The sequence below is a fragment of the Billgrantia hypersalina genome (assembly GCF_052584175.1).
Window position 1 is genome coordinate 56,942 of record NZ_JBMIQI010000002.1, and the last position, 115,343, is coordinate 172,284.

Consider the following 115,343-nt stretch of genomic DNA (forward strand, 5'->3'; position numbering starts at 1 on the left):
TGGGTGTCGCTGCTGATCGGCCTGGTCTCAACCAGCGTGGCGCTGCTCATCGGTGTGCCGCTAGGGGCCGTAGCGGGTTACTACGGCGGCCTGGTCGACGATGCCCTGATGCGCTTCACCGAGTTTTTCCAGACCATTCCCAACTTTGCCCTGGCGATCGTCCTGGTGGCAATCATGCAGCCTAGTGTGGTCTCCATCGTGCTGGCCATTGCCATCGTCAGTTGGCCGCCTGTGGCGCGCCTGGTGCGCGCCGAGTTCATGTCGCTGCGCCATCGCGAATACGTCGAGGCCGCGCGACTCGTCGGTCAGACCAATGGCACCATCATCCTAAGGCAGATCCTGCCTAACACCCTGTCGCCGATCATCGTGCTGGCCTCGCTGATGGTGGCCACCGCGATTCTGCTCGAGTCGGCGCTCTCCTTCCTGGGCCTGGGCGACCCCAATGTCATGTCGTGGGGCTACATGATCGGCGCGGCACGCACCGTGATCCGCCAGGCCTGGTGGCTAAGCTTTTTCCCCGGCGTGGCGATCCTGCTCACCGTGCTGGCGCTCAACCTGGTTGGCGAAGGGCTCGATGATGCCCTCAACCCCAAGCTTGCCCGCGAACGCTCTTAGGGAGACGGACGATGAACGACAATACGCCGGTACTGAGCATACGCGGCCTGACTCTGGCGCTGCCCCCCGGGGCGGACCGCGACTACGCAGTCGAAGACGTCGGCTACGACGTGGCGCGCGGTGAAATCATGTGCATCGTCGGGGAATCCGGCTCCGGCAAGTCGATGGCGGCCAATGCCGTGATGGGCTTGCTGCCCAAAGGGGTGCGCCCTACCGCCGGCGAGGTGATCTTCGACGGCCGGGACCTCCTCACGCTTTCCGAGAAGCAGCATCGCCAGCTCCGCGGTCTGCGCATCGGCATGATCTTCCAGGAGCCGATGACGGCCCTCAACCCGCTGATGCGCGTCGGTGCCCAGATCGCCGAAGTGTTCGAGGCGCATGGCAGGTACGGCGGTCGCGAACGCCAGGAGAAGGCGCTGGCACTGCTCGAGGAAGTCGGCATTCCCCAGCCCGACCGGGCCATTCGCGCTTACCCCTTCCAGCTCTCCGGCGGCCAGCGCCAGCGCGTGATGATCGCCATGGCATTGGCCCTGGAGCCGGAGCTGCTGATCGCCGACGAGCCGACGACCGCACTCGACGTCACTACCCAGGCACAAATCCTGACACTTATTCGCGACCTGCAGCAACGCCGTGGCATGGCGGTGATGTTCATCACTCATGACTTCGGGGTCGTGGCGGAGGTTGCCACCCGCGTGTGCGTGATGCGCTACGGCCGGATCGTCGAGCTCGGCCCTGCCGCAGATGTTCTCGACAACCCGCGGCACGAATACACCCGGGCGCTGCTCGAGGCGATTCCCAGCAACGTCATTCCCGAAGCGAAAGGTGGGGAACGGCCGCTGCCGCTGCTGGAAGTACGCCACTTGAACAAGGTCTTCCGCTCACGTGGCGGGCTGTTCAAGCCGGCGCGCGAAGTGCGCGCCCTGGACGATGTCTCCTTCACCCTGGCCCCAGGCGAGACGGTGGGTATCGTCGGCGAATCCGGCTCGGGCAAGTCGACGCTCGGGCGCTGCGTGGTGCGTCTGGAGCAGCCCGACAGCGGCACCCTCGCCCTGGACGGCACCGACTTCTCCGCGCTCCGGGGAGACGAGCTGCGTCGCGAGCGTCACCGCGTGCAGATGATCTTCCAGGACCCTTACGCCTCGCTCAACCCCCGCCACCGTGTCGGCTATGCCATCGCCCAGGGCCCCATGGCCAACGGCGTACCGCGTGCAAAAGCCATGCGCCAGGCGGAAGAACTGCTGGAGCTGGTGGGGCTCGGTGCCGTGGCCGTGGATCGCTTTCCCCACGAGTTCTCAGGCGGCCAGCGGCAGCGCATCGGCATTGCCCGCGCCTTGGCGTTGAACCCGGAGCTGATCGTGGCCGACGAGGCGGTTTCGGCACTCGACGTGTCGATCCAGGCCCAGGTGCTCGAACTCCTCGACGAGCTCAAGCAGAAGCTGTCGCTCTCGCTGTTGTTCATCACCCACGACCTGCGGGTCGCGGCTCAGATCAGCGATACCATCATCGTCATGCAGCACGGGCGCATCGTCGAGCAGGGCACGGCCAAGGAAGTCTTTCTCGCTCCCCGCGAGGCATATACCAAGCAGCTGCTCGACGCCATTCCCGGTCGCGCGCACGAAGCGGCCATGGCCTGAACCCGGCACGCAGAAAAGGATGACCATGCAAGCACTACTCGAGGAAATCACCGCCATCGTTGGCACGGGCAACGTGCTGGTCGGCGACGACGTCAACCAGCGCCGGGTCGATTGGCTGAGCGGTGAAAGCTGCCGCGCCGGCGCCATCGTGCGCCCTGGCAGCACCGATGAGCTGGCCGCAGTGATGCGCCGGTGCCATGCCGCGTCTCAACCTGTCGTGACCCATGGCGGTCTCACTGGACTGGTGCACGGCAGCAAGGCGGAGCCCGACGAGCTGGTCGTCTCGCTGGAACGAATGAATGCCATCGAGTCGATCGATTCTGTTGGCGGCACCATGACGGTTCAAGCCGGCGCAATACTGCAGCAGGTTCAGGAAGCGGCTGAAGAACAAGAACTGCAGTTCGCCCTCGACCTCGGCGCACGAGGCTCATGTACCATCGGCGGGAACATCGCGACCAATGCCGGCGGCGTGCGGGTGATCCGTTACGGCATGATGCGCCAGCAGGTGCTGGGACTCGAAGCAGTGCTGGCCGACGGCAGCGTGGTCAGTTCCATGAACCGCATGCTCAAGAACAATGCCGGCTACGACCTCAAGCAGTTGTTCATCGGCAGCGAAGGGACGCTGGGCATCGTCACCCGGGCCGTGCTCAGGCTGCAGCCCAGGATGGCCAGCGAGCGCACCGCGCTGGTGGCCTGTAGCAACTTCGACGGCGTGACCGGCCTGCTCAGACGTCTGGGCCGCGAACTTGGCGGCAGCCTCGGTACCTTCGAGGTGATGTGGCGCAATCACTATGCGCTGCTGACCGAGGAGAGCGGACGCAACACCCCGCCATTACCGGCCAGTTGGCCCTACTATGCAATCGTCGAATCGCTGGGCAATGACGACGCGGCCAATGCGGCGCTGCTGGACGCCGCCCTGGCGTCGGCCCTGGAAGCCGGCCTGATCGAGGATGCGGTACTGGCCCAGTCCGATGCCCAGCGGCAAGGGATCTGGGCCATTCGCGAGGATATCGAAGGCTTGATCCAGCACCTGGCGCCACTTTTCACCTTCGACGTCAGCCTGCCCATACCCGACATGCCGGGCTACGCCGAGGCGCTGGAACGCGCCATTCGACAGCGCTGGCCCAAGGGACGCATCGTGGTGTTCGGCCACCTGGGCGACGGCAACCTGCACGTCTCGGTCAGCGTGGGCGACAGCGAGCCCGCGACCCGACGCGCCGTTGAGGAGCTCGTCTACGGCCCGCTGGCCGAACTTGGCGGCTCGATTTCCGCCGAGCACGGCATTGGCCTGGAGAAACGCGACTATCTAGCGGTCTCGCGCACGCCGGAGGAGATCGCATTAATGCATACGCTCAAGCGCGCCCTGGACCCGAAGGGTCTGCTCAATCGGCACAAGATCCTGGCGCCGCAGACATGAGGCCGGCTTGAGCCATGGGCACGCTTCTGCAACGATCTTCCCTTTTCTCGCACTGGAGTTTCGCATGCCGCGCTTTCCCGACCACCTGACCGGCTCCGGCCCGAGCAACCCGTTCCCCGGCATCAAGGTGCTGGAGCGACGCATCGGCCGGGAGATTCCGCACCGCCTGGGCTCCAACGAAGGCCTCGACATGCCCCACCGGGCCCTGCGCGAGCGCTTCGGCAATGCCATGGCCGAGCACGTCTACTGCTATGGCGACTCGGAAGCACTGGGGATGCGCCAGCGCCTCGCTTCGCTTTATGGCCTTGCCCTTGAGACCACCCTGGTGGATGCCGGCGCCGACAGTCTGATCGCCCTGGCCCTGCGCACCGTGGCCACCCCCGGGTGCACAGTGGCATGCGCCAGCGGCACCTATCCCACCTTCAGCTATTTCGCCCGCGGCCAGGGCTGTCATGTCGTCGAGCGGCCCTACCGCGAGGCACCCGGGCTGCTCTCGCCCGACCTCGAGGCCCTGCTGGCCAGCGCCCACGAGCACCAGGCCCGACTGGTCTACGTGGCCAATCCCGACAATCCCAGCGGGCACCTGCACAGCGACGAGGAGATCCGTCGGCTGCGTGCCGAACTGCCCGAGGCTTGCTGGCTGCTGCTCGACGAGGCCTACCACGACTTTCGCGACGACGCCGACTCTCCTTTCAGCCGCGAAGTGCTGCCGGGCGTTATCCGGCTGCGAACCCTTTCCAAGGCCCATGGCCTGGCCGGGTTGCGCATCGGCTACGCCATTGCCGAACCCGAGACACTGGCCATGATGATGAAGGTGCGCATCCACTATGCCGTCTCGACCCTGACTCAGGCCGCCGCTGAAACGGTGCTCGACCACCACGGCGAGGTGGAGGCACACGTGCGCGAGGTGAAGCAGCGCCGCGAGCGCCTGGCCGCGCACTTTCGGGACCTGGGCGCCGAGGTGCTGCCGAGTGCCACCAACTTCATCGCCCTGCGCTTGCCCAGTGCGGAGCTGGCCGGTCGACTGAATCAGGAGCTGCTCGAAGCCGGCCGGCTCATCGCTCGCCCCGCCCATCCGGACCTGGGCCACGTGCTGCGCATCACGGCCGTGGAAGATGCCCTGGTGCCCGGCCGCTTCGACATCCTCGAGCGGGCTATCGCCGAACACGGCACCTAACGCTCTATGCAGAGACCGTGTCGTTTCAACTTGCGTACGACGCTGGGCTGGCTGATACCCAGCCGCTCGGCGATGGCATAAGTGCTGGGCAGAGATCGGCACAGCATCCGCAGCACGTCGCGTTCGACCCGGGCCAGGCAGGCGGAAAGCCCTTCGCCCTCGGCCAGCTCCGCCGAAACCGAAGGCGCCATGCATGGCGCCACGGGTGCCGCACCGGCACCAAGCGCCGATGTCGGCGAATGAATGAGGTCCTCTGCGGAAGAGAGCCAGGCACGCTCCAGCCAGTTCTCCAGCTCGCGTACGTTGCCCGGCCAGTCGCCTCCCATAAGCTCCGACCAGACACTGCCGTGCAGCAGCTTGCGCTGACCGTAACGCTTGTTGAGCCGCTCCAGGCATGCCTCGACCAGCGCCGGGATATCCTCGCGACGCTCGCGCAGCGGCGGCAGCGTGACCGGTATGACATTGAGCCGATAATAGAGGTCGAGGCGAAACGCCCCCGTTTCCACACGCCTGGCCAAGTCCTGGTTGGTGGCCACCACCAGGCGAAAGTCGACTTGCCGCTGGCGAGTGTCGCCCAATCGCGTGACGCTGCCGTCCTGGATCACCTTGAGCAGCTTGGTCTGCATCAATAGCGGCAACTCGCCGATCTCGTCGAGAAACAGCGTACCGCCCTGCGCCTGCTCCAGAAGCCCCGCCTTGCCCTGGCGCGCCGCGCCGCTGAAAGCCCCCGGCTGGTAGCCGAACATCTCCGACTCGAACAGGTTCTCGGGAATCGCCCCGCAGTTGACCTCGACGAAGGGCCCCTCGCTGCGGCGGCTCCAGCGATGCAGTTGTCGGGCGAAGGCGGTCTTGCCGACGCCGGACTCACCCAGCATCAGCACGGTGGCATCCGATGGCGCCACGCGCTTGAGCAACAGAGCCAGCTCGCGCATTACCTCGCTGCGCACCTCGAGACTGTCGAGCGCTTCCTCCCACTGGCCTTCCTCCGGGCCGCCTCCTCCCTGGTTGCGCTTGAGATGCTCGCTGAACCGTCGTTGCAGCAGCGCATACTCATCCTGCAGCAGTTGCAGGTCGGTGAGGTCGCGGGAGCGGCTGACGATGCGCTCGAGCCTGCCGTCGACGTAGACCGGGTGCGCTTCGGCAATGACCCGCCTGCCCGTGCCCGTCACCTGCATCAGTTGCGCCGGCCTGCCGGTACGGATCACTTCCAGGCTGATGGAGGGCCTGAGCACGCCCTCCGCCTCGAGCCGCTGCACCTGGCTGCCGATCAGCCGCTCTCGCGCCATACCGTAGACTGCCGCGGCGGCCGGGCTGACATCGAGTACGCGGCCCGAGCCATCGACGATGAAGAAATGGTCGTTTGCCGTCTCGACAATGGTTCGCACCACCGCGCGATCGATCTCGCTCATCATTCACGTACCGTCTGGTCGGATTCATTTTTGCATTGTGATGCATACATGCATCGACCATACGCCAAAATGATTCAACCTTGAATCAAAGAAACCTCACGAAGCCTGCCGCGTCGCTCGCTGCGAAGTGGCATGGAAACTGCAACACGATAGAGCAAAGACACGCAGAGGTGACCCATGACCGATTTCAACCAGCCGCTTGGCGGCAACGAGATGCCCCGCTTCGGTGGCCCCGCCACGATGATGCGCTTGCCTACCCAGCCCACCGCAGCGGGGCTGGACGTGGCGTTTATCGGCGTGCCGCTCGATATCGCCACCTCCAACCGACCCGGTACGCGCCTGGGGCCGCGCCAGATCCGCGACGAGTCGCGCATGCTGCGCCCGTACAACATGGCCACCCGAGCCGCGCCCTTCGACAGCCTGCAAGTGGCCGACATCGGCGACGTACCGATCAACACCTTCCACCTTCCCAAGACGGTAGACCTCATCGCGCGCTACTACGACGAGGTGCTAAGCCACGGCTGTATCCCGCTGACACTGGGTGGCGACCACCTGATCACCTTGCCGATCCTGCGTGCCATCGCCAGAAAGCACGGCCCGGTGGGGCTGATCCATGTCGACGCGCATGCCGACGTCAACGAGCACATGTTCGGTGAGCCCCTCGCCCACGGCACGCCGTTCCGTCGCGCCCAGGAGGAGGGGCTGCTGGCCCACGGCAAGGTCGTGCAGATCGGCCTGCGCGGAACCGGCTACGCCGCCGAGGACTTCGACTGGTGCCGTCAGCAAGGCTTCCGCGTGGTCACCGCCGAAGAGTGCTGGTACCAGTCGCTGGCGCCGCTGATGACCGAGGTGCGTGGGCAAATGGGCGACACGCCGGTTTACATGACCTTCGACATCGATGGGCTCGACCCCTCCGTCGCCCCCGGCACCGGCACTGTCGAAATGGGGGGGCTGACCTCGCCCCAGGGGCTCGAGATCGTGCGCGGCGCCGCCGGGCTCAACCTCGTCGGCGGCGACCTGGTCGAGGTCTCGCCGCCCTACGACCCCAGCGGCAACACCGCTTTGATGGGCGCCACCCTGCTCTACGAGATGCTATGCGCCTTGCCGGGCGTCATGCGCCGCGACTGACACCCGTTCCACTCATAACGACAATGCAGGACATGACAGATGACGCCCACCGACACCACCCATGACGCTGCCCACCAGGTTCCTTTCGCCCGCGGCAGCCTGCTGAAATTCCTCTTGCCGTCCCTGCTCGGCGTCGCCCTGTTCCTGGTCCCGTTCCAGGTTGGCGACACCATCAATATCGGCATGGGCCTGATGGCCGACGGACTCAAGGCACTGCTCGGCGACGCCCTGCCTGCCATCGCCGTGGTCGTCCTGGTACTCTCGGTACTGGCAACCACCTGGGTCAAGCTCGCACGCCCTCGCTGCGCCGAGACGGGCGTGCTACGCGACATGTTCCACGTCGGCCCGGTATGGTTCGGCATGCGCCTCCTGGGGGCCGCCTTTGCCCTGATGACGTTTTTCCAGTTCGGGCCCGAGTTCGTCACCGCCTCCTTTACCGGCGGCGTGATGCTCAACGACCTGGCCCCGGTACTGCTGACGTTTTTCTTCTTTGCCGCCCTGCTGCTGCCGTTCCTGGTCGAGTTCGGCTTCATGGAATTCATCGGCAGCCTGGTACGCAAGCCGTTCCGGGTCATCTTCAACCTGCCCGGCCGCAGTGCCATCGACGCCACCGCCTCGTGGATGGGCTCGGGCACCGTCGGCGTGCTGATCACCACCCAGCAGTACGAGAAGGGCTACTACAACCGTCGCGAGGCTGCGGTGATCGCCACCAACTTCTCCATCGTTTCGATCGCCTTCAGCCTGCTGATCACCAGCTTCGTCGATCTCAACCACCTGTTCGTGCCGTTCTACTTCACCGTGGTGGTGGCCGGGCTGACCGCCGCAGTGATCGTGCCGCGCCTGCCGCCGTTGTCACGCAAGCCTGACACCTACTACGAGCCGGTAGGCTGCCAGCTGGCCGAAAAGCGCACCGAGGAGATGGGCCTGCTGCGCTACAGCCTGACCCAGGCCGTACGCCGCGCCGAGCATGCCCCCGGCCCCAGGGAGCTGGCCCGCAATGCGCTATTCAACGTGGCCGACATCTTCCTCGGCCTGTTGCCGCTGGTGTTCGCCATCGGCACGGTAGCGCTGATCCTGGCCGAATTCACGCCACTGTTCACCTGGCTCTCCTACCCCATGGTGCCGGTGCTCGAGCTGCTGCGCATTCCCGAGGCCGAGGCGGCCGCCCCCGCCACCCTGGTGGGTTTCGCCGACATGTTCCTGCCGGCGGTGCTGGCTACCAGCATCGAGAGCGAGCTGACCCGCTTCGTGATCGCCTGCCTGTCGCTGACACAGCTGATCTACATGTCCGAGATCGGTGCGCTGCTGCTCAAGTCGAAAATCCCGCTCAAGCTGTGGGAGCTGGTCGCGATCTTCCTGCTGCGTACCGCCATCACGCTGCCGATCATCGCCTTCATGGCTCACACCTTCTTCTTCTGAGGCTCGCGATGAACCATCGAACGACGACCTGCGCCAGGCTCCTGCTGACCCTGCTACGCGAACGCTACGGCGTCGACACCGTCTTCGGCATCCCGGGCGTACACACCGTGGCGCTCTACCGCGGCCTGGAGGAGGGCGGCGTGCGCCATGTCACGCCGCGCCACGAGCAGGGCGCCGGATTCATGGCCGACGGTTATGCCCGCGCCAGCGGCAAACCCGGCGTCTGCCTGATCATCACCGGCCCCGGCATGACCAACATCGCCACCGCCATGGGCCAGGCACTGGCCGACTCCGTGCCGATGCTGGTGATCTCCAGCGTCAACCGCCGCGATACCCTGGGCCGCGGCCAGGGCCGGCTGCACGAACTCGAAAGCCAGCAGCAGCTGATGGCGGGCGTGTCGCGCTTCAGCCATACACTGCTCGCCCCCGAAGCGCTGCCGGAAGTGCTGGCCCGCGCCTTTGCGGTGTTCCAGGGCCAGCGTCCCGGGCCGGTGCATATCGAGATTCCCATCGACCTGTTCGATGCGCCGGTTGCCTTGGCCCAACTGCCGCCACCGGCGCGGCTGTTCCGCCCGGCCCCGGACCCGGAGGGCCTGGCGATCGCCGCCGACTGGCTGCGCGGGGCCACGCGCCCGCTGGTGCTGCTGGGCGGCGGCTGCGTCGACGCCCCCGAGGCGGCCCGGGCCCTGGTGTCACGTCTCGACGCCCCCTGTGTGACTACCATCAATGCCAAGGGCCTGCTGGGCCGTGACCACCCACTCGACCTGGGCGCCAACGCGGCCCTTCCCGCCGTGCGCGAGTTGGCCCGCAATGCCGACGTGATCCTGGCGGTCGGCACCGAACTCGGCGAGACCGACTACGACGTGGTGTTCGACGACGGTTTCGAACTGCGCGGCCGGCTGATCCGCATCGACCTCGACGCCCAGCAACTGGTACGCAACCAGCAGGTCGCACTGGGCCTGGTGGGCGATGCCGGGCGCAGCCTGGCGCTACTCGCCGACTGCTTTCCCGAGCCACTCTCACGCGCCGGCAGCGAACGCACCGCGGCCACGCTGGAGGCGCTCGGGCTCGAAGCCGACCCGACCTTCGTTCCCTTCGTGCCCTTGTATGCCGCACTGCGCGAAACACTGCCGGAAGCGATTCTGGTCGGCGACTCCACCGCCCCGGTCTACGCCGGCAACCATCTCGTCTCCCAGTCCGCCCCGCGGCGCTACTTCAATGCCTCCACCGGCTACGGCACCCTCGGCTACGGCCTGCCGGCGGCGCTTGGCGCTCAGCTGGGCCAGCCGTCTCTGCCCGTGGTGGCTCTGGTCGGCGACGGCGGCGTCATGTTCACCCTCTCCGAGCTGGCCACCGCCGTGGCAGAGCGCCTGCCGGTCGTGATCGTGCTGTGGCACAACCAGGGCTATGAAGAAATCCGTCGCTACATGGATGCCCACGGTGTCGCACGCTGCGGCGTCGATATCCAGGCGCCGGACTTTCAGGCCGTCGCCGCCGGCTTCGGCTGCCAGGCAACGCGCGTGAGCGACCGCGAAGGGTTTGCCTGCGCCCTGGCCACACGCCCCCCTGACGCTCCAATGCTGATCGAAGTGGACGCCACCGCCTGGCAGCATTCGCTGACCGAGACCTGACAGGACGAATACCATGCAGCAGCTCGACCATCAGTTCATCGACAACCGCTGGGTGCCTTCCCGTAGCCGGCAGCGCCTTGCCGTGATGAATCCCTATCGGGAAGAAGTCATTGCCGAGGTCACCGCGGGCCATCCGGACGACGTCGAGGATGCCGTGGCCGCGGCCCAGCGCGCCCTTCCCGCCTGGCGGGCACTGACCGGCTCCCAGCGCGCCTGCTACCTGGAGGGGTTCGCCGAGGCCTTGACCCGCCGGCGCGACGAACTGGTTCGGCTCTCCTCGACCAACAACGGCAAGGTGCTGGCCGAGGCCGGCATCGACCTCGACGATGCCATTGCCTGCTATCGCTATTACGCGCATCAGGCTCGCGCCTTGGACGAACGCCAGGGCCGACTCGTCGATCTGGAAATGGGCGGTGTGGAAGCGCGCTGCTATCACGATCCGGTCGGCGTGGTCGGGCTGATCACGCCTTGGAACTTCCCGCTCGTGACCAGCGCCTGGAAGCTGGCCCCGGCGCTTGCCTCCGGCTGCACGGTGGTGTTTAAGCCGTCGGAAGTGACGCCACTGCCCGAGCGGGCCCTGGCCGAGATCGCCCAGGAGGTTGGCTTGCCGAGCGGCGTTTTCAACCTGCTGTTTGGCAATGGCGAGGGCATCGGCGCCCCGCTTACCGCTCATCCACACATCGACAAGGTATCGTTCACCGGCAGCAACCGGGTCGGCGAGGCGGTGATGCGCGCCGCCGCCGAGCGCACCGCCGACGTTTCGCTGGAGCTCGGCGGCAAGTCGCCGATCCTGGTGATGGAGGATGCCGACCCCGAGCAGGCCGCCGACTGGGTCGTGGCCGGCATCTACTTCAACGCCGGCCAGATCTGTTCGGCCACCTCACGGCTGCTCGTCCACCAAGCCGTCGCCGATCAACTGTACGACGCCCTGGCGCAGCGGATCGACGCCCTGGTCCTGGGCGATCCCCTGGAGGAAGGTATCGACATGGGGCCGCTGACCAGCGCCCGCCAGCGCGAGAGCGTCCAGGCCTATCTCGCCGTTGCCGAACGAGAAGGACTCAGGGCGGTGCGTGATGCCGGCCACCGGCAACTGCCTGAACAGGGCTATTTCGTCGCCCCGACCCTCTACCGCGACGTGCCGACCCATAGCCGTTTGTGGTGCGAGGAGATCTTCGGCCCGGTGCTCTGCGCATGCAGCGTGGCGAGCGAAGAGGAGGCCATCGCGCTCGCCAACCACAGCGACTTCGGTCTGGCCGCCACGGTAGTGAGCGCGGATCGTGCTAGAGCGCAACGCATCGGCAGGCAGTTGCAGGCCGGCAGTGTCTGGATCAACAGCGAACAGCTGGTGCTGCCCGAAACCGGCTGGGGCGGCTTCAAGCGCAGCGGTATCGGGCGCGAGCTGGGACCCTGGGGGCTTTCCGCCTACCTGGCGGTGAAGCACCTCATTGGCCGGCCTGATGCTTATTCACGCTGACATGCCGTAAAATCGGGGCCGATGCCAGGTATCAAGGAGGACACCATGATCCGTATCCGTCCCTACCAGTCGAGCGACTGGCCCGCCATGTGGGACTTCATCGCTCCCGTGCTGCATGCCGGCGACAGCTATGCCGTGCCACGCCAGATCAGCGAAGCCGACGCCTACCGCATGTGGGTCGAACTGCCACGTGCCGTGCGCGTGGCCGAGGACGCCGCCGGCAACCCGCTCGGCACCTATTACCTCAAGCCCAACCAGCCGGGCCCCGGCGATCACGTATGCAACTGCGGTTACCTGGTGGCCGAGAAAGCGCGAGGCCAAGGCATCGCCAACAAGCTGTGCGAGGACTCCCTGCGTGTCGCACGCGAGCTAGGTTTTACCGCCATGCAATTCAACATGGTCGTCTCGACCAACGAAGTGGCGATCCGCCAGTGGCAAAAGCACGGATTCGAGATCGTCGGCACCCTGCCCTGCGCCTTTCGTCACCCCACGCAGGGATTGGTCGACGCCTACGTCATGTACCGCCTCCTTTAAAAAGCCGTAACGCGATGTCAGCGTGACGATTGACCCTGTCGGGGCCGCTGGGGCATCCTCTTAACGGTTTGACATGACAAAGGAAAATTAAAATGAAAACGTTTGCACGCAGCACGCTGGCACTTGGCATCTCGCTCGCCCTGGTTTCCACCACCCAGGCCTCCGATTTCGAGGACATGGAACCGGTCACCCTGCGCCTGGCCCATGTGGTCAACGAGCAGGATGGTTTTCACATCGCCGCGGTGAAATTCCAGGAACTGGTTGCCGAGCGTACCGAAGGGGCCGTTTCCATCGACCTTTATCCCAACGCTTCGCTGGGCGACGAGCGCACCCTGCTCGAAGGCATGCAGATCGGCACCGTCGACATGGGCGTCATCACCAACGGGCCGGTGGCCAACTTCGTCGAAGAGATGGCGGTCTTCGAACTGCCGTTCCTGTTCCCCTCACCGGAAGCCGCCTATGAGGTGCTCGATGGCGACATCGGCCAGGAGCTGCTCGACAAGCTAGCCGACGTCAACCTCAAGGGCCTGGCATACGCCGAGCGTGGCTTTCGCAACTTGACCAACAGCGAACGTCCCGTGCGCAGCCCCGAGGATCTCGACGGTCTACGCATCCGCGTGATGGAAAACCCCGTCTACACCGACACCTTCCGTGAACTCGGTGCCAACGCCATTCCCATGGCCTGGACCGAGGCCCTCACCGCCATGCAGCAGGGCACGATCGACGGACAGGAAAACCCCGTCAACGTCATCCACTCGTTCAAGCTCTACGAAACCCAGGATCACATGACGCTGTCGCGCCACACCTATGCGCCGGCGATCTTCGTCATGGGCATGCCGGCCTGGAACCAGCTTCCCGAAGCTGCCCAGGAGGTCCTGGTCGAAGCCGCCCAGGAGGCCGCCGAGCATGAGCGTCGCATGAACGCCGAGATGGAGGCCGACCAGCTTGACGAGCTGCGCGCCGCCGGCATGGAGATCATCGAGGATCCTGACCTCGAGGCCTTCCAGTCCGCCGTCGAGCCGGTCTACGAGGAGTACGGTGACCAGTTCGGCGACTACCTCACCCGCATTCAGGAGGCCCTGCAGTAAGTGAACGCCTCGCTGCACGCCTTCATGGGCCTGCTGCAGCGTAGCGAACGCGCTCTCGACGCCGTCATCCAGCCCATTGTATTTCTGGGCATGGCGGCGTTGATCGGCGTGATCACGCTGCAGATCGTCTCACGTGTCTTCTTTACCGCGGTGGGCTGGACCGAGGAGATTGCCCGCTTCCTGCTCATCTGGATCACTTTTCTCGGCGCTACCCTGGCCTTTCAGCGCGGGCGACATATCGCCGTGACGTTCGTCGTCGATGCCCTGCCCCTGCGCCTGGCACAGCTGGCGCGTATCGCGGCGGTACTGGTGGCATTGGGCTTCCTCGCCGCCCTGATGGTGGTCGGCTATCGCTACATGCAGGTGCAGAGCTTTCAGCGTTCGGCCTCGCTGCGAATCTCGATGACCTATGTCTACGCGGTGATTCCCCTCTCCGCCGCGATCATGGCATGGTATGCGCTGGTCGATGCGATCGAACTCATCGTCAAGGGGCCCAGTGCCACCGAAACCGGCAGCGACTCTGCCGAGGAGCCGCCGGCATGACGGGCCTGCTGTTCGTCCTGTTCTTCCTCTTCATGCTTCTCGGCGTGCCGATCGCACTGGCCATCGGTGCCAGCACCCTGCTCGCGCTCAGCGCCCAGGGCGTACCGCTGATGGTGGTCACCCAGCAGATGTTCCAGGGCATCAACTCCTTCGCCCTGGTGGCGGTCCCCATGTTCATCCTGGCCGGCGACCTGATGGCTCAGGGCAAGGTGAGCGAGAAGCTGGTCGATTTCGCCGATTCCCTGTTCGGCTTCCTCAAGGGCGGTCTTTCCGTCGTCTCGGTCGGTGCCGGCATGTTCTTCGCCGCCATCTCGGGTTCCGGTGCGGCCACGACCGCAGCGGTGGGCTCGAGCCTGGTACCGGAGCTCAAGCGCAAGGGATACGACCCCGCCTCGGCGGCCAGCCTGGTAGCCGCCAGCGGTACCATTGGTGTCGTGATACCTCCCTCCGTGCCGATGATCATCTACGCCGTCATCGCCCAGCAGTCGGTGTCGAAGCTATTCCTCAACGGCATCGTACCCGGCGTCCTGATGGGTATCGGCCTTGCCACCATCGCCATCGTTCAGGCTTACCGGCGCAACTACCCACGCGGCACTGTCCTGTCGGCGGCGACCATCTGGCGAACCTTCAAGGGCGCCAGCTGGGGCCTGATGACACCGGTCATCATACTGGGCGGTATCTTTTCCGGAATCTTTACGCCGAGTGAAGCGGCCGTGGTGGCGGTCAACTACGCGTTGCTCGTATCGCTGTTCGTCTATCGCGACCTGAGCCCGGCCGACGTCTACCGCATTCTGATCCGTTCGGCGATCACTACCGCAGTGATCATGCTGGTCATCGCCACCTCGGCGGTGTTGAGCTGGACGCTCTCCAGTTGGCAAGTACCCAGCGCCATTGCCCAGGCGGTGCTGTCGCTTTCCACCGACCCCTACGTGATCATGCTGCTAGTGGTGGCGGTGATTCTGCTCACCGGCGTGTTCATCGAAACCGCAAGCGCCCTGATCATCCTCACGCCGGTACTGCTGCCCCTGGTACTGCAGCTCGGCATCGATCCGATCCACTTCGGTATCATCATCGTGATGGGGCTGGCGATCGGCATGATCACGCCGCCGGTGGCGATCAATCTCTACGTCGCCTCCTCGGTGACCCAGCTGCCGCTGGAGCGCATCACACGGGCCATCCTGCCCTACCTGCTGGGACTGGTCGCGGTGCTGCTGATGGTCGTCTATGGCCCGATCCTGCTGGGGCTCTCCGGCTGAGGCAGGTTCCTCTTGACGCCCGTGCGGCCTGGCCTCAGGCTGGCCGCATGTTCGCTACCTGTCGAAGAGATTTGCCGTGACTCTCATGCTGCGCATCGCCATTCCCTTGAGCCTCGCCCTGCTCGCCGGCTGCACGACCTATACCTATGAAGACGGCAGTCGCAAGACGTTGTGGGGCGTACCTGCCAAGGAGGAAACCCGGCGCTACGAGGAAGATCGCCAGGCCGAAGGCGTGCGTTACCGGGTACCGGGCGAGATCGAAGAGAACCGCAATCTCGAGACGGAGCAGTAAGCCCGATCAGGGGTGCAGCCGCAGCACCACGCTGAGGTTGTTGGCCGGCATATCGATGACTCGCTCGAGCATGAAACCGTACGGCTGCGCCTCGGTCACGACGTTTTCGAGATCCCGCACTCCCCAACGGGGATCGCGTGTCTTGAGGTCGGCATCGAAGGCCGCATTGCTCGGTGCGGTATGCCGACCGTTGCGGCGATAAGGCCCGTACAGATACAGCACGCCGCCCTCCGTCAGGCGCTCTGCTGATCTCGCCATCAGCGCCTCGGTCACTTCCCATGGCGAGATATGCACCAGGTTGATCGCCACCACGGCGTCGAAGGGCCCGGCAGGCCAGATCCCGGCCACATCCAACGGCAGCGGTTCAAGCAGGTTATCGAGCCCCGCATGCTCGCGCCAGGCGGAGATGGAGCTGCGCGCCTCGGGGTTCGGGTCGCTGGGCTGCCATAGCCAGCCCGGCTTGGCTCCGGCGGCATGGACGCCGTGTTCCCCGCTGCCGCTGGCCACCTCGAGGATTCGGGCCTGCTGCGGCAAGATCGCGCTCAGAACGTCGAGTATCGGTTGGCGATTGCGAGCCGCAGCGGGGCTCTCCATACGGCGACTCATAGACTCGGCCTGCCTCGCTGGGGAAGGATAGGTTTCTGACGTGTCATGCCCCAGCGTATGGCCGGGCATGGGTGTCTCGATTAATAAGGACGAAGCATCAAGGGTTACGACGACCCTCGTGCTGTGACGTCGAACGCGACTGGCGTCCACGGAATCCGTCGAGCATCTGCTTGCCCTTACGCTTCAATTTTGCGCGATTTTCCGGCTTGCGCAACCACCAGGCTGCTGCGGCACCTAACCATTTCTTCATCCTGACCTCCTGATGTCGGTGATGACACTTCTGGTATGGACGCCACCCTGGGCCAGGTCAAGCGTAACGGCATAAGAATTACGTCACCCCCGTTCGCCAAGTGTGACTGACTCTGCCATGGTTAGTATGGGTTCAACAGCATGGAGGATTCCCATGACGCGCACGGCACGTGTCGAGCCGATCAAGGAAGAGAGCCGCGAGGCGGTAGTGGTAAGCGGATGGAAGGTCGTCGACGTCACCGACCCCAATCTGCCGAAGGAGATTTCTCGCCACGACAGCGAGCCCGAAGCCATCAGGGCCGCACGCGACTATGAGCACAAAACCTCGCTCGAGCCAGGCTCCCCACCCGACGACACTCAGGATTACGACGCTTCAGATCCTCAGGGCGGCAAGAACCTTTCATGACTAGAAGCTTTCATGAAAGAGACGGCCCGGCCGATGGCCGGGCTCACTCAGTCAGCGCCTGAAGGGCTGCCATTGCCGGTAAGTCAACGAGCGCCATAGCCATTCGAGCGGTCCGTGGTGGTAGTGTCGCAACCAGCGCGGTGCCAACCACAGCTGCAGCAGCCAGATCGCCAGCACGACCGCAAATTGTTCGCTGCGCTCCAACTTGCCGAACCAACCCAGCCCGTGACCGTAAAAAATCAGACTGCACAGCACGCTCTGCAGGATGTACTGGCTGAAGGCCGTCCTTCCCACTGCCGCCAGCCTGAACCGCAGCCGTGGCAACCTACCCGCCTGAATGACGAGCATCACACCCCCCAACCAGCCCATGCCGACCAACACACTCCCCCAGTAATTGAATTGGATACCGAAGAACAGCGAGCGCGGCCCCCAACCGTTGGAGAAATTCCAATGCACGCCGTAGGCGACCAGGGGGAGCCCAAGCAGCAGGGCCATGCCCAGCATGGCGAGATAGACCCTTCGCTCTGCCTGGCCGGTCAGCACGCCCAACCGAAACAACGCCATACCGATCAGCATCAACCCCGCTGCCCGCCAGAAGCCCCATACCAGCAGGGTCATGGTCTGCGCTTCCAGCGCCAGCACTGCGCGATGAGGCATTTGTGCTACCCATCCGCTGCGGTAGCGCTCGACCTCGGCAGCCAGTTGCTCAGCGGAAGGCGACCAGTCGGCCTCGAAAGCCAGACGCTCCGCCTCGGACCACGTCGACATCATCCCGTCAAACAGCATGAACAGTAGCGAGGCGACTGCCAGCAGCGCCATACCCAGCGACAGTTGCCGAGCCGGGGAAAGATGGCGGCATGGATAGAGGGCGAAGGCACAAATCGCGTAAGTGAAGAGTATGTCCCCATACCAGATCAGGTAGGCGTGGACGAGGCCGAACAGCATTAGCCAGCCGTTGCGCCGGTAGTGCAGTGATAGCGGCGAGAGGCCTCTGGACTCGGCACTGTCGGCAAACAGCACGATGCCGGCTCCGAACAGCATCGCGAAGAGCGCCAACATCTTCTGATCGGCCAATAGGTGCGCAACGACCCAGGCCACCATGTCGGTGCCCTCGAGGCGCCCCCAGGCGGTTGGATTCAGGTACGCGGCGTAAGGCATGGCGAAGGCCTGCACGTTCATCACCAGAATGCCGAGCAGCGCCACACCGCGCAGTACGTCCAACGCCTCGATACGATCATGCATCAGGCGCCTCGACTCCGTGTCGCATGCTCTTCCTTATTTAACGCTACTTAATGCAGGTGATTGACTAACACTAGGTGGCAGAGTTTAATCAGTTGTTTAAAAACTTAACCAAAATTAACCGGACAGAGCCCTCCTGAGTTGACCGCGCCATGAGCCAGTCCGATGACTCAACGCAAGGAAAGTCTTTAGGGATGTAGAAAGATAAAGGAGAATCGATGTGATCCCTGCTTCGCTGAGGCGTTCCCTGGAAGGCTGCGATCAGCTTCCTTCCCTGCCGCAAGTCGTGCTACGTGTCATCGAACTCGCTCGCGATCCCCAAGTGGATCTACGCGACATGGTTGCGGCCATCGGCAGCGATCCCGCCCTCTCGGTGCATCTCCTCTCATTGGCTAATACCGTCTTCTACGTCAATCAACATCCCGTCGAGGATCTGCAGCAAGCCGTCAATCGCCTGGGCATGGAACGCACCCTGTCGCTCGCCCTGGGATGCAGTCTCGTCCATACCGCAAGCAGCCAGACCGCCGCTCAACTGAATCTCGAACGCTACTGGCAGCGCTCCCTGGTCAGCGCCATGAGCGCGCGGCTGCTCGCCGAGCGCGCAGGTCTCGCAGCGGAGAGCAGTGCGATCTTCACGGCTGCCCTCCTGCAGGATATCGGCATGCTCGGCATTCAGTCAGTCGACAGCGAGCGCTACCTGTCGCTGATGGCCCAGGCGCAGGATCACCGGGCCCTTGCCCAACTGGAGCGCGAGGTCTACGGCATCGATCATACTTGCGTGGGAGAATGGCTTGCGCACCGCTGGAAACTCTCGCTGCGCACCGCCGACTGGATACGCAGCAGCCACCAGTCCCTCGTCATGGCCGACACGGACGACCAGAAGGCCAAGAACTGCATCGTCGCCTCGGGCCTGATCGCCGATGCCTGGCTCCAGGGCGAAGCCGCCTTGAGCGAACTCGCCACCCAGCTATCCGGCTTCTTCAGGCTCGAAACCGACGAGATGCTGTCTCAATTGATCGGCCTGCAGGAGCAGCTGCCCGCCGTGGCCACACTCTACAACGTGCGCCCGCCTGAGTGGCTGGATCCCAAGCGTATCATGCACGAGGCCAGGATGATTCTGCTGGAACGCACTGCCCGGTTGCAGCAGGACCTCAAACAGAAGGAGCTGGAGCTCGAGCGGCTGCGCCGCGAGCAGAAGGAGCTCGAACTCAAGGCGAAACTGGACCCGCTGACCCGGCTGTACAACCGCGACCACCTGGAGACGACGCTGCGCGAGGCGCTGGAGGAGAGTCGTCGTGACGAAACACCGCTTTCGGTGATCTTCGTCGACCTGGACCATTTCAAGGAGGTCAATGATCGTTTCGGTCATGAAGCCGGCGACCGCGTGCTGATCGAACTGGCCGGCATTCTGCGCCAGGTCATGGAAGAGAACGGGATACATGTCGGTCGCTACGGTGGCGACGAGTTCGTCCTGATCCTGCCAGGGCACGATACGCAGGAGGCGCGCTCCCTAGCCGAGTGCCTGAGGGCGCGCTTCGCCTCACAGAACCTCGCCAACGACAGCGGGCTGCAGGTAACGGCCTCCTTCGGCCTGGCCACGCTCGAAACCGGTACCACCGGCCAGGACATCGAGTCGCTGCTGCGGGCTGCGGATCGCGGGATGTACCGTTCCAAGCATTCGGGCCGCGACCGCATCTCGGTCATCTAGGTTCCGGTAACGAGCAGCGTCATGGCGCGCTTGGCTGCAGGTTTCCCGATCCTGCCTGGGCAGCCATGGCCTTGGCGATAAACGCCTCGCTGCGCCGATTGGCCGGCCGATCCTTGAGGCCGGCCCAATAGGCCTCGAACTCCGGACGCCGCTCGAGCGTGCCGAACTGCATGCCCCAACCGATGTGCGAGCCGACGTAGACGTCCGCGGCAGTAAAGCTGTCGCCTGCGATGTACTGGCGTCCTGCCACGGCGTCGGCAAGCGTTTCGACCACCGTCTCGTATCTGCCGCAGCCGAACTGCTGCTCCTGCTCCGGCGTGACCGGGAAGCCGGCATGCTTGAGCGACAGCGCCATCTCCATGGGGCCCGCGGCAAAGAACAACCAGCGGTAATACGCTCCCCGAGCCTCGGGTGCCGGCAGGAGGCCGGCTTCTGGGAAGGCCTCGGCAAGATAGGCGCAGATCGCCGCCGACTCGGTCACCACGGTAGCGCCATGACGAATTGCCGGCACCTTGCCCATCGGATTGACGGCCAGGTACTCCGGCGACTTCATGGAGGTACCGAACTCGAGCACTTCCATACGATAGGGCTGGCCGATCTCCTCCAGCATCCAGTGAACGATGCCGGCACGCGACAGCGGGTTGGTATAGAAGACAAGATCCTGTTCCACGGTTCGCTCCTTCGTTCGGTTTGAGGTACGACCAGAATAGCCGACGGTACTGACAGTTTCTGGCAGCAGTGTGCTCAGCCACTCTCGTTCCAACACCGCTCGCGGTCTTGGGTAGCGCTCTCCCAGGAGACGAGCCGATTCGATTCGATCGGCACGAAAGCTGCGAAAGGCCTGCCTGAGTTCACACCAGGCGACGACGAGTCGAGTCGACTCGAAGAAGGCGATCGCTATGGGCCAGACGACTCTCTCCGAACGCACGCCTCGTTGATCCACATAAACGAGACACAACTTGACCTGACCGCGTATGGCCCGGCGCAGCGCCTCAAGGTCGACGCGCTGGCGACGCTCCCAGCCGGGCCCCACCACCAGCGCCGTATCCTGCATGCGATACCGCAGCTCGCCGGGCAGTACCGCAGCCACCTTGGCCAGGGCCTCGCCGGCGGCATGCGACAGCCCATCGTCCGTGCGGCGGCTCACCCACCTGAGCCCCAGCGTCAGCGCCTCGAGCTCCTCTTCCGAGAACATCAACGGCGGCAGCATCAACCCAGGCTCGAGCCGATAACCCATTCCCGGCTCGCCTACGATCTCGGCACCGATGGCACGCAGCGAAGCGATATCGCGATACAGGGTGCGCAGCGAGACGTTCAGTTCCTGTGCCAGCGCCGTCCCGCTGACCGGGTGGCGATGGCGTCGCAGGATCTGCATGAGATCGAGAAGCCGGGTGGTGCGAGACATGCCTGACGTACCTCTCTTGAGTCAGGGGAATAGCGAGCATGAGAGGACGTGCCGCCAGCAATGGCAAGTTTCCCCTTTTCACGGGTGCTCTATCCTCGCCCCCTCACGGCACGCGCCCTGACTCAAGGCAACGGATGCCTCAATAAGAGGAGCCAGGTAGACTATGTATATACAAGCTGGCACAGGAAACCTACCCATGGGCAGCACTCCCCCCCTCTACCTGCAGATTCAGCAGCACCTGCTGGAGAAGATACTAGGCGGCGAGTGGCCCGCACATCATCAGATCCCTCCCGAGGAGAAACTGGCACGCGACTTCGGCGTCAGCCGAATGACGGCCAACAAGGCGATCCGCGACCTCGTTCAGCAGGGCTATCTGACGCGTCAACCGGGGCTCGGCACCTTCGTTACCGACCGCAAGGCGGAATCATCGCTGGTGGAAGTGCACAACATCGCCGAGGAAGTACGCGGCCGCGGCCATGCCTACAGCAACGACGTGCTACTCGCCGAGGCCATCAGCGCCGACGACGAAGTGGCGCTGCGCCTCGGCGTTCGCCTGGGCACGCGCACCTTCCATACGCGCATCGTCCATCGTGAGAACGGGGTGCCGATCCAACTGGAGGACCGCTTCGTCAACCCGCGCTGGGTCCCGAACTACCTGGATAGCGATTTCAGGCGCAAGACGCCCAACGAGGTGTTAGTGGCGGCCTGCCCCATCAGCGATATTGAGCACGTCGTCGAAGCAGTGCTGGTCGATGCCACCACCGCCGAATGTCTGGAAACCGTGGCAACCCAGCCATGCCTGAGCATGACACGGCGCACCTGGTCCGGCGAGCAACTGATCAGCTACGCGCGACTGATCCATCCCGGCGACCGCTACAAGCTGCGCACCGCCGTGCACCGCAACGGCAGCTGAATGCCGACGTGACGAAGCCGGGCAGCCCCCGGCTTCGTCACTGCACGCCTCACTCTTCCTTTACTTAGCTTGCCGTCAACGTCTGCACCAGAAAGCCCGCCGGTACCGCCAGCAACAGGCTGAGCGCCACGCGCAGGAACCAGACCATCACGATGCGCCCCACCGACAGCGGGATGCTGGTGGCGAGAATGCAGGGAATCGAGGCGGAGAAGAACAGCACCGCGGACACCGACACCACTCCGGCGGCAAAGCGGGCCACGAACTCGGCCTCGCCCATCAGCAGCGCCGGCAGGAACATCTCGGCCAGCCCCGCCGCGGATGCCTGTGCCAATGCCATGCCATCGTCGAGCCCCCAGATCGCCACGAAGGGATAGAACAGCCAGCCCAGCCACTCAAATAGCGGAGTGTACTTGGCCGCAAGAAGCCCAAGCAGTCCCACTGACATGATCGACGGCAGGATGCTGATCGCCATGAGCAACCCCTCGCGCACGTTGAGCGCCACGCTGCGATGCAGTGCCGGGGCCTTGTCCGCCACTGCCAAACCCGTACGCCAAGCAGTCGTCATGCGCATGCCCGAGGGTGCTACGGGTTCGCTATCGGTTTTCGCATCGTCCAGCCGTGACAGCGGCGGCAGGCGCACGGTGATGGCGGTCACGACGAAGGTGATCGCCAGCGTCAGCCAGAAGTAGAGATTCCATACATTCATCAACTCGAGCGTGCGCGCCACGATGATCATGAAGGTCGCCGACACCGTGGAGAAACCGGTAGCGATGATGGCCGCTTCACGCGCCGAGTACTGCCCCGCCTGATAGACCCGGTTGGTAATCAGCAGACCGATGGAATAGCTGCCGACAAAAGAGGCCACGGCATCGATGGCCGAGCGCCCAGGCGTACGCCATATCGGCCGCATCACGGGCTGCAGCAGTACCCCGATCAGCTCGAGCAGGCCGTAGCCGATCAAAAGGGCCAGGAACACCGCGCCGATCGGCACGATGAGGCCTACCGGGATCACCAGCTTGTCGAACAGGAACGGCAGCATGTCGGGTTCCTGCAACACCGACGGCCCCCAACCCGTGAGAGCCATGATCGCCACGACCACGCCGGCAAGCTTCAACATGGTGAAGATTCGCTCCGTCAGGCTGCGTCGCCAGTAGCCCTTCACCAGCGGGTAGGCAGCACCCGCCACGATCAGCACAAGCCCATAGAGACCGGCGGCTTCGCCGAGCAGGTCACGTGCCGCGGTCACCATATGATCGAGCAGGATGGTCTGTCTCCCGCCGAGGCTGACGGGTACGAAGAAGATCAGGATTCCCAGCGCACTGGGAACGAGCAGCTTGGCCACCGTGAGCCAGCTACCGTGTCGCGACGACTGGGTCGCCGATTTCGGCAGGTCCATGGGAAGCTCCTTTCATTGTGATTGTGACGCCGCTGTGCGGACGCAGCGACAGGCACGTTATTGTATATACAATATTTTTCCCACAACCGCCAACATCCGCCCTGCCCAGCGCCTAATACCTTGGTCTAGGTGAGCCGATACGGCGCCGTGGCATGAAGCGGAATGGCACGAGGATAAACGTGTCTATTCAGTGGGTTGACAGGTAGGCGACGATGCGTCTCCGCTGCATGCCCCGATCACGATCGTTGTTGCGCTTGACGCCTCGTCATGGTTGCATTAATTGTATATACAAAACAGCCCGACAGGAGAACCGCATGCCAGCCACGGCTACGTCCCCGTCTCGCCGACTCTGGCGAGACGTCACGCTGTTCGACGGCCTCGACACCCTGCCCGAGCCGATGGCAGTAGTGGTGGCGGGCGACACCATCGAGCGCGTCGTCCCCATGAGTGAATTCGACCCCGTCGAAGCGGAGACCTGCGAGACATTGGGCCGTGGTGGCGTACTGACGCCCGGCCTGGTGGATTGCCATACCCACCTGGTATTCGGTGGCTCGCGGGCCGAGGAGTTCGAGCAACGGCTGGAGGGCGTCAGCTATGAAGCAATCGCCCGCCAGGGCGGCGGCATCCTCAGCACCGTTCATGCTACCCGAGCCGCCAGTGAGGAGGCGCTCTTCGCCATGGCGCGACCGCGGCTCGACGCGTTGCTGCGCGAAGGCGTGACCACCGTCGAGATCAAGTCCGGCTACGGCCTGACAGTCGCCGACGAATTGAAGATGCTGCGCGTGGCGCGGCGCCTCGGTGAGGAACTGCCGGTGCGGGTGGTGACCACCCTGCTGGGAGCCCATGCCCTGCCACCGGAATACAAGAACGACAGCGACGGCTACATCGACCTGGTATGCCGCGAGATGATTCCCGCGGCCGCCGAGCAGGGCTTGGCCGATGCGGTGGACGTCTTCTGCGAAAAGATCGCTTTCTCGGTCGCCCAGTGCGAGCGCGTCTTCGAGGCCGCCAAGGCATACGGTTTGCCGATCAAGGCCCACGCCGAGCAACTCTCGAACCTGGGTGGCAGCGCCATGGCGGCCCGCCATGGCGCGCTTTCCGCCGACCATATCGAATATCTCGACGCGGCCGGCGTCGCTGCCCTGCGCAAGGCAGGAAGCACGGCGGTGCTGCTGCCCGGCGCCTTTCACACGCTGCACGAAACCCAACTGCCGCCTGTCGCGGCACTGCGCGAAGCCGGCGTGCCCATGGCGGTGGCCACCGACGCCAACCCCGGCAGCTCGCCGCTGTTCATGCCCACGCTGATGCTCAATCTGGCCTGCACGCTGTTCCGCCTGACGCCGCGCGAAGCGCTGGCCGGCATGACCGCCCGTGGCGCGCGCGCCCTGGGGCTGCACGACTGCTCCCTCGGTCGCATCGTCGAGGGCGCCCCGGCGGACCTCTGCCTGTGGGACGTCGAAACGCCCGCCGAACTGGCCTACGCCGTGCAACCCGGCCGCCTGCGTCAACGCATCTATCGAGGAGAAGTGACCCATGGTCCAAGCCAATAGCGAGCTGCACCTGGCTGATCCGGCCATCGATATGTCGCCCTGGGCCGGGCGCGAAGACCCGGAACCCGACAGCCTGCGCTGGCACCAGGTGATCACCCCCCTCAAGCGCGACGTCAGCCCGGGCGTCGCCCTGCTTGGCTTCGCCAGCGACGCGGGTGTGGCGCGCAACCAGGGGCGCGTCGGGGCCGCCGAAGGGCCCCGGGCATTGCGCCGTGCCCTGGCCCCGCTGGCCTGGCACCGCCAGGCACCCATCTATGACGCCGGCGACGTGACCTGCCACGGCAACGCCGACCTGGAAGTCGCCCAACAGCGTCTGGCCGAGCGGATCTCCGCTCTGCTGGACGGTTCCCATCTGCCGGTCGTTCTGGGTGGCGGCCATGAAGTTGCCTTCGGCAGCTGGTCGGGCCTGGCCCGGCATCTGGAAGCACGCAGCGAAGCAGCGCCCCGGATCGGCATCGTCAATTTCGACGCTCACTTCGACCTGCGCGATCCCGACCATGTGCACTCCTCGGGTACGCCCTTCGCCCAGATCGCCGCCGAGTGCCACCCCCGCGGCTGGCCGTTCCGCTATGCCTGCCTCGGCGTCAGTCGAGCCAGCAATACCCGGGCACTGTTCAGCCGCGCCCATGAACTCGGCGTGCTGATCAAGGAAGACCGTGAATTCCTGCTGCACCGGCTCGAGGCCATTCAGAGGGAGCTCGAACGCTTCATGGCGCGCTGCGACCACCTCTACCTGACCTTCGATCTCGACGTGCTGCCGGCCGCCGAGGCACCCGGTGTCAGCGCCCCCGCCGCCCGCGGCGTATCGCTGGCGCTGCTCGAGCCGCTGATCGAGACGGTTCGCGACAGCGGCAAGCTGCGCCTGGCCGACATCGCCGAACTCAACCCCAGCTTGGATATCGACGCTCGCACCGCACGCGCCGCGGCTCGCCTGGTCCACCTGCTCACGCTGGATACCTGACCGAAACCCAAGACAACCGCCTACGACAACAGAGAGCATGCCGATGAACAGCCATTCCCCCCTCACCGATACACGACACGACCCCAGCCGCCGCATCGCCGCCCCCACCGGCCCCGAGCTCAGTTGCAAGAGCTGGCTCACCGAGGCACCGCTGCGCATGCTGATGAACAACCTCCACCCCGACGTGGCCGAGCGTCCCGAGGATCTGGTGGTCTACGGCGGCATCGGTCGCGCCGCCCGCGACTGGCAGTGCTTCGACACCATCGTCGCGACCCTCAAGCGCCTGGAGGACAACCAGACCCTGCTGATCCAATCGGGCAAGCCGGTCGGGGTGTTCGAGACCCACAAGGACGCCCCGCGCGTCCTGTTGGCCAACTCCAACCTGGTGCCGGCCTGGGCCAACTGGGAACACTTCAACGAGCTGGATCGCAAGGGCCTGATGATGTACGGCCAGATGACCGCCGGCTCATGGATCTACATCGGCTCACAGGGTATCGTCCAGGGCACCTACGAAACCTTTGTCGAGGCCGGCCGCCAGCACTACGACGGCGATCTCACCGGCCGCTGGATCCTGACCGCCGGCCTCGGCGGCATGGGCGGCGCCCAACCGCTGGCGGCAAGCCTGGCCGGTGCCTGTTCGCTCAACATCGAGTGCCAACAGTCACGCATCGACTTCCGCTTGCGCACCCGCTATCTGGACGAGCAGGCCAACGACCTGGACGACGCCCTGACGCGACTCGAGCGCTACACCGCCGAGGGCAAGGCAGTCTCCATCGGCCTGTGCGGTAACGCTGCCGAGGTATTGCCGGCGCTGGTCAAGCGTGGCATCAAGCCGGACATGGTCACCGACCAGACCAGTGCCCACGACCCGCTGCACGGCTACCTGCCAGCCGGCTGGCGCTGGGACGACTACGTCGAGCGGGGCAAAGCCGAGCCCGACGCCGTGGTCAAGGCCGCCAAGCAGTCCATGGCGGTGCACGTGCAGGCCATGCTCGACTTCCAGGCCATGGGCGTACCGACCTTCGACTACGGCAATAACATCCGTCAGATGGCCAAGGAAGAGGGTGTCGCCAACGCCTTCGACTTCCCCGGCTTCGTGCCGGCCTACATTCGTCCGCTGTTCTGCCAGGGCATCGGCCCCTTCCGCTGGGCGGCGCTCTCCGGCGACCCGGAGGACATCTACAAGACCGACGCCAAGGTCAAGGAGCTGATCCCCGACGACCCGCACCTGCACCACTGGCTCGACATGGCGCGGGAACGCATCAGCTTCCAGGGGCTGCCGGCACGGATCTGCTGGGTGGGTCTCAAGGATCGCGCCCGCCTCGGCCAGGCCTTCAACGAGATGGTGAAGAGCGGCGAGCTCAAGGCCCCCGTGGTCATCGGTCGCGACCACCTCGACTCCGGCTCGGTGGCGAGCCCCAACCGCGAGACCGAGGCCATGATGGACGGCTCCGACGCCGTCTCCGACTGGCCATTGCTCAATGCCCTGCTCAATACCGCCGGCGGCGCCACCTGGGTCTCGCTGCACCACGGCGGCGGCGTGGGCATGGGCTACTCCCAGCACGCCGGGGTGGTGATCGTCGCCGACGGCAGCGATGACGCCCATGCCCGCCTGGGCCGGGTGCTGCGCAACGACCCGGGCACCGGGGTGATGCGCCACGCCGATGCCGGCTACGATATCGCCAAGCAGTGCGCCCGGGAAAATGGGTTGGATCTGCCGATGCTCGATAAGTAAGAGCCTCCGTTATCACGGCATAGCCACGCCACCAACCAGTGCAGGGAACGGTCGGGGCAGGCCGAAGAGGAGGTCCGATTCCAGGGATGGAATCGGTAGCGCCCAGGGACGGGTTCACAGCGCCTCCTCGCAGGCCTGCCGCGGCATAGTTCCGCCGAGGTACGCATCAAGGTCAAGAGGCCGACAGGAATCCAATATGAACCATCTCGACATCCAACCCGGCAAGATGACCCTGGCCCAGGCGCGCCAGGTCTTCGAGGCACCGCTGCGGGTGACGCTGCCCGATAGCGCCGACACGGCCATCGACCGTGCCGTCGACTGCGTCAATCGCGTGGTGGCCGAGGACCGCACCGTCTACGGCATCAACACCGGTTTCGGCCTGCTGGCCCAGACCCGCATCGACCATGAGCATCTGGAGGATCTCCAGCGCTCGCTGGTGCTGTCCCACGCCACCGGCGTCGGCGAGCCCATGGAAGACGCCCTGGTACGCCTGATCATGGTGCTCAAGGTCAACAGCCTGGCCCGAGGCTTCTCCGGTATCCGCCGTGAGGTACTCGACGCCCTGCTCGCCCTGGTCAACGCCGAGGTCTACCCGCACATTCCCCTCAAGGGCTCCGTCGGCGCCTCCGGCGACCTGGCACCGCTCGCCCATATGAGCGTGGTGCTGCTCGGTGAAGGCAAGACCCGCCATCGTGGCGAATGGATCCCCGCCCGCCAGGCCCTCGAAATCGCCGGGCTCGAGCCGCTCAGCCTCGCCCCCAAGGAGGGACTGGCGCTGCTCAATGGCACCCAGGTCTCTACCGCCTACGCACTCAAGGGGCTGTTCGAGGCCGAAGACCTGTATGCCGCCGCCACGGTGTGCGGCGCGCTGACGGTAGAGGCCACGCTCAGCTCCCGCGCGCCCTTCGATGCCCGTATCCACGCCGCTCGCGGTCAGCGCGGCCAGATCGACGCCGCCGCGGCCTATCGCCACCTGCTGGGCGAGCGCAGCGAGATCAGCGATTCCCACGCACACTGCGACAAGGTCCAGGACCCCTACTCGCTGCGCTGCCAGCCCCAGGTGATGGGCGCGGTGCTGACCCAGCTCCGCCAGGCCGCCGACGTGCTGGCGGTGGAGGTCAACGCAGTATCGGACAATCCGCTGGTGTTCAGCGCCGAGGGTGACATTCTCTCGGGCGGCAACTTCCACGCCGAGCCGGTGGCCATGGCCGCGGACAACCTGGCACTGGCCCTGGCCGAGATCGGCTCGCTCACCGAGCGCCGCGTCTCGCTGATGATGGATACCCACATGTCGCAGCTGCCCCGTTTCTGGTGGAGAACGGCGGCGTCAATTCCGGCTTCATGATCGCCCAGGTCACCGCCGCGGCGCTGGCCAGCGAGAACAAGGCCCTGGCCCACCCGCACAGCGTCGACAGCCTGCCCACCTCGGCCAACCAGGAGGACCACGTTTCGATGGCACCGGCCGCCGGCAAGCGACTGTTGGAGATGGCCGACAATGTGCGCGGCATCCTCGCCATCGAATGGCTGGCGGCCTGCCAGGGGCTCGACTTCCGCCAAGGGCTCTCGACCACCGAGGGACTGGAGCAGGCGCGCCAGGCCCTGCGGGGTAGGGTTGACTACTACGACCGTGACCGCTTCTTCGCCCCCGATATCGAACAGGCCATCCAACTGCTTGCCTCGCGAACGCTCAACGACCTGATGCCGCTAGAACTGCTGCCAAGCCACTAACTCGGTAGTTTCCTGGTAAGATATGCCACCCCGAAGCCTGGCTTCGGGGTTTTCCGTCTGCCTCGCGCTTCATTTTCCACGTTTTCTGGATCCAAAGAGCCACGCATGAATGCCATCGTTCTGGCCATCCTGGTCATGGTCACCCTGAGCCTTGCCCGCGTTTCCGTCGTCTTCGCCCTGATAGCCGCCAGTCTGGTGGGTGGCCTGGTGGCAGGGTTGCCGATCGGCGACATCATGAGCGCATTCAACGAAGGATTGGGCAACGGCGCTACCGTCGCCCTGGCCTACGCCGTGCTGGGTGCCTTCGCCGTGGCCCTTTCACGCTCCGGCGTAACTGAACTGCTGGCCGAGCGCGCCATACGTGGCCTGCATCTGGACGACCAGCCGGCGAGCCGCCGCTGGGTCGCCTTCACCCTGCTGGGCGCCCTGCTCGCCGCCGCGGTCAGCTCGCAGAACCTGATTCCGGTACATATCGCCTTCATCCCGGTACTGGTGCCGCCTCTGCTCAAGCTGATGAATCACCTGCGCCTGGATCGCCGGCTTGCCGCCTGCGTGATTACCTTCGGCATCACCGCGCCCTATATGCTGTTGCCGGTAGGCTTCGGCTCGATATTCCTCAACGATATCCTGTTGTCCAATCTCAACGAGAGCGGCGCCGAGCTGGGTCTCGAGGTGACCCGCGGCATGGTGCCCATGGCGATGCTGATCCCCATCGGCGGCATGGCGCTGGGGCTCGTCGTGGCGGCACTACTGAGCTATCGCAAACCGCGCCACTACGACGACCGCGACCTGGCTCACGGCGACGAGACGCCGGCCCAGGCCGCTCGGCACCTGGCGCCGTGGCAGATGGCGGTACTCGCCGCGGCGCTGGTGGGCACAGTGGCCACCCAGCTGCTCTCGGGCTCCATGGTATTGGGCGGTCTGTTCGGTTTCGCTCTGCTCTCGGTCAGCGGTGTGTTCCGCTGGCACGAGCAGGACGGCATCTTCACCGAAGGCATGCGCATGATGGCGCAGGTGGGCTTCATCATGATCAGCGCGGCCGGCTTCGCCGGTGTCATGCAGGCGACCGGTGAGGTCTCCGCCCTGGTGGAGGGCTCGGCGGAACTGATTGGCGACAACAAGGGCCTGGCGGCGCTGATCATGCTGCTCGTGGGCCTGTTCATCACCATGGGCATCGGCTCGTCATTCTCCACCGTGCCGATCATCGCGTCGCTATACGTGCCGCTGGCACTCAGCTTCGGTTTCTCGCCCATGGCCACCATCGCCCTGGTGGGTACCGCCGCGGCGCTGGGCGATGCCGGCTCCCCGGCCTCGGATTCGACCCTTGGCCCTACCGCCGGGCTCAACGCCGACGGCCAGCACGATCATATCTGGGACACCGTGGTACCCACCTTCCTGCACTACAACATCCCCCTGATCGCCTTCGGCTGGCTGGCCGCCATGACCCTGTGACAAGGGCTCAAGTCGGGCCGCAGCAGCTCTTGAACTTACGCCCGCTGCCACAAGGGCACGAGGCGTTGCGGCCGGGCTTGAGGCGAGTGATGCTGGGCGTACCGTCCAGGTAAACCCAGCGACCGGCCTCACGAACGAAGCGGGAATTCTCCTCCAGTACACCCCAGCGGCGACCCTCGCGGAAGGTGGCGCGAAAATGCACCCGGCCGCGATCCTCCTCGTGGCCGTGATCGAGCATTTCGAGACGCACCCAGCGGGTCTCTTCGTCGAGGGAGAGCTCCGCCGGGCGCGTGCCGGCGTGCCAGGTATCGTGCAGGTAGTCGTCGAGGTTCAGCACGAAGGCACTGTATCGGGAGCGCATCAGCGCTTCCGGGGTGGGCGCCGGCTCACCGGCATGAAAGCGGCCGCAGCAGGCGGCCAACGTAAGCTGGCTGCCGCAAGGGCAGCGAGTCTCTCGTCGCAAGGTCATTGGCTCTCTCGCACTGAACGAGCCACCATCATAGCGCACGCCGGGCTCTTCCCGCTGCCACTACCACCGCATCGCAAAGCTCCCATCCCGCGGGGACTTGGCCTTTGTTCGTTGCGCCAGATCACTGCATTGCAGCATAGGAGTGTGTTACATCTGGCGTCACCCTTCTTTACGACCGGAGCTAAGGGAATGGCCGAACGTCACGTCGCTCATCGCACCGCCTGGCATGCGCTCAGTGAACAAGAAGCTTTCCAGCGACTCGAATGCGACCGAAATGGTATCGATGACGAACAAGCGGCATCACGCCTGGAGCGCTACGGCCATAACCGGCTGCAGCAGGCCAAGGGGCGCCCCTGGTGGAAACGCCTGCTGGAGCAGTTCAACAACATCCTGATGATCATTCTGCTGCTGGCTGCGGTAGCAAGCCTGGGCCTCGGCCATGCGATGGACGCCCTGGCCATCGTCGGGGTCGTCGTTATCATCGCGCTGATCGGCTTCGTCCAGGAGGGCAAGGCCGAGCAGGCGTTGGAAGGGATTCGCAACTTGCTCTCGCCCCAGGCGGCAGTGCTGCGCAACGGCAGGCGCCAGACCATTGATGCCGAGGCCCTGGTTCCCGGCGATATCGTCATGCTGGAGAGCGGTGATCGTGTGCCCGCCGACCTGCGCCTGCTCGAGGCCAAGCGACTACGCACCGAGGAGGCGGCACTGACCGGCGAGTCAACGCCGGTCGACAAGCAGATCGACCCGGTCGATGAGAGTGCCGACCTCGGTGACCGCAGCAGCATGGTTTACGCCAGTACCATCGTGGTGCAGGGCACCGCCCGGGGGCTAGTGGTGGAGACCGGCACCCGCACCGAGATCGGGCGCATCTCCGAGATGCTGCGCGGCGTAGAGAAGCTCAAGACGCCGCTACTGCAACAGCTCGACCGGGCCGGTCGCGTGCTGGCGGCATTCATCCTGGGCGCCGCGGTCCTTACAGCAGCCATCGGCGTCATCGTCCACGACCAACGCATCAGCGCCATGTTCATGGCGGCGGTGGGGCTGGCGGTGGCCGCCATCCCGGAGGGGCTGCCGGCCATCGTCACCATCACCCTGGCCCTCGGCGTCCAGGTCATGGCCCGGCGCAACGCCATCATCCGGCGCCTGCCGGCCGTGGAGACCTTGGGTTCGATCTCGACCATCTTCTCCGACAAGACCGGCACCCTCACTCGCAACGAGATGACCGCCCAGGCGATCTGGCTACCCGAGGGCGAGTTTCGCCTTACCGGGGTCGGTTTCGCTCCCGATGGCGCTTTTCATTTCGCCCCGGTAGACACCGAAAGCGACAGTAACGGCGAGGAAATCGTGCTGGACGACCACCCGGCGCTAGCTCACTTCCTCCGGGTCGGCACGCTGTGCAACGACGCCGAGCTGGCCGAGGAAGGAGGACGCTGGGCCATACACGGCGACCCCACCGAGGGAGCACTGGTCGTGGCGGCCGCCAAGGGCGGCATCGACAGCCGCGAGCTACGCTGCCGCCATCCCCGCCGGGACGCCATTCCCTTCGAGTCCGAGCGCAAGTACATGGCCACGCTCAACGAGCTGGAAGGCCAGCGTCTGCTGGTCAAGGGGGCGCCGGACCGATTGCTGGAGATGTGCCACAAGGTACGCACGGCGGACGGCGACGGCGAGCTGGATCATGCGTCCTGGGAAGCGCGCATCCATGCGCTCTCCTCCCGCGGGCTGCGCGTGCTGGCCCTGGCGGAGAAGGAGGCCGACCGCATCGGCGACGAACTGAACGAGACCCACGCGGAAGCTGGCCTGGTGCTGCTGGGCCTGGTGGGCCTGCTCGATCCGCCGCGCGAGGCCGCCATCGAGGCGGTGAAGCGCTGTCTCCAGGCCGGAATCCGCCCGGTGATGGTCACCGGCGATCATGCCGTGACCGCCCGCGCCATTGCCGCGCAGCTCGGCTTTGCGAATACCGACCGGGCGCTGACCGGCCGCGACGTGGAAGCCATGTCCGACGAGGAACTCGAGCGCTGCATTGTCGAGGTGGACGTGTTCGCCCGGGCCGCACCGGAACACAAGCTGCGCTTGGTGCAGGCCATGCAGGCCCGTGGCGGCATCTGCGCGATGACCGGTGACGGCGTCAACGACGGGCCGGCACTCAAGCGAGCCGACGTTGGCGTGGCCATGGGGGTACAGGGAACCGAAGCGGCCAAGGAAGCCGCCGAGATGGTGCTGGCCGACGATAACTTCGCCACCATCGTCGGCGCCATCGAAGAGGGCCGCAAGGTCTACGACAACATTCGCAAGACGGTGACGTTCCTGCTGCCGACCAACGGGGGCCAGGGCCTTGCCATCATGTTCGCCGTACTGGCCGGTACCCTGCTGCCGATAACGCCGCTGCAGGCACTGTGGGTCAACATGGTGGTAGCGGTGACCCTGGGCCTGGCTCTGGCGTTCGAGGAAGGCGAGCCCGACCTCATGCAGCGCAGGCCACGCGACCCTTCCTCGGCCCTGCTCGACCTGTTTCTGCTATGGCGAGTGGTGTTCGTCTCGATACTGCTGCTGGCGGGTGTGTTCGGCATGTTCACCTGGCTCCTGCTGGCCCAGGACGGCAGCGAGGAGCTCGCCCGCGCCGGTGCGGTCAACATGCTGGTCATGGGCAGTGCCGCCTACCTCATCAACAGCCGTTTCCTGCTCAACAGCGCGCTGTCTCTGAAGGGCATCTTCGGCAGCCGCCCAGTATGGCTCGCCATTGGAGTGGTGACCCTGCTGCAGCTCGGCTGGACCTACCTCCCCTTCATGCAGACGCTATTCGATAGCGAGGCCCTCGGCGTGCAGCACTGGTTGGCCATCATGGTGAGCAGCATCGCCTTGTTCCTGATCGTGGAGTGCGAGAAATGGGTGCTACGTAGACGGCAGGACATCTCCACCCGTCACCGGGGTACGGCGTCTCGCAGCGACGACAGGAAGCCCAGGTCACCTGCACCCGAACGCTAGCTGTGCTACCCCTATAGGCAGCGATGGGCAGGAGCCCGGCCACTGGAGATCAAGGATGACGGAGCAAAACGAACGGGAACAGACGCCCTGGCACGCCCTGTCGCCCCAGGAAACGCTCGATCGGCTCGACACCAGCCAGGAAGGCCTGGGGGCCGACGAGGCGAGCAAGCGTTTAGAGCACTATGGACCCAACCGGCTACAGCAGGACGAGGCAACGCCATGGTGGCGTCGCCTGTTGGGCCAGTTCAACAACGTGCTGATGCTGATCCTGATCGTGGCGGCGGTCGCCAGCCTGTCTCTCGGCAAGTTTCTCGACGCCTCGGCGATCCTGGGTGTGGTGATCATTATCGCCCTGATCGGCTTCATTCAGGAGGGCAAGGCGGAGAAAGCGCTGGACAGCATCCGCGACATGCTCTCGCCCAAGGCGAAGACGCTTCGCGAGGGTCGGCAGAGCGAGATCGAGGCCGAGGAACTGGTGCCCGGCGATATCGTCAGGGTCGAGGGTGGCGATCGCGTGCCTGCCGATATCCGCCTGATCGAGAGCAATCGCCTCGATGCGGAGGAAGCCGCTCTTACCGGTGAGTCCACGCCAGTCGACAAGGCGGAGGATGCCGTCGACGAGAAAACCGACCTCGCCGAGCGCAGCTCGATGCTGTATGCCGGGACCATCGTGGCCAAGGGCACTGCCACGGGAGTCGTGGTTCAGACCGGCTCGCATACCGAGATCGGGCGCATTTCCGAGATGCTTCGTGGCGTGCAACAGCTCAAGACGCCGCTGGTACAGCAACTCGACCGGGCAGGACGAATACTGGCGCTGTGCATCGTCGGGGCCGCCGTACTGACCGGTGCCTTCGGCGTGCTGTTTCACGATCAACCCTGGACCGAGATGTTCATGGCCAGCGTGGGTCTCGCCGTAGCCGCGATCCCCGAAGGGTTGCCGGCCATCGTCACCATCTCGTTGGCCCTGGGCGTGCAGTCCATGGCCAGCAAGAACGCCATCGTTCGCCGCCTGCCCGCCGTCGAGACGCTGGGTTCGATCTCGACGATCTTTTCCGACAAGACCGGCACGCTGACGCGCAACGAGATGACCGCCCAGGCAATCTGGCTTCCTGAAGGCGAATTCCGGGTTTCCGGCATCGGCTTCGCTCCGGAAGGAAAGTTTCACCTTGCGCCTGGCAACGGTAGCGAGCGGGAGCAAGAGCAGGAGCACGGCGAGGAGATCGACACTGAGGACCACCCTGCCCTGGTCCATTTCCTTCAGGTCGGGGCGCTTTGCAATGACGCCGAACTATGCCAGGAGGAGGAGCGCTGGTCGATAGCAGGCGACCCCACCGAAGGCGCCCTGGTGGTGGCCGCCGCCAAGGCGGGCTTCGACACCCACGAGCTTCATGAAGCGCATCCACGCGACGGCGTGATTCCCTTCGACTCCGAGCGCAAGTACATGGCCACCTTGAACGAGCTAGACGGCAAGCGGGTGCTGGTGAAGGGAGCGCCCGACCGGCTGCTCGAGATGTGCACCAAGGAACGTGGCAGTGACGGTGATACCGAGCTCGACCGGGACGGATGGGAGGAGCGTATTCACGATCTCTCGTCCCGAGGCCTGAGGGTGCTGGCGCTGGCCGAGAGGGACGCCCGGGACCTCTCGGGCGAGCTGAAGGACGACGACGTGGAGACGGGCCTCGTCCTGCTCGGCCTGGTGGGGCTGCTGGACCCACCGCGAGAAGCCGCCATCGAAGCGGTGAAGCATTGCCAGAGGGCCGGCATTCGCCCCGTCATGGTCACCGGTGACCATGCCGTGACAGCCTGCGCCATTGCCGACCAGCTCGGCTTTGCCAGGACGGATCGCGCCCTGAGCGGCCACGAGCTCGAGGCCATGAGCGACGAGGAGCTGGAGCGCGAAATCACCGAAGTGGATGTATATGCTCGGGCCGCGCCCGAACACAAGTTGCGCCTGGTGCAGGCCATGCAGGCCCGTGGCGGGATATGTGCGATGACGGGTGACGGCGTCAATGACGGGCCGGCACTCAAGCGCGCCGACGTCGGCGTGGCCATGGGGCTCCAAGGCACCGAAGCGGCCAAGGAAGCCGCCGAGATGGTGCTCACCGACGACAACTTCGCCACCATCGTGGGCGCCGTGGGCGAGGGTCGCAAGGTCTACGACAATATCCGCAAGACCGTCACCTTTATCCTGCCGACCAACGGCGCCGAGAGTCTTGCCATCCTGATTGCCATTCTCGCCGGTATCACGCTGCCGATCACCGGCCTTCAGGTACTGTGGGTGAACATGATCACCGCCGTCACCCTCGGCATCGCGCTGGTGTTCGAGCGCGCGGAGGACAACGTGATGGAGCGTAGCCCGCGCGACCCCCACGCCCCATTGCTCGACCTCTTCATGCTGTGGCGGGTCATCTTCGTTTCGATACTGCTGGTCGTGGGTGTATTCGCCATCTTCGGCTGGATCCTCTACGGCCAGGAGGGAAGTGCCGAGCAGGCTCGCAGTGGCGCGGTGAACATGCTGGTGGCGGGCGAGATCGTCTATCTCATCAATAGCCGTTATCTGCTCAACAACACGCTGTCGCTGTCGGGACTGTTCGGCAGCCGCCCGGTGCTGTTGGCCATCGCGCTGGTCGTCGTGGTGCAGTTGGGCTGGACCTACCTGCCCTTCATGCAGGTAGTGTTCGGCATCGAGGGCCTCAGTTTGAACCACTGGGGGGCAATCGTCATCGCCAGCGTAGCCATCTACCTCATTGTCGAGGCAGAGAAATGGGTACTGCGCAAGCGCCAGGGAAAAAAGAAAGGCCAGGCCGGCCGCGTCGCTGCCGCGCCCGCCGCCAATTGATCAGCGGCGCCGCTTGGTGCGGGCGGTCGCCTCGGCGGTAGTCGGATCCTCGGGCCAGGGATGCTTCGGATAGCGGCCACGCATCTCACGGCGAACTTCGGCGTAACCGTTGGCCCAGAAGCTGGCAAGATCCGCCGTGACCTGCAACGGACGTCGGGCGGGAGACAGCAGATGCAACAGCACCGCCACGCGACCCCCGGCGATCCGCGGCGACTCCCGCCAGCCGAACGTCTCTTGTAGCTTGACCGCCAGTACCGGTGCCCTGCCCTCCAGGCACGGCGCATAGTCGAGGCGTATCTGCGAGCCGCTGGGCACCTCAAGGCGCTCCGGTGCCAACGCGTCGAGCCGGCTGCGCAGCGCCCACGCCAAGCTCTCGCACAGGATACGGCCCAGAGGTAGCCGTGCCACCGCATCGAGGCTTCTGACCTCGTCGAGATGCGGCCCCAGCCAGGTTTCGAGGTCGTCGATCAGCGCTGGCGACGACCAATCGGGCCACTCGTCTCCCAGCTCGCGCCGCAGCAGCGCCACCCTGCCACGCAGCTGCTCGGCGCTGTCGTCGAAGGGCAGCTCGCCCCGCCGGCGCAGTGCCTCGAGCAGCGCCTGGCGCACCGCCTCCGTAGGCAGCGACTGCAGCGGCTTGCGCTCGAGCACTACCGCACCCAGGCCGCGCACCTGCTCGCCGACCAGGCGCCCCTGCGCCTCCGACCACTCGAGGCTCGCCCGCCACTCACGGATTTCGGGAAACAGCGCCTCGAGCCGTTCGCGCGAGATCGCCACGCCGCGGAAGATTCGCGCGCCGCTAGCCTGCCCGTCGAGATCGGCGGCGACCAGCAGTTCGGCGTGGGCCAGCGGATGCGTTTCAGGCAGGCTCGCCTGCCCGCCGGCGGCCAGACGAAAGCGCCCCGGCTCGAGACGCTGCGCCACGCGCTCGGGATACGCCAGCGCCAGCAGTTCACCCAGCGGTGCCAGGCTCGTCGCTTCCAGGCGAATGCCCGCGATACGCGCGAGGCGCTGGACATCGCGCCACCACTGACGATGCGACGTCGGCTCCGCCAGCCGCACTTGGAGCGCTTGCTCCAGGTCCTGCTCGGCGTCGAGTTCGCGGCTTTCCAATAGTGCCACCAGAGCGCAAGCCAGTGGCCTGGCGTCAAGTTCAGCGGCTCGTTCAAGCATGACGGCGAGCCGCGGATGACTGGGCCAACGCGTGCAGGCGCGCCCCAGCTCGGTTAACAGGAAACCGTCGTCCAGCACACCCAGCCGCTTGAGCAGCGCGCGCCCTGCCGTCAATGTGCCGGCAGGTGGCGGTGTCATCCAGGTCAGCGCGTCTGGATCGACAATGCCCCACCGTGCCAGCTCAAAGGCCAAAGGAGCCAGGTCGGCCTGGACCATCTCGGGCTCGCCATGGGGCGCGAGCGGCTGCTCCTCGCCCCATAACCGTAAGCAGAGCCCCGGCCCCTGGCGTCCGGCACGCCCGCGGCGCTGGTCGGCGCTGGCACGGTTGACGCGCCGCGTTTCCAACCGCGTGAGACCGCTGCGTGGCTGAAACACCGGCACCCGCTCCTGGCCGGCATCGACGACGATGCGCACGCCATCGACGGTGACGCTGGATTCGGCAATCGCAGTGGCCAGCACGACACGGCGGCGGCCATCCGCCTCGGGCCGCAGCGCACGGCGCTGCTCTTCCAACGGCAGGCGGCCGTGCAGTTCACGTACCGCCAACTGCGGGTGCCGGCTGGCCAGCTCACGCGCCAGCCGGCGAATGTCGGCCACGCCGGGCAGGAACACCAGTACATCGCCCGGCTCATTTGTTTCCTCTCCCCAGGCCAGCGCCTCGGCGATGGCCGCTGCCTGCTGGCGTGCAGCGTCCTCGCGGGCATTGAGCGCACGATAGCGCGTCTCCACCGGGAAGCTGCGCCCCTGACTCTCGATCAGCGGCGTGGCTTCGCCCAGCACGCCGAACAGCGCTTCGACATCGAGAGTGGCCGACATTACCAGCAGGCGCAGCTCGTCGCGTACCGACTGGGCATCCAACGCCAGCGCCAGGCCGAGGTCGGCTTCCAGGCTGCGCTCATGGAATTCATCGAATACGATTCCGGCCACACCTTCCAGCAGCGGGTCGTCCTGCAGCATTCGCGTGAGTACGCCTTGCGTGACCACTTCAAGCCGGGTCTGCGGCCCTACCCGGCTCTCGCCGCGCATGCGGTAGCCCACCGTCTCACCCACCCGCTCACCCAGGCTTTCGGCCATGTAGCCGGCTGCCAGGCGGGCGGCCACTCGTCGCGGCTCCAGCAACAGCAAGCGCCCCTGACGGCACCACGCCTCATCGAGCAGCGCCAGCGGCACACGGGTGGTCTTGCCCGCTCCCGGCTGGGCTATCAGCAATGCACGAGTATGCTCCACCAGGGCGCGGCGGACTGACGGTAGCCGTTCCTCGATGGGTAATGGGTGACGGGTTGCCTCAGGCATGCCTCGGTCGGACGCCGCACCCCTTGAGGATTACCTGGGTGAGGAACTGGGTGATCCGCTCCACGTCGGCGTCCGAGATTTCGTCCTTGCCGGTAATGCCCAGCACCTGGGCTTCGAAATCGGCGTAGTGCTGGGTGGCCGACCAGATCAGGAAGATCAGCCAGACGGGGTCGACCGGGTCCATCAGGCCCCGCGCTTCCCACTGTTCGAAGACGGTGGCACGAGTCTGCACCCACTGGCGCAGTTCGCCACGCAGATAGTCCTGCAGGAAGGGTGCGCCACCGAGGATCTCGGCCGCGAACAGCCGCGACCCTTCGGGGTGACGGCGTGAGAGCTGCATCTTGCTGCGGATGAACGCCTCGAGCACTTCGGCGGGGTCATCCTCCACGCCGATATCGTCGAGCAGCGCGTTCCAGCGCGCCATCATGCGCTCCAGCAGGCGAACGTAAAGACCGCGCTTGTTGCCCATGTAGTAGAGCACGTTGGACTTGGGCAGGCCCGCCTCCTCGGCGATGGCCTGCACGCTGGCGCCACGATACCCGTACTGGGCGAAGACCCGCTCGGCGGCTTCGAGGATTTCACGTTCGTTGCGCTCCCGGGTAGCGCCATTGCCCTCGCTGCCTTGCCGCGCAGGCGGCAAGGCGGGTTCGGTCACGTCTGTCATCCAAAGGCCCTGCCTTCGTGAAGGTGGTGAGACAAAGCAAGAGAGTGCCCCAGCCCGACCTTTCCTGCAAATCAGGCCGTTTCACCGCTTGCAAAGTGCGACATTCTGGCCCATGCTGGAATGATCCTGACCATTTGGTCAGAAAAGATGAACGATGGGTCACAAGGTCGACAAGAAACCATCACTAAGCGTTCTAGACAAAGAGACAAGGCGATGATCGACTTCATGCTCAATGGGCAGCCACGCCGGAGCGAGGCCTCACCCGAAACCAGCGTGCTCGAGCTGCTGCGCGAAACGCTGAACGTTACGGGAACCAAGGAGGGTTGCGCCTCGGGCGACTGCGGTGCGTGCACGGTCGCCATTGGCGAGCCCGGCCCCGACGGCGAGTTGCGCTACCACAGCGCCAATGCCTGCATCACCCCCGCCCACCAGCTCCACGGACGCTATCTGGTCACCGTGGACGGTCTCGCCCAGGGCGACAACCTGCATCCCGCCCAGGCGGCCATGGTCGAGGGCCACGGCAGCCAGTGCGGCTTCTGCACCCCGGGCATCGTCATGTCGCTGTTCACCCTTCATGAACAGCAGCGCCAGGCACCGGCGCCGCTGACACCCCAGCGTCTCGAAGCCGTGCTGGGTGGCAACCTGTGCCGCTGCACCGGCTACCGTCCGATTCGCGACGCCGCCCTGAGCATGGGTTCGCATCCCGACCACCGACCCCAGTGGATCGATGCCGCGGCACCCCGCGACAGCCAACAGGATCAAGACCGTCTGGACCTCGACGCCACCTTCCTGCAGCCGCGCTCCCTCGCAGAGTTGACCGACTGCCTCGCGCGGCATCCCCAGGCCCGGCTGGTGGCGGGTGCCACCGATCTGTGGCTCGAATCCACCCAGCGTCTGGCACGTTTCGAGCGCGTCATCGACGTGACCCGTGTGGCCGAACTCAACCTGGTCGAGGAAACCGCGCTGGAGGATGGCCGCCGCGGCTGGTGGATCGGCGCTGCCGTCACCTATTCGCGCCTCGAGCCGCTGTTGGACGAACACTACGATGCCTTCGCCCACCTGCTGCACCGCCTGGGCTCCCAGCAGGTGCGCAATCGCGGCACCCTGGGTGGCAATGTCGCAAACGCCTCACCTATCGGCGATACCCCGCCGGTACTGCTGGCGTTGGGCTCGCGCCTTCGCCTGGTCGGCCCCGAGGGCGAGCGCGAGCTGGCACTGGACGAGTTCTTCCTCGACTACAAGCGCACCGCGCTACGCGAGGGCGAGGCCATCCGTGCCATCTTCCTGCCCCGCCCCGTTGAGGGCCAAACGCTCAAGGTGTGGAAGCTGTCCAAACGGCGTGAGGACGACATTTCGGCGGTGCTGGGCGCCTTCGCCTTCCGGCTGGAAAACGGCGTGATGCGCGACGTACGCCTCGCCTTTGGCGGCATGGCGGCGATTCCCAAGCGGGCGGCCCATGCCGAGGCGGCACTCGAGGGCCAGGCACCCGATTCAGCGGCGTTCCAGGCCGCCCGCGAGGCGCTGGCCGAGGACTTCCAGCCCATGTCAGACGTGCGCGGCAGTGCCGAATACCGCCGGCGCTCCGCCGCCAACCTGCTCGAGCGCCTGCGCCTGGTTATCGCGCAGTCCGAGACCGACAGCCCCCGGGAGGTGATGCTCCATGCGTACGCTCACTAAGCTCACTAAGGCGCCCGGTACCGCGCCAGAACAAAACAACGATGCCACCGCCGATGTGAGCAGCGAATCGGCGAATGCCCGCCACGAACTCGACGGCTGCATCAAGGGCTCAAGCCCCTTGGCACGCGACACGGTGCATGCGACGCCGCATCCGCACTCCCGGGCTCACGAGAGCGCGGTCAAGCATGTCACCGGCCGCGCCGGCTACATTGACGACCTCAGGGCGCCCGCCGACTCGCTTCACGTCGCGCTAGGCCTCTCCCCCGTCGCACATGGTCGCCTCACCCGGCTCGATCTGGACAAGGTCCGTGCCATGCCCGGCGTGATGGATGTCGTCGGCTTCCATGACGTGCCGGGCCATACCGATATCGGCCCCGTCTTCCCTGGCGACCCAATCTTCGTCGATGAGGAGATCAGCTACGCCGGCCAGGTGATGTTCGCCGTGGCCGCCGAGAGCAACCGCGCCGCCCGTGAGGCGGTGCAGGCGGCCGTGGTGGAAATCGACGAGCAGCCGGCCTGCCTCGACCCGGTCGCCGCCGCCGAGCGTGGCGAATTCGTCCGCCCCACCCACGTGCAGCAGAGCGGTAACTGGGAGCAGGCGCTGGCCGGTGCCGCCCACGTGGTCGAGGCGGAGCAGTTCGTCGGTGGCCAGGAGCACTTCTACCTGGAAGGTCAGGCCTGCCTGGTGCAGCCCACCGAGGACGAGGGCGTGATCGTCCATACCTCCAACCAGCACCCCAGCGAGACCCAGAAGCTGGTGGCCGAGGTGCTGGGCATCCCGTTCCATGCCGTGACCGTGGAGGTACGGCGCATGGGCGGCGGCTTCGGCGGCAAGGAGACCCAGGCCTCGCCCTGGGCCTGCATCGCCGCGCTGATCGCCCGACGCACCGGCCGTACCACCCGCGTCCGCCTGCCGCGCGCCGATGACATGCGCGTTACCGGCAAGCGCCACCCGTTCCACAATCGCTATCGCCTCGGCGTCGATGAGCAGGGCGTGATCCAGGGCGGCGAGATCACCGTGATCGGGGACTGCGGCTACTCGCCCGACCTGTCCGACGCCATCGTCGACCGCGCCATGTTCCACAGCGACAACGCCTACTCGCTGGGCGAGGCCCGGGTGACCGGCCATCGCGCCCGCACCCATACCGCGTCGAACACCGCCTTCCGCGGCTTCGGCGGCCCCCAGGGCATGATGGTGATCGAGGCGGCGATGGACGACATTGCCCGGCGCATCGGCGAGGACCCACTGACGGTACGCAAGCGCAACTTCTACCGCCCCGGTCGCCAGACGACCCACTACGGCCAGCAGGTGGATCAGATCGGCCTGCTCAAGGAGCTGGTCGAGCAGCTCGAGACCAGCAGCGAGTACTGGGCGCGGCGCCGCGCCATCACCGAATTCAACGCCGAGAGCCCGATCGTCAAGCGCGGCCTGGCGCTGACGCCGGTGAAGTTCGGCATCTCCTTCACCGCCAAGCACCTCAATCAGGCCGGTGCCCTGCTGCACGTCTATACCGATGGCAGCGTGATGATCAACCACGGCGGCACCGAGATGGGCCAGGGCCTGCACACCAAGATCTGCCAGGTGGTGGCCCGAGAGCTGGGGCTCGACACCGACGAGGTACGCATCACCGCCACGCGCACCGACAAGGTGCCCAATACCTCGCCCACCGCGGCCTCCAGCGGTGCCGACCTCAATGGCCAGGCCGCTCGTGACGCCTGCGTCAGGCTCAAGCAGCGCCTGTTCGACTTCGCCCACGAACACCTCTACCAGGACCAGGGCCTCGACCGCGAGGACATGCGTCTGGAGGCCGGTCATCTCGTCGCCGGCTACGGCGAAAGCGAGCGCCGCATTCCCTGGGGCGAACTGGTGCAGTCCGCCTACCTCAACCGCATCTCGCTGTCGGAAAAGGGTTTCTACGCCACGCCACTGATCCACTACGATCGCAACGTCGGCCAGGGCCGCCCCTTCTACTACTACGCCTTCGGCGCCGCCGTGGCGGAGGTCAGCGTCGACACCCTGACCGGCGAGTACCAGGTCGACCGGGTCGATATCCTGCACGACGTGGGCGACTCGCTGAACCCCGCTATCGACCTCGGCCAGGTGGAGGGCGGCTTCATCCAGGGCATGGGCTGGCTGACCAGCGAGGAGCTGAAGTGGAACGAGGCCGGCCGGCTGATCTCCGACGGCCCGGCCACCTACAAGATCCCCACTTTCGGCGACCTACCGCCGGTGTTCAACGTCAAGCTGATGGAGGGCCACCCCAACTCCATGGCCAGCATCTACCGCTCCAAGGCGGTGGGCGAACCGCCCTTCATGCTCGGCATGGCGGTGTGGTCGGCGCTGCGCGATGCCCTGGCGAGCCTGGCCGACTATGCCGAGGCGCCACGCCTCGACACCCCGGCCACGCCGGAGCGGGTGCTGATGGCCGCCGAGGCCCTGCGCAGCCGCTACGACGCGACCCAGGCGCCGGGAGCCGTGTGATGAACGCGCCGCGCCCGCAGGCCTGGCACGAGGCGCTGCACCGTCTGCAAAGCGAGGGGCTGCCCCATGCCCTCGCTACCGTGGTCACGAGTGCGGGTTCGACACCGAGGGAACCCGGCGCACGCATGGTGATCACCGAGGACGCCGTCCACGACACCCTCGGCGGCGGCACCTTCGAGTTTCAGGTGATCGACGCGGCGCGTGAACGCATCGCGCGCGGCGAAACCGGCATGAGGCTGGAGGCCTTCTCCTTGGGCGGGCGCAGCGGCCAGTGCTGCGGCGGCTTCGTCAACGTGCTGCTGGAGGTATTCCCCGGCAGCGCGGCGACACTAGCCATCTTCGGTGCCGGCCACGTCGGCAACGAGCTGGTCCGCCTGGCCGCTCCGCTGCCCTGGCGGGTGCTGTGGCACGACAGCCGCGACGACGTCTTTCCCGACTGGGCCGGATCGCAACCGCGCCTGGCCTGTCGCCACGCCCCAGACCCGCAGGCCGCCGTGACGGCGCTGCCGGCGGGCAGCCATGCGCTGGTGCTGACCCACGACCACGCCGAGGATCGTCAACTCGTCGACGCCCTGCTCCAGCGCGGCGACATGGCCTCGATCGGCCTGATCGGCTCGAAGAGCAAGTGGGCGAGCTTCCGCTCTAGGCTCACCGATGCCGGCCACGACGACACGGCCCTGGCCACGGTGCGCTGCCCCATCGGCACGGCCAGCGGTGGCACCGGCGGCGACAAGACACCCTACGCCATTGCCCTGGCCACCATGGCCGAACTGTTGCCGCTGGTGGGCAGCACCGAGCGCGCCGACCAGCGCGGTCTGGAACCGGCAGAGCTGCGCGCTCTATTTAACTGATCAATACCAAAGGCAATTCCACCGAACGCATCTGAGGAGCGCCGGGGGCAGGTCGAAGAAGAGGTCCTTCGCCATGGATGGCGAAGGTAGCGTCCAGGGAAGGATTCACAGCGCCTCCTCGATGGTCCGACACTTCGGGGCCTGCCGCCGGATCAGCTCCGACTACCGCAGACACGGATGAGCTCCTGACATCATGACGAACAACGACTCCCGCGTGATACGCGCCGAACTGCTGAGCTTCGATGCCGACCCCGGCGAGGGCGACAAACCCGCCGAAGGCAGCGTGCGTCACTTTGAAGATGGCGCGCTGTGGCTGGAGAACGGCCGCATCAAGGCCATCGACGACTACGCAGTGCTGGCGCCACGCCTGCCCCAAGGCATCGAGACGGTGGATCATCGCGGCAAGCTGGTGATGCCGGGCTTCATCGACAGTCATGTGCACTATGTGCAGCTTGAGATCATGGCTTCCTACGGCCGACAGCTGCTCGACTGGCTGAACGAGTACACCTTTCCCGAGGAGTGCGGTTTCGCCCAGCGCGAGCGTGCCGATGTCATCTCGAATGCCTTTCTCGATGAGATGCTGCGGGTCGGCACCACCACTGCCCAGGTGTTCTGCTCGAGCCACCCCACCTCGGTAGAGGCCTTCTTCTCGGCCTGCCGCGAGCGCGACCTGCGTATGCTGGCGGGCAAGGTGCTGATGGACCGAAACGCCCCCGAGGCGCTGTGCGACGACACCTATGGCGGCATTCGCGACACCGAGCGCCTGATCGGCGACTGGCACGGCACGGCACGCCTCGGCTACAGCCTCACCCCGCGCTTCGCCCCGACCTCTACTCGTGAGCAGCTCGACGCCACCGGCGGCCTGCTGCGCAACGACCCCAGCCTGTGGCTGCAGACCCACCTCTCCGAGAACCCCGGCGAACTCGACTGGGTCGCCGAGTTATTCCCCGAGAGCCGCGACTATCTCGAAGTCTACGAGCAGTCCGGGCTGGTAGGCCCGCGCAGCACCTTCGCCCACGGCATCCACCTCGATCAGGAGATGCGTTCCCGCCTGGCCGAGCGCGGTGCCAACATCGCCTTCTGCCCCAGCTCCAACATGTTCCTCGGCAGCGGCCTGTTCGACCGCCTGGCAGCCCGGGAGGTCGGCCTCAACATCACCTACGCCAGCGACATCGGCGGCGGCACCGACCTCTCCGGCCTGGCCACCCTCAAGGCGGCCTATCAGGTAGGTCAGCTGCGCGGCCAGCCGCTCACCGCCTGGCAAGGCCTCTACGGCCTCACCCTGGGCAACGCCAAGGCGCTTTCGCTGGATGACAACATCGGCCGCCTGGCGCCCGGCATGGAGGCCGACTTCGTGGTGATCGACCCCGACGGCTCGCCGCTGCTTGGGCGCCGTCACGCCCGTTGCAAGACCCTCGGCGAGCGCCTCTTCGCGCTGATGATGCTCGGCGACGACCGCAGCATTCTGGAGACCTGGGCCGGCGGAAGTTGCCAGCACCGGCGCAACTGACGTTCCCAATACGGTTGCCTGCCTTGTTGCTTTGGACCGCCTCATCTCGAGGCGGTCCTTTTTGACCACTGCTCGGGGCGGCACGGTAACCTCTCGCCTTACAGCAGCTCCCACCTAAGACTATGGTCGAAACCCACCTGTCCAATCGGTCAAATAACGTCTAGGCTGTAGCCGTGCACAGCCTGACCAAACGGTCAGACATGTCGCGGCCACACCCACAACCCTTATTCGACGACGCCAATCCAACAACAACGGACACAAGCTATGGAACCGACCTCCTCCACCCTTGCCGACAAGGCAGACGGGCAGTCCCTCGGGCAGGCCACAGGAAAGGCCCACTGGCTGGACACTTACTTCGGCGTGAGCCGTCGCGGCTCGACGCTCAAGACCGAGATCCTGGCGGGTATCGCCACCTTCCTGGCCTCGATGTACATCATCGTGGTCAACCCGGCGATCCTCTCCGATGCCGGCATTCCCTTCTCGGCGGCGCTCTCCGCCACCGTGCTGATCAGTTTCATGAGCAGCCTGGCGATGGGCCTTTATGCCCGTAATCCCATCCTGGTGGCGCCGGGCATGGGCATGAACGCCCTGTTCACCTACACCCTGGTGCAAGGCGCCGGGCTGTCGTGGGAAGTGGCGCTGGGCTGCGTGTTTTGGTCGGGCGTGCTGTTCGCCACCCTGGCGATGTTCAACGTGCGCGAGGCGATCATCGATTCCATTCCGCCCTCGCTACGTTATGCCATCACCTGCGGCATCGGCCTGTTCATCACCTTCATCGGCTTCAAGAATGCCGGCTTCATCGTCGGCAGCGACGCTACCCTGGTCACCCTGGGCAGCATGGATGCCTCGCTGATCACCTTCTTCATCGGCATGATGGCCACCGCCATCTTGGTCATCATGCGCTTCAACGGCGCGCTGATCCTGGGTATCGCCCTGACCACGCTGCTGGCCACGCCCATGGGCCGCCTGTGGGGCGGCGATATCATGGTGGAGTGGAGCGGTCTTGCCGCCTGGCCGGATTTCAGCGCCGTCATGCAGGTCGATATATTGGGCGCGCTCAAGGTCGCCTACCTGCCGTTCATCTTCGTCATGCTGTTCACCAACTTCTTCGATGCACTGTCGTGCTTCATGGCCCTCTCGGAGTCGGCGGACCTCAAGGACAAGAACGGCAACCCGCGCAACCTCAAGCGCTCGATGACCGTGGACGCCTTTGCCTCGATGATCGCCGCGCCGCTCGGCACCAGCGCGGCCCAGACCTTCATCGAATCCGGTGCCGGCGTGGCCCAGGGCGGTCGCACCGGCCTGGTGGCGGTTACCATCGCCTTCCTGTTCCTGCCGTTCCTGTTTCTCTCACCGCTGCTCTCGCTGGTGCCCGGCATCGCCACGGCACCGGCCCTGGTGCTGGTCGGGCTGTTCATGCTGGCACCGATCAGCAAGATCGACTGGTCACGCTTCGAGCAGGCGTTCCCCGCCTTCCTCGCCATCATCCTGATGCCGCTGACCTACTCGATCACACTGGGCATCGCCTTCGGCTTTCTCAGTTTCGTGCTGATCAAGCTCGCCACCGGCAAGCTCTACGACATCAAGCCTGCCATGTGGGTCTCGGCCGCGCTGAGCGTCGTGATGCTGGTCACCACTCACTGAATCGCAGGGGGCCGGTGCAAGCCGGCCCCACTCATTGGCGATGTAGGGCCGCGTCGACGAGGCGGAAGAGCACCAGCGCACCGAGCGCGGCGGCGAATAGCGTCGGCAGCAGATAGTCGGCACGGGTCAGGATCCACAAGTGCATCACCCCCAGAGCAGCGGAGACATAGACCAGGCGATGCAGCCAGTGCCAGGCCCCGTACCCCATCTTTCGCTGCACGACGCGAAACGACGTCAGCGCCAGCGGTACCAGCAATAGCAAGGCGGCGGCACCGTAGCGGACATAAGGCAACTCGACCATCTCGCGGCGTATCCAGGGCCAGTCCCAGTACTGATCCAGCCCCATCCAGGCCAGCATATGGGCCACCAGCCAAAAGAACGCCCACAGGCCGAGCTGGCGCCGTGCGGCCATGAAACCGACCCAGCCGGTGAAGCGAAACGCCGGGCTGAAGGCGATGGTCGCCAGCAGGAGTATCAACCCTGTCCTGCCGGTGAAGTGCACCACGACCTCACTGGGCACGGCACCCAGGTCACCGAAGAACCACTGCCAGGCCAGCCATACGGCCGGCGTACTGCAGGCTGCCAGGACCAGCAAGCGAAAGGCGTGGATCGTACTATGCGGTTTCACCAGGCCGCCCTCCTCTCGCTTGGCTCGCCGCCGGCTCAGTAATGGCGCTGAAGGTCCATGCCGGCATACAGAGGGGCCACTTCCTCGGCGTAGCCGTTGTACATCAGCGTCTCGCGTCGGCCGTTCTCGCCGATCCTGCGCTCGCGTGACTGGGACCAGCGCGGATGGGCCACCGCGGGATTGACGTTGGCATAGAAGCCGTACTCCTCCGGATTGCGCTCCTCCCACGAGGAGAGCGGACGCTCCTCGACCAGGGCAATCCGCACCACCGACTTTATGCTCTTGAAGCCGTACTTCCAGGGCACGACCAGGCGGATCGGCGCGCCGTTCTGGTTGGGCATTGTCTCGCCATACAGCCCCACGGCCAGCAGCGTCAACGGGTGCATCGCTTCATCGATGCGTAGCACTTCCCGGTAGGGCCAGTCGAGAATGCTGCGCCGCTGACCGCGCAGATTGTCGGGGTCGTGAACCGACTCGAACACCACGTAGCGTGCACGGGAAGTGGGCTCATGGCGCCTTAGCAGCTCCGCCAGGGGAAAGCCGACCCAGGGAATCACCATCGACCAGGCCTCGACGCAGCGCAGCCGGTAGATGCGTTCCTCCAGGTCCTGATGCTTGAGGACATCTTCAAGGGCAAAAGTGCCCTGTTTCTCGACCTCCCCTTCAATGGTCAACGACCAGGGGTCGGTCACCAGACGATGCGCGTATATTTCCGGATCGCGCTTGCCAGTGCCGAACTCGTAGAAGTTGTTGTAGGTGGTGATCTCCTTGTATGCCGTGGGAGATTCACCACCGGCCATTTCCGCGCTCGGCAGCTCACCGCTCAGCCGCTGTTGAAGCCGTTCCTGCCAGGCGTGCACCGGCCTGGACAGGAAAAGGCCAGGTGCAGCGACAACGGCACCCAGGCCGGCGCTGACGCGCAGGAATTTCCGGCGCGACTCGAACAGCTCACGAGGCGTGACCTGGGATTCCGGGATCGGCGGGTAGCGGTAGCGTGGCATCTCGCATTCTTCCGAAGGAGGCTGGCGAATCCCACATCTAAGCGGTGAACTCAACGTTTGTCACCCAAGAACCATGCGGATCCATTAAAACTTGACCTACCTCAACGAGTGCTCCATTCCGACTATTCCGCTTGGTTGATATGGCTCAAAGCGCAACCGTAACCTGACGCTGCAATTCAGGATCGAACCGTCTCTAGTTTGCCACCCAAGGGGTATCGTCATGACACATCACGCTCTCGCCCGGCCGAGGCTCATCGCAGCTGCGGTGTCGCTGAGCGCCGCGCTGGCGGCCACCGGGGTCGTCGCCGACGACGGTCTCGGCGACTACCGCGACCGCTTCCAGCCACTGCCTCACCTGCCGCCGATCCCGGCGGAAAATTCCCTGACGCAGGAGAAGATCGAGCTCGGCAACATGCTGTTCTTCGAGCCGCGCATCTCCTCCAGCGGCGTGATCAGCTGTGCCACCTGCCACAATCCCGCACTGGGCTGGAGCGACCGCATACCCCGCGCCACTGGGCACGACGGACAGATCGGCGAACGCAACACGCCGACCGTGCTCAACTCGGGCTTCCTTGGTGCCCAGTTCTGGGATGGCCGCGAGCCCGATCTGGAAGGTCAGGCGCTTGGTCCCATCCAGGCCGACATCGAGATGGCCATGGATCTCGAGGTGGCGCTCGAGCGCCTGGAAGAGTTCGAGCTCTACCAAGAGAAGTTCGCCGAGGCCTACCCCGATGACGATAACCCGATCAACAAGGACAACCTGGCCATGGCGCTGGCCAGTTTCGAGCGCACGCTGAATACGCCGAACTCGCCCTTCGATCGCTACCTGCGCGGCGATATGAACGCGCTGTCCCAGCAGCAGAAGGATGGCATGGTGGCTTTCGTCGACAATGGCTGCATTGCCTGCCACAGCGGCCCGGCGTTCACCGACAGCAACTTCTACGCGATCCAGGTGCCTGGCTCCACCGACGTGGGACGCTTTGACGTCACCGGGGACGAAGCGGACAAGTACAAGTTCCGTACCCCCACGCTGCGTAACGTGGCGGTGACCTACCCGTACATGAACAACGGCGCCACCGAAACCCTCGAGGAAGCCGTGGCCATCATGGGCCAGGAAATGCTCAATCGTGAATTCGACGAGGCCACCATCGCCGACATCTCTGCCTTCCTGCACAGCCTGACCGGCGAGATGCCCGATTTCGAGGTGCCGGCACTGCCCTGATGCAGGCAGGCCATTCGAGGGAGAGAAAGACAGATACCCCCGGCATTCGCCGGGGGTAGTCGTTATCAGGCGTTGTCGGCCAACTGCCGGTGCAGTTCCAGGCGGCGTGCATCGCTCATGAAGGCGGCTTCGATGGCCGTGCCGGCAAGTTGGATGAAGGTCTCCTTCGACCAGCCGAAGGCGTCATGACAGGCCATGAAGTTGTCCAGCATACCGCCACCGAAATAGGCGGGATCATCCGAATTGAGCGTCAGTCGAAGCCCGGCATCGAGCATCCTAGGCAAGGGGTGATCCTCGATGCGCTCCACCACCTTCAGGCGCACGTTGGAAAGCGGGCAGACGGTGAGCACGACGCCCTCGTCGCGCAGGCGAGCGACCAGGGCGGGATCCTCCAGGCAACGCACCCCGTGATCGATACGGCATACGTCCAGCAGATCGAGCGCTTCGTGTATGTATTCGGGCGGACCCTCTTCGCCGGCATGCGCGACGCGGGGAATACCCAGCATCTTGGCGCGCTGGAACACCTCGGTGAACTTTGAAGGCGGATGCCCGCGTTCGGCGCTGTCCAGCCCAACGGCATCGAGCATTTCCCAGTAGGGGGCCGCGCTCTCCAGCACCTTCAGCGCCTCGTCGGCAGGCCGGTCGCGCAGGAAGGCCATGATCAGCGCCGTGGACATGCCAAGCTCGCGCTCGGCTTCACGGCGCGCCAAGCTCAACCCCTCCATGACGACATCGAGCTCGATGCCTCGAGCCAGGTGTGCCTGGGGATCGAAGTGCATCTCCACGTGTACCACGCCTTCGGCATGGGCACGACGAAAATAATCCATGGCCAGGTCGTGGAAGTCTTCGCTGCGCCTGAGTACGCTCATGCCCTGATAGTAGAGCGCGAGAAACGAAGGCAGATCCTGGAAGTCGTAGGCGGCACGCACCGCTTCCACCGAGTCGAAGGGAAGCTCGATGCCGTTTCGCCTGGCCAGAGCGAACATCAGCTCCGGTTCCAGGGAGCCTTCGATATGCAGGTGGAGCTCAGCCTTGGGCAGCCGTTTAAGAAAATCGCGCATGGAGCACCTCGTCGCCTTTATTTTCTTATCCTGATGGATGCGCAGAGTTTGCGCAAACGGTCAGTTCACCCTGCTCGAGCCGGCACTCGCGGGTGATACCCGGTGGATCGAACGCGCCACCGCCGAGCTGGTGAACCAGGTAGACGACGCTACGCCCCTCGAGCCAACGGTCGAGCGACAGCGCCAGCCGGGACACGGTAGCAGCGTCCAGGCCGGCAAAGGGCTCGTCGAGGATGACCAGCCCCGGGTCGCGCAGCATCAGCCGCGCCAGTGCCAGGCGACGCGCCTGGCCGCCCGACAGGGCGCGCCCCCCTTCGCCGACCCGGGTGTCCAGCCCATGCGGCAGGCTAGCGGCCCACGCCGCCAGCTCGACCCCGTCCAGAACCTGCCATAACAGGGCGTCGCCGGCTTGCGGTGCCGCCAGGCGCAGGTTGCTCGCCAGGCTGCCCTGAAACAGGTCGATTCGCTGGCCGAGTATCGCGACGCGCTGGCGCAGCGAAGACTCGTCGACCTGCGCGAGCGGCACACCGGCGAGCTTGATCTCGCCCTGGCTGGGCGGCAGGCGCCGGGTCAGCAGTGCCGCCACGCTGCTCTTGCCTGCGCCGGAGGCGCCGGTCAGCGCTATTCGCTCGCCGGGCCGCAGCTCCAGTTCAATGTTACGAAGTGCCGGGGTGAGCGCACCGGCATAGTGCAAGGTGACGCCTCGCAGGGTGGCCGACAAGGCACCTTCGGGTAGTTTGGTCCCGTCAAACGCGGGCACGTTCGCACCGGCCCGCTCCACGCCGTTGAGCCGCTCCGCCGCACCGCGGGTCGCCCCGAGCTGTGTGAAGGCCATCGGCAGCAAGGCCAAGGCTTCCCCGAGGGCGAGCACGGCCAGTGGCATCATGACCATGACGGCACCGCTAATCGTCGCCTCCTGCCAGGCCGAGGCCGCCAGCCACAGCACGCCCACCATGGTCAGCCCGACCATCAGATTGACCAGCGCGATGCCGGCGCCCGCCACCCTGCCGGTGCGGCGCTGGTCCCGATGCAGCGCTTGTTCACGATTGCGCCAAGCGCGGCGATGCCAGGCCCGGCTGCCGTAGGCCTCGAGCTCAGCCAGCCCGCTCAGGTGCTCGATCGCCTGGCTGCGCAGGCGCTCAAGATGGTCGACCTGACGCCGGCTCGCGGCCATGCCCAGCCACGCCTGGCCGACCGTCAGCCAGGCCCAGGTGGGCAGCAGCAGTACCACGAGCGCAAGTCCCGCCACCGGTACCCACAGGGCCAGGAAGGCGGCGACCAGCAAGACCGCGGACAGTGCCACCACCGGCGGGGCCATCAGGCGAAGATAGAGATTGTCCAGGGTGTCGATGTCGGCCGTCAGGCGGTTTAACCAGTCGCTGGCCCGTTGTTTCGTCAGGGTCCGGTCATCCAGCCTGGCCATGGCGGCGAACAGGCGGCTGCGCAAGTCGGCCAGCAGGCGCAAGACGGTATCGTGGTTGTAGAGCCGTTCGGCATAGCGCGCCACGGTACGGCTGACGGCGAAGAAGCGTATTCCGCCGCCCGGTACGTACACGTCCAGGCCGGCCGATACCCCCATGGCCAATGCCATGCCGGTGAGCGCACTGGCGGCAATGAACCACCCGGACAGCGAGAGCAGGCCAACCGCCGAGCCTACCGTCAACATGAGCAGCAGCATGCCGATGACGAGCCGCCGACGACGTCGTGCAAGCAGCCGCAGCCACGGGGAGAAGGTCGTCGACAAGGTCCTTTCGCTCATACGCTCTCCCTTCCCGGGCTTGCGCCTGCCGGTGCCTCCGGTTGCCCCTTGCGCAGCACCAGCCGTCGGCTTGCCATCGCCATCAAGGCGGGATGATGCGTCGCGATGACCAGCGTCCTGCCCTCCTCGGCCAAGCGGCTGAGCGACGCGATGATACGCGCCTCGGTCGCTTCATCCAGGCTCGCGGTCGGTTCGTCGAGCAGCACCAGCCTGGCATCCGAGAGGAAGACGCGGGCCAGGGCCAGGCGCTGCGCCTGCCCTCCTGACAGGCCCACGCCTCGCTCGCCCAGCGGCGTGGCGATGCCTTCCGGCAAGGCGGCGACCAGCTCACTCAGGTCGGCCCGTTCCAGGGCGTCCAACAATTCGGGCTCGCTCGAATCGGGTGCCGCCAGGCGCAGGTTGTCGGCCAGGGTGCCGTGGATCAACAGCGGGCGCTGGTCCATCCAGGCGATGCTTAGCCCCCGCTGTACGATCCGTTCGCCTTCGTCGGGCGTCACGAAGCCGGCCAGCAGCTGCAGCAGTGCCGTCTTGCCTGCACCGGAAGGCCCCGTGACGACCAACGTCTCGCCGGCCGCCACCGCGACACTGAGCGGCCCCAACACGCGGCCGCGTCCCGGATGGGAAAGCGTCGCATGTTCCAGCGCCACCAACCGATCCCGCGCCAGCGGCTGGGACTCTGCAGCTACCGCGGGTCGTACCGGTTCGGCGAGCAGCGCCAGCATGCCATCGGCGGCACCCAATGCTGCCGCCCGGTCGTGGTAGTGCTGCGCCAGACTACGCAGCGGTTGGAAAAACTCCGGCGCCAGTAGAAGCACCAACAGCCCGCTGAACAGCGACAGCTCCTCAGCCGGACCGAAATCGATGTAGCCCAGCAGGCCGAAGCCAACGTAGATCGCGACCACGGCAATCGCTACCGAGGCGAAGAATTCGAGCACCGCCGAGGAGAGGAACGCCACCCGCAGGGTGCGCATGCTCAGGCGTCGGTAGCGATCCGCCGCCTCGTGCACCTCGCCAGTGGCGTCGCGCGTGCGGTCGAAGAGCTGCAGCGTGGCGATGCCTCTGACCCGGTCGAGGAAGTGGCCCGAAAGGCGGCTGACGGCGGCGAACTGGTCCCGGTTGAGGCGCTCCGCCCCCATCCCCACCAATGCCATGAACAGGGGAATCAACGGGGCGGCCAGCAGCAGGAACAGCGCTGCCAGCCAGTCGAGCCACAGCACGACGAGGAGAATCAGCAGTGGAATGGCAATGCAGAGGCGCAGCTGGGGCAGGAAACGGGCAAAGTAGCCGTCGAGCGCCTCGACCTGCTCGACCAGCTGACTGGCCAGTCCGGCCGAATGGCGAGCCCCGACCCGAACCGGTCCCATGGCGGTGAGATGGTCAAGCAGTTCGGCCCGCACCGACTGGCGAACGCGCAGGCTGGCCTCCTGGCCGGCCGCTTCCTGACCCCACTGGCACAGTGCCCGTGCCAAGAGCACGACGACCAAGGCGAGGAAGGCCCAGGTCAGCGCTGTCAGGGGTTCACCGTCGACCAGCAGCTGGCTGACAATCCAGGCCAGCAGGGACATCTGGGCGATCGTCAAGGCACCGACCGCCGTGCCTGCCACGGCGGCCAGGCCCAGCCAGCCGCTCTGGCTGGCGGCATGGCGCGCCAGCCAGCGACGTGGCGAGGGGGCCGAACGGGGCTCGGACGTCATGGGTTCAGTGATAGCCCTCGCCGACACGCACCTTGCCGCGGAATACCCAGTAGGACCAGAAGGTATAGACCAGCACGAAGGGCAGCACGAAGAGCACGCCGATCAGCAGGAAGAGCTGGGATTCCGGCGCCGAAGCGGCGTCCCAGATGGTGTAGTTGGGCGGCACGATCCATGGCCACTTGCTCACCACGAGCCCCAGGTAGGTGAACAGAAAAATGCCCAACGTCGCGATGAACGGGAGAACCTCGCGCCCACGATGCGACGACCAGTAGACCGTGAACATGCACAACAGTGTCAGTGCCGGCAGGATCCAGATCAGGTGGAGGTTGCCGAACCAGCGCTCCCAGACCACGTCGTTCATCAGTGGCGTCCAGATGCTGATGATGCCGAAGATGACCAGTACCGCCAGCAGCAATGGCGTGGTCAGCCGATAGGCCCACTGCTGGATGTAGCCTTCCGACTTGAGGATCAGCCAGGTGGTCCCGAGCAGCGCGTAACCGATCATGATGCCGATGCCCGTCAGCAGCGTGAACGGGGTCAGCCAGTCGAACGGGCCGCCCACATAGACCCCGTTCTCGGTCTCGAAACCCTGAATGTAGGTGCCCACCACAGCCCCTTGGGCAAAGGCCGCTACCGCCGAGCCGCCGCTGAAGGCGAGATTCCACAGCCGCCGGCCGCGGCGGCCGCGGCGCGACTTGAAACGCAGCTCGAAGGCCACGCCGCGAAAGACCAGCCCCGCCACCATCAGGAACACGCCGATGTAGAGCGCCGGCAGGAATACCGAGTAGACCAGAGGAAACGCCGCCAGCAGCCCGGCACCGCCCAGCACCAGCCAGGTTTCGTTGCCGTCCCACACCGGGGCGACGGAGTTCATCATCACGTCACGGGCATCTTCGTCGGGGGCGAAGGGAAAGAGAATGCCGAGCCCCAGGTCGAAGCCATCCATCAGCACGTACATCATGATGCCGAAGCCGATGATCAGCGCCCAGATCAGCGAAAGGTCGAACATCTCCATGATCAGGCTCCTTCCTGGGACGGGTCGTCATCGAACGGGGTGTGGGTCGCCGACCAGGGACGCTTCGGCGTCTCGAAGTCGTCGATCACCTTGTCTTCGTCCTTTGCCTGCATGCCGTAGCGTATGACGCGGGTGAGGTAGTAGGTCCCCGCGTAAAAGATCACGCCATAGACCGCGATGTAGCCAAGCAGGGTGAAGAGGGCCATGCCACCCGTCAGCGAGGGGGTAACACCCTCCTCGTGCGACATCATGCCGTAGACCAGCCAAGGCGCCCGCCCCGACTCCGTGGTGATCCAACCGGCCAGAACGGCGACGAAGGGGGTAACGGACATCAGGCGCAGCGTCTGCAAGTAGCGGCGGGAATGATAGACGCGCCCGCCGCGCCGCAGGTACAGCCCCAACAGCGAGACCGCGATCATCAACAAGCCGAGCCCCACCATGATGCGGAACGCCCAGAAAACGATGGCTACCGGGGGTTGTTCCTCGGGTGGTGCTTCGACGATACCGGGGATCTCGCCGTCGAGTTCATGGGTCAGGATGAGGCTCGCCACGTAGGGGATGCCAATCTCGAAGCGGTTCTGCTGCGCCTCCTGGTCAGGCCAGGCGAAGAGCAGGAACGGCGCCCCGCGCCGGGTTTCCCAGTTGCCCTCCATGGCGGAGAGCTTGACCGGCTGGTTCTCGTAGGTGTTGAGGCCATGGAAATCCCCTACCAGCGCCTGGGTCGGCGTCAGTACGAGCAGCATCCAAAGGCACATCGACAGCGCCTTGCGATTGGCCTCGACATCGCGTCCGATCAGCAGGTACCAGGCGCTAACCCCGGCCACCACGAAGCCGCCGGTGATGAACGAAGCCACCGCCATGTGCGCCAGGCGGAAGGGAAACGAAGGGTTGAAGATCGCCTGGGTCCAGGATGTGACCCGGAACGTACCCTCCACCAGCTCGACGCCGGCCGGTGTGTGCATCCAGCTATTGGCGGCCAGAATCCAGAACGTCGAGATGAAGGTACCCAGGGCGACCATGATGGCAGCAAACAGGTGCACACCCTGGGGCACACGGCCGCGACCGAACAGCAGCACTCCAAGGAAGGCGGCCTCGAGAAAGAAGGCGGTGACCACTTCATAGCTCAACAGCGGACCGATGAAATTGGCGCTCGCCTGGGAAAAGTTGCTCCAGTTGGTGCCGAACTGGAAGGACATCACGATACCCGACACCACGCCCATGCCGAAGGCCACGGCGAAGACCCGCGTCCACAGCTGCGCCAGGCGATCCCAGGCAGGATTGCGGGTCTTGTAGAAAAGTCCATGGAGCACGGCGAGATAGGACGCCAAACCGATGGTGAAAACCGGAAAGATGGCGTGGAAGGAAACGACGAAGGCGAACTGCAATCGCGAAAGCAATACCGGGTCAAGCTCCATGACGTACCTCTTGGCTGCGAAAGAAGTCGACGTCTCAAGGGATGCGGATGCACGAAGCGTGCTTTGTTGTGCTTCCGACCACGTCCTTCCTGGACATGGCGTGACGCATTTCACCTCGACACACAGCTATACGTTACCCAAGAGCCTAGAACAGCGAGCCATGCAAAGCGCAGACGCTTACAAAAGCCTACATGGCACTTCGTTGTCCTGGCGCAAGGTGTTGCGCTTCGTCTTGTGCTTGTCTTTCATAGCCTACTTTAGGCGTGAACACTGGGTCGCGCCTTTGCCCGTGTCGCGTTGTCGCAGGTTTCGGTTCACGCTCCGCCAGCGCTTTGCACCACCAGTCGCACCATGAACACCGTATAGCCGATGAACAGTGCCAGCAGCATCGCCCCCTCGAGACGGTTGATGCGGCCGGGCCGCCCCTTCCAGCCGATGGCGAAAACCGTCATCAGCAACGTCATCACGGCCATCAGGCTCCAGTCCCGTATCAGCACTTCGCTTCCCACCTCGATGGGGGCGATGACTGCCGCCAGACCCACCACGCCCAGGGTATTGAACAGGTTGGAGCCCACCACGTTGCCCACGACCAGATCGTGTTCGCCCTTGCGCAGCGCGCTGAACGAGGAAGCCAGCTCAGGCAGTGACGTACCCACGGCCACGATGGTCAGGCCAATGATCAGGTCGCTGACGCCGAAGCCCACGGCGATCTCCACCGCTCCCCATACCAGCACACGCGAGCTCAACACCAGCAGCGCCAATCCCACCACGGTCCAGATCACGCCGGCGCGCAACGACATGGGATGCGATTGCAGGCTCTCCTCGGTGTCGTCCGCCAGCGGGTCGGGCCCGGAGCGGCGCGCCTGCCAGATACTGAACCCGATCATGGCCGCCAGCAGTACCAGCAACAGGCTACCTTCGAAGCGTCCTAGCATCCCGCCCCACATCAACCCTGCCGAAAGCAGCGTGACGGCGACCAGTATCGGCAACTCACGCCGTATCACACTGGAGTGGACCGCCAGCGGCGAGACGACCGCCACCAGCCCCAGGATCAAGCCGATATTGGCGATATTGGAACCGTAGCCGTTGCCCAGGGCCAGGCCCGGATTGCCCTGTCCCGCGGCCAGTGAGGAAACCATCAGTTCGGGAGCGGAGGTGCCGAAACCGATCACCAGCATGCCGACCAGCAGTGGTGACACGCCCAGCCGGCTCGATGTCGAAGCCGCGCCGTCCACGAAGCGTTCGGCACTCCAGACCAGCAGCACCAGACCGGCTGCCACGGCTAACAGGGGAAGCAACAATGTCGTCTCCTCAGGGGAACATTCAAGGGCGAATGTTTGTATATGGAACGTGCGGCGTCAACATGTCACACTTTCTTCTGGCCAACACGGTTTTTTCCGTTGCCAGAGAGGGGTTTTTCCACTCCCACAGTCTCGAGTCGACTCATCCGTGCGCTACAGGTTTCAACGCTCAACTCCGCTTCCGCTCGCTCCCTGGGTCGATCGGACCCCGCCCGAGGTGCGCACCTCGCGTCGGCGGCTGCGCGCTTGCCACGAGTGCGACTGGCTGGTGGCGCTGCCCCCGCTGAAGCCTGGCCAGAAAGCCGATTGCCCGCGCTGTGGCCACATTCTGGTCACCCGGCATTATCGACCTGCCCAGCGCAGCATGGCACTGGCGATGGCGGCCATGGTGGCACTGCTGCTGGCGATCTCCTTTCCCTTCGTCAGCTTCAGCGTAGGAGGGCTGGGCAACCGCATCGAACTGACCCAGACGGCCACCACCCTGATCGGCTTTCACCAGCCCCTCGTCGCCATTGCCGTGATCATGACCATAGCGATACTGCCCGGTATCTACCTGCTTGGCGTCATGTGGCTGCAGCTGGGCCTGCTGCAGAAGGGAGCGCCACTACCGGCGAGCCGCGCCATCGCCCGGTCGCTGGCCCACTTGAAACCGTGGATGATGGCCGACGTTTTCATCATTGGCGCGCTGGTGAGCCTGATCAAGGTAGCGGGACTGGCGCAGGTCGAACTGGGGCTTTCCTTCTGGGCCTTCTGCGCCTTTGCCTTATTGTTGTTATTCACCATCCAGTCGATCGACTCCGACTGGATGTGGTTCTCGCTGGCCGGCGAGCCGCTGGCACCCGAGGGCGCCCGGACCGGCCGCACGGCCGCCTCACAGGGACTGACCGGCTGCCCGACCTGCGGCCTGGTCAACCGCCTTCCGGCGGAGGCAAGCGGTCATTGCCTGCGCTGCGGCGAGCGGCTGCATGCCCGCGTGCCGCACAGCCTGCAGCGTACCTGGGCACTCCTGGCCGCAGCCGCGGTCATGTACGTTCCGGCCAACGTCTACCCCATCATGACCACGACCAGCCTTGGCCACAGCACACCATCGACCATCATCGGTGGCGTGGTGGAGTTGATACAGATGGGCTCGTGGCCCATCGCCACGGTAATCTTCGTCGCCAGCGTGATCGTGCCCGTGGGCAAACTGGTGGCACTCTCCTGGCTTTGCCTGATGGTCCGCCACAGCGGCGAGCTCAACGCCGTCAGCCGCACGCGGCTGTACCGATTGACCGAATTTATCGGCCGCTGGTCCATGATCGACGTTTTCGTGGTCGCCATCCTGGTGGCCCTGATCCGCGCCGGTTCTCTGATGTCGGTCACCCCCGGCCCCGCGGCACTGGCCTTCGGTGCCGTGGTGGTGCTGACCATGCTGGCCGCCATGACCTTCGATCCCCGACTTATCTGGGACACGCCAGCGCGTGATACCAGAGCCATGCAAGGAATCTCTGGATGAGCGATACCCCCCGCGAGCGCGAGGCCACCCGCGACATGCAGCGAGCACGAGCCACCCCGCAGCGGCGTTTGTCGCCGATCTGGATCGTGCCCATCGTGGCCATGCTCATCGGGCTGTGGCTTGTGTATGACAACTACCGCAGCCGCGGCCCGCTGATCAGGTTGACCATGAGCAGCGCCGAGGGCATCGAGGCCGGCAGTACCTTGATCAAGACGCGCAACGTCGAAGTGGGCCGGGTCGAACGCGTACAGCTTTCCGACGACCTTAACCATGCCGTCATCACTGCTCGCATGGCGCCGGATACCGAACCAATGCTCACCGAGGGCAGCCGCTTCTGGGTGGTCAAGCCGCGTATCGGTCGGGAAGGTATCAGCGGCCTGAACACGGTCCTCTCCGGCGCCTACATCCAGTTGCAGCCGGGCAGCGGCGAAACCGGGGTTCGCGAATTCGAGGTCAGCGACACCCCTCCCGTCTCCTCGGGCAATGTCGAAGGGTTGCGGATCAACCTGGTCAGCCAGCTCGGCAATTCGCTGCGTGCCGGCGATCCCGTGACCTACCAGGGTTACACCGTCGGACGCGTCGAGGAAGTCGAATTCGATGCCGATAACCGCCGCATGAACCAGCGTATCTTCATCGAAAGCCCCTACGATCGACTGGTTACCGATAGTACGCGCTTCTGGTCGGCCAGTGGCGTCGACCTGCGCCTGGATGCCGACGGCATTCGTGTCAACGTGGAGTCCCTCGAAGCGCTGCTGGGCGGCGGTGTCACTTTCGGCGTGCCGGAGGATCTGCCCCGTGGCGGTCCGGTGGAGAACGACGCCACCTTCAGCCTCTATCCTGACGAAGAGAGTGCGCGCCAGGGAACGTTCAGCCGCTATCTCGAATACGTCCTGCTGGTAGAGGACAGCGTCCGGGGACTCTCGCGCGGCGCCCCGGTGGAATTTCGTGGCGTGCGCATCGGCACGGTGGCCAGCGTTCCCTGGCAGTTCACGGCTACCCAGCCGGAAACCCGTAACGGCTTTGCCATTCCGGTGCTGATTCGCATCGAGCCGCAGCGCCTCGGAATCGAGAACCAGCAGGTTGACCTGGACGAGTGGGACGAGCGCTTCCAGCGGCTGTTCGGCGTCGGCCTGCGTGCATCGCTCAAGTCGGGCAACCTGCTGACCGGCGCGATGTTCGTGGATCTCAATTTCTACCGCGACGAAGCGGACCAGTACGTGGCAGAGACCTTCAGCGATCGTAGCGTCTTTCCCACCACTTCATCGGGATTCGCTCAGATCGAAGCACAGGTCACGGCGTTGCTCGAAAAACTCAATGCTCTGGAAGTCGAGCCCCTGCTCACGGGGCTGGATCGCAACCTGGCCGCCTCCGAGGCGATGCTCGATGAGGTACGCGACCTGACCGCTTCGCTGCAGGAGATGCTCGACGACCCCGGGACGCGCAACCTGCCGTCCAACCTCAACGCCTCGCTGGAATCCTTGCGCGACACCCTGGAGGGCCTGTCGCCGGATTCCTCCGCCTACCGCGAGCTGACCGCCACCGCAGAACGCCTGGAACGCTTGATGCGTGATCTCCAACCGGTGACGCGCACGCTCAACGAGAATCCCCGGGCACTCCTGTTCGACAGCCTCGATACCGAGGATCCGGTGCCGCGAGCTCCGCGGGGCAACTGAAGAGGACTATCGCCCATGAGACGCTATGCTGATGGCATTCTGCCGAAAGGGAGTGGTACATGAAGAGGATGTCCTGGTTCGCCCTGCTGATGAGCTTGCTATTGCTCACCGGCTGCGCCTCGTCGTCGGCACCGGCCAACCGCTACATGTTGCCCGACAGCAGCACGGCGCTACCGAACGGCAGCCCTGCTGCGGGGCACCTGCTGGTCGTCCAGCCCCCACGCCTGGCGCACTATCTCGATGTCGACGGCATCGTGCTGCAGCTCGATGACATTACGCTCAATGCCGCCCGCCAGCACCTCTGGGCCGAGCCGCTGGGACGCCAGCTGGAACGTGGCCTGCGAGCACGTCTGGCAGAGCGCCTGCCGGATACCCGCATCATGCGCGAAGAAGCCAGCCTCGGACGCAGCGAGGCACTGCGCCTGCGGCTCGAGGTCGATCGTTTCCAGGGACGCCACGACGGCTTGGCCATCGCCAGCGGCCAGTGGCAATTGCTGGCTCCGGATGGCCGGCTGCTGGCCATGGAACGCTTCTTCGCCGAGACGGAACTCGACGACGACGGCTATCCCTCCCTGGTACGAGCGCTGGGCAGCAGTTGGGACCAGGTCGCTTCGGAGATCGCTTCCGGCATCAGGCGGACGCGCTGAAGCATGGCGATGCTGCAAGTATCGGGAGGCTGTGGCATAATGCCGACTCGCGGCAACCTGTGGTCCCTCCTGCCGCGCCCCTGAACCGAATTCTCACGTCTTTGCCCGGGACTGGCCATGTGCAAGCGGCACATGGCAGGGCACAGGCGTATCTGCGGAGACCGCATGACCCTTTTTTCCGACCTCGGCCTGCGTGCCGAACTGCTGCGTGCCGTCGAGGCCCAGGGCTACACGACCCCGACCCCCATTCAGCGCCAGGCCATTCCCGCCGTACTCAAGGGCGGCGACCTGCTGGCAAGCGCACAGACCGGCACCGGCAAGACCGCGGGCTTCACCTTGCCGATGCTGCAGCGTCTGGCCGACGGCCCACGTCCCGGCAAGCGCCAGGTGCGCGCCCTCGTGCTGACGCCGACACGCGAGCTTGCCGCCCAGGTAGGCGAGAGCGTTGCCGACTACGGTCGTCACCTGACCCTGACAAGCCACGTCATCTTCGGTGGCGTCGGCCAGCAGCCCCAGGTGGACGCCATCCGCCCCGGACTTGACGTACTGGTGGCCACCCCCGGTCGCCTGCTCGACCTGCAGCAGCAGAAGCACGTGGATCTCTCGCGCGTGGAGATACTGGTACTCGACGAAGCCGACCGCATGCTCGACATGGGCTTCATCCACGACATCAAGAAAGTGCTGAGACTGCTGCCCGAGAAACGCCAGAACCTGCTGTTCTCGGCAACCTTCTCCGACGAGATCCAGGCGCTGGCCGCCAAGCTGCTCGACCATCCCGAAAGGATCGAGGTGGCACGCCGCAACACCACCGCCGAAACCGTCGACCAGGCCATCTATCGGGTCGACCGCGAACGCAAGCGCGACCTGCTGGCGCATTTGATTACTCGTCACGCCTGGCACCAGGTGCTGGTTTTCACCCGCACCAAGCACGGCGCCAACCGTCTGGCCGAGCAGCTCTCCAAGCAGGAGATCCCGGCCATGGCGATCCATGGCAACAAGAGCCAGTCGGCGCGCACCCGGGCACTGTCGTCCTTCAAGAGCGGCGAACTGCAAGTGCTGGTGGCCACCGACATCGCCGCCCGCGGCCTGGATATCAGCGAACTGCCCCACGTGGTCAACTTCGAATTGCCCAACGTGGCCGAAGACTACGTGCATCGCATCGGGCGCACCGGACGTGCCGGCAGCGACGGCCAGGCCGTGTCGCTGGTCTGTGTCGACGAGCATGGCCTGCTGAAGGGTATCGAACGGCTGATCAAGCGCGACCTGGAGAAGCGCATCGAGCCTGGCTTCGAGCCCGACCCCAACGCCAAGCCCGAACCGATCGAGAACGGCCGCGGTCGCGGCAATGGCCGATCAGGGCAAGCACGCCAGGGTGGCGATCGCCGCCAGACGAGCCGGCGTGATGCCAACGGCAACAGCGCCAATGGAGACGGCCAGGCAGCGCGCCGTCAGCGCAGCCGTGGTCAGCGCGCACGTCGCGCCTGACACCCTACCGGCGTGACTTGGTAGTTGGCCGAGATTATGGGATCGTATACGGTTTGCCGTGCTGGCGTTTGCCTCGGCAGCACGGCGTAAACCGTTGAATACGCACCCCATCTGGCGTCGCTAGGAGGCTCGAACATGCTCAAATGGCTGACCGGAAAGCAACCCATTCCGGTCTGGGTCATCAAGCAGATCGATGACAGCCTGCTGCATCTGTGCGGGCAGGGCAGCATCGAGCCCAGAACCAAGCGCAGCACTGTTCTCGAAGCTCTTCGCGCCGGTCGCTACGAAGGCGCCGTCAGCATGGCCCAGGGCGGCCTGGTTCTCAACGCCCGGCTGTTCGCCGCCCTGGTACCGCTGGAAGCCCTGCAGCTGGATGAGCAGGGGCACGCCCACTGGGACGGACGCCACTGGTACGTCGCCCAGGTACCCCAGCGGTGCTGGACCTACGAAGGGCGACTGATTCCCCAGTACCAGGTGCTCGGCAGCCAGGAGCAGCGGGTCAGCGTCGAAGACGTGTCGGATATCCGCCGCCAGCTCCAGGCCGCCAGCGACGCCGAGCGCGCCACCTTCGACCCTCATGGCGTCAACGAACATCCCCTGCTTGCTCGACGCGGTGAGGCCCTCTCTCCCCAGGATCACTATCGCAACAGGGATACCGACAAGTGGCGAGGCCATGACGACTGACGCCAGACCTGAGGCTCGCCGCATTGCCCTGTTCCTGTTCCTGATGGTGCTGGTCGGCCTCAATTTGAGGCCTGCCCTCTCCTCCCTTGCGCCGCTGCTGATCCGCATCAGGGCCGAAACCGGCCTCACCTCGCTGGCCATCGGCGCACTGACGACGCTTCCGGTACTCTGCCTGGGTATCTTCGCCCCCCTGGCGCCCTGGCTCGCCAAACGTGCCGGCCCCGAAAACACCCTGGCGCTGGCCCTTGGCGTCCTGATTCTCGGCCTGCTGCTGCGCGGCGCGCCTGCCGTCTCGCTGCTGTTCGCCGGCACCCTGCTGGTGGGCGCCGCCATCGGTGTCGCCGGCACCCTCTTGCCGGCCTTGGTCAAGCGTGAATTGCCTGCTGGCGCGGATCTCATGACCGGCGTGTATACCATGGCCCTGTGCCTGGGCGGCGCCCTGGGCGCCGGCCTGAGCATTCCGTTGGCCGACTTGCTGGGAGACTGGCGCTTCAGCCTGATCAGTTGGGGGCTGCTCGCCGGCTTCGCCTTGCTGGCCTGGTTAGCGCTCATGCCGCGCACGCCTCGCTCCATCGTCACGCCTGCGGCGGGCGGCAGCATGCGTGAACTGCTCAAACAACCATTGGCCTGGCAGGTAATGATCCTGATGGGCACCCAGTCGTCGCTGGCCTATATCGTCTTCGGTTGGCTACCCACCCTGCTGCAATCCCGGGGCTACAGCGAAGCCGAGGCCGGCTGGATGATGGGCGCTTCGGTCATGGTGCAGCTGATCTCGGCGCTGGGCGCGCCATGGCTCGCACGGCTCAGTCGCGACCAGCGCCCGGCGCTGCTGCTGGTGCTGGGATGCGTGGGGGCCGGCCTGTGGCTGTTGCTGCAAGCCGATACTCAGTGGCGCTGGCCAGGGGTGGTGTTGCTGGGGTTGGGCCAGGGTGGCAGCTTCAGCCTCGCCCTTACGCTGATCGTGTTGCGCACCGCCAATTCGCGCCTGGCCGGAAAGCTCTCCGGTCTGGCCCAGGGCGGCGGCTATACCCTGGCCGCCATGGGTCCCCTGGCCGTCGGTGTGTTGCTTCAGTTCGAGGTGGGCCTGGGCACGGTCACCTCCGTGCTGCTGCTGATTGTCGCCGTTGCGGGTGCCTTCGCCCTGCTGGCCGGACGCAATCGCCGCCTCGATATCGACGAGAACGGCAGTGTCTTCACGCGCAAATGACCCGGTGAACCGTGACGGACCTCAGGTCCCGCCAACCCATGAGAAGCGGCACGCTACCCGCTACCATCACCCCACTTTGCCATCGCAGGAGCTGACATGATCGCGCCTCCTTTCATTGACCGTCCCGTACTGGTGCTCTATACCGGCGGCACCCTGGGCATGGTAGCCAGCACCGAAGGCCTGACCCCAGGCGGTGATATCGAGGCACGCATTCGACGCGCACTCGACAAGCTGTTTCCCAGCCAGCAGTCACGGTTGCCGAATTTCGTGATTCGCCACGTTGCAGAGCCCATCGACTCGAGCGCTGCCACGCCCATCGACTGGCAGCGGCTGGCGGCCGAGATCGCATCCAGCCTCAACGAACATGCCGGTATCGTCGTGCTGCATGGCACCGACACCCTGGCCTGGAGCGCTTCGAGCCTGGCCTACCAACTTCAGGGTCTGGATCGCCCGGTCGTCGTTACCGGCGCCATGCATCCCCTCGAAGCCGAGGGCAGCGATGCGCTGAGCAATATCGAGCTGGCCCTGCGATTCGCCGCCAAGCCGGAACTGCAGGAAGTCGCCGTGGCCTTTGCCGGGCGTTTGCTGCGCGGCGTTCGTACGCGCAAGCACCACAGCGAAGCGAAAGACGCCTTCAGCAGCCCCAACTATCCTATCCTGGGGGAGCGCGTCGACGACGACATCGTGCTCTACCCGGGACGTTGCCTTGAAACCCAGCAGCGCGGCGCGCCTCGTTTCGAACTGCCTGATTATACGTCCCTGGCCCAGGGTGGCATCGCCCGGCTGACGTTCTGGCCCGGCGTTCAGGCATGGCAAGTGGATGCCTGGCTGAGCGACGAGCGGGTGCGGGGGGCACTGATCGAGGTGTGGGGAGGCGGCAATATCCCGCCCGATCCGGAGCTGATCGGCAGCCTGGCCAGGGCCACCGGCGAGGGCAAGCTCATCGCCGCGATCAGCCAGTGCCCCGTCGGGGGCATGACGCCCGGCCACTATGCCGCCGGGCACGGACTGACCCAGGCCGGTGTGCTCTCTGGCGATGCCATGACACCCGAGGCGGCTCTGACCAAGCTCGTCCACCTTGTCGCCCAGCCGCTTGACGAGCAGGAGCGCCGCCGACGCTTCCTGACACCCCTGGTGGGAGAGCGCTGACGCTCTATCAGCAGGCGCCGATTCGCCGCGAGATCGAAGCGGAGGTCGTGGCCCGCCTCCCTTGGCCCATCGTTGAGGAAACGGTGGAGACACAAACGCTCGATTAACGTCCGTTCTGCTAGGCTGGCCGAGAAATAACTAAGAATTAGCTCAGGCGGGATAAGTTATGCCGATCGATAGGATATCGACTGCGGAACTCTCTGGCGTGACCGAGCCCGCCAACCTGAATTTACCTCCCCTGCCCGACACCCTGCGCTCCCGCCTGGCAGAGTGTCGTAGCCTGCCCAGCCTGCCGGCGGCAGCGGCGCGGGTGATCGCCATTGCGCGCTCTACCGACCCCAGGCTTGCCGACTACGCGCGCACCATCGAACAGGACCCTGCGCTGACCTTGCGCCTGCTGTCCATGGCTAACAGCGCCTTTTATTCGCGTGGCGGCAATTCGGTTTCCTCGTCGCTCGACGCGGTGTCGCGCATCGGCCTGGACGCCACATTGTCGATCGCCTTGAGTTTCGGGCTACCCCGGCTTGGGGCCGGCCACGGGCTCGATCATGAGTACCTTTGCCAGCGGGCCATCATTGCGGCCTCGGCGGCCCAGGAGTTGGCCCAGCATCTCTGCCCCCACGATGCACCGCAGCTGTTCACGACCGCTCTGCTCCAGGATATCGGCATCCTCGCGTTCGAGGCCCTGGATGGCGAGGCCTACGCGACCTCCATTCCTGACCTGCATCAACACGGCAAGCTGAGCGAAGCCGAGCACACCCGTTATGGTTGCGACCATGCCCTGGTTGGCGCCTGGCTCGCCGCCAGTTGGGGTGTTCCTGACCCCATCGCTGCCGGCATCATCGACAGTCATGGCCCTCTGGCCGATGGGGATGCGCGCAAGCTATGCCTGCGACTCTCCTGTCGTATCGCAGATTGTTGGCTGGCCACCGACTCCGCTGCTGCCTTCAGTGCCCTGCTGCGCCAGCTCGCTTCGCTCGCCTCGCTGGACATCGTCATGGTCATGAGCGTAATGCAGGAGTTGCAGCATCGCCTGCCCTCGCTGGCTCGACTGTTCGAGATTACCTGCCCGCCCGCCATCGACAGCACACACCTGCTGGCCGAGGCCAAGGAGCTGCTGTTCGAACAGAACCTGCGCATGACGATACGGCTGGCCGAACAGCAGCGTGAACTCGAGGCACTGCACGCCAGCCATGTCGCGCTCGACGAGCAGCATCGCACCGATCACCTGACCCAATTGGCCAACCGGCCCTGGCTGGAGAAGCGACTCCAGCAGCACTTCGACTGCGCGCGGCAGGCCCGCCAGCCGCTCTCGGTGATGTTCATCGACCTCGACCACTTCAAGCGCATCAACGATCGTTTCGGCCACCGCTTCGGCGACGAAGTGCTGATCCATTTCGCTGCAGCGCTCAGCAACATGGTAAGGGAGAGCGATATTGCCGGTCGCTATGGCGGCGAAGAGTTCCTCGTCATCATGCCCAACACGCGCCGGGAGCAGGCCGGCCTCCTGGCCGACCGCATCCGTGAGTATCTCGCCAGCCAGCCGTTGGCCCAGGCCAACGGCGAGCCTCTCCATGTGACCGCCTCCATCGGCATTGCCGATCTGGAAGACGGCGCTTTTGCGGATGCCGCCGCCCTCGTCGACGCCGCCGATCAGGCCATGTACGGTGTCAAGCACGGCGGCCGCGATGGGGTGGCCCACTACGAAGGGCCCGACTCCGCTGTCTAAGCGAGATGAAACGGATGCCCTGCTACCGAGTACGCACAGCAAAACGATGAGGGCGGCCATTGGCCGCCCTCATCGTGTCTGTTGTCGTCCGTCTGCTTGCCGGCTGCGTTGCCGCTAGGCCGGCAGGTCACGCATCAGTAGCGCAAACTCGATCCTCTCGGGTGCGATGGCGTCACCGGGAACCGGAATACGCACCACATGGCCCGAACCGGGAGCGGCCTGTACCGATTCCCTCCGCTTGTTCTCGATATGGTCGAGAACGAAACGACGATTGCCACCCGGCAGCATCAACTCCATGCCGTCGCCCACCTCGAAGCGGTTCTTGACGTCCACCTCCAGCTCGCCGCGATCCGGGTGGTAGCCAATCACTTCGCCAACGAACTGCTGGTGCACGCCGACCGAGTTGCCGCGCTCGTAATTCTGATACTCGTCGTGCACGTGTCGGCGGTAGAAACCTTCCGTGTAGCCTCGGTTGGCCAGGTTGTCCAACTCGTCCATCAAGCGCATGTCGAAGGGGCGACCGGCCACGGCGTCGTCGATCGCACGGCGATAGACCTGGGCGGTGCGGGCCACGTAGTAGTGCGACTTGGTCCGGCCCTCGATCTTGAGCGAGGTCACGCCCATCTCGGCGAGCCTGGGCACGTGCTGAACGGCGCGCAAGTCCTTGGAGTTCATGATGTAGGTACCGTGCTCGTCCTCATAGATCGGCATCAGTTCGCCGGGGCGAGTCGCGTCCTCGATCAGGGCCGAAAGCTCGTCCTGCCCTTCCACGCCGCCGGCCGTGGCCGTGCTGTAGGCGGTACTGCCCCCTCCCGAGGCTATCAGGCCACTCTGCCCCGGCGTCCAGATGCCGCTTGCCGCATGGGCTGCCGCCGAGTTGGCCGGCACCAGGTCGCCGGTCTCGTCCTGGGCCGCGGCCACGGTGTTGTACTTCCAGCGACAGGCGTTGGTGCAGGTGCCCTGGTTGGGATCGCGATGGTTGAAGTAGCCGGAGAGCAGGCAGCGGCCGGAATAGGCGATACACAGCGCGCCGTGCACGAAGGTTTCGATCTCAAGGTCGGGACACGCGGCGCGTATCTCGGCGATCTCCTCGAGCGACAGCTCTCGCGACAGGATGATGCGGCTGATGCCCTGCTGCTGCCAGAATTTCGCCGCCGCCCAGTTGACCACGTTGGACTGCACCGAAAGATGGATGACCTGATCGGGCCAGCGCTCGCGGATCATCATGATCAGACCCGGATCGGACATGATCAGCGCATCGGGGCCGGCCTCGATCACCGGCTCCATGTCGCGCAGGTAGGTCTTCAGCTTGCTGTTGTGCGGCGCGATATTGGAGGCCACGTAGAACTGCCTGCCCCGCTCGTGGGCGTAAGCGATGCCGCGATGAAGATTCTCGAGCTTGAAGTCGTTGTTGCGTACGCGTAGCGAATAGCGCGGCTGGCCCGCATAGACAGCGTCGGCGCCATAGGCGAACGCGTAGCGCATATTCTTGAACGTCCCCGCGGGGGAGAGCAGTTCGGGAGCTTTCATGTGGGTCACCGTTTTCAGGACGATGCAGCACTGCACGAAGCCGCCGGCCCCTGGGCGACGCTTACGCTTCGGGCAGAACCGAGGAAGAGGGGCGAGAAGTCTAGCAACTGGCACCAGGCCTGGCCAGCATTCGCTTCAGCCGTTAGACTGACGCGCGCCGGACCGGATCCCGGCGCCCCGCCACAGGCGGGGAGCGACAAATTCTCCGACACAGAGCCTCACCATGACCCAAGCGAACCCCCGCGCCACCGTCGTGATCTACTCCGGCGGCATGGACTCCTTCACCGTGCTACACCGCGCCCTGCGCCTGGGGCTCGAGGTCAACGCCCTCTCCTTCGACTACGGCCAACGCCATGCGCGCGAACTCGACGTGGCGGCCCGCGTTTGTCGTCAGCTCGGCGTGCCTCACCAGGTAGTCGACATTCGTGCTATCCATGGCCTGATCGACGCCTCCGCCCTCACCGATACCAGCCGCGATATACCTGAAGGGGACTACGGCGAGGAGAACCTGGCCGCTACCGTGGTACCCAACCGCAACATGATCCTGCTGTCGCTGGCCATCGCCAAGGCCGTCAATGTCGGTGCGGGACGCGTCGACTATGGCGCCCACGGCGGCGATCACGTGCTCTACCCGGACTGCCGACCTGCATTCGTCGAGGCCATGAACACGGTGGCTGGCATCGCCAACTTCTCCCCGGTCGAGATCCATGCGCCCTACCTGCGCTCGACAAAGGCCGAGATCCTCTCCGATGGTCTGGCCATGGGCCTCGACTACGCCGATACCTGGACCTGCTACCGTGGCGAGGCGCTGGCATGTGGCCGTTGCGGCAGCTGCCGCGAGCGACTTGCCGCCTTTGACGCCAATGACGTGCGCGACCCGCTCGACTATTCCCAGCGGCTCGACCCGACGACCGGCGGAGACACCTGATGTACCACGTCAAGGAGGCTTTCTACACGCTGCAGGGCGAAGGTGCGAGGACGGGCCGCGCCAGCGTCTTCTGTCGCTTCAGCGGTTGCAACCTGTGGTCGGGGCGGGAGCCGGACCGAGCCCACGCCGCCTGCCGCTTCTGCGATACCGACTTCATCGGCACCGACGGCCAGCACGGCGGCCGCTTCGCCACCGCCGAAGCGCTGGCGGATCACTTGGCGGTACTGTGGCCGGCGAAGGGCGGCATGGCGACGCCCTACGTGGTATTCACCGGGGGCGAACCGCTGCTACAGCTCGACGAGCCCCTGATCGAGGCCATGCATGCGCATGGATTCGAGGTTGCGGTGGAAACCAACGGCACCCTGCCCGCCCCAGCTGGCATCGACTGGTTATGTGTCAGCCCCAAGGCCGGCAACCCGCTGGTGCTGACGAAAGGCGACGAACTCAAGTTGGTCTATCCCCAGCCGGAGGCCCTGCCCGAACGTTTCGGTGAACTCGCTTTTCGGCATCGCTTCCTGCAACCCATGGATGTCACGGTCCTGAATGACGACACCAACCACCTCGACGCCACTCTCGCCTACTGCCTGGCTCATCCGCAGTGGCGGCTGTCGCTGCAGACCCACAAGATAACGGGGATCGACTGATGACGCTGTTCGTCAACCGCCTGACCCAGCTGGATGCGTCGCTCTGGTGCCCCCAGCGCGGCCTGATCGGCCTGAGCTGGTTCGTCGATGCCGAGCTCGACGGCGAGATTGGCGAAGACGGCATGCTGTTCGACTTCGGCCAGGTCAAGCCGTGGATCAAGTCGCGCCTGGACGCCACGGTCGATCATACTTTGCTGGTGCCGACCCGCGCCGCCGGCGTCGAAGCCAGCGAGTGCAGCGAAGGAATCTGCGTACGGACCACCCTGCCCTACGCCATGGAGGTTCGCGCCCCGCGCCAGGCTTTCACCCTGCTGCCCTGGACCGAGATCTCCCCCGAACGACTCGCCGACCACCTCGCGCGGGACATGATGAAGCGGCCGCCGCCGCGGATCAGCGCCATCAACCTGCGCCTGCGTCCAGAGGTCATCGACGGCGCGGCCTATACCTACAGTCACGGCCTCAGGCAACACACCGGCAACTGCCAGCGTATCGCCCATGGCCACCGCTCGCGCCTGCATGTCTGGCAGCGCGGCGAGCGCTGCCCGACGCTGGAGAGGCAGTGGGCGGAACGATTGAACGATCGCTACCTGGTCGACAAGACGGATATCGTCGAGCAGGTCGAACCCGGCCTTCGCCCTAGTCTGACCAGTCGCTACCGTGCCGAGCAGGGTCGCTTTCAACTGCGCCTGCCGCCGGCACGCTGCATCGTTCTACCGCTGCCCACGACGATCGAGCATATCGCCACCTGGCTGGCAGAGCGAATCGTCGAGGAGACGGGAACAGCTACGCGGGTACAGGCTTTCGAGGGTATCGACAAGGGAGCGATCGCCGAGGCCAGGCCATGAGCAGAATTGCCGCCAACGCTACGCCGAGTGCCGTGGAACGTCCGGGGTGTCGTCCTGGCTGTGGCGCCTGCTGCATTGCGCCCTCGATCAGTTCGCCGATCCCCGGCATGCCTCATGGCAAGCCGCCTGGGGTACGCTGCGTACAGCTCGACGCGGACAATCTGTGCCGCCTCTTCGGCGACCCCCGCCGCCCGGCCGTGTGCGAGCGTTTCGTATTCGACGACGCGCTGTGTGGTGAAAACCGCACCCAGGCACTGCAGCGCATCGCCCTGCTCGAATGTGGCACCTCGACCGGCAACTAGCCGTTGCCGATCGCCACGCGCCCCGAGTCGCTACTTGCCTGTGTCAGCTGTCGATCGAGCAGCGTGCGCCAGCGGATGAGTACCGGAGCATCGCTATGGCTGACGCTGTCCAGCAGCGTGCGGAACTGCTCCCGGGTCGTCTCGTCATAGTGGTCGACCAGCGTCAGCCAGGCCTCCAGCGCACAGAGTTCCTGGTGCCGGTTCTCGTGCAGACGCGCGCACTCCAGCGCCTGCTCCACCAGCCGCCGAACCTCTTCCTTGGGCCGACCCAGCCGGTCGCGAACGCTAGCTAACTGCACCGCCAGTTCGGACACGAACAGCGTGCTACGTTCGCGAGCGATCATCAGACACTGATCCAGGTAGTCCTCGGCACGACTGAGTTCGCCGAGCGACAGGCAGGCATCGCTGTACCACAGCGTAGGCCGATGATAGCGGTCGCGGCCGGTGATCTCGCCCAGTTCCTCCTGGGTCAATTCCATCATGGTCAGCCCATCGCGGTCGCCGGATAGCGCCCGACGCCAACCGAGTATGCCCTGGGCCGATACCTGCCACAGGTGCAGGTCGGGGGTCTCGGTCAAGGCCACGGCCTGCTCGGCGCGACGCGCCGCCAGGTGCACATGGCCCAGCTGTCGATAGAGCGCGGCGGCGAACAGCAGCGCCATGGCCAGCGAACCGGGGTGTCCGATCCGTTCAGCCAGGCGAATGGCCGCCTCGACCTGCTGTTCAGCGCGCCGATAGTCGCCGCGCAGGCAGATCGCCCAGCCTTGGAAACAGGCCGCGGCCACCTGGGGGTGCTCGGAGAACGGCAACCACTCGATCATCATCGGCCGCTCCAGCGGCGCGATTTCATCGAGGTGCTCATAGGCCTGACGAATGCGCCCGGCCCAGTACTCGCAGTTGGCCCGGGCATAGTCCGCCAGGCGCTGGTAGCGCGGATCGTCGAGCTTGCCGGCAATGGTGGCCAGGCTGGCGGCAAGGGAGAAGGCATCGGCATGGGCATGGCGCTGGCTACAACCGACCCACAGGCCCCACTTCACCAGGAAGGCTTGTTCCAGATCCTCCGCATCCTCCGCATGGCAGCCCTCGTGCTGGACCAGCAGCTCGCGGGCGCGTACGAAGCTCTCGTGCGCGGTCGGCGAGCCATGCCCCTCGAGGGCGAAAGCCGCCTGGCCACGCACGGTCAGCAGACTGATCTCGCGCTCGGCCTGGTTCTCCACATGGCGCAGGCTGGCCAGACCGAAATCGGCCATCTTGAGCGCGGTGCGATTGGCGCTCACCTTTAGCGCCTCGCGTGCAGCCAGCTCGAAATAGCGCGCCCCGCGGGCGTAGTGGCCACTACGCCGCAGGTGGGTGGCAAAGTCGCCCGGGTGCCTGCCGATCCACATCGGGAAGCGCTCCTCGATGAGGCTGACGACCTGGCGGTGGATGCGCACCCGCACGTCCCGGGGGCAGGAAAGATAGGCGGCCTCTTGCAGCAACTGGTGGCTGAACTGGTATTCGCGGCAGCCGCCCTCGCCCCCGGCCGGCTCGATGATCTCGAGGCGGCGCATCTGCTCCAGGGCGCGGTTGAGCTGGGTCATGTCCCAGCCGCTGCACTCGGCGAGAAAATCGATGCGGAAGCGACGCCCCAGCACTGCCGCCACGTGGGCGACTTCTCGGTCGCCGTCGAGCTGATCGATACGCCCCGCCAGCAGTCCCAGCAGCCCCCGCGGCAGTTCGTCGAGCTGCACGCTGCGCCCCTCACGACGATCCATCTCCAGGCGACGACAAATCTCCTGCATATAGAGCGGCACACCATCGCAGCGCTCGATGATCTGTCCCCTCAGCCGTGGGCTGAGATGCAGCCGGTAGCGCCTGGCCAGCTGCGATAGCAGGCGTGACGACTGCATGGCGTCGAGGTGGCCCAGGCTCACTTGCTGATCCCAGTGCAGCCGCGTGGGCAATGCCTCGCGGCCGTGATGGCTGGCCACCAGCAGGAAGGCGCAATTGATCGGCAGGCGCGCCTGCAGACCCGACAATACGCGGAACGAAGGCTCGTCGAGCCATTGCAGGTCGTCGATCATCAAGACCTGTGCACGCTCGATGGCCTGGCGCTCGATGACCCGGCACAACAGGGCCACTACCAGATCGGCAGCCTCGCCACTCTTGGCCAACTGCGCCACTTCCGGTGACTCCCTGACACCCAGCGCTTCCTCCAGCAGGCCCAGCTGCTCGGGGTTCAGCGACAGATCGATATCGGTAATGAGCCCCTGGAGCGACGCCTGGTCGAGCTTGCCGTCAAGCCGCCAGCGCAGCAGCGTACGCGCGACACCGTAGGGTTCCAGCACCGATAGCCGGGTAGTGGGCTGCCAGCAGATCGCGGCATCGCGGCTCAGCTCGAGCTGGCGGAAACCGACCATCAAGGCCGACTTGCCCATGCCGGAGGCACCTCGCACGAGCACGCTCTGGCGCAAACCGATGCCAGCGCGCGCCAGGGCGTCGCGCAACACGCGCAGCGACGACTCCCGCCCCACCAGGCTAGGCGGCGTGGCGTCGCGGCCGCCCTCGTTCTGGCCTAGCACCAGGGCACGCAGTCGCACGCGGCCGTCGCTCGCCACCAGCCGCGAGGAAAGACGCGGCTGCAGGTCCAGCGCCGGCGGCATGTGCTGACTCGCCTCCTGGGAAATGACCAGTTCGCTGCCCTCGGCGGCACTCATCAGATCCAGCGCCCCCTGGGTCACCTGTCCCAGCGGGTCGACCAGCTGACGCTCGGGAAGATAGACGACACGTCCGCTGTTGAGGCCGGCGGCCAGTTCGATACTCGGCGGCTCATCCTCTCCGCTCCAGTGACGCGCGACCTCATCGGGGAGTACACGGCGGCAGTGCTCGTAAAGCGCCACCAATTCGGCCAGCTGATGTGCCGGGCCATGAGTGCCGAAGCAGGCCAGGCCCAGGCCGCCTGTGGCGCCGGGCAGCCAAAACCCGCCGAGGTGATGGCACTGCTGCTCCAGCCAGCGCATCAGCTCGATCTGCAGCGACAGACAGGCACGGGTCTCGTCGCGGGCGGAAAAGTCCCCTTTGACACGCAGGCGAATGGCCATCACCGACATCTGGCGTTGCTCGATCTCGTCTTCACGAAGGGGCGAGCTGCCAGCGGCCAGGGCCCGGGAGAATGCCCCTTGGGGAGACAGACTCTGCAGATCTGGACTGCCATCCGACCAATAGCGCGCCAGCTGCAGGAAACTCGGCTCGGGCTGCTGACCGGAAAGGGCCAGCAGCTGCAGGTAGGCGTTGTACTGCTCGTGGGCGGCAGCCAACTGGCCCTGCTCGGCGAGCTGGCGTACCAGCCGTTCATGAAACGGACCATAGCCAGAGAAGCGGCTGACCAGGGTCTGCAGGAGCGCATCGGGCACCTCGTCGTTACGCTCCAGCACCCCTTCGGCGAAACGGATGACTCGCTGTCGCCACTCGTTGCGCAGCTGCACCAGCCAGCGCTGGAATTCGGTGCAGGCCGGCAGCTGAAGTTCCTCCACCAGGTCGCCACGGTAGCGACACAGGAGCTGTTCGAGGGTTGCCACGTCCCGCGGCCCCTCGAGAAGCTGCTGGAGTTCATGCAGATCGAAGCGCCAGCTCTCCGGTCGCCTGAAGGCAATCGTCTGTCGCGAAACCACCAATACCCGCTCGGCCTCTTCACCCAGCGACTGGCGCAGGCAATGAAGCGCATGGCGCAGGTTGGTACGCCCCGAGGAGAGGCCCTGGTCGGGCCAGAGCAGTTCGGCCAGGCTGGCACGGTTGACGGGTTGCTGGTGCAGCAACAGGTAGACCAGCAGCGCCTTGACCTTGTCGTAGCTGAACTGGGTCAGTACATCATCGCCCAGCGCCAGCGAGAATTGGCCGAACAGTGCCAGATGATCCGGCTCGCTGTTCTGCACGATTTCTGAAGCGTCCTGCATGACGGAACCCTGCATGGCAAAGTGGCGTTATCAAGCCGGCACGCCACTATGGAAACGAAACGCCGTGTCCGGCGTGACTATTAGTTGTGCTTCGCATTCGGCAAAGAAAACCACCCGCTTGTCAATGGACTCAGACGAAAGATACCGCGCCAGCATGAGGTAATCCTCGTAGTGTCGGCCTTCCGACTTGACCAGAGAGCGATAGAATCGGGCCAGTTCGGGGTCCAGGTGCGGGATCAACCTGGCGAACCGTTCGCAGCTTCTCGCTTCGATGTATGCGCCTATGATGAGAATATCGACAAGTCGCTGCGGTTCTTGAGGACGGACATGTTGCCGCAGGCCTTCGGCATAGCGCGACGCGCTCAGGTGGCGGTATTCGATGCCTCGCCCTTCCATCAGCTTGACCACCTGTTCGAAGTGCAGCAGTTCTTCCCGCGCAAGCTGCGACATCTTGGTCAGCAGCAGTGGCTGGTCGACATAGCGATAAAGCAGGCTCATCGCGGTCGAGGCCGCCTTCTTCTCGCACTGTGCATGGTCGATCAGCAGCAGCTCGGGATTCTCAAGCGCCCAGGCGACCCATTCATCGGGCGTGGGGCAGGCGAGGAAGTCGAGCAGGCCCGGCGGCAGCTCGACATCGTTGAAGGTCGCTTCGAAGGTCTCGGACATGTTCAGGCTCGGTCTTTGATCGGGCGATCAACGCTGGGCATCCAGCGTCGGGGAGGCGAGGCGGCGCTCGTTGGCCTCCGTCATCAGCTGCTCGCTGAGCCGCGCATGGAGTTCGGCGGCGCCGTAGCCCACGGCACTCTCCCGCGGCTCAAGACCGTAGCGACGCAGCTCGCGGATGCGTTCACGACCGACGCGCAGCAACTCCACCGCACGCGACAGCGGCGGCTGCTCCGGACGAAAGCGGATACGGTGTCGGCGCAGCTGTTGCTCGAGACAGGCTTCGTCAACGACCCGCAGAAAGCGACCCGCAACCCGCTCACGCAAGGCATCGAGCTGCTCAATACGGCGGCTGCGCTGCTCCGCGGACAGAGCCATCCACTCAACGATCTCGGTATCCGTTCGCTGGCATCCCCGGCACACCGGATCGCCCAGCGTCGTCGAGCAGAGCCCCACACAGGGCGAGGCGATACGCGCGCACATCCCTCTCTCCAGTTGATTGGTCCGAACAATGGTAACGCGCCCTGTCCCAGGTGGCACGCTGTAGTTGGGCGACATCGCGGCGACCAAAGTCTAGGCCGCAGCAGAACGGGCCAACTTAACATTGTCGACAGTTTCCCGTAGAATCGCGCCACCCAGTGACTACGGTTGTTTCACCCGCCAAGGCAGGCTTTTTGCCGACGTTATCGTCGTGCCGACCCCGCCTTGGGCAACACACCAGATGAGGGCCCCAACGTGCTTGAAGCCTATCGCCAACATGTCGAAGAACGCGCCGCCGAGGGCGTCCCGCCGAAGCCCCTGAATGCCGAACAGGTCGCCGCGCTGGTCGAACTGCTGAAGAGCCCGCCGGCCGGCGAGGAAGAATTCATCCTCGACCTGCTGACCAACCGCGTTCCGCCGGGCGTCGACGAGGCCGCCTACGTCAAGGCCGGCTTCCTCACCGCTGTTGCCAAGGGCGAGGCCCAGTCACCGCTGGTGGACAAGGTCCATGCCGTCAAGCTGCTGGGGACCATGCAGGGCGGCTATAACATCGCCACACTGGTCGAATTGCTGGACGATAGCGAACTGGCCCGCGAGGCCGGCGAACAACTCAAGCACACGCTGCTGATGTTCGACGCCTTCCACGACGTGGAAGAGCGTGCCAAGGCGGGCAACGCCGTAGCCAAGGACGTCCTGCAGTCCTGGGCCGACGCCGAGTGGTTCCTGTCCAAGCCGGCCCTGGCCGAGAAGATCACCCTCACCGTATTCAAGGTGCCGGGAGAAACCAATACCGACGACCTCTCCCCCGCCCCGGATGCCTGGTCGCGCCCCGATATCCCCCTGCACGCCAATGCCATGCTCAAGAACGAGCGTGAGGGTATCGAGCCGGAAGTGCCGGGTACCACCGGTCCGCTCAAGCAGATCGAGGCAGTGAAGGCCAAGGGCTACCCAGTCGCCTACGTCGGCGACGTGGTCGGCACCGGTTCCTCCCGCAAGTCCGCCACCAACTCCGTGCTGTGGTTCTTTGGCGACGACATCCCCAACGTGCCCAACAAGCGCGCCGGCGGCTTCTGCTTCGGCGGCAAGATCGCGCCGATCTTCTTCAACACCATGGAGGACGCCGGCGCCCTGCCCGTCGAGATGGACGTCTCCCGGCTCGAAATGGGCGACGTGATCGACGTCTACCCCTATGAAGGCAAGGTGTGCAAGCACGGCACCGACGAAGTACTGACCACCTTCGGGCTCAAGACCCAGGTGATCCTCGACGAGGTGCGTGCCGGCGGCCGTATCCCGCTGATCATCGGTCGCGGCCTGACCGGCAAGGCGCGCGAGGCGCTGGGCCTGCCCCAGTCCGACGTGTTCCGCCTGCCCGAGCAGCCCAAGGACACCGGCAAAGGCTTCACCCTGGCCCAGAAGATGGTCGGCAAGGCATGCGGCATGGAGGGCGTGCGCCCGGGCATGTACTGCGAGCCGAAGATGACCACCGTGGGCTCTCAGGACACCACCGGCCCAATGACCCGCGACGAGCTCAAGGACCTCGCCTGCCTCGGCTTCCAGGCCGACCTGGTGATGCAGTCCTTCTGCCATACCGCCGCCTATCCGAAGCCGGTCGACGTCGAGACCCACCACACCCTGCCCGACTTCATCATGAACCGTGGCGGCGTCTCGCTGCGCCCGGGCGACGGCATCATCCACAGCTGGCTGAACCGCATGCTGCTGCCCGACACCGTGGGCACCGGCGGTGATTCCCACACCCGTTTCCCGCTGGGCATCTCCTTCCCGGCCGGCTCGGGCCTTGTCGCCTTCGCCGCGGCCACCGGCGTCATGCCGCTGGACATGCCGGAATCGGTGCTGGTTCGCTTCAAGGGCAAGCGTCAGCCCGGCGTCACCTTGCGCGACCTGGTCCATGCGATCCCCTACTACGCCATCAAGCAGGGCCTGCTGACCGTCGAGAAGTCGGGCAAGAAGAACGCCTTCTCCGGCCGCGTACTGGAAATCGAGGGGCTGGAGGACCTCACCGTCGAGCAGGCCTTCGAGCTTTCCGACGCCTCCGCCGAGCGCAGTGCCGCGGGCTGTACCATCACCCTGGGTGAAGAAAGCGTCGCCGAGTACCTGAAGTCCAACATCACCCTGCTCAAGTGGATGATCGCCAACGGCTATGGCGACAAGCGCACCATCGAGCGCCGCATCCTGGCGATGGAGGAGTGGCTGGCCAACCCGAGCCTGATGCGCGCCGACAAGGACGCCGAGTATGCCGAGGTCATCGAAATCGACCTGGCCGAGCTCAAGGAGCCGGTACTCTGCGCCCCGAACGATCCGGACGACGCCCGCCTGCTCTCCGACGTTGCCGGCGAGAAGATCGACGAGGTCTTCATCGGTTCGTGCATGACCAACATCGGTCACTTCCGTGCGGCAGGCAAGCTGCTCGAGAAGCAGCCGGCCGGCAGCCTGAAGACCCGCCTGTGGCTGGCGCCGCCGACCAAGATGGACCAGCACCAGCTGACCGAAGAGGGCTACTACGGTATCTACGGCCGTGCCGGCGCGCGCATGGAAATGCCGGGCTGCTCGCTGTGCATGGGCAACCAGGCCCGCGTCGCGGCCAAGAGCACCGTGGTCTCCACCTCGACCCGCAACTTCCCCAACCGCCTGGGCGACGGCGCCAACGTCTACCTGGCGTCGGCCGAGCTGGCCGCGGTAGCCGCGGTGGAGGGTCGCCTGCCGACCGTCGCGGAGTACCAGCGCTACATGGGCGAATTCGACGCCATGGCCGGTGAGATCTATCGTTACATGAACTTCCATGAAATCGAGGAGTATCAGAACGCCGCTTCCAACGTGATTCCGGTTGCCCAGGAAGCCTGATACCTTTCTTCTTTTCGACTCCGATGCTCGCAACATCGAAGGCGCCTGGCGACAGGCGCCGGAGCCGATGACCGAAGCGCCCTCCTTGGAGGGCGCTTTTTTCATAAGTGCTGACGGGCCGGATAATTACTTCTCCGGCGGCCACGCTTCGCTACGTTTTTTTACCTGCACCACCTTGAGGGCGGTAAAACCCGCGTCTAAGTTTAAGAAGCCTTCGTGCGCCTGGTCGGTCGGGGGACCGATGGGCGCAAGGAAGAAATAGGGATTTCAAGGCCAAGGGACATTTCAAGGAGTCAGAACATGTCAAAGAGAACGCTCCTCACCATAACGCTCGCCTCCACTTCGCTACTGGCAGCCGCCACCGCCCATGCCCAAGCCAATGCGCCCCATGAGCGCTATGCCTACTTGGGTCTGGGTACCGGCTTCAGCTCGCTGGAGAACGACCGTGAAGAGGTGGACAATTTCATCGAGGCTGGCGCCAGAGACTTCAATCTGGATGACGACGACAACAGTTGGAAAGGTTTCGTCGGCTATCAGTTCAACCGCTATCTGGGAGCGGAGGTCTTCTACGCCGACCTGGGACGCGTGCAGCTACGTGGCAACGACATGGCCAGCACCGACCTGGAATCGACGGCCTACGGTGCCAGCCTGGTCGGTCAACTGCCATTGACCACCTGGTTCGCTCCCTTCGCCAAGGTTGGTGCCGCCAGCTGGGAAACAGAGGTAAAAGGCAACCTGGGCGATGCAGAGCTCGACCTGCAAGATAATGACGGCTTCGACCCGGTCTATGGCCTGGGGGCGCAGTTCACCTTCAATCCGGTCCTGATCCGCGCCGAGTACGAGCGCTACGATTTCGACAGCGATTACACCATCGACAGTTTCACGGCCTCGGTAGGGCTGCGCTTCTAACCCGTCATTCCGCGTTTCGTCCCTCGACACCGGGCCATGCCCGGTGTCGTGCATTCCTGCGACGAATCGATGAGGGTTCGGTCGAACGAACCATGGCATCATTCCGACCACATCCTCCCCCAGGTAAGGAAGACTCAATGAGCGCGATCATCACGCCCGACATTTGCGACGCTCACCCGGACGTGCAGGTACTCGACCCCATCTTCATCAGCTTCGGCGGACGCGAGGCCTTCTGCGGTCCCATTCGCACCGTCAAGTGCTTCGAGGACAACTCCCTGGTCAAGCAGGCGGTCGGTGAGCCCGGGAACGGCGCCGTGTTGGTGGTAGATGCTGGCGGTTCCCATCGCTGCGCCATGCTTGGCGACATGCTGGCCGAGCAAGCCGTAGACAACGGCTGGTCCGGTGTCGTGATGTACGGCTGCGTGCGCGACGTCGACGTGCTGGCCGAGACGGACCTTGGCGTGCATGCCTTGGGCACTCACCCGCGCAAGAGCGAGAAGCGCGGCGAAGGCAGTCGCGACGTTCCGGTAACCTTCGCCGGCGCCACCTTGCGACCGGGCCAGTGGCTCTATGCCGACAACAACGGCATCGTGGTAGCGGACGAGCGCCTGCCTCTCGACACCTGAGCCCTGACGCCGTGGCGAAAGCTTGCCCATCGGCGGGTCGCAATGCCACGCTAGGCGCATGAATTCGTACCGGGAGCACGTTGAAAGATGGCGTCACTAGGCGTGGATGTGCTGCGCAGCCTGCGAGAACATCTGCGTCCGCTGGTAGCGTACCACCTCTTCTTCACCCTGCTTGCCTCGAGCCTGCTATTGCCGGCCGTGGCATGGACCCTCACCGGCCTGCTCGGCCGCTTCGAACGCCCGGTGATCACCAACGCCGAGCTGCTCGAACTCCTGCTCAGTCCGGGCGGCATCCTGTGGCTTCTGGTGGCAGTCGGCCTGACCTTCCTGGTCCTCTACCTGCAACAGGCCGGCATGATTCTGGTAGCGGTCAAGCGCCGCGACAATCACTATCAGCTGGCATTCATCGCCCTCTGGCAGACGCTGCGCCGCCTGCCCGTTTTGGCCGGACTGGTAGTGCTGCAGGTCGGAGCGCACCTGCTGCTTGCCCTGCCTGTCGCGCTCACGCTGGGCTGGCTCTACGACCTGATCCTCGGGGGGTACGACCCCTACTTTGTCATGCGCATACGCCCACCGGCGCTGTGGTATTTCCTCGCTGTCGCCGCACCGCTGGCCCTGGCCTGGGCCATGGTCGCGGGCTGGCTGTACGTGCGCTGGATACTGGCACTGCCCCTGGCCACGCTGGAGAACCTTTCGCCCAATGCCGCTCTCCGGCGTAGCCGGGAGCTGACCCGCGGGCACCGGGGCAAGGTTGCCCTGGTGGTGATTCTCGTGCTCGTCGTCATCGTTGTCCTGCCATTCGCGGCGAGCGCACTGTTCGACCGCGTCTTTACCCCGATGCTCTGGTGGCTGCCGGAACGCAACACGGTGCTGATCCCTGCCATGCTGGCCTACGTCACCGGCTACGTACTGGCGACGCTTGCTATCACCTTCATCGGCGTCGCGGCCAATGCCCTGTTGTCGGCTTGCCTCTACCTGCGTCTCGCGCATCGGGAACCACGCCCGGCCCCGCCACCGCCCGACGCCCATCCGGGACGGCTGGCCTGGGGCGTCGAGCTGGCCGTCGTGCTCTTCGCCTTGGCCCAGGCCTGGTGGATCGTCAACAGCTTCGAGCTGCGCGACGAGGTCACTATCATTGCCCATCGCGGCAGCTCCATGGCAGCCCCCGAGAACACCCTGGCGGCCGTGGAGCGGGCGGTCGCGGACAATGCGCATTACGTTGAGATCGATGTCCGACTGACGGCGGATGGCGAGGTCGTGCTCTATCACGACCGTAGCCTGCAACGCCTGACCGGCGATCCACGCAACGTGCAGGACGTGACTCTCGATGAGCTGCGTGAGTTCGATGTCGGGAGCTGGTTCGGCGATGCCTTTGTCGACGAGCGCATACCCACCCTCGACGAAGCCTTCGAAGCGGTTCGCGGCAGCAGTGCCTTGATGATCGACATGAAACCGGCCCCAGGTGCCGAAGCCGCCCTGGTAGAAGCGGTGCTCGCCGCCCTGGAACGGGAAACCGCCGTGAGACGCGAGTGCTTGATGCGCGTCACGCCGGCCGAGGCCCCGCGCTGCGGCAATCCAGACGTCGCCGGCGAAACGCGGCTTGCCGTCATGTCCGCCGGCGTATTGGAAATGATCAAGGAGCGGGAGCCCGACCTACGCGTGACCCTGCTGGCCCAGCTCGTGATGCCGGGCACGCTGGACCGGCGCAGCTTCGATGCCCTGGGGCTACGCCATAATCGCATCACCGACAACGAGATCCGACTGGCGCGAGAGCTGGGCTATGAAGTGCACGCCTGGACGGTCAACGACCGTGCACGCATGTCGCAGTTGATCGATCTTGGCGTCGACGCCATCATCACGGACTATCCGAGCCGCCTGAGCGAGCTCATCGAGGACCGCGAAGAGCTCAGCGACGGGGCGATCCTGCTGGTGAAGCTGCGCAATTGGTTACGACATTGACAGCATGCAACCGACGCGGAGCTATTCGCCCATGACCACGCCTTCGCGACGCGGATCGGCACCGCCGAAGAAACCCTCCTCGGTCCGCTGGATGGCCTGCAGGCCGCTGACCAGTTCACGCTCGCTCGCTTCGTGGCCCAGCTCGTTGAGCTCGTCGATGACCGAAGCCGGAAAACGCCCTTCCTCGAGGAAAGCGGGCCCTCCCAGGGTGATCGCGTGCGGGAGATCCAGCGCTTCCTGTGCATCCAGCCCCCAGTCGAACATGGCCACCAGCGCCTTGGCCGTATAATGAATGATGGCCGCGCCGCCCGGTGACCCCAGGCTTGCCACCAGTTCGTTGCTGTCACGCTCGAACACCAGCGTTGGGCTCATGCTCGAGCGAGGCCGCTTGCCGGCCTCGACGCGATTGGCAATGGGTGTGCCATCGGAATCCAGAGGTCGGAACGAAAAATCGGTCAACTCATTGTTGAGCAGGTAGCCACCCGGCAGACCGGTTCCACCGTTGGCCATGATACGCGAGCCAAAGGCGGCCTCGATGGTCGTGGTCATGGCGATGGCTTTGCCCTCTTCATCCACGATGCTGATATGGCTGGTACCGTATTCCGGCTGGGCAGGTTGTACCGCCCAGGCCATCTCCACCTCTCCGGGATCGCCCGCCTTGGCTCCATCGGGTCCCATGCTGCGTTCACCGATCAGTTCGGCTCGCTCCTCCAGGTACTCCTCGTCCAGCATGCTGTTCCAGTCGCCCCCCGGAGGATTGACGAAGTCAGGATCGGCAATGAATTTGTCGCGATCGGCAAAGGCCAGGCGCGACGCCTCGAGGAAGCGGTGCAGCCATTCGGTGCTGGGGCGGTCCTCTACCAGCGGTTCGTCGAGCTCGGGCAGTTGCTCCAGGGCACCGAGGATCTGCATGACGGTCAGGTGGCCCGAGGAAGGCGGCGGGAAGCCGCACACACGGTAGTCGCTCCAGTCGGTACAGATCGGCGAACGCTCCTTGGCCACGTAGGTGGCCATGTCCTCGAGGCTGATCGCCCCGGGCCGAACCGGATGGTCCTGCACGCGATAGACAAGATCCTCGGCGATCGGGCCGGTATGCAACGCCTTGCTGCCGTTCTCGGCGATATCGCGCAGGATGGCCCCCAGCGCCGGATTCTTGAGCAAATGCCCCTCGGGCAGCGGCTCGCCATCCTCGCTGTAATAAAAGGTACTGGCGAGCGCATCGTCACGCAGGCGTTCCTCCTCGGCCAGGCTCACATGCAGGCGCGGGCTCACCTCGAAGCCCTCTTCCGCCAGGGTGATGGCCGGCTCGAAAAGCTCCGCCCAAGGCAGCTTGCCATGCTTTTCATGAGCCATTTCCAGCATGCGTACGGTGCCGGGTACGCCAACCGAGAGACCGCTGGCTGCCGCCTCCATGAACTCCAGGGGCTCACCCTCGCCATTGAGGAATAAAGACTCGCTGGCGGCGCGAGGGGCCGTCTCGCGGCCGTCATAGGCCTTCACTTCGCTACCGTCGTAGTGCATCAGGAAAGCACCGCCACCGATACCGCTCGATTGCGGCTCCACCAGCGTCAGTACCATCTGAACGGCAATGGCGGCATCCACCGCCGAGCCTCCGGCCTGGAGGATCTGGTACCCGGCATCGGTGGCCAGGGGATTGGCAGCGGCCACCGCGAACCGCTCGGTGGCCCAGCCCGGTTTTTCGTTATGGCCCGAGGCCGTTTCCGGGTCTATTTCGGGGACTTCGTACTGGAAATCCACCTCACCGGTTGCCAGCAGGGGCACGCTCAGCATGCAGGCTGAGACAATGCTGGCCAGCCAGCATCGGCGGAAGGAAACTGTTCGCATGTCCATGAGAGGGCCCTCGGTAACTCCATGTAAGAGGTGTACAGCATAGGCGAAAAAAAGCCTGATTGACGACTCTCAATCAGGCCAGTTTGTAACTTACGAAAATTTTGCTATGAGAGAGTCTCACCTGCCAGCATGAACCAGGTTTCCAGGACGGCGTCGGGGTTGAGCGACACCGAGTCGATACCCTGCTCCATGAGCCACTTGGCCAGGTCGGGGTGATCCGAGGGCCCCTGCCCGCAAATGCCGACGTACTTTCCCTGCTCCCGGCAGGCCTGGATGGCCATGGCCAGCAGCCGTTTCACTGCCGGGTTACGCTCGTCGAACAGATGCGCCACGATGCCCGAGTCGCGGTCGAGCCCCAGGGTGAGCTGGGTCAGGTCGTTCGAACCGATGGAGAAACCGTCGAAGTATTCGAGGAACTCCTTGGCCAGCAAAGCGTTGGCCGGTAGCTCGCACATCATGATGACCTTGAGACCATTGTCGCCACGCTCGAGCCCGTTGGCCGCCATCAGCTCGACGACTTCCCGCGCCTCGTCGGTGGTACGTACGAAAGGCACCATGATCTCGATGTTGTCGAGTCCCATCTCGTCACGCACGCGCTTCAGCGCCTTGCACTCGAGCTCGAAGCAGGGGCGGAAGGCATCGGAGATGTAGCGCGATGCACCACGGAAACCGAGCATGGGGTTTTCCTCGCCCGGCTCGTAGAGCTTGCCGCCGATCAGATTCTCGTACTCGTTCGACTTGAAGTCGGAGAGACGCACGATGACCCGCTGCGGATAGAACGCCGCCGCCAGGGTGGAGATGCCCTCGACCAGTTTGTCGACGTAGAAGTCCACGGGGCTGGCGTAGCCGGCCGTGCGCAGGTTGATGGTCTGCTGCAGGTCGAGCGGCAGGGTGTCGTATTCCAGCAGCGCCTTGGGGTGCACGCCGATCATGCGGTTGATGATGAATTCCAGGCGCGCCAGGCCGACACCGGCATGGGGAAGCCCGGCGAAGCTGAAGGCACGGTCCGGGTTACCCACGTTCATCATGATCTTGAACGGGATTTCGGGCATGGAGTCGACGCTGGTAACGCGGCGATCGTATTCGAGCAGCCCTTCATAGACGTGCCCCGTATCGCCCTCGGCGCAGGAGACGGTCACGTCGCGTCCTTCCTCGAGGACCTCGGTGGCATCGCCACAGCCGACCACCGCGGGAATGCCCAGCTCGCGGGCGATGATCGCCGCGTGACAGGTGCGCCCCCCGCGATTGGTGACGATCGCCGAGGCGCGCTTCATGATCGGCTCCCAGTCGGGGTCGGTCATGTCAGTAACCAGTACGTCGCCGGCGTTGACCTTGTCCATCTCCTCGGGCGAGAACACGATCTTCACGGCGCCACGGCCGATTCGCTGGCCAATCGCACGGCCGTTGACCAGGGTGCGCCCTTTCTCCTTGAGGTGGAAACGCTCCAGCTTGCCCCCCTCCAGCTGGGAGACCACCGTCTCGGGACGTGCCTGGACGATATAGAGTTCGCCGTCGTCACCGTCGAGCGCCCATTCGATGTCCATCGGGCGTCCGTAATGCGCCTCGATGGTCACTGCCTGGCGCGCCAGGGCCATGACCTGGTCGTCGTTGATACAGAAGCGAGCGCGATCCCGGAGCGGCACATCAATGGTCGAGACCGACTTGCCGGCGCTGGCGTCGTCGCTGTAGACCATCTTGATCAGTTTGGAGCCGAGGTTGCGACGCAGCACCGCCGGGCGCCCTGCCGCCAGGGTCGGTTTGTGCACGTAGAACTCGTCGGGATTGACCGACCCCTGGACCACCGTCTCGCCCAAGCCCCAGGAGGCGGTCACGAAGACCGCATCGCGATAGCCCGATTCGGTATCGAGGGTGAACATGACTCCCGAAGCGCCGGTTTCCGATCTCACCATTTTCTGAATGCCGGCCGACAGCGCCACGTTCTCGTGGGCGTAACCACGATGCACGCGATAGGAGATGGCACGGTCGTTGAACAGCGAGGCAAATACCTCATGCACGGCACGCTTGACGTTATCGAACCCCTCGATGTTGAGGAAGGTTTCCTGCTGCCCGGCAAAGGAGGCATCGGGCAGGTCTTCGGCCGTCGCCGAACTGCGTACCGCCACCTTGAGGCTGGGATGCTGACTGGCCAGCTCTTCATAGGCGGTACGCAGGTGAGCCTCGAAGGTGGGCGGCAGCGGCGTGTCGATCACCCACTGGCGAATCTCGGCGCCCACTCGGGACAGTTCCCCGACGTCATCGGCGTCGAGCTGGGCCAGCGCCTGGTTGATACGCTCGTTGAGGCCCTCATGGGCAAGGAATTCGCGATAGGCATGGGCAGTCGTGGCAAAGCCGCCGGGAACGGTGACGCCGGCTCCCGCCAGGTTGGAGATCATCTCGCCGAGCGAGGCGTTCTTGCCACCTACCCGATCGACATCGTTCATGCCGAGCTGATCGAACCACAGGATATAGTCTTCCACGTAACCCCCTTGAAGCTTCGTTGCCCAGGCTCAGTCGAAAGCTGGGCTTCAGACGAATGTCGCAATGGTGCTCACCATAAACGCAAGCGGCCATATTCGCCATTGGTCTAACATCGAAGTCACTGGAGGTTTTTTACAACAACGCTTCGTTTTCGGCGTTTTCTGTAGTCGGCAGGCGCCGAATCGCGCCTTGCCGCCGACGCCACGAGCCATGACAATGAAACCTCACACCCCGCAACGGATATCGCCGAGACCATGAGCCGCACCGCCTTCTTCATCTCCGACGGTACCGGCATCACCGCCGAAAGCCTGGGTCGCAGCCTGCTAGCGCAGTTCGAGAACGTTGAGCTGCGCATGCTCACCAAGCCCTACATCGACTCCCTCGACAAGGCGCACACCCTGGTCGACATCATCACGGCTACCGCGGTACGCGACGGGGAGGAGCCCATCATCATCGACACCATCGTTGACGAAGCGATTCGCGAAGTCATACGTCGCGCACCGGGTTTCAAGATCGATATCTTCTCGACCTTCCTCAAGCCACTGGAAAAGGAACTTGGCACGCACTCCAGCTATACCGTGGGGCGCACCCACTCCATCGGCCAGGACGAGGTCTACATGGATCGCATTCATTCGGTCCACTTCGCCCTGGACAACGACGACGGCGCACGAACGCATCAATACGACCAGGCTGATGTGATCCTGGTCGGGGTGTCACGCTGCGGCAAGACGCCGACCTCGCTCTACCTAGCCCTGCAGTTCGGCATTCGCGCCGCCAACTATCCGCTGACCGAGGACGACCTCGACGAAGACGGCGTGCTCAAGTTGCCGCGGGTCCTGGCCCAGCATCGCCACAAGCTGTTCGGCCTGACCATCGATCCCCGTCGGCTGGCCGCTATCCGCCACGAGCGACGCCCCAATAGCCGCTACAGTTCGCTGGACCAGTGCACGCAGGAGGTGGAGCAGGCCGAAGGGCTCTACCGCCAGATGCACATTCCCTACATCGACACGACGCGCTTCTCCATCGAGGAGATTTCCACCCGCATGATTGCCGAAACGGGACTGACGCGGCGTTTCTCGCCGCGCTAGCGAACGATCCCTTCGCGCCGTAGCCGCTGGATGTCCTCCGTGCTCAACCCCATCTCGGCCAGTATCGCATCGCTATCCTGGCCGAGCCTGGGCGGGGCCACCTCGCTGACGGCGGGCTCGTTGTCGAAACGCAGCGGGCAAGCCACCTGGGGCACCTCGAGTTCGCCGCGCTTGAGCGTACGCTGCATGCCGCGGTGCTTCACCTGCGGATCGTCGAAGACTTCGGCGATGGTATTGATCGGCCCGGCGGGAATACCGCGCGCTTCCAGCTCGGCCAACCATTCGTCGCGCTTGCGTGTCATGAGGATCGCCTGGAGCTTGGGCACCAGAGCGTCGCGATGACCTACCCGGGCGGCATTGGTCGCGTACGCTGGGTCGCTGGCCCACTCGGGATGGCCCACCAGCTCGGCCAGGCGCGAGAACTGGCCGTCGTTGCCCACGGTCAGCACCAGGTGGCCATCGGCACAGGCGAAGGCCTGGTAGGGTACGATATTGGGGTGGGCATTGCCGTGACGCTGGGGCGAGGCGCCGCTGACCAGGGTATTGAGCGCCTGGTTGGCCAGCGCCGCGACCTGCACATCGAGCAGCGCCACGTCCACGTGACGCCCCTCACCGCTACGGCTGCGCTCATGGAGTGCCGCAAGCACCCCGATGGTGGCGTACAGCCCGGTCATCACGTCGGTGATAGCCACGCCGGTCTTCATCGGCATGCCGTCCGGCTCACCGCTGACACTCATCAACCCGCCCATGGCCTGGATCATGAAATCATAGCCGGCACGGTGCGCGTAGGGTCCATCCTGGCCGAAGCCGGTGATGGAGCAGCCGATCAGCCGCGGGTTGAGCGTCTTCAGGCTGGCATAATCGAGGCCGTACTTCGCCAGTCCGCCGACCTTGAAATTCTCCAGCACCACGTCGGCACCCTCGGCGAGCTGGCGCACCAGTGCCTGGCCCCTGTCGCTTGCAATGTCCACGGCCAGCGATTGCTTGCCACGATTGGCGCACAGAAAATAGGCCGCCACGCGCTCGAGGTCAGCCTGCTCGACTCCCTGCTCATCCGCCAACCACGGCGGCCCCCAGCCGCGGGTGTCGTCGCCGCGCCCGGGGTGCTCTATCTTGATCACTCGCGCGCCGAGGTCAGCGAACAACTGGCCGGCCCAGGGGCCGGCCAGCACGCGTGACATGTCGAGCACCGTGACGCCTTCCAGCGGTCGACTCATCTTGTCTCCTTCCACACTCGTCGCTGCGTCGGGCAAGCCTGCGAGGAGGCGCTGTGAATACCTCCGTGTGCGCTACCGATGCCATCCATGGCATCGGACCTCCTCTTGGCTTCCCTCCATCACTCCTCGCTAGAGGCAGTGTTTGGAACTTGACGAACTAGTTGGCGAAGGCCTGGAGGCCCGTCTGCGCCCGCCCCAGGATCAGGGCGTGAACGTCATGCGTGCCTTCGTAGGTATTGACCGCCTCGAGGTTCATCACGTGGCGAATCACGTGGTATTCGTCGGCGATGCCGTTGCCGCCGTGCATGTCGCGCGCAACACGGGCGATATCCAGCGCCTTGCCGCAATTGTTGCGCTTGATCAGCGAAATCGCCTCCGGCACCAGCTGGCCGGCATCGATCATGCGACCGACCCGCAGCGCCGCCTGCAGGCCCAGGGCGATTTCGGTCTGCATGTCGGCAAGCTTCTTCTGAATCAGCTGGTTCGCGGCCAAGGGACGACCGAACTGCTTGCGATCCAAGGTGTACTGACGCGCGGCATGCCAGCATGCCTCGGCGGCCCCCATGCTGCCCCAGGCGATGCCGTAGCGGGCACGGTTGAGGCATGAAAACGGCCCCTTGAGCCCGGTGACGCCAGGCAGGCGCTGCTCGTCCGAGACCTCGACGTCCTGCATCGCGATCTGGCCGGTGATGGAGGCGCGCAGGCTGAACTTGCCTTCGATCTTGGGCGCCGAGAGCCCCTTCATGCCCTTTTCGAGGATGAAGCCGTTGACCACGCCCTCCTCGTCCCGGGCCCAGACCACGAACACATCGGCAATCGGCGAGTTGGTGATCCAGGTCTTGGTGCCGTTGAGGCGCCAGCCATTGTCGGTACGCACGGCGCGGGTGGACATGTTACCCGGATCGGAGCCGTGGTCGGGCTCGGTGAGGCCGAAGCAACCCACCCATTCGCCGGTGGCGAGTCTGGGCAGGTATTTCTCGCGCTGCGCCTCGCTGCCGAAGGCGTGGATGGGATACATCACCAGGCTCGATTGCACGCTCATCGCGCTGCGGTATCCGGAATCGACGCGTTCCACCTCACGCGCGATCAGCCCGTAGCTGACGTAGTTCATCCCGGCGCAGCCATAGCCATCGATGGTGGCACCGAGCAGACCCAGCTCGCCCATCTCGTTCATGATCTCACGGTCGAAGCGCTCGTGGCGGTTGGCCTCGAGCACACGAGGCATCAGCTTGTCCTGACAATAATCGTGGGCGGTCTGATGGACCATGCGCTCGTCTTCGTCGAGCTGATCGATCAGGCGAAACGGATCTTCCCAAGTGACGGGGGTAATCTGGCTCATGGTGACTCTCCGGGTTAAATTTCTACATTTTTATAGAATGTAGACCAATACTGAAATAAAACCAACCCCTCCGTGCGCATTTTTCCGTCGGCTCATGGCAGGTCAGGTTCGTTGACGCCGGGCGCGGCCGAGCGCATGGCATCGAGCCGCCGGCGCAGGGTATGCCAGGCCACCAGACCCACCAGCACGTTGGCCAGGAACAGGCCGATGAAAATGCCCTGGATGCCGCCCACCGCTCCCCCCAGCCAGGCCAACGGCACCGTGAGCAGAAACAGCCGAAAAATCGACAGACGCATGGCACGGGAGGGCTCGTGCAGGGCATTGAATGACGACACCGCCAGGATCACGACACCTTGGGCGCCGAGCCCCAGCGGCACCCACCACAGGAACTGGCGCAACACATCACCCGTCGTGTCTTCGGCGGTGTAGCCGGCGACCAGCCAGGGGGCGAGCAGCTGCAGCAGCAGCCATATGCCGAGCTGCCATAGCAGCACGAAGGCGAAGCAACCAAAGATGGCTCGCCGCACGCGCTCATGCTGCCCCGCTCCTACGTTCTGACTGACCAAGGGAGGCAAGGTCATGGAGAGTGCCAGCACGGCGATCTGGGCGATGGCCTCGATGCGCGTGCCGACACCATAGCCCGCCACGGCATGATGGCCATGGCCGGCGACAATTCGCGTCACCATGGCCAGCGCCAGTGGCGTAAATACGCTGGTGATCGCCGCCGGCAGCGCAATGCGTGACAGTTCGCGCCAGGAGCATAGAGTGCCAGCCATGGTTATCCGGCGCAGGTCGAGACAATCGCGCAGCTCGCGTTGGCTGAAGAGCGCCAGGGTCATGGCCGCCCAGCTCAGTACCGTCGCCAATGCCGCCCCCTTAACGCCCAAGGCCGGAAAGGGGCCCACTCCGAATATCAGCAGCCAGTCGAGCAGACCGTTGAGCAACGCCGCGAGGGCCATCATCAGGCCCGGAATCAGAGTGTTGCCCTGGGCACGCAGCACACTGTTGAGAACGCGAGGTACGATCACTGCCGTCGCGCCCAGGTACCAGATGCCCATGTAATCCTGGATATGGGGCAACAACTCGGGACCGGCCCCCAGCAGACGGAACAGCGGTTCTAGCGTGGCCAGGCCCAGCAGGCTTAGCAATACGCCAACCACCAGTCCCATCAGCGCAGCATCGGTGGCCCGGCGCCGCACGGTTTCCCACTCACCGCGGCCCAGGCGCCGTGCGACCACCGCCGAGGTACCGATCCCCAAGCCGATGGCGAGGCTGATCACCGCAAACACCACGGGGAAGGTGAACGACACCGCCGCCAACGGCTCCGGCCCCAGCCGAGAGACGAACCAGGTATCCACCAGGTTGAAGCTCATCATGGCGACCATGCCGCCCACGACGGGCAGGCACTTGCGCAGCAGGGTCGGGGCGATAGGGGCCTCGAGCAGCTCTCGACGCATGGGTCGCCCAGAGGAAGGAGATGAAGGGGTCATGGATCTCTGCATAGCAAAACGGGCACACGATTGTGCCCGTTCCGAGGGAAACCGCAAAAGCCGGAATTGGCTATTCGCCGGCCCGATAGAGTGTCTGGATGCTGGAAAAATCGAGGCCACCGCTGCCCTGCGCTGCATGCAGGGCGAACAGGTTGCGCGCCTGGGAGCCCATCGGCACCGTGGCCTTGCACCCCAACGCCAGCTCCCAGGCCAACCCCAGGTCCTTCGCCATCAGGTCGGTGAGGAAGCCGCCCTGGTAGTCGCGCGAGGCGGCGGAGCCCTCCATCACGCCGGGCCAAGGGTTGTAGACGTTGAGCGCCCAGTTGCCGCCACTGCTCTGCTTCATGATCTCGGAGAGTACCGCAGGGTCGAGGCCGTTCTTAACGCCAAGGGCCAGGGCCTCGGCGGTACCGCTCATGAGAATGCCGAGCAGCATGTTGTTGCAGATCTTGGCAACCTGGCCGGCACCGATCTCTCCGGCGTGGAAGATGTTCTTGCCCATATCCTCCAGCACGGGCCTGGCCTGCTCGAAGCCGTCCCGACTGCCGCCGACAATGAACGTCAGGGTACCGGCCTGGGCGCCGCCCACGCCACCGGAAACCGGCGCGTCGAGATAGGTCAGGCCACGCTCGGTGGCAGCCTCTCCCACGGCCCGGGCATCTTCCGGCGAGATCGTCGAGGCGTCGATGATAAGCGGCTTGCCCGTGAGGGCATCGAAAAGACCCGGCGAATCCTCGCGGCCGAGATAGAGACGCCGCACGTGCTGGCCGGCCGGCAGCATGGAGAGGATCACTTCCGCCCCGCTGGCGGCGCTTTGAGCGCTGGCACAAGCGTGGGCGCCGGCTTCCTCAAGCTTCTTCATGGCAGAGTCGACCAGATCGAAGACACTGACCTCGTGGCCTGCCTTGACGAGATTGACGGCCATCGGGGCACCCATGTTGCCGAGGCCGATAAAGGCGATTTTCATGTGAGCTGATCCTGTTTGTTCGTTGTTGGTCGGTACGCTACGCGAGTCCTGAGGCGTGCCGTCAGTATCCGTTTTTCAGCCGCTGTATTGTCCGGCACCGAGGTCGCGCAACGGGTGTTCTTCCTCGCGCCACAGCGGTGAGAGCAGCGACGAGAGATCCGCCTCGGGCACGCTCTCGACGCTTTCGTGCCGCCATTTGGGAGCCTTGTCCTTGTCGATCAACAGTGCCCGAACGCCTTCGGCAATGTCTCCCTGACGACAGCATTGCACCGAGAGGTTGAGTTCATCGCGAAAGGCGTCGGCCAGGCCGGTATGGCGATGCCGCTCGAGCATGCGCCACACCAGGTGGGCACTCAGCGGGCTACCGGCCTCGAGCCGCTTGCGATTAGCGGCGAGCCAGGCATCGTCGCGCTCGTCCCGCAGGATACGCCTGACGGCGGAAGGCGCATCGACCTGACCGCTGAGAGACTGGATATGGTCGAGCAGTGGCCACACTTGTGCCGTGGGCGCCTCGGAGCGAACTTCGAGTTCGTCGAGGACGCGCTGCACGGCACCCTGCAGGTCGCGTAGACCGCGCGAGCCGTAGTCGGCTTCGCCGAGGGCCTCGAGCAGCGCCTCGCGACGTGCACGCGGCACGAAGTGATCGGCCAGCCCGAGGTCAAGCGCATCGCGGGCGTTGAGCTGGGCTCCTGTGATGCCCAGGTAGGCGCCGACCCCCGGCGGCATACGGTTGAGGAACCAGCTGGCGCCGATGTCAGGGTAGAGGCCGATGGTGATCTCGGGCATGGCGATCAGGGTGGTTTCCGTCACCAGGCGCCGCGTGGCCCCTGCCATCAGGCCCAGGCCGCCACCCATGACGATGCCGTCCCCCCAGACCAACACCGGCTTGGGGTAGGTGTGAATACGATAATCGAGGCGGTATTCCGTGGTGAAGTAGGTCTCGGCGAACAGGCTGTCGCGCCCGGCCCCGGGTTCGTCGCCCTCATCGGTCATCGAGCGGTAGAGCGCCACCACGTCGCCACCGGCACAGAAGGCTTTTTCCCCGGCCCCCTCCAACCACACCGCGACGATGCTGCGATCGGCTGCCCAGGCCTCGAGCTTGGCATCCAGCTGCCGAGCCATCTCCAGCGTCAGCGCATTGAGCGATTTGGGCGAATTGAGGGTGGCGACCCCGATTCTTCCCCCGTCACGGGTCGGCAACTCATCGAAGATGACCGCAATATCTGACATGCCGTTGTTCTCCTTCCGATTATTGCAGCGCTTCGATCACGCCGTCCGCCAGCAGGCGGCGCGCCACGATCACACGCATGATCTCGTTGGTGCCCTCGAGTATCTGGTGTACGCGGGTATCGCGCACCATGCGCTCGAGGGGAAATTCCCTGAGGTAACCATACCCGCCGTGCAACTGCAGCGCCTCGTTGCAGACATGGAAGCCCATATCGGTGGCAAAACGCTTCGCCATGGCGCAGTAGGCGGTGGCCTCGGGATCGCCCTGGTCCAGCCGCCAGGCGGCGTGGCGAACCATCAACCTGGCGGCCGTCAGTTCAGTGGCCATGTCGGCGAGCTTGAACTGCAGCGCCTGGAAATGTGCCAGCTCGCGGCCGAACTGCTTGCGTTCCTGCAGGTAGTTACGCGATAGGGTCAGGGCATGCTGGGCGGCTCCCAGCGAACAGCTGGCAATATTCAGGCGGCCACCGTCAAGCCCCTTCATGGCCAGCTTGAAACCCTCGCCCTCCTCGCCCAGGCGATTACCCACCGGTACGCGTACGCCGTCGAAACTGATCAGCCGCGTAGGCTGGCTCTTCCAGCCCATCTTCTCCTCGTTCTTGCCGTACTCGATGCCCTTGGTGTCGGCCGGCACCAGAATCGCCGAAACGCCGCCGGCACCACTATCGGGAGCACCGGTACGTGCCATGACCACCATCACGTCGTTGGAACCGGCTCCGGAAATGAACATCTTGGAACCGCTGATGACATACTCGTCGCCCTCGCGCACGGCCTTCGTGCGCAGGCTGGCCGCATCCGAGCCGGCGCCGGGCTCGGTCAGGCAGTAGCAGCCTAGACACTCACCACTGATCAGCCGTTCGACCCAGGTTTCGCGGAGCGCCTCACTGCCCCAACTGGCCACCATCCAAGCCACCATGTTGTGGATGGTAAGATAGGCGGTCGTCGAGATGCAGCCCTGCGAAAGCTGCTCGAAGATGAGCGAGGCATCGAGCCGCGACAGTCCCAGGCCGCCTCGCTCCTCGGGGATATAAATGCCGAGGAAGCCCGCTTCGCCGGCACGCCGTATCACGTCGACGGGAAAATGGGAGCTGGCGTCCCACTCCGCGGCATGGTCGGCCAGTTCGGCCCGCGAGAAGTCGGCGGCCGCCTGGACGAGCGCCTTCTGGTCTTCGCTTAGGGAGAAATCCATCGGGGTACCCTCGTGTATGGGCAGGCGGTCCTGCCACCAATGAAACGCAAGGCGGGGTCGGCAAATTCCGCTGCACGGCAATGCTTAGCATGCCGACCAACCTAGCACTTGCTAGGTTTTATCGCATACCTCCCTTGGTCGACAACCACTTTACGTTAACGTCAACGTCGTCTAGTGTTGCGGTTAGTGGAGGGACACCGCAAGACGGCCCGCCCAACTCATAGGAAAAACAGCGATGAGCATAACCAAAGCGGAAGCCACCACCACGGTCAACGGCAGCCTGGCACGCCAGCGCCGTACCTACTCCATAGGCGAGTTGGCCCGAATGTTCGAGGTGACACCGCGCACCATCCGTTTCTATGAGCAGGAGGGGCTACTGGCGCCGGAGCGCCGCGGCCAGACCCGTATCTACCACGAAAAGGACCGGGTTCGCCTCAAGCTGACCCTGCGCGGCAAGCGCCTGGGCTTCTCGCTGGCCGAGATTCGCGAAGTCATCGAGATGTACGATGCCATGCCCGACGGCAATGCACGTCAGCTCAAACGCCTGCTGGAGATCCTGGCCGACAAGCGTAACAACATGGAGCGCCAGCTGGAGGACATTCGCCTGATGCAGCGCGAACTCGACGACGTGGAGACGCGCGCCCGCGAAGTGCTCGAGCGTCTCGACCAACGCTAGGCATCGTTTGACGCGTCGGCGAGCACGAACAGCTCCAAGCCCAGCCTCTCCGCCGCGAGTCCTGACCACGCCGTTCATGGGATGGGTAGCTCGTCACGGCACCCATCGGCAATCGACTACCGCAGCAAACTGCACAACAAGACGGGTAATACGATGACACGCCAAGCACTTCAAGAACGCGTCCCGAACAGTTACGTCAGCGGCATCAGCGACACCCCTCTGAAGGGCGAGACCATTGGCGACTGCTTCGATGCGACGGTAGCGCGCTTCCCCGACGGCGAGGCCCTGCTCAGCCTGCACCAGGGGCTGCGCTACACCTGGAAGGAGCTGCAACAGGCGGTAAACCAGGCGGCTCGCGCCATGTTGGCGCTGGGTGTCAAGAAGGGTGATCGGGTGGGTATCTGGTCGCCCAATTGCGCCGAGTGGACCATCACGCAGTTCGCCACGGCGAAGATCGGCGCCATCCTGGTCAATATCAATCCCAGCTATCGCACCCACGAGCTGGAATATGCGCTCAAGCAATCCGGCACCTCGACACTGATCCTGCAGGGCAAGTTCAAGACCTCCGATTATGTCGCCACCCTGGCGGAGCTGGCGCCGGAGCTGCGTGACGGCGCTCCCTCCACCTTCTCCTGCGCCAAGCTTCCCGAGCTCAAGCGCGTGGTGTGCCTCGACGCCGACCGCGCGCTGACCGGCATGTTCAGCTGGCAGAGCATGCTGGCGCACGCCGACGAAGTCTCCGAAGCGCACCTTGCCGACGTCCAGGCCACGCTGCAGTTCGACGAGCCGATCAACATACAATACACCTCAGGGACTACCGGGGCCCCCAAGGGCGCCACCCTCTCCCACCACAACATTCTCAACAATGGCTTCTTCGTCGCCCGCACCATGGGCTTCTCGGAAAAGGATCGCCTTGTCATTCCCGTGCCGCTCTACCATTGCTTCGGCATGGTGATGGGCAACCTGGGCTGCGTGACCCATGGCGCCACCATGATCTACCCGGGCGACGGCTTCGAGCCGGAAGCCACCCTCAAGGCAGTCTCCGACGAGAAGGCCACGGCGCTCTACGGCGTACCGACCATGTTCATCGCCGAGCTGGAGCATCCCGACTTCACCCAATACGACCTCTCCACCTTGCGCACCGGCATCATGGCGGGCTCGATCTGCCCCATCGAGGTGATGCGCAAGGTCATCGACAAGATGAACATGGAGGACGTCACCATCTGCTACGGCATGACCGAAACCAGCCCGGTCAGCACCCAGACCCAGACCGACGCCCCGCTGGACAAGCGCGTCACCACGGTGGGCACCATCCACCCGCACCTCGAGGTCAAGCTGGTCAGCCCCGAAACCGGTGCGGTGGTGCCGCGTGGCGAAACCGGGGAGCTGTGCACCCGCGGTTACAGCGTCATGCTCGGCTACTGGAACAACGAGGAGGCTACCGCCAAGTCGATCGACGGCGCCGGCTGGATGCACACCGGCGACCTGGCCACCATGGACGAGGATGGCTACATCGCCATCGTCGGTCGCATCAAGGACATGATCATCCGTGGCGGCGAGAACATATACCCGCGCGAGATCGAGGACTTCCTCTATACCCACCCGGCCATCTCCGACGTGCAAGTCATCGGCGTACCCGACGAGAAGTACGGTGAAGAGGTCATGGCCTGGGTCAAGCTCGCCGAGGGTCAGAAGCTTACCGCCGACGAACTCAAGGAATTCTGCAAGGGCAAGATCGCTCACTACAAGATTCCGCGTTACGTGAAGTTCGTCGACGAGTTCCCGATGACCGTCACCGGCAAGATCCAAAAGTTCAAGATGCGCGAGGAAGCCACCCACGAGCTGGGCCTGGCCTGACGCCTGACCTCCCGGTGCCACACTTCGCCTCTCATCTGCGCCCTGCCTCGGCAGGGCGCAACTGTTTAGTTTATTGCCCGCCCGATGTAGTGTGGTTAATAAAATCTTCAACAGCCAAGTCGAAGAGGTGCCGCCATGTCAGAACAACAACCACAGCGGGCCGCCGGCCTCAGCCAGGAACAGCTGGACGCCTACTGGATGCCCTACACCGGCAACCGGCAGTTCAAGCGCGACCCCCGCATTATCGTCGGCGCTAAGGGCAGCTATTTCACCGACGCCGATGGTCGCCAGGTATTCGATGCCCTTTCCGGACTGTGGACCTGTGGCGCCGGCCATTGCCGACCCGAGATTGCGGAAGCCGTCGCAGGCCAGCTCCAGCAGCTCGATTACGCTCCGGCGTTCCAGTACGGTCACCCCAAGGCTTTCGAGCTGGCGCATCGAATACGCGGGCTGATGCCGCATGGGCTCGACTACGTGTTTTTTACCGGCTCGGGCTCCGAGAGCGCGGATACCGCCCTGAAGATTGCCCGCGCCTACTGGCGCAAGAAGGGCAAGCCGACCAAGACCAAGCTGATCGGCCGCGCCAAGGGCTACCACGGGGTCAACTTCGGCGGCTTCAGCCTGGGCGGCATCGCCGCCAACCGTACCATATTCGGCCAGGGCGTCGATGCCGACCATTTGCCCCACACCCTGCTTCCCCGGAATGCCTTCACGCGAGGCATGCCCGAATGCGGCGCGGAGAAAGCCGAGGAACTGCTGGAGCTTATCGCCCTCCACGACGCTTCCAACATCGCCGCGGTTATCGTCGAGCCCCTGGCCGGCTCGGCCGGCGTGATCCCGCCCCCCAAAGGCTACCTGCAGCGGCTACGCCAGATCTGCGATCAGCATGACATCCTGCTGATCTTCGACGAAGTCATCACCGGTTTCGGTCGCATGGGCGCCATGACCGGTGCCGAGGAATTCGGCGTGGTGCCGGACATCCTCAACGTGGCCAAGCAGCTGACCAATGGTGCGGTGCCCATGGGCGCGGTGATCGTTCAGGAGGCGATCTACCAGGCCTTCATGGAACAGGGCGGGCCCGACTACATGCTCGAGCTGCCGCACGGTTACACCTACTCCGGTCACCCGGCCGCCTGTGCGGCGGCGCTGGCTGCCCTGGACGTGCTCGAGAACGATCGACTCATCTCCCGCGTGCGCGAAATGAGCCCGGTCTTCGAGGAGGCGCTGCATGGCCTCAAGGGCACTCGCTACATAAGCGACATTCGCAACTATGGCCTCGCCGGCGCCCTGCAGATCGAGCCCTATCCCGGCGAGCCGGCTCGCCGCCCCTTCGAGATCGCCATGAAGTGCTGGGCGAAAGGCATCTACGTCCGCTACGGCGGCGACACCATCCAGCTCGGCCTCCCCTTCATCGTCGAGCGCGACGAGATCGACCGTCTCGTGAACGTCCTTGGCGAAGCGATAGGGGAACTCGATTGACCGAGCGGCCTGGATATCGCCCTGGATGCCGTGCAATCGCAGTTGCTGCCCAACGCGGATAGTCCGAAGTCGAGCAGATCCAATCAAGCCGTGCCCAAGCTGGAAATGCACCGGCAATGGCCCAAAGTTGCCTGGAACGGATCGGCAATTAAGCTGACGTTGGTCCTCGCCGGGCCAGCTCTCTCCTGGCGAGGCTTCTACAGGGAAGGGTCAGGAGAAAACAGTGCATTCAGAATGGAAAGATACTTCAGGCGTTATCAACGGCTTGACCCTGCACTGGGTCGAAGCCGGCCCCACGACCGGGCCCCTGCTCATTCTCCTCCATGGGTTCCCCGAATTCTGGTGGGCCTGGCGTCATCAGCTGAGCCCGCTGGCGGAGCGGGGCTTCCGTGTGCTCGCTCTCGATATGCGCGGCTACAATCTCAGCGACGCGCCGCAAGCGATCGACGCCTATCGGCGCGGGGAACTGGTCGCCGACGTCGTGGCACTGGCTGACCGTTACGATGCCGAACGCTTCCATCTGGCGGGGCACGACTGGGGCGGCATCGTGGCTTGGGAGGTAGCGGCAAGGCATCCACGGCGACTGGCGAATCTCGTCATCATGGCGGCTCCCCACCCGGGCCAGTCGACTCGTGCCATTTTCAGTCACCCCACGCAACTGGCACGCAGTAGCTATATGGCTTTCTTCCAGCTCCCATGGCTGCCGGAAGCGATGCTTCAGGGCTTCGACTACGCCAGCCTGCGCGCCACTCTTGCGAACAGCGCCAACCCGGGCACCTTCGATGCAGACGAGCTGTCGCGCTACGCCGAAGCGTGGTCGCAGCCAGGCTCTCTCAGCGCGATGCTCAACTACTACCGCGCGTTACGCCTGCCGGGTGAGTACAACACCGCCTCGCGTATCGAACCACGGACTCTGATACTGTGGGGTGAAAGGGACTCGTTTCTCGAAACCCACCTGGCCCGCGCCGCCCTCGAGATGTGTGACGACGCCCGTCTGGAGGTCGTGCCTGGCACGACACATTGGCTGCATCATGAGGCGCCGACACAAATCAATGCCATGCTGGCCGACTTCCTAATGGCCGATGAACCGTCCACGGCGAAAGCCTGATCCACCCGCGCCAGGCATGAAAAAACCCGGCCTTGCGGCCGGGCTAATGAGACGGCGTTAACCCAGTCATCGGGGCCTAGAGGCCCTTCGGCGCAAAGATACCCGGTGCGTTGCGCCAGTAGCCCTTGTAGTCCATACCGAAGCCGAACACATAGCGATCGACCACCTCCAGGCTGCAGTAGTCGGCCTTCAGATCCGGCACCGCCTTGCGATCGTGGCGCTTGTCCACCAGAACGGCCGTAGAGATGCTGGCAGCTCCGGCTTCACGGCAGTATTTGAGAATGGCAGCGAGCGTCGCCCCTTCGTCGAGGATGTCGTCGACGATCACGACGTGACGATCGGCCATGGGAATCTCCGGCGAAACTCGCCAGAACAGTTCTCCTCCGCGCAGGCCGCCGCGATAACGGGTGGCGTGGAGGTAGTCGACTTCCAGCGGGAAACCCAGCCGGGTGAGCAGATGCCCGGTGGTGATCAGGCCGCCATTCATGACGCAGTAGAACACCGGCAGCTTGTCGCCCAGATCGGCGGTAATCTGTTCGGCCATGCGGTCCAATGCGCGCTCGACCTGTTCATGGCTGATCAAGCAGTCGGCGCTCTCCATGACATCACGCATGGTGGCCAGAGATTGATGGAAATCAGCTTCGAGTTTAGGCATGAAGGGCTCGTATCTACGAAGGGGAACAAGGAAACAAGACGGATCAGAGCGAGGCCATGGCTTCGAGCCTTGCATGCACGCGACGCCAACGCCCCAGCGCTTCGAGCGTTGCCAGATCGGGTCGCGCCCGACCATAGCGCAGGCGTGTAGCCAGCCGCGTGGTACGCCCATGACAGGCCTCGAGCACCTCGAGGGCAGCGGCGCGATCATTGCAGACCAACACCATGTCGCAGCCGGCATCCAGCGCTGCCAGCGCACGATTACCCGGTGAACCCGCGAAACCGGCCCCCGCCATGCCGAGGTCATCGGAAAAAATGGTGCCTTTGAAGCCGAGCGATTCGCGCAGCAGGCCAAGCCAGCTCCCCGAGAAGCCTGCCGGGCGGGAATCGAAGGCCGTGTAGATGACATGCGCAGGCATGACGCCATCGAGCCGGGAAGCAAGCTCGGAGAATGGTATCAGGTCGTGTCGACGAAGTTCGTCCATCGGACGAGGGTCAACCGGCAGCTCCAGGTGGGAATCGGCCGCCACGCTGCCGTGGCCGGGAAAATGCTTACCCACCGCCGCCATGCCTGCCTCGTGCAGGCCGCTGATAAACGCTCCGGCCATGGCGGCTACCGCCCGAGGGTCGGAGGAAAAGCTGCGGTCGCCGATCACGCTTGAGATGCCGGTATCCACGTCGAGTACCGGGGCGAAGCTGAGGTCCAGTCCACAGGCGGCCATTTCCATGCCCAGCAGCCAGCCGGCATCGAGGCAGACCCTCAAGGTCACTTCGGGTGTCGTGGCATACTCCCTGCCGATACGCCCCATGGCCGGCAAGCGGGTCACCCCTTCACGCAGTCGCTGGACCCGGCCGCCCTCCTGGTCAATGGCCAGCAGCAACTCGGGACGAACGCGCCGTATGGCATCGCACAGCTTCCGAACCTGCTGCGCATGCTCGATGTTGCGGGAAAACAGGATCACGCCCCCTACCTCTGGGCGCATGAGCAGCTTGCGTTCTTCGCTGCGCAGTGCCGTGCCTTCCAGGTCGAGCATCACCGGGCCTAGGGTCTGGGTCATGATCGGGATCCTTGGGCATGAAAGGGAGCTGATTCTAGACTAAAGAAGCCTGCGGCAACAGCCACCTGACACCGCCGATTCGAGCCTTGGCGAGGGGGATCGGGCCACGTGGCATCACCCGTGCAGCCAGACCGGCGTCCCCGGTACTGCCAGGTCGAAGAGCTCGAGCAAGGCCTCGTCGCGCATGCGAATGCAACCATGCGAACGCGGCTCGCCCATCGGCTGATCGGGGGGCGTCCCATGTAAATAGATATAGCGCCTCTGGGAGTCGACGTCGCCTCCACGGTTGAAGCCACGCTCGAGCCCGCACAGCCACAGGATGCGTGTCAGAATCCAGTCGCGCCCAGGGTGAGCTTCGGCAAGCGCTGCACTGAACACTTCGCCGGTAGGACGCCGTCCGCGAAAGACGGCCCCGGGCGGCTCACCGCCACCGATGGCCGCTCGCACATAATGCCAGCCGAGCGGCGTACATCCACTCCCCTCACGCTGGCCCGCTCCCGCCCGTGCCGTCGATATCGACCATTCGTTGCGCTGCTCTTCGCCCAGCCAGTAAACGAGGCGCTGACGCACGATATCGACTTCCAGCCAGACACCGTCATGGGGTGGCAGCGCTTCCAGCCTCGGCGTTCGCATTTCAGCTCGCCATGGCCGGCTGGGCGGCGGGTGGCGGCGGCAGAGGCGCATTCATGGCCGCCACCACTACGGGGCGCAAACGGCGAATGAGGTCACGCACCGACACGTGCTCCTGGAAGTCCTTTTCGGCAATGTCGCGCAGCGCATCGAGTCCGGACAGTGTGAAGATGACCGTGCCCAGCACGAAATGCAGCCGCCAGAAGCGCTCGGCATCGGGCAGTTCGGGAGTAGCACGGCGCACCAGTTCGGTAAAGCGGGTGAAAACGCTGCCATACTCCTCCTGGATATGGCGCCGCAAATGGCCCTGGGCCTGGCTGTAGGCGAGCCCCAGCAATTTCATGAAAACCTTGAGGCTATGCTTCTCCGCGGGCACCTCGAGTACGGTGCGCGCCATGGTCTCGAGCAACTCCTCCAGTGGAATCACACCGCCGCCGTGACGCGCTTCGAGTTCGTCGAGAGCATGGTGGAAGCGCACGGTAAAGGGGTCGAGGTAGCGCGAGAACACCGCCTGGATCAGCGCCTTCTTCGAGCCGAAGTGATAGTTCACCGCAGCCAGGTTGACGCGCGCCTTGCTGGTGATGGTGCGCAACGACGTCTCGGCGAAGCCGCGTTCGGCGAACAAGACTTCGGCAGTGTCGAGAATGCGCGTGACGGTATCGGTCTGAGCCATGATCAGCTCCCGCTGGAAACAACTGTTTTAAACATTACAAAAGTCTACGCCATTACGCTTCCTGGCTCAACGTATCGAAAAGCAGAAGCGTTTTAAACGAACGAAGAATCTCGCACCGGACCTCATAGCGGCTTTTACTGGATAGACTTCCATGCTGTATACTTGACCAATACGGCAGTCAGCAACCGGAGTCCGACATGACACGCCCCCTTACCTCGCGCCAGCAGAATGTCTATGACTTCATCGTCAAGACCATGAACGAGTTCGGCTACCCTCCCACTCGTGCCGAGATCGCCCGGGCGCTGGGCTTCCGCTCACCCAACGCTGCCGAGGAGCATCTGCGCGCCCTTGAGCGCAAGGGTGTCATCAGGGTGATACGTGGCACGTCGCGCGGCATCCGTCTGCCGGCCCAGGAAGCCGACAGTGCCGTCAACGAGTCGAACACCGAGGGATTACCGATCATTGGTGAGGTGGCCGCCGGCAGTCCGGTTCTCGCGGCCGAGCATATCGATCGCTACTGCCCCCTGCCCCCGGATTACTTCACGCCCCGCGCCGATTACCTGCTCAAGGTGCGCGGCTTGTCGATGAAGGACGTCGGTATTCTCGAAGGGGACCTGTTGGCCGTGCATCGTACCGAGCGCGTGCGCGACGGGCAGATCGTCGTGGCGCGGCTGGAGGACGAAGTCACGGTCAAGCGATTCCACCGCCAGGGTCACCTTGTCATCCTCGAAGCAGAGAATGCCGATTTCGCCCCTATCGAGGTGGATTTGCGTCACCAGCCGCTGGAAATCGAGGGGATTGGGGTGGGGGTGATACGCGGCGGCAACGGCCAAGCTTTAGGGTAAGAGCTGGCTAGCCTGGTAAAATCATGATCCGCAAGATCCTGCACGCCGATTGCGACTGCTTCTATGCTGCCGTGGAGATGCGTGACAACCCGGCGCTTCGCGACATTCCCCTGGCGATCGGGGGTAGCGCCGAAGGGCGCGGCGTCATCTCGACCTGCAATTATCCTGCCCGCGCCTTCGGCATCCATTCCGCCATGCCCACGGCAAGGGCACTCCGCCTGTGCCCGCATCTCACCTTGCTGCCAGGCGATTTCGACCGCTATCGCGAAGCCTCTCGACAACTGCTGGAGATATTCCACGAACTGACGCCACTGGTGGAACCGCTGTCGCTCGACGAGGCCTTTCTTGACGTCACCGAGGTGACACGCTTTTCGGGCAGCGCCACCTGGATGGCGCACTGGCTGAAAGAGGAGTGTCTCAAGCGTGTCGGCATCACCGTATCGGTGGGCGCCGCGCCGTCGAAGTTCTTGGCCAAGATCGCCAGTGATTGGGAGAAGCCTGATGGACTGACCGTGATCACTCCCGCACAGGTGGATGACTTCGTACGCGAGCTCCCTGTCACCAAGCTGCACGGCGTCGGACCGGCTACAGGCAAGCGCCTCCAGGCACTCGACATCGCCACCTGTAAAGACCTGCAGGGGATACCGCTGGAGCGGTTGCTGCAGGAGTTCGGCAAGTTCGGGCAGCGTCTCCATGAATTGGCGCGGGGCATAGACGAGCGGCCGGTGCGCATCGAGCGCGAACGCAAGTCGGTCAGCGCCGAAGTCACCTTCGCCACCGACTTGTCGAATCTGAACGAATGCCATGCCGAGCTCGCGCCGCTCTGCGAGCGCCTGGAGGCTCGGCTCGCCCGTCACGGTCACCCGCCAATCGCCGGCACCTTCGTCAAGGTCCGCTTCGATGACTTTTCGCTCACAACCCTCGATTCCCGCGGCGGCCAGCCCAACGCAGAGACCTTTGCCGCGCTGATGGAGCAGGCCTGGGCACGGCGCCAGCGTCCGGTACGGCTGCTGGGCGTCGGCGTGCGACTGGTGCCGGACGACGCCAGACGGCAGCTCAGCCTGCCGCTCTAGGCCTGCCGGAGTGGGTCGGCGCTCATTTGGTGTCGATATAGCGATGCGGATCGAAGGTAGCGACCCAGTCCGGATGGTAGATCATCAGAACACTGAGCAGCATGCCGGTGATGAAGGCCTCCGAAGGCATCAACAGCGGAAGGAAGAGCGCATATTCCCTGGCCTGGTGAACCGCCTCGGGGTCGGTGGCGCCGAGCATCACCAGACCCAGACCCGCAAGACCCGTCCCCAGAGTGGCCAGTGCCGTGCCGAAGAAACCGCACAGAAAGAGAAACAGCATCACGTTATCGGGCAGGTAACGATCGACCAACCGCCACACGAATACCAGGATCGCCACCGGTATCACCCCGGTGATCAGGATGTTGACGCCCAGCAAGGGCCACCCCACCTTACCCAGCGCTACCAACGCAACGTTGGCCAGCAGGTTCGTCAGCAGCGCCAGCGGTGCCTTGAAGATCAACGTCATCAGCGCCGTCAGCATGAGATGCAACGTTAGCCATTCCACCGACTGCGCCCTGAGCTGCCACAGCAGGATGACTGACACGCAGGCCGCCATCCAGCGATGCTGCAAGCCGCGGTCGGCCATGAGCTCGCGCCAGGGGCGTTGCGCCAGCGCCATGCAGAGCACGGCCAGAGACAACAGGCCGCAGGCGGCCAGCAACCAAAAGGCGAGTATCGGCTCGGCTAAGCTCATGCCTCACTCCTGCCGGGATCAGGCGAAGACGACCGTCTTGTTGCCATGGATCAGCACCCGATCCTCGAGATGCCAGCGCAAACCGCGTGCCAGTACCGCCTTCTCCACGTCGCGTCCAAAGCGAACCAGGTCCTCGGGGGTATGGCAGTGGCTCACACGGTGTATGTCCTGTTCGATAATGGGGCCCGCGTCCAGTTCCTCGGTCACGTAGTGGCAGGTGGCACCGATCAGCTTGACCCCCCGTGAGTGAGCCTGGTGATAGGGGCGCGCTCCGGCGAAGGAAGGCAGGAAGCTGTGATGGATGTTGATCACCCGCCCCGCGTAGCGCTGGCAGAGCTGCGGCGGGAGAATCTGCATGTAGCGGGCCAGCACCACGACATCGGCTTCCAGCGCCTCGACCTGGCGTTCGACCTCTGCAAAGGCTACGGCCTTGTCACCTTGGGCTACCGGTACGTGTACATAAGGCAGGCCGTGCCATTCGACCAGGCCACGCATCTCATCATGGTTGGAGATCACCCCAACCACTTCGCCTTCCAGCTCGCCTGCCGTCCAGCGGTAGAGAAGATCCACTAGGCAGTGAGACTCACGCGACACCATGATCACCACCCTCGGGCGTCGGCGGGTATCCCGTAAGGCCCACTCCATGTCGAACTCGCGGGCTACCGGCTCGAAGGCCGCTCTCAGCTCGGCAGCCGGCATGCCGATAGAGTCGGCGAGAATCTCGTAGCGCATGAAGAAACGCCCCGCCTCCATGTCGGAGTGCTGACTTGCTTCCGTGATCGAACCGCCATGCCCGGCGATGAAGCCGGAGACGCGAGCCACGATGCCGCGGCGATCGGGACAGGAAACGACGAGACGATAGTAGTGAGACATGGGCCCAACCTGTTACGAGGGGGTTCTGGGAGCACGCATTGTAACGAACTCGCCAGTTGGCGGACATGGCCGACGCGGGATCGCATTTGTGGAGGGTCGGGACGATCCCTTATAGTGAAGTTCCATTGACTGGTCATGAGTTGCCGATGCCTTCGACTCGCGCCTCCATACGTCCCCGCCGCCGCACTCCGCTTCACTTCCTGCCACTGGGAGGATGCGGCGAGATCGGCATGAACCTGGGACTTTACGGGCACGAGGAGCATTGGATTGCCGTCGATTGCGGCATGATGATCCGCCAGGACCTGCCGGACACGCCTCTCCAGGTACCCAGCGTCGAAACGCCGGAAGCGCTCGGCCTGCAACCCAAGGCAATTGTCATCACGCACGGACACGAGGATCACCTCGGTGCGGTGGCCTGGCTGTGGCCCAAGTGGCAATGTCCCGTCTACGCCACGCCCCTGGCGGCAGGCCTGTTGCGCGCCAAGTTCCATGAACGCGGGCTCGCCATTGACGCCATCCAAGTGGTGGAACCCGGCGAGGCGCTGGAGAGCGGCCCCTTCACGCTTCGCTATCTGCCGGTCACCCACTCGATACCGGAGAGCTGCGCCCTGCTGATCGTGGCCGGCGACTACCGAGTTCTGCATACCGGCGATTGGAAGCTGGACCCCGAGCCCCTCATCGGCGCGCCCATCAAGGGGTCGATGTTTCGTGCCCTGGCGCCGGTTGACCTGGTGGTGGGGGATTCGACCAACGCCCCCATGCCCGGCCAATCACGAAGCGAAGGCGAAGTCGCCAGGGCACTTCAACACAGGCTGAGCCAATGCTCGGGACGGGTCGTGGTGACCTGCTTTGCCAGCAACCTGGCGCGCATACTGGCCGTAGCGCAGGCCGCGGAGCGCTGTGGCCGACGCGTCAGCCTGATGGGACGGGCCATGGAGCGTATGGTGGCCGTGGCACGCAGCCTCGGCTACCTGGAGGACATGCCGCCCCTTGTGCCGGTCGGCGATCTCGGCTATCTGCCGCCTGAGGAGGTCCTGGTGATTGCCACCGGTAGCCAGGGCGAGCCGCGTGCCGCGTTGAGTCGCCTGGCGCAGGGTCGGCATCACAGCTTCGAACTGATGGCAGGCGATACCGTTCTCTTCTCCGCCAAGGCAATTCCTGGCAACGAGCACCAGATCGAGCGTCTCAAGCACTCGCTCCGGCGGCTCGACGTGGCGATATGGGACGAATTCAACCATCCCGAACTGCATGCCTCGGGTCATCCCGCCCAGGATGAGCTACGCACTTTCTATGGCTGGATCAGGCCACACCATCTGCTACCGGTCCACGGAGAACGCCGCCACCAGCAAGCGCACCAGAAGCTGGCGGAGTCGATGGGAATCGAGGCCCCCCTGGCACCAATCAATGGCGACCTGATCCGGCTCGATGCCGAGGGGCTGAGTCTCGAAACGCGGCATCCCCAGCGCCCTTGCATCGTCAGTCAGAACGCCGTCACGCCCCTGCCTGGCCTGGCGGCAGAGCGCGGCTCCCCGCGCCACGGCATTCTTCACCTGGCGCTATCCGTCGCATCGACAGGCACGGGCTGGACGCGCATCGGACGCCTGATGATGGATGCTCATCGTGTCAGCGCCATGGATGAGGAGAGTTTCACCGATTGGCTGGACGAGCGCCTGGAAATGATCGAAGCGGAGACCTTGGCCGAACTTCGCTCGGCCCTGCAGCCCCAGGTCGCCTCCTGGCTGGGGCAACACTTGCGTCAATTGCCCGATGTACACCTGCAACTGATCGCCGTCGAGGCCCCCGCCTTCCGCTAAACCCGGCCTCGGGAAGCCACGCATACGGCAACAAAGAGAAAGGGAGCGATGCTCGGCATGGCTCCCTTTATCATGACGCAAGCAGACGATTCGCCCCCTGACGGATCACGAACCGCTGGCATTCTTGGGCGGCCGACCGCGCCGACGGCGCGGCTGCTCGCCCACGAGATCTTCCACGGAGAGACCGGCATCGCTCATGGCCTCACGGATCTCAGCCAGTTTTCTTTCCTTGTCCGCTTCCTCCTGTTTGCGGAGCTTCTCTTCCTCATTTTTCTGTTCGATGACCTCGCCGATCACATCGGAGAGCTTGTGCAGCTGCTCCATGCTCAACTGGCGAGCCGCGGCACGGGCCACATTCTTGTTGCGGGCGATGCGCTCCAGGGTTTCGCTGGACATTGGCCTCCTCCATGCAAGAAAACGACGAGTCAGCCACAAGGCTAACTCGTCGAAAGTATATGCCGATTCGGACGATTGGCAAGAAAAGGGCCGCCCGACGCCTTAGGGTAAAGCGGAAAAGAATGCCGGGAATAAATCTGACAACTGGCTTTTAGCCACCGGTCATATTCATGAAGCGGACGATCTGAACATCGCCATCAGTCGTGAAATGGTGCCGCTCGGGCTTGAGCGGCAATGCCGTGACGATAGCGCGCTTCAGCGCATCGAGATCGCCAGGATGCTGGCGCAATACGGCACGCAAGTCGACGGAATGTTCGTTGCCCAGGCACAACAGCAAGCGACCTTCCGCGGTCACGCGAACGCGATTGCAGCTGGCGCAGAAATTGTGACTGTGAGGCGAGATGAAACCGATACGGCTATCGCTATCGCTCATGCGGAAATAGCGGGACGGTCCGAGGGTCGATTCCGTGGTCGGCACCAGCTCGTAGCGCTGCTCGATCGTTGCCTTCACCTCATCGCTCGAGCAGAAGGTTTCGTCACGGGAATGATCCGATACGTCCCCAAGAGGCATCTCCTCGATGAAACTCAGATCGACCCGTTCGGCTCTGGCGAACTCCACCAGGTCGAGCACTTCATCGTCGTTACGGCCCTTGAGGATAACGGCATTGAGTTTGATACGCTCAAAACCGGCTTCCTTTGCAGCGCGCAATCCCTCCAGTACCCGAGCAAGATCGCCGGTACGCGTCAACTGGCGGAAACGTGCGGGATCGAGTGTGTCGAGGCTGATGTTGAGCCGCCCGAGGCCGGCTTCACGCAGGCGCCTGGCGTGCTTGACCAACCCTGCCCCATTGGTGGTCATGGCCAGGTCTCGCAGCCCCGGCAGCGCGCTGGTCTGCTCGATAAGCTGGTCGATGCCGCGCCGCACGAGGGGCTCACCGCCGGTCAGTCGGATCTTCTCGACCCCCATCTCCACGAACGCTCGTGCCACCATGGTCAACTCTTCCAGGGTCAGCACCTGTGCCCGCGGCAGGAAGGTCATCTCTTCACTCATGCAGTAGACACAGCGGAAATCACAGCGGTCGGTGACGGAGATCCGTACATAGCGTACCCGCCTGCCGAAGTCGTCGATCAGCTCCGACGGCAAAGTCTCAGGGAATTTCGTCATTCTCGCTCTCCCAGCGGCTGGCATCACGGTGGTCCGATTCCCGTTCGGCAACCCAATAATCGCCGGTGATGCTATGTTCCTTTTTCCAGAAAGGGGCTCGGGTCTTGAGATAATCCATCACGAAGTCGCAGGCTTCGAATGCGGCACGGCGATGCGCGCTGGCCACCACCACCAACACGATAGGATCACCGGGCGCCAGGCGTCCAACCCGATGAATGATGCGTATGGCCTGAAGCGGCCAGCGCGACTCGGCCTGCGCCACGATCTCACCCAGCGCCTCTTCCGTCATGCCCGGGTAATGCTCCAGCGTCAGGGCAGTCACGTCGGGACGTTCATTGAAGTCGCGCACCAAACCCGTGAAGCTCACCACGGCTCCAATATCCGTGCGTCCCGCCAATAGCTGCTGCTGCTCGCGGCCCGCATCGAAAGGCGACTGCTGTACCCGAATCATGACGTTCAGCCTCCCGTCACCGGTGGGAAGAACGCCACCTCATCGTCGTTGGTGATCGGCGTCGCATCCAGCGCCATGACCTGGTTCACGGCACACAGGACACGCCCCTCACTGAGGCGGGCAAAACGTGTGTCGCGCTTGACCAAGGCATGTTTCAAGCCACCGACGTCGGGGCTCGGCAAACTGTCAAGCGGCAGGGTGAGGTCGCTGATCCCCAGGCGTTCGCGCAACTCGGCCAGAAATTTCACCCTGACACAGGGCGAATCGATGTCACAGCGGCTACCCACCGATACCTGGCCGGCCGCGCCTTGGCCCGTGACGATGGGAGCCGACGTATCGGTCACGTGTCGCTGATAATCGCCCGATTTGCCACCCCGCTTGGCGTCGAGGTGAATCGCGCCGATCTCCATGTCCTTGTCAACCGCCTTGCACATGTCGTAGAGCGTCAGGCATGCCACCGAGACGGCCGTCAACGCCTCCATTTCCACCCCGGTACGGCCGTTGAGACGACAGGTGGCGACGACTTCAACACGGGAGTTCAGCTCATCCAGATGGAAATCGACCGTCACCTTAGACAGCAGCAACGCATGACAAAGCGGAATCAGTTCGTGGGTTCGCTTGGCGGCCTGGATACCGGCAATGCGAGCCGTCGCCAGCACATCGCCTTTGGGCAGCCCTCCCTCGGCGAGCAGGGCCAGGGTTTCAGGCTTCATCTGGATATGGCCGGAAGCGGTCGCCTCGCGGCGGCTCTCCGGCTTGTCGGCGACATCGACCATATGGGCCTCGCCGCGCTGATTGAGGTGAGTCAGACTCATGTAAGGCAGCCTCGGATTCGGTTGAGCGGAAGCGTGTTCGCAGCAGGTGTGTTCATGAAGAGGGCCGTGCGCGCGGCCTCCGCTCGGTCGGCCAACGCGCCGGCCAAGCGCAGATCCACTCGGCGATACTCTCCAGGTCGTCGAGGTCGAGCCACTCAACGCCATGCGGGACCTCCACACGCGGCTGGCTCGCCACGGCCTTGACCCAGGGGTCCTCGGCCACCCGCAAAGTCTTGGCCAGCGCCTCGCGGTACAGTTCCAGCTTGGGCAAGGGCCACGCCTTGAAGCCTTCCACCAGGATCAGGTCGGGGCGCTGGCCGCGTACGGTTTCGATCAGCTGTGCCAGGTCGGCCTCCTGCTGTTCGGGTGTTTCCATCATCATGGCCCACCTGGCACGCGAGGCAACCAACATCGGCGCTGCGCCTGCCTGGCGCAGGCGGTGGCTGTCCTTGCCGGGCTGATCGACATCGAACGCATGATGGGCATGCTTGATCACTGCGACACGCAGCCCACGTTGCGCCAGGCGCGGCAGCAGCCCCTCCAACAGCGTGGTCTTGCCGGTACCGCTCCAGGCGGCTATGCCCAGCAGCGGCACCCCATCGTCAAGGCGCAACTGGGCGTGCTTCGCATGTGACATCAGGGTCGGCTCTCCTCGTTCAGACGCGTTTCCAGGCGCCGCTTGTCCTCTGCGGTGTTCACATTGACGAAAGCTTCCGGGCAGTCGCCGAAATCCACCACGCTCCAGGCATGGCGGTCATACCAGCGTCCAACCTTGCGCTCCCCCCTTTCCAAAGCCACACGCAGGTCGCTTGCCAGCGAGCGTTCGAGCAGCGCCACGACCG

93 protein-coding genes and 1 pseudogene (2 of these 94 running past the window's edge) are annotated in these 115,343 nt (G+C 64.7%); 53 read left to right on the plus strand and 41 right to left on the minus strand.

What is annotated here, in order from left to right; genetic code table 11:
- From ACOJCM_RS00395 to ACOJCM_RS00410, 4 genes are all read left to right on the plus strand, one after another.
- Window positions 1-615, plus strand: the 3' portion of a protein-coding gene (locus ACOJCM_RS00395; protein WP_445210077.1) for an ABC transporter permease. The gene continues 222 nt to the left of window position 1, outside the view; the window shows 615 of its 837 coding nt (coding positions 223-837); its start codon lies beyond the left edge, outside the window; its stop codon occupies window positions 613-615.
- Between the two features lie 11 nt (window positions 616-626).
- The gene (locus tag ACOJCM_RS00400) at window positions 627-2,249 is read left to right on the plus strand and encodes an ABC transporter ATP-binding protein (RefSeq protein WP_445210078.1); all 1,623 of its coding nucleotides are present in this window, start codon (window positions 627-629) and stop codon (window positions 2,247-2,249) included.
- A 25-nt stretch (window positions 2,250-2,274) separates the two neighbouring features.
- The gene (locus tag ACOJCM_RS00405; protein WP_445210079.1) at window positions 2,275-3,666 is read left to right on the plus strand and encodes an FAD-binding oxidoreductase; all 1,392 of its coding nucleotides are present in this window, start codon (window positions 2,275-2,277) and stop codon (window positions 3,664-3,666) included.
- 64 nt (window positions 3,667-3,730) lie between these two features.
- Window positions 3,731-4,843, plus strand: a complete 1,113-nt coding sequence (locus ACOJCM_RS00410) for a pyridoxal phosphate-dependent aminotransferase (protein WP_445210080.1) — start codon at window positions 3,731-3,733, stop codon at window positions 4,841-4,843.
- Here ACOJCM_RS00410 and ACOJCM_RS00415 read toward each other — a convergent pair.
- Window positions 4,840-6,252: a sigma-54 interaction domain-containing protein gene (locus ACOJCM_RS00415; RefSeq protein WP_445210176.1), complete on the minus strand. Its 1,413-nt coding sequence runs from the start codon at window positions 6,250-6,252 to the stop codon at window positions 4,840-4,842. The two genes, ACOJCM_RS00410 and ACOJCM_RS00415, sit on opposite strands and share 4 nt — an antisense overlap.
- A gap of 177 nt (window positions 6,253-6,429) precedes the next feature.
- Between ACOJCM_RS00415 and speB the strand changes: the two genes are divergently transcribed.
- The 9 genes from speB to ACOJCM_RS00460 all read left to right on the plus strand — a co-directional run bounded on the left by speB (window position 6,430) and on the right by ACOJCM_RS00460 (window position 15,617).
- Complete coding sequence (gene speB, locus ACOJCM_RS00420) at window positions 6,430-7,380, plus strand: agmatinase (RefSeq protein ID WP_445210081.1); 951 nt, start codon at window positions 6,430-6,432, stop codon at window positions 7,378-7,380.
- Window positions 7,381-7,419: 39 nt separating this feature from the next.
- Window positions 7,420-8,799, plus strand: coding sequence for a YjiH family protein (locus ACOJCM_RS00425; RefSeq protein WP_445210082.1), 1,380 nt, complete (start codon window positions 7,420-7,422; stop codon window positions 8,797-8,799).
- Between the two features lie 8 nt (window positions 8,800-8,807).
- A complete protein-coding gene (locus ACOJCM_RS00430) occupies window positions 8,808-10,430 on the plus strand; it encodes a 5-guanidino-2-oxopentanoate decarboxylase (protein WP_445210083.1) in 1,623 nt (540 codons plus the stop codon).
- Between the two features lie 13 nt (window positions 10,431-10,443).
- Window positions 10,444-11,904 carry an aldehyde dehydrogenase family protein gene (locus ACOJCM_RS00435; RefSeq protein WP_445210084.1) on the plus strand — a complete coding sequence of 487 codons (1,461 nt, stop codon included), beginning with the start codon at window positions 10,444-10,446 and terminating at the stop codon, window positions 11,902-11,904.
- 45 nt (window positions 11,905-11,949) lie between these two features.
- A complete protein-coding gene (locus ACOJCM_RS00440; protein WP_445210085.1) occupies window positions 11,950-12,438 on the plus strand; it encodes a GNAT family N-acetyltransferase in 489 nt (162 codons plus the stop codon).
- A 92-nt stretch (window positions 12,439-12,530) separates the two neighbouring features.
- Entirely contained in the window at window positions 12,531-13,526 is a 996-nt protein-coding gene (locus ACOJCM_RS00445; RefSeq protein WP_445210086.1) for a TRAP transporter substrate-binding protein, read from the plus strand.
- Window positions 13,527-13,550: 24 nt separating this feature from the next.
- Entirely contained in the window at window positions 13,551-14,069 is a 519-nt protein-coding gene (locus ACOJCM_RS00450; RefSeq protein WP_445210177.1) for a TRAP transporter small permease, read from the plus strand.
- Window positions 14,066-15,325, plus strand: coding sequence for a TRAP transporter large permease (locus tag ACOJCM_RS00455; RefSeq protein WP_445210087.1), 1,260 nt, complete (start codon window positions 14,066-14,068; stop codon window positions 15,323-15,325). The genes ACOJCM_RS00450 and ACOJCM_RS00455 overlap by 4 nt, the downstream gene beginning before the upstream one ends.
- Window positions 15,326-15,410: 85 nt before the next feature.
- Window positions 15,411-15,617 carry a hypothetical protein gene (locus ACOJCM_RS00460; protein WP_445210178.1) on the plus strand — a complete coding sequence of 69 codons (207 nt, stop codon included), beginning with the start codon at window positions 15,411-15,413 and terminating at the stop codon, window positions 15,615-15,617.
- Between the two features lie 6 nt (window positions 15,618-15,623).
- Here the strand turns inward: ACOJCM_RS00460 and ACOJCM_RS00465 are convergent, their stop codons facing one another.
- Window positions 15,624-16,211 carry a DUF938 domain-containing protein gene (locus ACOJCM_RS00465; RefSeq protein WP_445210088.1) on the minus strand — a complete coding sequence of 196 codons (588 nt, stop codon included), beginning with the start codon at window positions 16,209-16,211 and terminating at the stop codon, window positions 15,624-15,626.
- Window positions 16,212-16,320: 109 nt separating this feature from the next.
- The gene (locus ACOJCM_RS00470) at window positions 16,321-16,473 is read right to left on the minus strand and encodes a hypothetical protein (RefSeq protein ID WP_445210089.1); all 153 of its coding nucleotides are present in this window, start codon (window positions 16,471-16,473) and stop codon (window positions 16,321-16,323) included.
- 153 nt (window positions 16,474-16,626) lie between these two features.
- On the opposite strand from ACOJCM_RS00470, the gene ACOJCM_RS00475 reads away from it, so the two are divergent.
- Entirely contained in the window at window positions 16,627-16,878 is a 252-nt protein-coding gene (locus ACOJCM_RS00475; protein ID WP_445210090.1) for a hypothetical protein, read from the plus strand.
- 51 nt (window positions 16,879-16,929) lie between these two features.
- Here the strand turns inward: ACOJCM_RS00475 and ACOJCM_RS00480 are convergent, their stop codons facing one another.
- Window positions 16,930-18,120, minus strand: coding sequence for a DUF418 domain-containing protein (locus ACOJCM_RS00480; RefSeq protein WP_445210091.1), 1,191 nt, complete (start codon window positions 18,118-18,120; stop codon window positions 16,930-16,932).
- 217 nt (window positions 18,121-18,337) lie between these two features.
- Here ACOJCM_RS00480 and ACOJCM_RS00485 point away from each other — a divergent pair, with 217 nt between their 5' ends.
- A complete protein-coding gene (locus ACOJCM_RS00485; RefSeq protein ID WP_445210092.1) occupies window positions 18,338-19,825 on the plus strand; it encodes an HDOD domain-containing protein in 1,488 nt (495 codons plus the stop codon).
- A 19-nt stretch (window positions 19,826-19,844) separates the two neighbouring features.
- Here ACOJCM_RS00485 and ACOJCM_RS00490 read toward each other — a convergent pair whose 3' ends face one another.
- Window positions 19,845-21,230 carry an HTH domain-containing protein gene (locus tag ACOJCM_RS00490; RefSeq protein WP_445210093.1) on the minus strand — a complete coding sequence of 462 codons (1,386 nt, stop codon included), beginning with the start codon at window positions 21,228-21,230 and terminating at the stop codon, window positions 19,845-19,847.
- A 196-nt stretch (window positions 21,231-21,426) separates the two neighbouring features.
- Here ACOJCM_RS00490 and hutC point away from each other — a divergent pair, with 196 nt between their 5' ends.
- A complete protein-coding gene (hutC, locus tag ACOJCM_RS00495; RefSeq protein WP_445210094.1) occupies window positions 21,427-22,143 on the plus strand; it encodes a histidine utilization repressor in 717 nt (238 codons plus the stop codon).
- Between the two features lie 64 nt (window positions 22,144-22,207).
- Here the strand turns inward: hutC and ACOJCM_RS00500 are convergent, their stop codons facing one another.
- Complete coding sequence (locus tag ACOJCM_RS00500) at window positions 22,208-23,539, minus strand: YjiH family protein (protein ID WP_445210095.1); 1,332 nt, start codon at window positions 23,537-23,539, stop codon at window positions 22,208-22,210.
- A 314-nt stretch (window positions 23,540-23,853) separates the two neighbouring features.
- On the opposite strand from ACOJCM_RS00500, the gene hutI reads away from it, so the two are divergent.
- The 5 genes and pseudogenes from hutI to ACOJCM_RS00525 all read left to right on the plus strand — a co-directional run bounded on the left by hutI (window position 23,854) and on the right by ACOJCM_RS00525 (window position 30,965).
- A complete protein-coding gene (hutI, locus tag ACOJCM_RS00505) occupies window positions 23,854-25,089 on the plus strand; it encodes an imidazolonepropionase (RefSeq protein ID WP_445210096.1) in 1,236 nt (411 codons plus the stop codon).
- Window positions 25,073-26,050: a formimidoylglutamase gene (gene hutG, locus ACOJCM_RS00510; protein WP_445210097.1), complete on the plus strand. Its 978-nt coding sequence runs from the start codon at window positions 25,073-25,075 to the stop codon at window positions 26,048-26,050. Before hutI ends, hutG begins: the two co-directional genes overlap by 17 nt.
- 43 nt (window positions 26,051-26,093) lie before the next feature.
- Window positions 26,094-27,785: a urocanate hydratase gene (gene hutU / locus ACOJCM_RS00515; RefSeq protein WP_445210098.1), complete on the plus strand. Its 1,692-nt coding sequence runs from the start codon at window positions 26,094-26,096 to the stop codon at window positions 27,783-27,785.
- A gap of 226 nt (window positions 27,786-28,011) precedes the next feature.
- Window positions 28,012-29,513 (plus strand): annotated as a pseudogene (hutH, locus tag ACOJCM_RS00520) (histidine ammonia-lyase).
- 105 nt (window positions 29,514-29,618) lie between these two features.
- Window positions 29,619-30,965, plus strand: coding sequence for a Na+/H+ antiporter family protein (locus ACOJCM_RS00525; RefSeq protein ID WP_445210099.1), 1,347 nt, complete (start codon window positions 29,619-29,621; stop codon window positions 30,963-30,965).
- Between the two features lie 7 nt (window positions 30,966-30,972).
- On the opposite strand, the gene ACOJCM_RS00530 is transcribed toward ACOJCM_RS00525, so the two are convergent.
- Complete coding sequence (locus ACOJCM_RS00530; protein WP_445210100.1) at window positions 30,973-31,434, minus strand: YchJ family protein; 462 nt, start codon at window positions 31,432-31,434, stop codon at window positions 30,973-30,975.
- A gap of 189 nt (window positions 31,435-31,623) precedes the next feature.
- Here ACOJCM_RS00530 and ACOJCM_RS00535 point away from each other — a divergent pair, with 189 nt between their 5' ends.
- Window positions 31,624-34,419 (plus strand): cation-transporting P-type ATPase, encoded by a 2,796-nt coding sequence (locus tag ACOJCM_RS00535; RefSeq protein WP_445210101.1) that lies wholly within the window; start codon window positions 31,624-31,626, stop codon window positions 34,417-34,419.
- 55 nt (window positions 34,420-34,474) lie between these two features.
- A complete protein-coding gene (locus tag ACOJCM_RS00540) occupies window positions 34,475-37,258 on the plus strand; it encodes a cation-translocating P-type ATPase (protein ID WP_445210102.1) in 2,784 nt (927 codons plus the stop codon).
- Here the strand turns inward: ACOJCM_RS00540 and hrpB are convergent, their stop codons facing one another.
- Both hrpB and ACOJCM_RS00550 read right to left on the minus strand, forming a co-directional pair.
- The gene (gene hrpB, locus ACOJCM_RS00545) at window positions 37,259-39,724 is read right to left on the minus strand and encodes an ATP-dependent helicase HrpB (protein WP_445210103.1); all 2,466 of its coding nucleotides are present in this window, start codon (window positions 39,722-39,724) and stop codon (window positions 37,259-37,261) included. It abuts the gene before it with no gap.
- Window positions 39,717-40,388, minus strand: a complete 672-nt coding sequence (locus tag ACOJCM_RS00550; protein WP_445210104.1) for a TetR/AcrR family transcriptional regulator — start codon at window positions 40,386-40,388, stop codon at window positions 39,717-39,719. The genes hrpB and ACOJCM_RS00550 overlap by 8 nt, the downstream gene beginning before the upstream one ends.
- A 213-nt stretch (window positions 40,389-40,601) precedes the next feature.
- Between ACOJCM_RS00550 and xdhA the strand changes: the two genes are divergently transcribed.
- The 5 genes from xdhA to ACOJCM_RS00575 all read left to right on the plus strand — a co-directional run bounded on the left by xdhA (window position 40,602) and on the right by ACOJCM_RS00575 (window position 48,552).
- Window positions 40,602-42,065, plus strand: a complete 1,464-nt coding sequence (gene xdhA, locus ACOJCM_RS00555; RefSeq protein ID WP_445210105.1) for a xanthine dehydrogenase small subunit — start codon at window positions 40,602-40,604, stop codon at window positions 42,063-42,065.
- Window positions 42,049-44,547 carry a xanthine dehydrogenase molybdopterin binding subunit gene (xdhB, locus tag ACOJCM_RS00560; RefSeq protein ID WP_445210106.1) on the plus strand — a complete coding sequence of 833 codons (2,499 nt, stop codon included), beginning with the start codon at window positions 42,049-42,051 and terminating at the stop codon, window positions 44,545-44,547. Before xdhA ends, xdhB begins: the two co-directional genes overlap by 17 nt.
- Window positions 44,547-45,398, plus strand: a complete 852-nt coding sequence (gene xdhC, locus ACOJCM_RS00565) for a xanthine dehydrogenase accessory protein XdhC (protein ID WP_445210107.1) — start codon at window positions 44,547-44,549, stop codon at window positions 45,396-45,398. The genes xdhB and xdhC overlap by 1 nt, the downstream gene beginning before the upstream one ends.
- 193 nt (window positions 45,399-45,591) lie before the next feature.
- Entirely contained in the window at window positions 45,592-46,908 is a 1,317-nt protein-coding gene (gene guaD, locus ACOJCM_RS00570) for a guanine deaminase (protein WP_445210108.1), read from the plus strand.
- 264 nt (window positions 46,909-47,172) lie between these two features.
- Window positions 47,173-48,552 (plus strand): NCS2 family permease, encoded by a 1,380-nt coding sequence (locus ACOJCM_RS00575; RefSeq protein ID WP_445210109.1) that lies wholly within the window; start codon window positions 47,173-47,175, stop codon window positions 48,550-48,552.
- A gap of 31 nt (window positions 48,553-48,583) precedes the next feature.
- On the opposite strand, the gene ACOJCM_RS00580 is transcribed toward ACOJCM_RS00575, so the two are convergent.
- Complete coding sequence (locus ACOJCM_RS00580; protein ID WP_445210110.1) at window positions 48,584-49,180, minus strand: sulfite oxidase heme-binding subunit YedZ; 597 nt, start codon at window positions 49,178-49,180, stop codon at window positions 48,584-48,586.
- Between the two features lie 35 nt (window positions 49,181-49,215).
- A complete protein-coding gene (gene msrP / locus ACOJCM_RS00585) occupies window positions 49,216-50,181 on the minus strand; it encodes a protein-methionine-sulfoxide reductase catalytic subunit MsrP (protein WP_445210111.1) in 966 nt (321 codons plus the stop codon).
- Between the two features lie 220 nt (window positions 50,182-50,401).
- On the opposite strand from msrP, the gene ACOJCM_RS00590 reads away from it, so the two are divergent.
- Window positions 50,402-51,403, plus strand: coding sequence for a cytochrome-c peroxidase (locus ACOJCM_RS00590; RefSeq protein WP_445210112.1), 1,002 nt, complete (start codon window positions 50,402-50,404; stop codon window positions 51,401-51,403).
- Window positions 51,404-51,468: 65 nt separating this feature from the next.
- Here the strand turns inward: ACOJCM_RS00590 and ACOJCM_RS00595 are convergent, their stop codons facing one another.
- From ACOJCM_RS00595 to ACOJCM_RS00620, 6 genes are all read right to left on the minus strand, one after another.
- Window positions 51,469-52,464, minus strand: a complete 996-nt coding sequence (locus tag ACOJCM_RS00595) for an adenosine deaminase (RefSeq protein WP_445210113.1) — start codon at window positions 52,462-52,464, stop codon at window positions 51,469-51,471.
- Window positions 52,465-52,489: 25 nt separating this feature from the next.
- A complete protein-coding gene (gene cydC, locus ACOJCM_RS00600) occupies window positions 52,490-54,223 on the minus strand; it encodes a thiol reductant ABC exporter subunit CydC (protein ID WP_445210114.1) in 1,734 nt (577 codons plus the stop codon).
- A complete protein-coding gene (gene cydD / locus ACOJCM_RS00605) occupies window positions 54,220-55,917 on the minus strand; it encodes a thiol reductant ABC exporter subunit CydD (RefSeq protein ID WP_445210115.1) in 1,698 nt (565 codons plus the stop codon). Before cydD ends, cydC begins: the two co-directional genes overlap by 4 nt.
- A 4-nt stretch (window positions 55,918-55,921) precedes the next feature.
- Window positions 55,922-56,932 (minus strand): cytochrome d ubiquinol oxidase subunit II, encoded by a 1,011-nt coding sequence (gene cydB / locus ACOJCM_RS00610; RefSeq protein WP_445210116.1) that lies wholly within the window; start codon window positions 56,930-56,932, stop codon window positions 55,922-55,924.
- Between the two features lie 2 nt (window positions 56,933-56,934).
- Window positions 56,935-58,347: a cytochrome ubiquinol oxidase subunit I gene (locus ACOJCM_RS00615; protein WP_445210117.1), complete on the minus strand. Its 1,413-nt coding sequence runs from the start codon at window positions 58,345-58,347 to the stop codon at window positions 56,935-56,937.
- A 314-nt stretch (window positions 58,348-58,661) separates the two neighbouring features.
- Window positions 58,662-59,648, minus strand: a complete 987-nt coding sequence (locus ACOJCM_RS00620; protein ID WP_445210118.1) for a calcium/sodium antiporter — start codon at window positions 59,646-59,648, stop codon at window positions 58,662-58,664.
- A gap of 217 nt (window positions 59,649-59,865) precedes the next feature.
- Here ACOJCM_RS00620 and ACOJCM_RS00625 point away from each other — a divergent pair, with 217 nt between their 5' ends.
- The 8 genes from ACOJCM_RS00625 (at window position 59,866) to ACOJCM_RS00660 (ending at window position 69,717) form a co-directional block, all read left to right on the plus strand.
- Window positions 59,866-61,143: a PqiA/YebS family transporter subunit gene (locus ACOJCM_RS00625; RefSeq protein ID WP_445210119.1), complete on the plus strand. Its 1,278-nt coding sequence runs from the start codon at window positions 59,866-59,868 to the stop codon at window positions 61,141-61,143.
- Entirely contained in the window at window positions 61,140-62,816 is a 1,677-nt protein-coding gene (gene pqiB / locus ACOJCM_RS00630) for an intermembrane transport protein PqiB (protein ID WP_445210120.1), read from the plus strand. The genes ACOJCM_RS00625 and pqiB overlap by 4 nt, the downstream gene beginning before the upstream one ends.
- Before the next feature lie 59 nt (window positions 62,817-62,875).
- Window positions 62,876-63,463 (plus strand): PqiC family protein, encoded by a 588-nt coding sequence (locus ACOJCM_RS00635; protein ID WP_445210121.1) that lies wholly within the window; start codon window positions 62,876-62,878, stop codon window positions 63,461-63,463.
- 165 nt (window positions 63,464-63,628) lie between these two features.
- Entirely contained in the window at window positions 63,629-64,948 is a 1,320-nt protein-coding gene (locus tag ACOJCM_RS00640) for a DEAD/DEAH box helicase (protein WP_445210122.1), read from the plus strand.
- A gap of 135 nt (window positions 64,949-65,083) precedes the next feature.
- On the plus strand, window positions 65,084-65,632 hold the full coding sequence (locus ACOJCM_RS00645) for a hypothetical protein (protein ID WP_445210123.1): 549 nt from the start codon (window positions 65,084-65,086) through the stop codon (window positions 65,630-65,632).
- Entirely contained in the window at window positions 65,622-66,839 is a 1,218-nt protein-coding gene (locus ACOJCM_RS00650; protein WP_445210124.1) for a CynX/NimT family MFS transporter, read from the plus strand. Before ACOJCM_RS00645 ends, ACOJCM_RS00650 begins: the two co-directional genes overlap by 11 nt.
- Window positions 66,840-66,935: 96 nt before the next feature.
- The gene (locus tag ACOJCM_RS00655; protein WP_445210125.1) at window positions 66,936-67,988 is read left to right on the plus strand and encodes an asparaginase; all 1,053 of its coding nucleotides are present in this window, start codon (window positions 66,936-66,938) and stop codon (window positions 67,986-67,988) included.
- A gap of 166 nt (window positions 67,989-68,154) precedes the next feature.
- On the plus strand, window positions 68,155-69,717 hold the full coding sequence (locus tag ACOJCM_RS00660) for a sensor domain-containing diguanylate cyclase (protein WP_445210126.1): 1,563 nt from the start codon (window positions 68,155-68,157) through the stop codon (window positions 69,715-69,717).
- 114 nt (window positions 69,718-69,831) lie between these two features.
- On the opposite strand, the gene trhP is transcribed toward ACOJCM_RS00660, so the two are convergent.
- Window positions 69,832-71,247: a prephenate-dependent tRNA uridine(34) hydroxylase TrhP gene (gene trhP / locus ACOJCM_RS00665; protein ID WP_445210127.1), complete on the minus strand. Its 1,416-nt coding sequence runs from the start codon at window positions 71,245-71,247 to the stop codon at window positions 69,832-69,834.
- A gap of 223 nt (window positions 71,248-71,470) precedes the next feature.
- Between trhP and queC the strand changes: the two genes are divergently transcribed.
- From queC to ACOJCM_RS00685, 4 genes are read left to right on the plus strand one after another with little or no spacing between them, the layout of a single operon-like run.
- The gene (gene queC / locus ACOJCM_RS00670; RefSeq protein WP_445210128.1) at window positions 71,471-72,175 is read left to right on the plus strand and encodes a 7-cyano-7-deazaguanine synthase QueC; all 705 of its coding nucleotides are present in this window, start codon (window positions 71,471-71,473) and stop codon (window positions 72,173-72,175) included.
- Window positions 72,175-72,819, plus strand: coding sequence for a 7-carboxy-7-deazaguanine synthase (gene queE / locus ACOJCM_RS00675; RefSeq protein ID WP_445210129.1), 645 nt, complete (start codon window positions 72,175-72,177; stop codon window positions 72,817-72,819). The genes queC and queE overlap by 1 nt, the downstream gene beginning before the upstream one ends.
- The gene (locus ACOJCM_RS00680; RefSeq protein WP_445210130.1) at window positions 72,819-73,664 is read left to right on the plus strand and encodes a 6-carboxytetrahydropterin synthase; all 846 of its coding nucleotides are present in this window, start codon (window positions 72,819-72,821) and stop codon (window positions 73,662-73,664) included. The genes queE and ACOJCM_RS00680 overlap by 1 nt, the downstream gene beginning before the upstream one ends.
- On the plus strand, window positions 73,661-73,966 hold the full coding sequence (locus ACOJCM_RS00685) for a YkgJ family cysteine cluster protein (RefSeq protein ID WP_445210131.1): 306 nt from the start codon (window positions 73,661-73,663) through the stop codon (window positions 73,964-73,966). The genes ACOJCM_RS00680 and ACOJCM_RS00685 overlap by 4 nt, the downstream gene beginning before the upstream one ends.
- On the opposite strand, the gene ACOJCM_RS00690 is transcribed toward ACOJCM_RS00685, so the two are convergent.
- Genes ACOJCM_RS00690 through ACOJCM_RS00700 form a run of 3 tightly spaced genes read right to left on the minus strand, consistent with a single transcriptional unit; the run spans window position 73,963 to window position 79,044 of the window.
- Entirely contained in the window at window positions 73,963-77,898 is a 3,936-nt protein-coding gene (locus ACOJCM_RS00690; RefSeq protein WP_445210132.1) for an AAA family ATPase, read from the minus strand. The two genes, ACOJCM_RS00685 and ACOJCM_RS00690, sit on opposite strands and share 4 nt — an antisense overlap.
- 30 nt (window positions 77,899-77,928) lie before the next feature.
- A complete protein-coding gene (locus tag ACOJCM_RS00695) occupies window positions 77,929-78,564 on the minus strand; it encodes a tRNA-(ms[2]io[6]A)-hydroxylase (RefSeq protein ID WP_445210133.1) in 636 nt (211 codons plus the stop codon).
- A 27-nt stretch (window positions 78,565-78,591) separates the two neighbouring features.
- Window positions 78,592-79,044 carry a DUF1289 domain-containing protein gene (locus tag ACOJCM_RS00700; RefSeq protein ID WP_445210134.1) on the minus strand — a complete coding sequence of 151 codons (453 nt, stop codon included), beginning with the start codon at window positions 79,042-79,044 and terminating at the stop codon, window positions 78,592-78,594.
- Window positions 79,045-79,296: 252 nt separating this feature from the next.
- On the opposite strand from ACOJCM_RS00700, the gene acnB reads away from it, so the two are divergent.
- From acnB to ACOJCM_RS00720, 4 genes are all read left to right on the plus strand, one after another.
- Window positions 79,297-81,900 (plus strand): bifunctional aconitate hydratase 2/2-methylisocitrate dehydratase, encoded by a 2,604-nt coding sequence (acnB, locus tag ACOJCM_RS00705; protein ID WP_445210135.1) that lies wholly within the window; start codon window positions 79,297-79,299, stop codon window positions 81,898-81,900.
- 300 nt (window positions 81,901-82,200) lie between these two features.
- Window positions 82,201-82,809 carry a porin family protein gene (locus tag ACOJCM_RS00710; RefSeq protein ID WP_445210136.1) on the plus strand — a complete coding sequence of 203 codons (609 nt, stop codon included), beginning with the start codon at window positions 82,201-82,203 and terminating at the stop codon, window positions 82,807-82,809.
- Between the two features lie 137 nt (window positions 82,810-82,946).
- Window positions 82,947-83,435: a ribonuclease E activity regulator RraA gene (gene rraA / locus ACOJCM_RS00715; RefSeq protein WP_445210137.1), complete on the plus strand. Its 489-nt coding sequence runs from the start codon at window positions 82,947-82,949 to the stop codon at window positions 83,433-83,435.
- Window positions 83,436-83,522: 87 nt separating this feature from the next.
- The gene (locus tag ACOJCM_RS00720) at window positions 83,523-85,394 is read left to right on the plus strand and encodes a glycerophosphodiester phosphodiesterase family protein (RefSeq protein ID WP_445210138.1); all 1,872 of its coding nucleotides are present in this window, start codon (window positions 83,523-83,525) and stop codon (window positions 85,392-85,394) included.
- A gap of 21 nt (window positions 85,395-85,415) precedes the next feature.
- Here ACOJCM_RS00720 and ACOJCM_RS00725 read toward each other — a convergent pair whose 3' ends face one another.
- Together ACOJCM_RS00725 and ppsA are read right to left on the minus strand one after the other, a co-directional pair.
- Complete coding sequence (locus ACOJCM_RS00725; protein WP_445210139.1) at window positions 85,416-87,245, minus strand: gamma-glutamyltransferase family protein; 1,830 nt, start codon at window positions 87,243-87,245, stop codon at window positions 85,416-85,418.
- A gap of 104 nt (window positions 87,246-87,349) precedes the next feature.
- Window positions 87,350-89,722: a phosphoenolpyruvate synthase gene (gene ppsA / locus ACOJCM_RS00730; protein WP_445210140.1), complete on the minus strand. Its 2,373-nt coding sequence runs from the start codon at window positions 89,720-89,722 to the stop codon at window positions 87,350-87,352.
- Between the two features lie 255 nt (window positions 89,723-89,977).
- On the opposite strand from ppsA, the gene ppsR reads away from it, so the two are divergent.
- Window positions 89,978-90,811: a posphoenolpyruvate synthetase regulatory kinase/phosphorylase PpsR gene (gene ppsR, locus ACOJCM_RS00735; RefSeq protein WP_445210141.1), complete on the plus strand. Its 834-nt coding sequence runs from the start codon at window positions 89,978-89,980 to the stop codon at window positions 90,809-90,811.
- Here the strand turns inward: ppsR and ACOJCM_RS00740 are convergent.
- The 6 genes from ACOJCM_RS00740 to ACOJCM_RS00765 form a co-directional block, all read right to left on the minus strand.
- Window positions 90,808-92,028 carry a CaiB/BaiF CoA transferase family protein gene (locus ACOJCM_RS00740; protein WP_445210142.1) on the minus strand — a complete coding sequence of 407 codons (1,221 nt, stop codon included), beginning with the start codon at window positions 92,026-92,028 and terminating at the stop codon, window positions 90,808-90,810. The two genes, ppsR and ACOJCM_RS00740, sit on opposite strands and share 4 nt — an antisense overlap.
- A 157-nt stretch (window positions 92,029-92,185) precedes the next feature.
- Window positions 92,186-93,367, minus strand: a complete 1,182-nt coding sequence (locus tag ACOJCM_RS00745) for an acyl-CoA dehydrogenase (RefSeq protein WP_445210143.1) — start codon at window positions 93,365-93,367, stop codon at window positions 92,186-92,188.
- A gap of 92 nt (window positions 93,368-93,459) precedes the next feature.
- On the minus strand, window positions 93,460-94,824 hold the full coding sequence (locus tag ACOJCM_RS00750; protein WP_445210144.1) for an MATE family efflux transporter: 1,365 nt from the start codon (window positions 94,822-94,824) through the stop codon (window positions 93,460-93,462).
- A gap of 103 nt (window positions 94,825-94,927) precedes the next feature.
- Complete coding sequence (gene mmsB, locus ACOJCM_RS00755) at window positions 94,928-95,824, minus strand: 3-hydroxyisobutyrate dehydrogenase (RefSeq protein ID WP_445210145.1); 897 nt, start codon at window positions 95,822-95,824, stop codon at window positions 94,928-94,930.
- Window positions 95,825-95,899: 75 nt separating this feature from the next.
- Window positions 95,900-97,054, minus strand: a complete 1,155-nt coding sequence (locus tag ACOJCM_RS00760; protein WP_445210146.1) for an enoyl-CoA hydratase/isomerase family protein — start codon at window positions 97,052-97,054, stop codon at window positions 95,900-95,902.
- A 19-nt stretch (window positions 97,055-97,073) separates the two neighbouring features.
- Window positions 97,074-98,240 carry an acyl-CoA dehydrogenase family protein gene (locus ACOJCM_RS00765; protein WP_445210147.1) on the minus strand — a complete coding sequence of 389 codons (1,167 nt, stop codon included), beginning with the start codon at window positions 98,238-98,240 and terminating at the stop codon, window positions 97,074-97,076.
- A gap of 235 nt (window positions 98,241-98,475) precedes the next feature.
- Between ACOJCM_RS00765 and ACOJCM_RS00770 the strand changes: the two genes are divergently transcribed.
- The 4 genes from ACOJCM_RS00770 (at window position 98,476) to ACOJCM_RS00785 (ending at window position 103,360) form a co-directional block, all read left to right on the plus strand.
- A complete protein-coding gene (locus ACOJCM_RS00770; protein WP_445210148.1) occupies window positions 98,476-98,916 on the plus strand; it encodes a MerR family transcriptional regulator in 441 nt (146 codons plus the stop codon).
- 153 nt (window positions 98,917-99,069) lie between these two features.
- Window positions 99,070-100,773 carry an AMP-binding protein gene (locus ACOJCM_RS00775; RefSeq protein ID WP_445210149.1) on the plus strand — a complete coding sequence of 568 codons (1,704 nt, stop codon included), beginning with the start codon at window positions 99,070-99,072 and terminating at the stop codon, window positions 100,771-100,773.
- Window positions 100,774-100,908: 135 nt separating this feature from the next.
- A complete protein-coding gene (gene aptA, locus ACOJCM_RS00780; protein WP_445210150.1) occupies window positions 100,909-102,252 on the plus strand; it encodes an omega-aminotransferase AptA in 1,344 nt (447 codons plus the stop codon).
- Window positions 102,253-102,475: 223 nt separating this feature from the next.
- Window positions 102,476-103,360, plus strand: coding sequence for an alpha/beta fold hydrolase (locus ACOJCM_RS00785; protein ID WP_445210151.1), 885 nt, complete (start codon window positions 102,476-102,478; stop codon window positions 103,358-103,360).
- A gap of 76 nt (window positions 103,361-103,436) precedes the next feature.
- Here the strand turns inward: ACOJCM_RS00785 and ACOJCM_RS00790 are convergent, their stop codons facing one another.
- The 4 genes from ACOJCM_RS00790 to ACOJCM_RS00805 all read right to left on the minus strand — a co-directional run bounded on the left by ACOJCM_RS00790 (window position 103,437) and on the right by ACOJCM_RS00805 (window position 106,375).
- On the minus strand, window positions 103,437-104,015 hold the full coding sequence (locus ACOJCM_RS00790; RefSeq protein WP_445210152.1) for a hypoxanthine-guanine phosphoribosyltransferase: 579 nt from the start codon (window positions 104,013-104,015) through the stop codon (window positions 103,437-103,439).
- Window positions 104,016-104,058: 43 nt separating this feature from the next.
- Window positions 104,059-105,072: a beta-N-acetylhexosaminidase gene (gene nagZ, locus ACOJCM_RS00795; RefSeq protein WP_445210153.1), complete on the minus strand. Its 1,014-nt coding sequence runs from the start codon at window positions 105,070-105,072 to the stop codon at window positions 104,059-104,061.
- 114 nt (window positions 105,073-105,186) lie between these two features.
- Window positions 105,187-105,705 carry a L,D-transpeptidase family protein gene (locus ACOJCM_RS00800; RefSeq protein WP_445210154.1) on the minus strand — a complete coding sequence of 173 codons (519 nt, stop codon included), beginning with the start codon at window positions 105,703-105,705 and terminating at the stop codon, window positions 105,187-105,189.
- A 1-nt stretch (window position 105,706) separates the two neighbouring features.
- Window positions 105,707-106,375 carry a TetR/AcrR family transcriptional regulator gene (locus ACOJCM_RS00805; RefSeq protein WP_445210155.1) on the minus strand — a complete coding sequence of 223 codons (669 nt, stop codon included), beginning with the start codon at window positions 106,373-106,375 and terminating at the stop codon, window positions 105,707-105,709.
- A 197-nt stretch (window positions 106,376-106,572) separates the two neighbouring features.
- On the opposite strand from ACOJCM_RS00805, the gene lexA reads away from it, so the two are divergent.
- Complete coding sequence (gene lexA, locus ACOJCM_RS00810) at window positions 106,573-107,220, plus strand: transcriptional repressor LexA (protein ID WP_445210156.1); 648 nt, start codon at window positions 106,573-106,575, stop codon at window positions 107,218-107,220.
- A 26-nt stretch (window positions 107,221-107,246) separates the two neighbouring features.
- Entirely contained in the window at window positions 107,247-108,293 is a 1,047-nt protein-coding gene (gene dinB, locus ACOJCM_RS00815) for a DNA polymerase IV (protein ID WP_445210179.1), read from the plus strand.
- 22 nt (window positions 108,294-108,315) lie between these two features.
- Here the strand turns inward: dinB and ACOJCM_RS00820 are convergent, their stop codons facing one another.
- Both ACOJCM_RS00820 and purU read right to left on the minus strand, forming a co-directional pair.
- Window positions 108,316-108,987: an energy-coupling factor ABC transporter permease gene (locus tag ACOJCM_RS00820; protein WP_445210157.1), complete on the minus strand. Its 672-nt coding sequence runs from the start codon at window positions 108,985-108,987 to the stop codon at window positions 108,316-108,318.
- Window positions 108,988-109,005: 18 nt separating this feature from the next.
- Window positions 109,006-109,860, minus strand: coding sequence for a formyltetrahydrofolate deformylase (purU, locus tag ACOJCM_RS00825; protein WP_445210158.1), 855 nt, complete (start codon window positions 109,858-109,860; stop codon window positions 109,006-109,008).
- Window positions 109,861-110,090: 230 nt separating this feature from the next.
- Between purU and ACOJCM_RS00830 the strand changes: the two genes are divergently transcribed.
- Window positions 110,091-111,674 (plus strand): ribonuclease J, encoded by a 1,584-nt coding sequence (locus ACOJCM_RS00830; RefSeq protein ID WP_445210180.1) that lies wholly within the window; start codon window positions 110,091-110,093, stop codon window positions 111,672-111,674.
- Between the two features lie 105 nt (window positions 111,675-111,779).
- Here the strand turns inward: ACOJCM_RS00830 and ACOJCM_RS00835 are convergent, their stop codons facing one another.
- The 6 genes from ACOJCM_RS00835 to mobA form a co-directional block, all read right to left on the minus strand.
- Window positions 111,780-112,070 (minus strand): H-NS family histone-like protein, encoded by a 291-nt coding sequence (locus ACOJCM_RS00835; RefSeq protein ID WP_010628324.1) that lies wholly within the window; start codon window positions 112,068-112,070, stop codon window positions 111,780-111,782.
- A gap of 151 nt (window positions 112,071-112,221) precedes the next feature.
- On the minus strand, window positions 112,222-113,235 hold the full coding sequence (moaA, locus tag ACOJCM_RS00840) for a GTP 3',8-cyclase MoaA (protein WP_445210159.1): 1,014 nt from the start codon (window positions 113,233-113,235) through the stop codon (window positions 112,222-112,224).
- Complete coding sequence (gene moaE / locus ACOJCM_RS00845) at window positions 113,219-113,686, minus strand: molybdopterin synthase catalytic subunit MoaE (protein ID WP_445210160.1); 468 nt, start codon at window positions 113,684-113,686, stop codon at window positions 113,219-113,221. Before moaE ends, moaA begins: the two co-directional genes overlap by 17 nt.
- Before the next feature lie 5 nt (window positions 113,687-113,691).
- Window positions 113,692-114,501 (minus strand): cyclic pyranopterin monophosphate synthase MoaC, encoded by an 810-nt coding sequence (gene moaC, locus ACOJCM_RS00850; RefSeq protein WP_445210161.1) that lies wholly within the window; start codon window positions 114,499-114,501, stop codon window positions 113,692-113,694.
- Between the two features lie 52 nt (window positions 114,502-114,553).
- Window positions 114,554-115,138, minus strand: coding sequence for a molybdopterin-guanine dinucleotide biosynthesis protein B (gene mobB, locus ACOJCM_RS00855; RefSeq protein WP_445210162.1), 585 nt, complete (start codon window positions 115,136-115,138; stop codon window positions 114,554-114,556).
- A protein-coding gene (gene mobA / locus ACOJCM_RS00860; protein WP_445210163.1) for a molybdenum cofactor guanylyltransferase MobA crosses the window boundary here: on the minus strand, window positions 115,138-115,343 show its 3' portion. 424 nt of this gene lie beyond the right edge of the window; 206 of the gene's 630 nt are visible here — the last part of the coding sequence; the start codon falls outside the window, past its right edge; its stop codon occupies window positions 115,138-115,140. Before mobA ends, mobB begins: the two co-directional genes overlap by 1 nt.

Bases quoted from the DNA above. Each gene is read 5' to 3' on its own strand.
- ACOJCM_RS00805 (WP_445210155.1), bottom strand. From the start codon at position 106,375: ATGGCTCAGACCGATACCGTCACGCGCATTCTCGACACTGCCGAAGTC.
- ACOJCM_RS00765 (WP_445210147.1), bottom strand. From the start codon at position 98,240: ATGGATTTCTCCCTAAGCGAAGACCAGAAGGCGCTCGTCCAGGCGGCC.
- ACOJCM_RS00450 (WP_445210177.1), top strand. From the start codon at position 13,551: ATGGGCCTGCTGCAGCGTAGCGAACGCGCTCTCGACGCCGTCATCCAG.
- ACOJCM_RS00790 (WP_445210152.1), bottom strand. From the start codon at position 104,015: ATGCCTAAACTCGAAGCTGATTTCCATCAATCTCTGGCCACCATGCGT.
- ACOJCM_RS00530 (WP_445210100.1), bottom strand. From the start codon at position 31,434: ATGACCTTGCGACGAGAGACTCGCTGCCCTTGCGGCAGCCAGCTTACG.
- ACOJCM_RS00470 (WP_445210089.1), bottom strand. From the start codon at position 16,473: ATGAAGAAATGGTTAGGTGCCGCAGCAGCCTGGTGGTTGCGCAAGCCG.
- ACOJCM_RS00440 (WP_445210085.1), top strand. From the start codon at position 11,950: ATGATCCGTATCCGTCCCTACCAGTCGAGCGACTGGCCCGCCATGTGG.
- ACOJCM_RS00475 (WP_445210090.1), top strand. From the start codon at position 16,627: ATGACGCGCACGGCACGTGTCGAGCCGATCAAGGAAGAGAGCCGCGAG.
- ACOJCM_RS00590 (WP_445210112.1), top strand. From the start codon at position 50,402: ATGACACATCACGCTCTCGCCCGGCCGAGGCTCATCGCAGCTGCGGTG.
- ACOJCM_RS00725 (WP_445210139.1), bottom strand. From the start codon at position 87,245: ATGGACATGCGAACAGTTTCCTTCCGCCGATGCTGGCTGGCCAGCATT.
- mobB (WP_445210162.1), bottom strand. From the start codon at position 115,138: ATGTCACATGCGAAGCACGCCCAGTTGCGCCTTGACGATGGGGTGCCG.
- ACOJCM_RS00650 (WP_445210124.1), top strand. From the start codon at position 65,622: ATGACGACTGACGCCAGACCTGAGGCTCGCCGCATTGCCCTGTTCCTG.
- ACOJCM_RS00700 (WP_445210134.1), bottom strand. From the start codon at position 79,044: ATGTGCGCGCGTATCGCCTCGCCCTGTGTGGGGCTCTGCTCGACGACG.
- moaE (WP_445210160.1), bottom strand. From the start codon at position 113,686: ATGATTCGGGTACAGCAGTCGCCTTTCGATGCGGGCCGCGAGCAGCAG.
- ACOJCM_RS00410 (WP_445210080.1), top strand. From the start codon at position 3,731: ATGCCGCGCTTTCCCGACCACCTGACCGGCTCCGGCCCGAGCAACCCG.
- ACOJCM_RS00770 (WP_445210148.1), top strand. From the start codon at position 98,476: ATGAGCATAACCAAAGCGGAAGCCACCACCACGGTCAACGGCAGCCTG.
- ACOJCM_RS00435 (WP_445210084.1), top strand. From the start codon at position 10,444: ATGCAGCAGCTCGACCATCAGTTCATCGACAACCGCTGGGTGCCTTCC.
- ACOJCM_RS00820 (WP_445210157.1), bottom strand. From the start codon at position 108,987: ATGAGCTTAGCCGAGCCGATACTCGCCTTTTGGTTGCTGGCCGCCTGC.
- ACOJCM_RS00455 (WP_445210087.1), top strand. From the start codon at position 14,066: ATGACGGGCCTGCTGTTCGTCCTGTTCTTCCTCTTCATGCTTCTCGGC.
- xdhA (WP_445210105.1), top strand. From the start codon at position 40,602: ATGATCGACTTCATGCTCAATGGGCAGCCACGCCGGAGCGAGGCCTCA.
- ACOJCM_RS00460 (WP_445210178.1), top strand. From the start codon at position 15,411: ATGCTGCGCATCGCCATTCCCTTGAGCCTCGCCCTGCTCGCCGGCTGC.
- ACOJCM_RS00660 (WP_445210126.1), top strand. From the start codon at position 68,155: ATGCCGATCGATAGGATATCGACTGCGGAACTCTCTGGCGTGACCGAG.
- ACOJCM_RS00775 (WP_445210149.1), top strand. From the start codon at position 99,070: ATGACACGCCAAGCACTTCAAGAACGCGTCCCGAACAGTTACGTCAGC.
- ACOJCM_RS00835 (WP_010628324.1), bottom strand. From the start codon at position 112,070: ATGTCCAGCGAAACCCTGGAGCGCATCGCCCGCAACAAGAATGTGGCC.
- ACOJCM_RS00720 (WP_445210138.1), top strand. From the start codon at position 83,523: ATGGCGTCACTAGGCGTGGATGTGCTGCGCAGCCTGCGAGAACATCTG.
- ACOJCM_RS00425 (WP_445210082.1), top strand. From the start codon at position 7,420: ATGACGCCCACCGACACCACCCATGACGCTGCCCACCAGGTTCCTTTC.
- ACOJCM_RS00750 (WP_445210144.1), bottom strand. From the start codon at position 94,824: ATGCGTCGAGAGCTGCTCGAGGCCCCTATCGCCCCGACCCTGCTGCGC.
- purU (WP_445210158.1), bottom strand. From the start codon at position 109,860: ATGTCTCACTACTATCGTCTCGTCGTTTCCTGTCCCGATCGCCGCGGC.
- ACOJCM_RS00695 (WP_445210133.1), bottom strand. From the start codon at position 78,564: ATGTCCGAGACCTTCGAAGCGACCTTCAACGATGTCGAGCTGCCGCCG.
- ACOJCM_RS00540 (WP_445210102.1), top strand. From the start codon at position 34,475: ATGACGGAGCAAAACGAACGGGAACAGACGCCCTGGCACGCCCTGTCG.
- xdhC (WP_445210107.1), top strand. From the start codon at position 44,547: ATGAACGCGCCGCGCCCGCAGGCCTGGCACGAGGCGCTGCACCGTCTG.
- hutG (WP_445210097.1), top strand. From the start codon at position 25,073: ATGGTCCAAGCCAATAGCGAGCTGCACCTGGCTGATCCGGCCATCGAT.
- guaD (WP_445210108.1), top strand. From the start codon at position 45,592: ATGACGAACAACGACTCCCGCGTGATACGCGCCGAACTGCTGAGCTTC.
- ACOJCM_RS00830 (WP_445210180.1), top strand. From the start codon at position 110,091: ATGAACCTGGGACTTTACGGGCACGAGGAGCATTGGATTGCCGTCGAT.
- ACOJCM_RS00550 (WP_445210104.1), bottom strand. From the start codon at position 40,388: ATGACAGACGTGACCGAACCCGCCTTGCCGCCTGCGCGGCAAGGCAGC.
- hutC (WP_445210094.1), top strand. From the start codon at position 21,427: ATGGGCAGCACTCCCCCCCTCTACCTGCAGATTCAGCAGCACCTGCTG.
- ACOJCM_RS00465 (WP_445210088.1), bottom strand. From the start codon at position 16,211: ATGGAGAGCCCCGCTGCGGCTCGCAATCGCCAACCGATACTCGACGTT.
- trhP (WP_445210127.1), bottom strand. From the start codon at position 71,247: ATGAAAGCTCCCGAACTGCTCTCCCCCGCGGGGACGTTCAAGAATATG.
- ACOJCM_RS00760 (WP_445210146.1), bottom strand. From the start codon at position 97,054: ATGTCAGATATTGCGGTCATCTTCGATGAGTTGCCGACCCGTGACGGG.
- ACOJCM_RS00690 (WP_445210132.1), bottom strand. From the start codon at position 77,898: ATGCAGGACGCTTCAGAAATCGTGCAGAACAGCGAGCCGGATCATCTG.
- lexA (WP_445210156.1), top strand. From the start codon at position 106,573: ATGACACGCCCCCTTACCTCGCGCCAGCAGAATGTCTATGACTTCATC.
- xdhB (WP_445210106.1), top strand. From the start codon at position 42,049: ATGCGTACGCTCACTAAGCTCACTAAGGCGCCCGGTACCGCGCCAGAA.
- cydD (WP_445210115.1), bottom strand. From the start codon at position 55,917: ATGACGTCCGAGCCCCGTTCGGCCCCCTCGCCACGTCGCTGGCTGGCG.
- ACOJCM_RS00635 (WP_445210121.1), top strand. From the start codon at position 62,876: ATGAAGAGGATGTCCTGGTTCGCCCTGCTGATGAGCTTGCTATTGCTC.
- ACOJCM_RS00445 (WP_445210086.1), top strand. From the start codon at position 12,531: ATGAAAACGTTTGCACGCAGCACGCTGGCACTTGGCATCTCGCTCGCC.
- hrpB (WP_445210103.1), bottom strand. From the start codon at position 39,724: ATGCCTGAGGCAACCCGTCACCCATTACCCATCGAGGAACGGCTACCG.
- nagZ (WP_445210153.1), bottom strand. From the start codon at position 105,072: ATGACCCAGACCCTAGGCCCGGTGATGCTCGACCTGGAAGGCACGGCA.
- ACOJCM_RS00430 (WP_445210083.1), top strand. From the start codon at position 8,808: ATGAACCATCGAACGACGACCTGCGCCAGGCTCCTGCTGACCCTGCTA.
- ACOJCM_RS00535 (WP_445210101.1), top strand. From the start codon at position 31,624: ATGGCCGAACGTCACGTCGCTCATCGCACCGCCTGGCATGCGCTCAGT.
- cydB (WP_445210116.1), bottom strand. From the start codon at position 56,932: ATGGAGATGTTCGACCTTTCGCTGATCTGGGCGCTGATCATCGGCTTC.
- ACOJCM_RS00615 (WP_445210117.1), bottom strand. From the start codon at position 58,347: ATGGAGCTTGACCCGGTATTGCTTTCGCGATTGCAGTTCGCCTTCGTC.
- hutU (WP_445210098.1), top strand. From the start codon at position 26,094: ATGAACAGCCATTCCCCCCTCACCGATACACGACACGACCCCAGCCGC.
- ACOJCM_RS00415 (WP_445210176.1), bottom strand. From the start codon at position 6,252: ATGAGCGAGATCGATCGCGCGGTGGTGCGAACCATTGTCGAGACGGCA.
- ACOJCM_RS00655 (WP_445210125.1), top strand. From the start codon at position 66,936: ATGATCGCGCCTCCTTTCATTGACCGTCCCGTACTGGTGCTCTATACC.
- moaC (WP_445210161.1), bottom strand. From the start codon at position 114,501: ATGAGTCTGACTCACCTCAATCAGCGCGGCGAGGCCCATATGGTCGAT.
- ACOJCM_RS00490 (WP_445210093.1), bottom strand. From the start codon at position 21,230: ATGTCTCGCACCACCCGGCTTCTCGATCTCATGCAGATCCTGCGACGC.
- ACOJCM_RS00680 (WP_445210130.1), top strand. From the start codon at position 72,819: ATGACGCTGTTCGTCAACCGCCTGACCCAGCTGGATGCGTCGCTCTGG.
- ACOJCM_RS00405 (WP_445210079.1), top strand. From the start codon at position 2,275: ATGCAAGCACTACTCGAGGAAATCACCGCCATCGTTGGCACGGGCAAC.
- ACOJCM_RS00800 (WP_445210154.1), bottom strand. From the start codon at position 105,705: ATGCGAACGCCGAGGCTGGAAGCGCTGCCACCCCATGACGGTGTCTGG.
- mmsB (WP_445210145.1), bottom strand. From the start codon at position 95,824: ATGAAAATCGCCTTTATCGGCCTCGGCAACATGGGTGCCCCGATGGCC.
- ACOJCM_RS00595 (WP_445210113.1), bottom strand. From the start codon at position 52,464: ATGCGCGATTTTCTTAAACGGCTGCCCAAGGCTGAGCTCCACCTGCAT.
- ACOJCM_RS00710 (WP_445210136.1), top strand. From the start codon at position 82,201: ATGTCAAAGAGAACGCTCCTCACCATAACGCTCGCCTCCACTTCGCTA.
- ACOJCM_RS00745 (WP_445210143.1), bottom strand. From the start codon at position 93,367: ATGAGCCAGATTACCCCCGTCACTTGGGAAGATCCGTTTCGCCTGATC.
- aptA (WP_445210150.1), top strand. From the start codon at position 100,909: ATGTCAGAACAACAACCACAGCGGGCCGCCGGCCTCAGCCAGGAACAG.
- ACOJCM_RS00740 (WP_445210142.1), bottom strand. From the start codon at position 92,028: ATGAGTCGACCGCTGGAAGGCGTCACGGTGCTCGACATGTCACGCGTG.
- ACOJCM_RS00400 (WP_445210078.1), top strand. From the start codon at position 627: ATGAACGACAATACGCCGGTACTGAGCATACGCGGCCTGACTCTGGCG.
- queE (WP_445210129.1), top strand. From the start codon at position 72,175: ATGTACCACGTCAAGGAGGCTTTCTACACGCTGCAGGGCGAAGGTGCG.
- moaA (WP_445210159.1), bottom strand. From the start codon at position 113,235: ATGACGAAATTCCCTGAGACTTTGCCGTCGGAGCTGATCGACGACTTC.
- ACOJCM_RS00575 (WP_445210109.1), top strand. From the start codon at position 47,173: ATGGAACCGACCTCCTCCACCCTTGCCGACAAGGCAGACGGGCAGTCC.
- ACOJCM_RS00645 (WP_445210123.1), top strand. From the start codon at position 65,084: ATGCTCAAATGGCTGACCGGAAAGCAACCCATTCCGGTCTGGGTCATC.
- ACOJCM_RS00500 (WP_445210095.1), bottom strand. From the start codon at position 23,539: ATGGACCTGCCGAAATCGGCGACCCAGTCGTCGCGACACGGTAGCTGG.
- ACOJCM_RS00525 (WP_445210099.1), top strand. From the start codon at position 29,619: ATGAATGCCATCGTTCTGGCCATCCTGGTCATGGTCACCCTGAGCCTT.
- pqiB (WP_445210120.1), top strand. From the start codon at position 61,140: ATGAGCGATACCCCCCGCGAGCGCGAGGCCACCCGCGACATGCAGCGA.
- cydC (WP_445210114.1), bottom strand. From the start codon at position 54,223: ATGAGCGAAAGGACCTTGTCGACGACCTTCTCCCCGTGGCTGCGGCTG.
- queC (WP_445210128.1), top strand. From the start codon at position 71,471: ATGACCCAAGCGAACCCCCGCGCCACCGTCGTGATCTACTCCGGCGGC.
- speB (WP_445210081.1), top strand. From the start codon at position 6,430: ATGACCGATTTCAACCAGCCGCTTGGCGGCAACGAGATGCCCCGCTTC.
- msrP (WP_445210111.1), bottom strand. From the start codon at position 50,181: ATGCCACGCTACCGCTACCCGCCGATCCCGGAATCCCAGGTCACGCCT.
- rraA (WP_445210137.1), top strand. From the start codon at position 82,947: ATGAGCGCGATCATCACGCCCGACATTTGCGACGCTCACCCGGACGTG.
- ACOJCM_RS00685 (WP_445210131.1), top strand. From the start codon at position 73,661: ATGAGCAGAATTGCCGCCAACGCTACGCCGAGTGCCGTGGAACGTCCG.
- ppsR (WP_445210141.1), top strand. From the start codon at position 89,978: ATGAGCCGCACCGCCTTCTTCATCTCCGACGGTACCGGCATCACCGCC.
- hutI (WP_445210096.1), top strand. From the start codon at position 23,854: ATGCCAGCCACGGCTACGTCCCCGTCTCGCCGACTCTGGCGAGACGTC.
- ACOJCM_RS00640 (WP_445210122.1), top strand. From the start codon at position 63,629: ATGACCCTTTTTTCCGACCTCGGCCTGCGTGCCGAACTGCTGCGTGCC.
- ACOJCM_RS00480 (WP_445210091.1), bottom strand. From the start codon at position 18,120: ATGCATGATCGTATCGAGGCGTTGGACGTACTGCGCGGTGTGGCGCTG.